Genomic DNA, 115343 nt, shown 5'->3' on the forward strand with positions numbered 1-115343 from the left:
GTTTGCACAAAATTACCTTCGCAACATTATTTAGTGGATTGTGCACAGGCGTGTTTTCTGCAGTGGCATTTACCTTGCTTTGGTTATTAAATAGCGAGGCGAGCTTTGAAGAGGTTATTATCATTTCTATGCTTTCGGGGTTAGCTAGTCTTATCTTAGCAAATATATTCCTGCATGGTGATATTGGGCAGCATACCTCTGCTAGTAATATTGATGTTGCTCAGGTATTAAAGCTGGCAATGCCGATGTTTATCACCGGTTTTTCGTTATTTGGTGTGCGGGAAATGCATATGTGGGTATTGGGCGTTTTTCAACCAGACAGCGATGTAGCATTGTATGGTGCATGCACTAGGCTCATGACCTTGTTGACTATGCCGCTGCTAATCGTAAATGCGGTATTGCCTGCAACGATTGTTGAATTAAACACGCAAGGCAAAACGAAGAAATTACAAGAAGTATTGAGAAATAGCGCAACTCTAGCCACGGCCCCAGCAGTATTAGGTTTTATAGTCGTGTTGTTATTTGGTACAGAAATACTAGAACTTGTTTTTGGTAGTTATTACCAGCAGGCATCTCACTTACTATTACTGCTGGCTGGGATTGCTGTGATTAATGTTTTGGTTGGGTCCCCTGGTATGTTATTGATGATGACTGGGCATGAAAAGCAAGTTATGTGGTCTGCCTTGCTTGCGGGTCTAGGTGGTGTGTTTGCTAGTGTGATAATGACGAATATATATGGTCTTATAGGTGTGGGTATTGGCCTAGGTGTAGGTATAGTGAGCCACAATATATATATTTGGTATTACGCTAGGCGAAAATTGAGTATAAATACCCACGGTGGGTGGCTGCAATTACTTAACATGCTACGTTGGGCAATGCAGTATCTACAACACAACAACACAAAGTGATTTTTTAGTTAATGACAACAATAAAGCGCTATAAAATACTGGATTGTTCGATTTCTGCAGTTGATACTCGTCTTGCTTTTGATGCTTGTATAGAAAGAATAAATAGCGGCGAGGGTGGCTATGTCTGTTTTTCAAATGTGCATGCTGTGGTCACTGCAAGAAAAGACCTGCTTTTAAGACGGGCTACTAATAACGCATTTATTGCCTCTCCTGATGGCAGGCCTTTGTCCGTAGTTGGCAAGTGGCGTGGCGTGGATGTACAACAAGTAGCAGGCCCTGATTTTTTACCGTATATGATGGAGCATGCTGCAGATGGCAAACACTTTTTTATGGGATCAACTGAAGACACGTTGGTTAAATTGAAAGATGCCTTAGGTAGTAGCTTCCCCCAAGCGGATATCGTTGGGCTTTATTCGCCGCCTTTTGGGCCAATGTCTCAAGCAGAGAACAATAAAATTCATAAAATGATTGTTGATGCCGGAGCCAATATAGTTTGGGTAGGACTTGGGGCACCCAAACAAGAGTGCTGGATGGCGGATAACTGGCAGCAACTGAGGCCGGCCTTGTTATTTGGTGTGGGTGCAGCATTTGATTTTCACGCTGGGAAAATAAATCGGGCGCCAGAGTTTATGAGGAGAAGTGGTTTAGAGTGGCTGCACCGCTTATTTAGTGAACCGAAGCGATTATGGAAAAGATATCTCGTCACTAATAGCCTGTTTATTTTCTATTTATGTGTAGATGGCTTGTCATCAATGTTTAAAAAACATGGTAGTAGTAAATGAAGCCTGAACCATTATTTATTTTCTCGCAACCTCGGGCGGGCTCAACACTTCTGCAAAAAATGTTAATGGCTCATCCTGAAATGGAGTCTATTGCCGAGCCTTGGTTGTTACTTCCGATGTTATATGCCACTAAAGCAGATGGTTTGATGGCTGAGTATAATCAGGAGGCCTCATCACAGGCGATTAGTGAGTTTGTAGAAAGTCTTCCCAATAAGCAGGATGATTATCTAGCCGCTATAGCCGATTGGGCACAAGGGCTTTATGAAAAGGGCTGCAAGGGCCGGCCTGTATATTTTATTGATAAGTCTCCGCGTTACTACCTAGTGTTGCCTGAAATAATAAGGGCATTTCCTGCTGCAAAATTTATTTTTCTATTTCGCAATCCGCTGTCGGTCTATTCGTCCATCTTAAAAACTTGGTGCCAAGGTCGTTTTCTTTACCAACATACATTTATGCAGGACATTAATACAGCGCCAGTGCTTTTGGTTGAGGCTCTCAATAGTATAAGCGAAGACAGGCGGCTTCATGTGAATTATGAGCAGCTTGTTTTAGCGCCGGAGCAAGTATTATCTGATATCTGTGAGTATTTGGGGTTGGGCTATACCGAGCAAATGCTTAAGCAGTACAGCGTACAGGATCTTCGCGGTAGTTTGGGGGATAAGTGGGGAAATAAACAATATAGCGGTGTTGCTAGTGCCAGCATTGAGAAATGGATAACAAGTTTTGATAGCTGGTATCGGGTAAAAGTAGCCCAAGCCTATATTGAAAGGCTGGGTGACGATACTCTTAGTGCTATGGGTTATTCAAAGAATAAATTATTGGGCGAGCTTAAAGTTGAGGCCACTCATAAAATTGGCATTAGAGATATGCTTGATTATGTTATAAGTGAATGTTTTAGACGCTTAAACGGAGAGTTTTTTGTGAGAATGTGGAAAGACAGAAATAGCACAGATAAAAAGTTAAAGTATCGTATTTATAAATAAGAAAAAATAGGAAGTTATGAATAATGTTCACTATGGCAGCATCGCTGTTGTTCTAACATGTTTTAATAGAAAGGAAAAAACCGTTGATTGCTTGCGCAATTTCTTTGCATCGGTTGCCCATGTCAATATTTATCCGACTGTGTATCTAGTTGATGATGGTAGTAGCGATGGCACCGGCGAAGTTGTGAAGGCTGCCTTTCCTCAAGTGAACATTCTCACTGGAGATGGAAACTTGTTTTGGAATGGCGGTATGCGTAAGGGGTTGGCTGCGGCGATGGAAAAGGGTTTTGATTTTTACTTGTGGTTGAATGACGATACTATTTTATATGAATCAGCTATGGCTGATATGTTTTGTTGCTTTGAGGAACGCTCCAAGCACGAAGAAAATAGCTTAATCGTTGTTGGCGCCACGAAAGATGTTGGATCAGATAAAATAACTTATGGTGGGGTTCGGAGAGAGTCAAAATGGCGACCGGTGCGATTTCGCTTAATGGCGCTAGGTGCTGTTTCAACAGCCTGTGATTCGATGAACGGTAACTGTGTTATGGTCACTTCAGCGGCGGCCGATGTTTTAGGCAACCTTGAGGCAGGTTTTACCCATGGTATGGGTGATATCGATTATGGTCTGCGAGCTAAAAAGGCCGGTATTGGTTTGTGGGTGCCGCCTGTTTATGTTGGAGAGTGTCCGAATAATCCAATTTTTGGGTCGTTCGATGATGTAAGTCTTCCTCTAAGTGAACGGTGGAGAAAAATACGTTCACCTAAAGGGTTACCGTTTCAGACATGGTACGTTTTAACCAGACGGCACGCAGGTTTGCTATGGCCCGTATATTTTTTATGGCCATACCTAAGAGTGGTTTTTAGTTCGCTGAAGTATTCACAGAAGTAAAAGATGTTAAATAAAAATATTTAGGAAAATGTGATGTTTTCATATGTGCTGGCAGTGATAAGGCGATTACGAACAGCCTATGTAGTTTTTAGGTGTCGAAGATTTATGTCAGTAGGCAAAGGGTTGCATATAGGAAAAACCCCTCTTTTTTGGGCGGCTGAAAAAATCACTATCGCCGATAATGTTTATATTGGTAAAGATGTAAATATTGAATGTAATTGCCAGATAGGGAGTTACGTTCTAATTGCAAATCGGGTGGCACTCTTGGGTAGAATGGATCATGACTTTAGAGTCAAGGGCATTCCAGTTAGGTTTTCGCCCTGGGTTGGCAGTAAAAAAAATCTAAGTCCGTTCTCTGGAGACAAGGTGGTTATCGAGGATGATGTGTGGTTGGGTTACGGTGTAATAGTGCTTACAGGAGTTACTATTGGTAAGGGCTCTATTATTGCTGCAGGGTCATTAGTAACAAAGGACATCCCTCCATATTCTATAGCAGCAGGCTCTCCAGTGAGAGTGATAAAAAAACGCTTTGAAAGAGAAGCAGATATTTTAGAGCATGAAGCGTTAATAGCTACTGGCAGTTTTAAGTTCTCTGAACGCGGATTTGATCACTTTGTTATTGAACCTGGTAGATATGACAAGTAAATAAATAATTATTGAGGTGAAGAGTGGCTAAAAAAATATTGTATATATTCGATCGTGTAGCCCACTACCAAAAAGAGCTATTTGTTAATTTGGAGTCTGTCTTGGCTGAAAAGGGTGATAGTTTATATCTTTTATCTGGCTCTAAACCAGATGGTGCAACCGGAAGGGTGGGACTAGAAGATAAGATAGTCAAAAACGAATATAAATATATTTTTAAAGAATATATTGTAGGTGGGTTTACCTTTCGTTATCAAAAAAATGTCATAAAGCAAATTAAAGAGATTGACCCCGATGTAGTAGTTATAACTAGTCATGTAGGGAACATCATTGATTGGTATCTAATGTATTTAAAGCAGAAAATGGGGTTTAGATTAGTGGCTTGGCAGTGCGGCTATGAATTTAATCCCAGCAAAGCAAAAGATTTTTTATTGAATCGTTTTATACCAGGATTTGATTATCATCTTGCTTATCATTCCAATGCTGCAAATTATGCCTTGAATTATGGCGCTAGCAATTATCAGGTGAAGGTAATTCATAACACTATTAATGAAGAAAAAATTATTTCTTTGGGGCGGGCTGAGGCCAGAGAAATAGTTAAAAAAACCATCCCTATTGCTGAAAAGAAAATTATTCTTTATGTGGGGGCCATACTTGAAGAGAAGCGTTTAAACTTATTAATAGATAGTATGGATTGTCTGGGAAGAGATGACTTACTTGCGATCATAGTCGGGGATGGCCCTTACCTTGATGATCTTAAGAAATATACAGGTGATAGAAAAAATATCGTTTTTACCGGTAGTATCGTAGAAGGCGTTGGTCCCTATTTTGATGTTGCTGACTGTTTTGTGCTACCTGGTACCGGCGGTCTGGCTATTAATGAGGCAATGGCGCATGCATGTCCCATTATTTCCGGTTACGCAGATGGCAGTGCAGATGATTTAGTCATAGAAAGAGAAAATGGTTATCGACTAACGCAAGGCACAGCGCAAGAGTTAGCAGAAAAAATTATCGCGGTGATCGATAGTGATGATGGCGGAAGAAGCTTAGGTGAGTATTCGGCCGAGCTAATTAACGGGAAGTTTTCTTTTAAGAACTTTATGGATCGTATTGTTTCTGGTCTGCAAGCAGTGCTCACTTAATGAAGTTTTTATCCTTGCGGAAATGGTTGCTGGTATTTAGTCTGCTTGTGTTTGTGTCGTCAGTTATTGCACAGGAAGATGCTTTGTATGCATCCGATTTTGAAGAAGAGGCTTTTCTTGGTGGGGCGATTGGCTGGAAAGATAACAGCAGTTGGGCAGATGTTGATGTCGAGTATGAAAGAGATGTTGGTCGTAACGGAAAGGGTTTTTCCCAAAAAATTATTTGCAGTCGATATGGCTCGGGTGCCGTACAGTTTGTCAGGGCGGGCATTGACCTAGAGGAGGGCAAGACATATAAAATTACACTTTGGTTACGAGGAGATATGCAGTCATCTGTAGATCTTCTGCTCAGAAAGCGTGGCAAGCCCTACACAAAATATGCTTCAACTGGCTTTAAAATTACAAAGCAATGGCAGGAGTATAGTCTGGTCGTTAATCCTAGAGAAGAAATTGATGATGCTTACATAATGCTTCGTTTTTCAGGTGTTGGAGCACTCTGGGTTGATGATGTACTGATTGAAAAAGCTATTAGTACCCCGCCCCAAGCCTTAAAAAACAGTAAGGAAAATTTAGTCAGTAATGGCAGTTTTGAAGTTGGTTTGGATCGCTGGGGAATCAGGGTTCGCGAAAGTGATAAATATCGTAGTGAGATGGCACTTGATTTTCTGGACTTGACGGCTCAAGTCAGTAAAAGTGCAAAAAAAGGCGAGCGAGCGTTATTGTTAGATTTACCAAATAAAGCACGGTTTATCCTTACATCGAGCTATTTTCAGGCGTTTCCTGGGCAGCAATATCAATTGTCATTATGGGCAAAGACGGACAAACCAAAAGGCATCAGGCTGGGCATTAACTCAGGTTATATTAAACAGGCGGAAGGTGTTTATGAAAATTTTAGAATTGACACCAAGTGGAAAAAAATTAAATTTGAAGTGGTGTTAAAGCCTGCCCAAAAAAATGCTTATTATATAATCGTAGAGGGTAATGGGGCTGGTCAAATCTGGATAGACGATGTTCAGTTTAAACTTGTTAAAAGCAAGGAAGAGCTAGAGCCTAAGCTGGCAGAAATTGGTTTTTCACAGAAAGCAGATGATCAGAGTATTTATCAGTTAGGTGACGGTATTAACAGGCGGCTGATGGTCGCTGGCTACAGAAAACATACACCGTTTCGCTTGAGTATTAAATCGATAAATTATCATGGTGAGCAGAAAATATTGCATGAGTCAATGGTTGTTGATAGGTCTGAAAACCCCATCACTGTTAGCATCCCATCCTCTGAACCAGGTTATGTAAGATTGGTGGCAGAATTATTTGAAGGTGATAAAAAAATTGATCAATCAGAAACGGCTTTGGTAATTGTCCGCCCAAGATTGTTAGCCCCCGATCAGTCTTCAAGCTTTGGGGGGCATATTCGCTTTAGCCCTTCTCGGTTTAAGCAGGCTGCGGCAATGGGAGTGGGTTGGCTTCGAATGCACCCACCTATGGGGACTAAGTGGTTAGTAGTTGAGCCGAAAAAGGGAGTTTTTAGTTTTCATGATGATGCAATTAATTTGGCTGTTGATAGTGGTTTCAATATTCTTGGTAGTCTTGAGGCAACCCCAAAGTGGGCATCAACAGCCCCAGATAGTGATCGACGCTATACATCATATCCGCCGTCGAATATGGATGACTGGGAAAATTATGTTTACAAGACAGTAAAATATTATAAAGGGAAGATTAATTATTGGGAGGTTTGGAATGAGCCAGACAGTCATGGCTTTCTGCGTCTACCTAAAAACACGTTTGGGCAAAGTAAAGCAGAAGTTTATATTGAGTTGTTAAGCCGAGCTTATCGTGCGGCGAAGGCGGCAAACCCGGATGCAGTAATTGTGGGAGGTAGTGCAACCGGTAAGCCTCCAACGCTCTGGTTGGAAGATATATTCAAATTAGGAGCGTTGCAATATATGGATATTGTTTCTTTCCATTTTTATAGTGAGGGCAGGCCTGGCGGCGTTTTGACTCCTGGGATTGCCGACTATGCTCATGATATTCGTCAGTTGATTGCACAATATGGCAAGGGTAAGTCCTTGCAAATATGGGAAACTGAAAGTGGAGTGATGTACCCGCGAACGGAGTACGAAAATATCTTGGAGGTGTCGCCTTCGGTGACTCTGAATGGCACAGAAATATCTGCCTATTTGGTGCGAAATCACATCATGCTAATGGCAAGCGGTGTTTCTAAGTGGTTTTACTACAGTATGATGACCCACAACCGAGTCGATCGCCGTGAGGCAACAGCTTTTTTTGAGTGGGATAATTCTCCTCGTCCCGCAGTTGCGGCCTATGCTAATTTAAGCTGGATGTTAGAGGGAGCGAAATTTCAAAAAGATTATAAAATTGCCGATAATATAAAAGTGGTTGAGTTTAAAAATGCCGAAGCGAAAAAACAAGTTTCTGTACTGTGGCTTGATGATTGGCTTACCGACAAGAAACAGAGTTTTGTTTTTGAAATGCCTGCCACGGCGGTCAAAATGACTCTCTACGATATCACTGGTCGGGAAATTACTCATACTACTGGATCCATTGAATATATAGTTGGGGTTGCCCCACTGTTTTTGGTAATAAGTTACAATTAATGTTGAGTGGTTTGACAGCTATTTTAAGTTGATGATAGTTTGAACAATATGCGTTCTTAGTATTGTCAAATTGAGCGACATTTCCTATAACAATAAACATTAGTCAAAATGAGTTTGAGAGATGAGAATGAAAAATATATTTTTAAAAGGACTTCTAGTAAGTATTAGCTTCTCAATTTCACCGGTATATGCCTCTTTAGTATCTGTAAGTGGAGACCTTCAGCTAATCACTGCGCCCGTCTCACTTAATCCCGGAGTTTTAGAAAGTTCTACAACTATGCAAGTGTTTGCTGAATCTCAGGGTTATATGCTGCAAAGTGCCTTGATGGTTGATACGCTGTATGCCACCGGAAATAGTGGCGTTATCGCTGCGGGTAGATCAGTTAATACCTATTTTGTGCACATGGACCCAGTGGGAGATTCTTTAGAGATTAATGACATCGTCTCTTTGAGTGGCACTCTGACCTTTGACAGGCAGATCTTGGGTTTGATCTGGTCAAGTGACGTATGTTCTTTGTGCCCGGTATCCGATAATAACCTTGATGCTAGTGATTTTTTTGGCTCAGATAATACGGTCTATCCATTAGGTGATCTGGGCCGTGGGTATGAGCAGGATGCTTACTACGAAGGCCGTACACTAGACTTCATCTCTATATCCCCCGATGGTATGAGCCTGACTCTAACGGCCAACTCATACCCCCTTCGGCTGGATCAAATGAGAGTAATCACTACGGTGCCCGTACCGGCAGCAGGCTGGCTGTTTTTGTCGGCTCTTATTAGCTTGTCTGTATCGAAGAAAGTGAGAAAATTCAAGGATCATCATTGAAAATTTGAGGTACCTATTGTTAGGCCTCCAGTTATATCTGGTGGCTATATTTTGAATGTTTTCTTTTCTGTTTATAGTAAATCTATTAGATAAGATTGTTCTATTGGGATAGTTAAAGGCGAGAGATTGTAAATATCCTCTCATTTCAAAGTATAGATATCAGTAGCTTTTTCAAACAGTTACAGTCCTGGACGAATTCCTAGATTTTATTGATCTAAACTTTTTTTTGCGCGTCAAAGTGCCTGTACGACTGTTTTTTCCGCCCGGGTGGTTTATAGGGAGCGAAGCAGGTTAGTGCTGTTGCGGTACCCAGCAATGCCCAGTAGAGCTCTCCCATGCCGGGGTAAAAAAGTGTCGACAATAGCATCACGCCAAAATAGCTGGTGACAACCATGACCTCCGGTACCTTTTGGTCAACATAAGCCATTGCACGAACAAGAATAAAGATACGTATTAGTAAGGCGGCTAAGACCATGGCGGTTAGTATGCCTCCATGGGAGGCAAGCCGAATCCACATATTATGTATATGATCAAAGGAGAAGCCAGAAAGTTTTAAGAATTCACTAGAGGCTCCCATTAGTGGTGAATTGCTAATAATGTCCCATCCCATGGCGTATTGCCCCAATCTTGCGTCAGCGGTTTGTGCGGCTAGGCCGCCACCAATCGATGACAGTCCTTGAATTAAGTTAGATGAGAATACTAAGGTTAGTCCTGCAGCGAAAAAGCCGAGGATGCTAAACAAAGTAATAGCAGTTGTTCGCTTAGAAGGGCTTTTCTTGTGGATATATTTCAGTAGCCAAAGAAGTACCAGACCGAATAATACGGAAATTAAAACATTGCGAGATTGCAAGCCAATTAGTCCGAGAACAAAGGAGATGGCAACAACCCAGCGCAGCAATTTGTATTTTGTGCTTTTGGTAAGGTGGGTCCCCGGTAATACAATACACCATAGAACTGTGTAAGCCATAAATTGAGCTAGGTCGCCGTAAGAGGGGAAAATACCTATAGATTTTTGAATTGACTCTACACCGATGCGGGAAATTTCAAACCGTTCCTTCGGAAGGGTTAGTAAATCCATGGCGACGAGAAAGGCTGATATACAGCCCGCTATCCCGATCAGCACCACTAGCCAGCTAGTGCGCCGAAAATGGTTGAGGTTTTTAATACATAACAAAGGGATAGCAAAATAACCAAATTTGACGGCGTCCACCCACATTAGGTTTATGTATTCTGCCCCTAATCCGGTAAAGGACAGGTGCTTAAAAAACAATAGCAAATAAAGCAAAATTAAGAAAAAAATGACCCGCTTCATACGTTCGCTATTGCCGCGAAATAATCCAATAAGTCCTAATAAAAGCAATACCGGCGCCAGCAGTTTATCTAAGGCGGTAAAGTTTGAGAAATGGGCAATGATCCAGCTAAAGGGTAAGAGCGCAAACCAAAAATAAAAGAGTTTTATTAGCATGTTATATTTTAAAAAACAACCTACAGAGTTTAAGTAATGCAGTATACATTAGGACATCGGTCATGTTTTGGCACTTTTACCCTTAAGTTTAAAAGCGAGGTATTTACTATTAAATAGTGTCAGTGAATATATTAGAAATAGGTCTGTTGTGGATGGCTAAAGTTATCGGGTTGGTGGTTTATTGGCCTGAGTCGACTCAGCTAATATTTATATGCCGTTAAACCCACCTGATTCCGGTATTTTTACTGTTAAGTGAAGGGGGAGATAGCTTTAGTTTGTCCAAACATTACGATAAACTCGCCAGTTCGTTGATGCAGGAGGTTGCCGCTAAGTACACCCTCTTCTTGATACCTTTATTGATGCAGAGACGCTAATTATTAAAATAATATTGAGTTTGAGGTAGAAAGATGTCCCGTAAAATCGCACTTATCACTGGTATTACAGGCCAGGATGGCTCGTATCTAGCTGAATTGCTACTAGATAAAGGGTACGAGGTCCACGGCATCAAGCGCCGAGCAGCGTCCCTTAACACTGAGCGTGTTGACCATATTTATAAAGATCGCCATGAAGACAATATTAACTTCTTCCTTCATTACGGTGACTTGTCAGATACTTCCAATCTAGTGCGTTTAATCCGTGATATTAAGCCCGATGAAATCTATAACCTTGGCGCAATGAGCCATGTTGCGGTCTCTTTTGAGTCACCGGAATATACCGCTGATGTAGATGGCATGGGGGCTGTGCGAATATTAGAAGCTATTCGATTGTTGGGGCTGGAGAAGAAGACTAAGTTTTACCAGGCCTCTACCTCTGAGCTTTACGGTAAGGTCCAAGAGATACCGCAAACGGAAACTACACCTTTTTATCCGCGTTCACCCTATGCTGTAGCCAAGATGTACGCTTATTGGATAGTGGTCAATTACCGTGAAGCCTACGGTATTTATGCTTGTAATGGCATTTTGTTTAATCACGAATCGCCTCGCCGTGGGGAGACTTTCGTTACCCGTAAAATTACTCGTGCCTTGGCCAATATAGCTATGGGTATTCAGGATTGTTTGTATTTGGGCAATATGGACGCCAAACGCGATTGGGGCATGCCAAGGATTATGTCGAAATGCAGTGGCGTATGCTGCAGCAAGATGAGCCGGAAGATTTTGTTATTGCAACGGGCAAGCAGTATTCAGTGCGTGAATTTGTCACGGTAGCAGCAGCAGAGCTAGGCATAAATCTGCGCTGGGAAGGCAGCGGTGTGGATGAAGTGGCCATTGTTGATAGCATCGTTAATAAAGATGATGCCCTTGAAACCGCTGCGCTAGTGGGAAAAACTGTTGTACAGGTGGATCCACGCTACTTCAGACCGACAGAGGTTGAAACTTTGCTTGGTGATCCGGCTAAAGCAAAAGCCAAGTTAGGATGGGAGCCAACTACTACTTTTGAGGAGTTGGTTACTGAAATGGTGGCTTTTGATCTTGATAAAGCCAAGCGCTTTGCGTTATTGAAAGGTCAGGGTTTTGATGTTGCTTTAACAGAAGAATAATAATTTTAAGGGCATCAGCATGTTAGAAAAATCAGCCAAAATTTTTGTTGCTGGCCATAATGGTATGGTGGGCTCGGCTATTGTACGCAATCTTGAACATCAGGGTTACACGAACGTTATTACTCGTGGCCGTGATCAACTGGATTTGTTGTCGCAGTTAGATGTACGCCAATTCATGCAACAAGAAAAGCCAGATTATATCGTGCTGGCCGCCGCCAAAGTGGGTGGCATTATGGCCAACAATACCTACCCTGCAGATTTCATTTATCAGAATTTAATGATTGAAGCGAATATTATTCATGAGGCTTATAGTGCGGGTGTAAACCAATTATTATTCCTGGGAAGCTCTTGTATTTATCCTAAATTGGCTGAGCAGCCCATGCAGGAAAGTGCCCTGTTAACCGGTTTACTTGAGCCAACCAATGAGCCATACGCCATTGCTAAAATTGCCGGTATCAAGCTGTGTGAGTCCTATAATCGGCAGTATGGCACGGATTACCGTTCCGTCATGCCGACCAATTTGTACGGCCCCTTTGATAACTTTCATTTGGAAAACAGCCACGTTATACCTGCCTTAATACGCAAGTTTCATGATGCGGCCACTGCTAACCAGGCGGAAGTTGAGGTGTGGGGTACAGGCAAAGCTATGCGTGAATTCCTGCACGTTGATGATATGGCGGCAGCCAGTGTGCATGTTATGGGTCTATCTTTAGAGGCCTATCAGGCGGTTACAGAGTCTATGCTTTCCCATATTAATGTCGGTACAGGTGTCGACGTCACTATTCGTGAACTTGCCGAGACGGTAAGTGAAGTGACTGAATTTAAAGGAAAATTAGCTTTTGATGCGAGCAAGCCTGATGGTACGCCGCGCAAATTAATGGATACCACTAAATTAAATCAGCTGGGCTGGCAACCAAAATATGATTTAAAAACGGGCTTGCAAGATGCCTACGCTTGGTTTGTAGCCAATCAGGAACAGTTTCGTCGATAAGTAAGCCGCATTCATCGGTACAAATACCAAATGATGGCAGGCTTGCTTGAACATACGCCATAGCCATGCCATATTTACTGGCCATAATAAATAATAATCTGCGGTTGGTTTTTAGTGGTTTGGCATATATTCAGCGCGTAAGTCATCTGATGTTTTCCCCCACTGGTTTTTGGCCGATTTTCTCCCGTGTTCACCAGCTTGCATCTGGTCGTTAATTAGAAAAAGGAATATCTCAATATGAGTCGTAACTCGTCGGTTGAGTCACAACCAAACCCCTCCATTTTGTGGATTTTGCTATTGCTGTCCTTGGCCTTTTTGGGGTTGATTTTCGAGAGTGGTTTAGCAGAAATGGTGAAGGACTGGGAGTTGGATGAATATAGCCATGGCTATATGATCCCTATGGTTGCACTGTATATTATCTGGCAAAAACAGCAACAACTTCCCGCTGTGACCCAGAGTGGCGCATGGCTTGGGGTATTGGGTACCTTGCTAGGCTTGATGGCGTTTTTTTTGGGTGAAATGGCGACTGTATATGAAGTGGTACAGTATGGTTTTTTACTTTGTGTAGCCAGTGTATTTTTATCCTTTTTTGGTTGGCGGCCCATGCTAATTGTTTGGGTGGCATTTGCTTACCTTATCTTTATGGTGCCCTTACCTCAGTTTGTTTATAAAGCACTCTCCTCTGAATTACAGCTTATTTCATCGTCACTGGGTGTTTACGTTATTCGGTTGTTTGATATCAGTGTATACCTTGAAGGTAATGTAATTGATTTAGGCTCCTATCAATTACAAGTGGTAGAGGCTTGTAGTGGTCTTCGTTACTTATTTCCGTTGATGAGTTTTGGGTTTTTAATCGCCTATTTATTTAAAGCGCCGTTTTGGCAGCGCGCTTTGCTGTTTCTATCAACTGTGCCTATCACCGTGCTGATGAATAGTTTCCGGATTGGTGTCATCGGGGTCACGGTAGAATATTGGGGTATTGAAATGGCTGAAGGGTTCTTACATGACTTTGAAGGTTGGGTTGTGTTTATGGGCTGTTTGGGCGTGCTGGCTGTCGAAATGATGATCTTGCATAAATTGTCCAGGTCAACTTTACCGCTATGGGATCGTGTGGATTTGGATATTCCGGAAAATATCATCAAGCTATCAGATTTTAATATTGGCTGGAAAACCCAGCGCCCTTTTATTGCAAGTTTAATTTTAATATCTGTAGCGTTACTAGGCACGCAATTCTTGGAGTCACGAGAAGAAATTGCGCCTGCGCGGACAGAATTCAAAAATTTTCCTTTATATAATCATAAGTGGCTGGGCCGGGAAGGCTCTATTGAAGATAATGTTTTGGGCGCATTAAAACTCACAGATTATCTGATGGCAGATTACAAAATTAAATCCAGTCCATTGCCGGTGAATTTTTATATTGCCTACTACCAATCACAGCGGCAGGGTGCCGCAATACATTCACCAAGAACGTGTATTCCTGGCGGTGGTTGGGAGTTTGACGGCCTTAGCCAGAAGATAATTCCTGATGTTAAGCATATGTCTGGTGTTCCACTTGAGGTTAACCGGGTATTAATACGCAAGGATCAATCAGCACAAATCGTGTATTACTGGTTTGAGCAGCGTGGCAGAAATATTACCAATGAATATGAGGCTAAGTGGTATGTTTTCTGGGACTCGTTAATGGATAATAGAACGGATGGCGCCTTGGTAAGGGTTGTGGTACCCGTACCGGATATAGCCAACATTGATAAATCTGAGCAGTTAGGGATTAAGTTTATTCAGGATTTCTATCCGTTAATACCGGATTATATTCCGGGTAAAAAACTGTAATGAAAGTAGATAACAATAAGAAATTAATAATGGGCAGGTATAGATGGAGTTAATTTATAGCTTCACTGTAGCGCTATTTTTAACGATTGCGATTATACCGCTGCTAATTCGTTTTTCAGCGCAGCTTCGGCTTGTTGATGACCCTGGTGCTGATAGAAAAATGCACACCAAGGTTATGCCTCGAAGTGGTGGTTTGGCGATAATTCTGGGCGTGTTTATTCCATTAGGGTTTTTACTTTCAATGGAGGGTTACATCCCCTTTTTGTTCGTAGGCTGTGCCATTATTATCTTTTTTGGTCTATTGGATGATAGGGCGGAACTGAATTATAAATGGAAATTATTTGGTCAAAGCCTGGCAGTGATCGTGGTTATGTCAGGTGGTATTGTCATTGAACGTATACCATTTTGTGGTCTGGAAGCAATTCCAGTTTGGGTAAGTTACCCGTTAACATTTACTTTTTTGTTGGGTGTTATTAACGGCGTTAATTTTTCCGATGGGCTTGATGGCTTGGCTGCAGGTACTAGTTTGCTGGCATTAGCAGCCATCGCCGCGTTAGCATCTATGGTTGAAATTCATTCAGTAACCTTAATTGCATTAACCGTAATTGGTGGGGTATTGGGTTTTTTGCGCTATAACACCTTCCCCGCACAAATTTTTATGGGCGATGCAGGCAGTCAGTTCTTGGGATTTATTACGGCCTGTTTGGCGATTGTTATTACTCAATCTGATGCATCGGCATTGAATACGTTTTTGCCAGTCATTCTTTTGGGATTGCCGATTATGGATATTATCCAGGTGGTTCCCGTGCGAATCAAAAAGGGGCTGCCATTGCCGGGCCCGGATAAGGAGCATTTTCATCATCAGTTAGTGAAATTGGAATTTCGCCACCATGAAGTCGTGGCGTTAATATATTTGCTTCAAATTGCAATGATGAGCGGAGCTTATTTTTTAAGATTTGAGAGCGATGAACTATTGATCGGCTTTTACTTTGGCTATTTAGTATTGGTATTGGGGCCTTGTTCACTGCGCATAAACTTGGCTGGAAAGTCAGGGAGCCATCGCCCGTTGAGCATGGTAAGGATCGACGCAGTTATTTATTGCGAAAAATTGGTTGGGTCTATCACTATTCTGTACCTATTGTTCAATGTTCAATAATTTTATTTTTTGTCACCGTGCCCTTCTTATTGCATGACATTGGCGGGCAATTTTCTCTGGCTGCTATAATACTCGGGCTAAGCTTGGTATTGGTTGCTATGATTTTTCGGTCGGCATCAACAATGCTCGCGCGCTTATCATGCTACTCAGCTAGCGTTTTTGTGGTTTATTTGGTCACTACCGAGCTGGACGGTAGTCCGTTGATGATTTATCTGGATGCCTTTCTCATTGGGTTGGCAGCTTTTTTGATGCTGGCGATACGAATGAGCCGTAAAGAGCAGTTTCGTTTGGATACGCAGGATTTACTGATATTGCTGATGGTAGTTATTGTGCCGCAGCTGCCTTTTTCGGCGTTGGAAAGTTTTTCTATTGGTCATATAGCACTGCGTTTATCGGTATTGATGTATGGCTGTGAGTTTTTACTGGCCAGGGAAGGGCAGGATAAAATCAAATATTTAAGCATTGGGTCGATTGTTGGTTTATTTGCAATCGGATTAACAGCATTTTAATTTCAGTTTGGAAAGAGTTCGGAGAAAATTATGTTCAAAGGAAATTTTCGGAAAACAGGATCAGTTTTATTATTGTCCTCAATATTATTGGTAGCCTGTGGTGGTGAAGAACGTCAGGCTGAATATTTGACCAAAGCTCAGGATTATTATGATCAAGAGAATATGGACAAAGCAAAAATTGAAGTTAAAAATGTTTTGCAGATTAACCCGAATAATGCAGATGCTCGCTATTTATTAGGTCTGATTAATGAAAGTGATCAGAATTTTCGTGGTGCGTTTAAGCAATATATGACAGCTGCGGACACCAATAAAAAGCATGTTCCGTCACTGACAAAGCTAGCCGAGTTTTATTTGGCGGGTAAAGATACTGATAATGCAATGCTAAAAGCAGAAGAAATATTGGTCATTGATCCTAATAATGCTGATGCTTTGGGTGTGCAAGCGGCGATTTTAGCGTCGCAAGGTAAAAATGATGAGGCTGTGGCTAAAGCACAGCAGGCGCTGTCTGAAGAGCCGGGCCATGTTCAAGCGACTACCGTCTTAACAGCGCTGTATGCTGAGGAAAACCCCGAGTTAGCATTGCAAACCATCACTGAAGGTATTGCTAATCAAAGTAAAAACGAAGCTTTAAAACAGTTAAAGATTCGTTTGCTCGCATCACAAAAGCAAACAGATGAAGTCATAAGCTTATTTGAAGAGTTAATTCAGGAATATCCAGAGAATTTCTTTTACACTGTTCAACTAGTGAACTTTCATCTTGCTGATGATAGAAAGACAGAAGATGAGCGCAAAGTAATTGCGGAACAGATACTACGCGATTTGGTGGCCAAGAATCCTGATGAAGCTAATCCAAAGAGTTGGCTGGTCGAGTTTTTGGCGAGGAATAAGGGTAGCGATGATGCGATCGTACAGCTAGAAGAATTTTTAACTCAAAAACCAGAAGATTTTAAGAGCCGTGACCAGTTGGCGAAGTTTTATGTTGCAAAAAAGGAGTTTGCGAAAGCTGAAGCGTTGTATCAGTTTGTTGTTAATCAGGACGGCGAGAGTAATGACGCTCTTGAAGCGCGTAACCGCTTAGTATCGCTGGCAATGGCAGAAAACGATCAGCCCAAGGCTGAAGCTATCCTAAAGAAAATCTTTGAAATAGAGCCAGAAAATGCAGGGGCATTACTCTCTCGAGCTAAATTAAGATTAGCAAAAAACGATATGGATGCAGCTATTCCTGATTTACGAGTAGTGCTTAAAAACGACCCTGAATCTGTCGAGGCTTTAAGCTTATTGGCCCGTGCCCATGAGGCAAGTAATTCACCCGATTTAGCCCTTGATAGTTACCAGCGTTTACTTGCGCTTAGGCCTAAAGCCATAGGTGCACTTGTCGGCTCCGCAAAAATATTATTGGCGAAAAATGAAAACAAAGACGCGCTGGCTTTACTGGAGTCGGCGCAAAAAATAGATGCAGCAAATCCTGAAGTAGTGCGTTTATTAGTAGACCTTTATTCTCGTGAGCAGCGCTGGGATGATGCGATGTCGTCACTAGCGGCGTTGACTGAAAACGAACAGACCATGGCAATTGGCTATTATTTAAAAGGCCGGGTTCTGCTACGTAAAAAAGAGTATAAGCCTGCGGTCGAGGCGTTAGAAAAATCTCACGAAATAGAGCCTAAAGGTATAGAAACTTTAAATGCTTTATTAGGTAGTTATGTCGCTTTGGAGCAGATGGATAAGGCCTTTGCCTATGTGCAAGCGCATATTGAAAAATACCCTGAGCAGCTTCACGCGCAGGAATCTCTGGGTAATCTACAAGCCCGCGATGGTGATTTGGGTGCAGCGACAAAAACCTATTTAGCGATAATTGAAAAGCAGCCCGGCAATACCGGTGTGTATGGTGCGTTGGCTCGTATTTATGCGGCACAGAAAAAGCTTGATGATGTTGAAGCCTTATATTTAAAGGGTATTGAGAAGGCCCCGGAAAATATGGAGTTACGAGCAATGCTGGCTGAGCTCTATCAAGCACAGGGTAACTTCACAGGGGCAATGAATGAATACGAAGCTATTCTGAAAACGAAACCGGATGCGTTAGTTATTAAAAACAATCTGGCATCGTTGTTAATGGATCATGCAAATACTCCAGAAAATTTACAGCGGATTGCTTCACTGTCAGCGGATTTAGCGGCGACAGAAACGCCTGCATTTTTAGATACCGCCGGTTGGGCGCAGTACCAATTGGGTAATTATGCCCAAGCCGTGTCATTGCTAGGTGCAGCTGTAGAGGCAGGAGGCAAGGGTGCAGTTTATAATTATCATTTGGGCATGGCTTATTTTAAAGCGGATATGAAAGTTCAGGCGAAAGAGCAGCTTGAACTGGCTTTGGCTGATGACAAGGTTGATTTTGTTGGTAAAGGTGAGGCAGAGAGTGTTTTGGGTAGTTTATAAGCGCTACTACTAAACTGCTATAAGGCTGCCTTTGGGTGGCCTTTTTTGTGGGTGCTGTATTCATTAATGCGATTGGAGGCGGGTGTTTAGGGTATCCGCACAAATTTAATCTTTCACTATGTACTATCAAATCTGACTTATGGTCGAAGTGCAATTTAGTGTATGTAGCTTGGACTTGATCTGACAGTACACATCAAGGGGCTCTTACTTAATCTGGCGGGCCGCCTATATGCAAGATAAACAATATCCGGTATCGAGGGCATAAGAGGCATGGGCCAGTTCTGGGCTATTTTGCTAACTTTTGACCCTAGGCGGACTATGCCAGAACCAGAATGCTATGTAATGGTGACTTGATGACACGCCACAATGGCATTGCAGCGACAGATCTCGGCTAAGTATGTTCAATTTGATTATCTCAAGACCAATTTTAACTGACGGATTTTTAGATTCCGTAAGACAGATTAGTTATTTCTCCTAAACTACTTCTTGAATATTTGATACAGGGTAGAGTGAATGCAGAATTTAACTATGGTTTTTGTGGTCTCTTTGCTGCTGCTTGGGTGTGGGAATGAATTGCCTCTCAACGATGAGAAGCTCATAAGCGATCAATTATCTAAGGAAGAGTTAAAAGTTATTGAGTCATATCGTCTATCGATTCCTTCCCGGCTTTCTCAAGAAGGTGTTACAGCATTGGCTGTAGTTTTGGTTAATCAAGAGGGTATCATCTGGAAAGCCACTTACGGTGAAGCTCACTTCGATAGCTTATTTAGTATCCAGTCCATGTCAAAAACATTTACCTCAGTGGCTGTTTTAAACGCTGTAGAGGGTGGTCTTTTGTCGCTAGATACGCCAGTCGTTAACTATCTGCCAGAATTTACTGTCCAGGACAGGTACTCTCAAAACCCCCTTAAAAAAATGACCCTACGTCACCTGTTAAATCATACAGCAGGTTTTACCCATGAGGCGCCAGTAGGAAACAATTATGATACAACTTCTTTGTCATTTGAAGATCACATAGCCAGTATCCGTGACACATGGTTAATGTTTCCGGCCAGCAGTGCTTATAGTTATTCGAACTTGGGCGTTGATCTGGCCGCTTATATTATCGAACAGAAGTCAGGCAAACCATTTCATGAATATTTAAATGATCAAGTTTTTAAGTCACTTAAAATGTATTCCAGTACAGCTAATGGGAATACTGTTAAGGCGTCGTCTAAACGTATCATAGGCAATCAGTTGTTTATGAAGTCGGTCCCAGTTTATGTCCCCATGGTTGGGGCTGGCGGTATATATACAACCATTGATGATATAGCACCGTTTATAGGGTCTTTCCTTCAAGTAAAGAAAGGAATCGTCACTCAGCAGTCCCTTCAGGAGATGTACACGCCTAGTCAATATTATCCCTACGGACTGGGAGTGACAGTGGAATCCAATGGAAAATGGATGAAGTATGGCCATAATGGAGGCGGGTTTGGTTTTACCTCTGGAATGCACTGGATACCGGATAAAAATATCGGGGTTGCTATCCTTACAAACTATGGTCTTGATTATAATTTGCAGAGCGATCTCACAGAGTCACTGATGCTAGGTTTTATTGAGGCTAGAGACGGTGTAAAGGCAGAGCCATTCAATACTAAGTGGCCTGCATACTATCAGAACCCGAATTTTAATCCGTCCGAGTACAAGAGCGAATATGCTAAATACATAGGGAATTATCACTTCCCTATGAAAGGTTATAATTTACCCTTCTATGCGGAATGGATTATAAAGCTTGGCTTATCCCCATATCAGGTTGTTGTCGATCGGCAGCAAAACAACTTAGCTATCAATGGCGAACCTCTGTTTGAATACATGGCAGGTGTGTTTTTTACTTCTACAGGAGAGGCACTTGATTTCCGGTCTGGCTATTTGATTTTTCGTGGAATAGAAATGGACCAGATTTAAGCCTTACTTTCTCCATCGTTGAGTCTGCTTCTTGGCACAACAGTGGCTATTGATGCATTGTTATAGTGATAGTCGCTACGTGACCCATTGCAGGCCCGAGTAATTACGTGCGCATTCCAGCTGGCAGGAAATTGGATAGGGTCGATCTTATCGCGGCACGATGTGGGGTCGGGCCAATAATTTTACGTAGTGTGTAAAATTTTGCTCTGACCCCCGTTAGAAACCGTTGGCACGATGTTGTTTCGAAGTATCTGCCAGAATGGCAAGTTGATAAATCGGAGTGACCTGAAAAAGGTTTATTTAGGGAAATCGTGCCAACGGTTTCTGTCAGGGGTCAGAGCCACTTTTGTAAACAGCACAAAAGTGGGTCCGACCCCGCACTGTGCCATGGCAAGTATTATTTCTATCCGACCTCGTACCAACGTCTCTATTTGGCACATTTCGTCAATCTTAAATTTCAGTTTCACTACAACAATAAAAGGTCTGCTTTTGTGCGGAGGCCAGACTGTACGGTTTTCTATGAGCTAATAATCGCTGGGTACGGTGTGTTTTATGAAGTGGGGTAGTGCTGGGAGTGACAGGATTAATGTAAACAGCCTAGGGGCTGTTTACACCCCTGCGGGGCTGTGTCGCTTTGCTCCTTGTTCAAATTGCTTTGCAATTTGTCGAACCGGCAGGCTTAAATGAATACTGATGGGTGAACCGTCTAACGAAAAAACCCCCGCTGGGCGGTGTGTCTTATGGAGTGGGGTAGTGGCTGAGAGAGACAGGATTAATTAAAACAGCCTAAGGGCTGTTTCAACCCCTGCGGGGCTGCGTCGCTTTGCTCCTTGTTCAAATTGCTTTGCAATTTGTCGAACCGGCAGGCTTAAATGAATACTGATGGACAAATAATCTAACGAAAAAACCCCCGCGGGTACGGAGTGTTTTATGGGGTTGGGTAGTGGCTGGGAGTGACAGGATTAATGTAAACAGCCTAGGGGCTGTTTACACCCCTGCGGGGCTGCGTCGCTTTGCTCCTTGTTCAAATTGCTTTGCAATTTGTCGAACCGGCAGGCTTAAATGAATACTGATGGACAAACAATCTAACGAAAAAACCCCCGCTAAGCGGGGGTTTTTTCGTTAGATGGCCCGCCCGACAGGATTCGAACCTGTGACCAACGGCTTCGGAAGCCGCTACTCTATCCAGCTGAGCTACGAGCGGAAAACTAAATTAAATGCTATCAGAAATAGCAAATCTTAAACTGGCTCTGTCGATAGAGTGTTGCTACGCAACCTCCCTACGGGGCCGGCCCGACTTCATAGAAGTAGGGCGTTCAAGTCGTGCAAAGCGTTGCTTTGCGTAAACCACGCCTTTCACCCAGCGGTACCCTAAAGGGCATAAAAGCTACGAGCGGAGAACTACCTCGACTGCCAATTAGCAAGCAGCTGTAGTTTTCAGGGCCGCAATCATACCTGTGAACGGCGAGTGAGTCCATGTCCGATATACTGGAATTGGCCTGTTTAGGTTGTTGGAAGGTGTAGAGCGTAATCAGGCTTTTTTTGGCGCATTAATTTCCGCTGGCGCTGGAAAGTGGCTATAATTCGCCGCTGTTATCTCCAGCGCAATGCTGGATGTCGATTTAAGGCCAATAATGAGGGCATCGATTGTGATGAATATGTTGAAAGGCGGTACGATTAAATTGGTTGGGCTGCTGTTGGTTGCGGTGGCAATGTCTGCCTATGGTGTATCAGATAAAGAGCGCGTTGCTATTGAAGAGCGTATTCAGCCAGCAGGTAAGAGCTGTATGGAAGGAGACAATAGCTGTGGTGCTGCGGTTGCTTCTTCGGGTGGCGCTAAGTCCCCGGAAGATATTTACAACACTAACTGTATGGCTTGTCATGCGACAGGTGCTGCAGGCGCCCCTAAAATGGGTGATACAGCCGCTTGGAGTGGTCGTTTGGCGCAGGGCATGGATCAGCTTTATGCGAATGCTATTAACGGCTTTAACGGTATGCCGGCTAAAGGATTGTGTATGAGTTGTTCTGACGATGAAGTAAAAGCTGTTGTGGATTATATAGTTGAAAGCAGTAAGTAAGTTCTGCACTGCAATTTTCTAAAGCCGCTTTTACAGCGGCTTTCCCCCCCAACTTCCTGTTAGACCGCAGCCTCATTGCGGTTGACTATCGGCTTTGCTACAGTCATTGGCCACTCTAGCCTGCTTGACAAGGAGCTCAATGTGCATTGTCAGTTCAAGCGTTGTTCTTTCATTATTCTCTCCGTGTTTTTCTTGTTTGCTTGCGCCAAAGAAGCGCCTCCCCCTGCATTGGTTGAAGTGGTTGTTGATACGGTGCGCTTGCAAGAATTCAAGCCAAATATATCGTTTGTCGGTAGGTTAAAGGCGCGTGATGATGTAAGTATCCAGGCGCAAGTGTCCGGGTATTTGGAGTCTCGCTATTTCACCGAAGGTGAAATGGTTAACAAAGGTGCATTGCTATATGTTATTGATCCCGCGCAGTTTGAAGCGCGCCTGGCTAGTGCCAGAGCAACGTTGGCAAAGGCCAATGCGGCAAAACAGGTGGCAGATCGCAATTTTAATCGCGGTCAGGAGCTAGGCCCACGAGGCGCTATTTCAGAAGCTGAACTGGATACATTATTAGCAAAAAAATTAGAAGCTGATGCCGATTTGCAAGCAGCTCGCGCCGGGATGAAAAGTGCCGAAGTTGATTTAAGTTATACAAAAATTCATGCGCCTATAAGAGGGCGTATTGGTAGCAGTGCATATAGCTCGGGCGATTTAATCGGTCCTGAAAGTGGTGCGCTTACCTCGCTGGTAAGTATCGATCCGATTATGGCTACGTTTCAAATTAGTGAATCTGCTTATTTGATTAGTGAGCATCGTCGTCAGCAGATGATGACTGATCAAGCTGAGCTTGATAGCAATCGATTGCCAAATATTGTGGCACGATTAGAAATGGCGAACCGGGAGTTTTATCAATTAAGTGGAGAGTTGGATTATATTTCTAACCGCATTGATGAGGCGACAGGAACCATTGAAGCGCGAGCAATTTTCCCTAATCCCAAGGGCTTGTTACGGCCAGGGCAGTACGTTCATGTAAGGTTGGAAATGCCTTCTACCATTAATGTGCTGATGTTACCCCAGTCAGCAGTACAGGCAGATCAACAGGGGAATTTTGTATTAGTTGTTGGCCTCGACAACAAAGTACAGCGCCGCAATGTAGAGCTCGACAATCGCGTAAATGAATTTGTTGTGGTGAAACATGGCGTTGAGGAGGGGGAAAAAATTATTGTAAAGGGATTGCAAAAGGTGCGCCCCGGACAACTAGTAGCGCTGCAATCGCTAAAAAATACAGCAGATTCTCAAACTGAGGGAGGCTAAATATGTTTTCAGCCTTCTTTATCAATCGGCCAAAGTTCGCGATAGTTATTGCTATTGTGATGACACTAGCTGGCGCTATTGCTATTACCGTACTGCCGGTCTCTGAGTACCCACCAATTGCTCCGCCGCAAATAGTGGTTAGCGGCGTCTATGCCGGCGCCTCAGCGGAAGTGGTAGAGCAAACGTTAGGCGCGCCGATTGAAGAAGTGGTGAATGGTGTCGAGGGCATGATTTACATGTCCTCAAGAAGTTCTAATGATGGTAGTTACAGCCTGAATGTTTCTTTTGAGGTCGGAAGTGACCCAGACATGGCGTTGGTTCGGGTACAGAACCTGGTGAAGTTGGCGGAGCCAAAACTGCCACAGGAAGTAAGGGCTCAAGGTTTAAATATCGTCAAACAGTCACCAGATATGTTGTTATTGATCAGTGTTTTTTCACCGGATAATAGCCTTGATTACGCGTTTATTTCTAACTATATAAAAATTAATTTACAGAGCAATTTATCCCGGGTTGAAGGAATCTCCAAGGCGCAAATTCTGGGCGCTGCTGATTATTCCATGCGCCTCTGGTTAGACCCTAACCGCATGGCGACACTGGCAGTTACTACCAGTGATGTATTGAATGCTTTACAGGAGCAGAATGTGCAGGTGGCTGCCGGTAAAATTGGGGCGCCGCCCTATGAGGGTAATTTACAAACTGAGTATACGTTGCGGACTAAGGGGCGGTTACAGACTCCGGAAGAATTTAAAGCAATCGTCCTTCGCGCTAACACTGATGGCTCTGCAGTGTATTTACGGGACATCGCCAGAGTTGAAATGGGGCAAGCTGATTACGGAATAATCGGTGAATTCAATGGCAAGCCAGCGGTAAATTTAGCACTATATTTATTACCCGGAGCAAATGCGTTGCAAACGGGCGAGGACGTGAAGGCGGAAATCGAAGCGCTTTCAAACTATTTTCCCGAGGGCCTGGACTATGCCATTGGCTACGATACTACCCGTTATATCAGTACCTCGGTCAGTCAGGTGGTTATCTCGTTACTGCAAGCCGTTGTCTTGGTCATCATTATTACGTTTATTTTTTTAGGCAATATCCGTTCTACATTAGTCCCAACAATTGCTATCCCTGTATCCTTAATAGGGACGTTTGCTGTGCTGTTAGCAATTGGTATGAGTATCAATACAGTTACCTTGTTTGCTTTAATTTTAGCGATAGGCATTGTAGTCGATGATGCGATTTTAGTGATAGAAAATGCCGATCGATTATTAGCTGCGGACCCGACTTTGACGAGTAAAGCCGCTACCTTGCAAACTATGCGTGAAGTAAGCGGCCCGATTGTGGCAACCACTTTGGTACTACTAGCGGTGTTTGTACCGGTTGCATTATTACCGGGCATTACCGGTGTGATGTATCGGCAGTTCGCGTTAACTATTTGCGTGGCGGTGATAATCTCATCGGTGAATGCACTGACCTTGAGCCCAGCCTTGTGTGCTCTACTATTAAAGTCGGGCAAGCAACAGCAAGCATCCTGGTTTGTAGCATTTAACCATCAGTTTGATCGCATCAAAAATCGTTATGGTGACGGTGTTAGTTGGTTGTTGCGGCGCACTGGAGTAATTACTACGGTTTTTTTGTTCATTATATTGGCGCTAGTATTGGGTGTAATAAAAACCCCGACGGGGTTTGTTCCGGCAGAAGATAAAGGCATTTTCTTTGTGAATGTACAATTGCCTGATGCGTCATCGTTAGTTAGAACAGAAAAAGCCGTTGCTCATTTGGTTGAGATAGTTGAACAAGATGAAAATATTGAAAGTGTTACAGCAATAACAGGGTTCAGTATTTTAGGGGGGGCTGCGAAAAGTAATGGCGGCACTTTATTTATCGTACTCAAACTTTGGGACGATAGACCCAGTATGCAAGATAGTGTATTTGCCATTGTACAACGGTTGAATATTGCGGCTAATAAGATGATCCCTGAGGCCCAAATCATGGCCATTCCGCCACCAGCGGTGCCGGGTATGGGGGTGTCTGGAGGCTTGGAATTTATTTTACAGGATACCTTGGGTCGTCCGCATTCAGAATTGTCTGCTGTGATGAATCAGTTTATTGCAGCGGCGAATCAACAGCCGGAATTAGCGCGCGTGTTTAGTACTTATCGTGCCAATGTGCCGCAGTATTTTATAGATATTGATCGGGTTAAAGCCAAAAATTTAGGCGTACCGCTAAGTGACATTTTTACTACGTTACAGGCGCAGTTAGGTTCAAAATATATTAATGACTTTAATCTTTTTGGACAAACCTATCAGGTAAAAATGCAGGCAGAATCAGCATATCGTTCAGATGTCGACGATTTGCAATCCTATTTTGTACGTTCGAATGATGGCGACATGATCCCGTTGGCTACACTGGTTACAACCAAGCCAATACTAGGGCCCGATGTTGCCGAGCGCTTTAATTTGTATCGCTCTGCAACGATAAGAGCGAGTGTTGCCGAGGGCTATAGCAGTGGCGAGTCCATTGCGGCGATGGAACAATTGGCCGCGGATGTGTTGCCTGATGGTTATCGTTTTGCCTGGACCGGCATGACATACCAGGAACTTGAAGCGGGGAATACGGCAGTTCTGGCGTTTGCTTTAGCGATTATTTTTATTTATTTATTTTTGGTGGCGCAGTACGAAAGCTGGTCGATACCGCTGGCGATTATCCTGGTGGTTCCTGTGGCAGTAGCGGGAGCTATGGCTACTTTATTGGCGCTTGGTCTATCTCTGAATCTCTATGCCCAGATTGGGCTGGTGCTGTTGATCGGGATGGCGGCTAAAAACGCGATCTTGATTGTTGAGTTTGCCCGAAAATTGCGAGAGCAAGATAAACAGTCGATTCTTGACGCTGCAACAACGGCGGCAAGCTTGCGATTCAGAGCCGTTAATATGACGGCTATTTCTTTTATTTTAGGTATTATGCCGCTAGCTATAGCCACAGGTGCTGGCATGTTTGGACAGCGTTCGCTGGGTATCACCGTATTAGGTGGCATGTTAGCAGCACTGTTGATAGGCACTTTTTTTATCCCTGGCTTTTATTTGCTAGTGCAAACGCAGCGGGAAGCATTAAAGAAAAAGCTCCACCTGGGGTCGTAATGACCCCGGTAATAAGTCGTTTTATTTGATTAGTGCCATGCTTGGCTAATATCTACCATAAGCTTAATTCTCGTGCCAGCCATCAGTGCTGGTTAAAAATCCTCCAAAAATATAGCTGAAACATAGTTGAAACAAAATCTTCATCTATGTGCAGTCTTCCTGAAATATTTAATCGATTAAATACACCTCTAATTATTCAGGAGTTACCTCCTGTGCTTTTTGTTTCGGTAATACGTTTGTATTACGAGTCAGAAAAATAAAATGTTTCTTAAATGTGTTGCCTTTGTGGAAATAAAAATATCACAGCAGGCAATTTAGTAATTAGGGGTATTAATGAACAAGCCTTTTAACAACGTTGTTGCGGCATTAGCGCTAAGTCAAGTATTGGCCGCTCAAGCTGACAACGAGCTGGCAGTCCAGTTCAATATAGCTGGCGAAGAAGCATCGAATTATTCAGTCATTTTAAATGGTAGTGCACCGAAATCTATTAGTTTGACCGGGCTGGTGATCTTTAATTTACAAGCCGGGCAACATCAGCTCCAACTAGTCAATGCGGGGAAAACGGTAGAAACGGTTAGCTTTTCGACTAAGGCTGAGGAGCTGGCTGATATTACTATCGACGTCAATGGCGCTATCAAATCTGCCGTGACGTTGTTTTCAGTAGCAGACGTCGCCAGCAGCAAAATTAATACTGCCGGTTTGCCGCGAGGTAAAAGCCAGGCCGCCCCATTAGATATTCCTGTTCCTGAAGTCAATGGCACGATCGAGGAAGTCTCGGTCTTAGGTAAAATCAATACGTCGGCATTGGAAGTCACCGAGCGTTACTCCACCAATGTGGTTAACACCATAGACACTGAACAGTTCGAACGTTTTGGAGACAGCACGGCTGCTTCTGCGTTATCCCGCATTGTTGGTGTCACGGTAACCGATAGCAAATATGCCAATGTGCGCGGTCTGGATGGTCGTTATATCTCTAGTACCTTGAATGGCATGCTGATGCCCAGTACCGACCCTATCCGTCGTGATGTGCAGCTGGATTTATTTCCTTCCAATATTCTCGGCGGTATCGAAATTCAAAAATCTTACTCAGCTGACGCTTTGGGCACTACCACCGGTGGTGCGGTAAAAATGTTTACCAAAGGTTTACCCGATAACTATGTCAATAAAATCAGCGTGTCACTGGGTGTTAATTCAGAATTTACCGGTGACGATATTGTTAGTTACGAAGAAAGCCAGGGTGATGCATTTGGCTACGATAGCGGTTTGCGGGATTTACCCGGCGGTGTGTTGGGGGCAACCGATGGCGGACGCAGCTTAACGGTTTGTGACCCCAGCATTGACTCAAGATGTACTTCACCTATCGATGCGGCAGTTCTGGGCGTGAAGTTCCAGAATGATTATAACGTTGATGACAAAACGGCGGCGCCAGATTATGGCGTTTCCTATTCCATTGGCGACCGTGTGGGTTTAGATGAAGGTGAGTTTGGCTATTACTTTGCCGCTAATTTTAAGAGTGAAATTGAAAACAGGGAAAGTGCAAAACTAACAGACCCGCTGGATACCAACGGTTCCTATCAGCGTAGCAAGGAAAAAATCAATGCCAGTGCTTACCTGGTGGCAGGTTATGAGTTTGGTGAATTCGATGAAGTGTTGAGTAAAACCATTATTTTACGCAGCACTGATGATGTCACCCGGGTCGAAACGGGTGTTGATAGTGAAGATAACCAGGTTGATGAGGTTATTTTTGAATGGGTTGAAAGAGAGTTTATTGCGCAGCATTTTTCAGGCCGACATATTTTTAATTATGGCGATCAGGATCATCAATTAAATTGGAGCGCAGGTTACTCGATGACTGATCGCTACGAGCCTGATCGTAGAACATATACTTACTTGAATAACAGCTTGGCGACCTCGGCACTAGAGCGTCGTTGGTCAGAGTTAGAAGAAGACAGCACCGATGTTAATGTGGAATACACACTTCCGTTTAATCTCAATGCTGATGTTTTCATGGAAGTTAAAGTCGGTGCAATGTATTCAGACCGCTCTCGGGAAGTCGATCTATACCGCTTTGGTATCAGGGCAGGAGAGAATGCCGATGATATTTCTTTTAGCATTGATGAAAATTTGGAAGAGGTTCTTTCCTATCAAAATTACGCATTAGATCGAGTGCGTCTGGCAGCTAAAACCACGGATACCGATTCTTACGACGCCGATGAAACAACGCAAGCAATTTATGCTGCGTTGCAAACGGATATTGGTGATGCCATTACCTTGGTGGCGGGTGTGCGTCAGGAAGAATTTGAATCCGAACTCGACTACCCGAATGACGACAGTGCTTCCAATTTGCTGGAGTCAGATGAAGATTTGCCATCGTTGGCCTTAACCTATCGCATTAATGAAGATCTTCAACTGCGTGCCGGTTGGAGTAATACGGTTTCTTATCCTGGTTTGATTGAGCGATCAGAATCGCTCTCCTATGACCCTAATACTGATGATCCTATTTTTGGTAACCCGGACCTACTGGTTTCCGATATCGAGAACTATGACTTGCGATTGGAATATTACTTCTCTGAATTTGAAACGATTTCTATTGCGTATTTTATTAAAGAGATTGATAACCCGGTTGAGCGCGCAGTAACAGATGGGTCGGGTTCGGCAGCTCAAGGCAGTACTTTCCGCAATGCTAAATCCGCTGACCTCTACGGTATTGAAATCGATGTCAGCAAAAATATCTTCCTGGACAACGACTATGTGTTAATCGTTGGCGGCAATGTGAGTTATATCGATTCAGAAGTTGATCCTGATGACCGCTCAATTGAGCTGGGTGACAAGAAAGGTCGTGAACTTCAAGGTCAATCACCCTGGCTAGCTAATTTACAACTGGGTTTGGACCATGACCCAAGCATGCAAAAATTTACTCTGTTAGTGAATTATTTTGACGATCGAATTTACCAGTTAACCCGTGGTGCCAATGTCGATAATGAAATAGAAAACGGCCGTATCGTGGTGGACTTAACTTACGAAAAAACCTTTGGTGATCGTGACAATATGGTGATCAAAGGGAAGATCGAAAACCTGCTGAATGAAGAAGTGGCGTTTAGTCGCGGTGGTCAAGATATCGAAAGCTATGAGGATGGCACCAGCTTTTCTCTCGGCTTTAGTTATGAATTCGAATAGCCACTTAGAGTGTGGTGAAAGCAACGCATAGAGCTGGTGCAGAGTAGTTAGAAATTGTATCTGCACCAAATCTGTAACATTGAAATTCTGATTAATCAGACAATATAGGAAGAAAACAATGACTCACAATAAGTTATTTATTGCTACGTTGATTGCTACCGCCGCACTCGCTGGCTGTAGCGGTAGCGACGAGGGCGATGATGTTGATATTAGTATTATTTCTGATGGCTCAGGCTCAGGTTCAGGCGGAAGTTCTGGCACCGGGGATTGTACCGATATAGTCGCCGCTGATTTTGTTAGCTGTGATAGCAACACCGGCAACGCAACTCTGTCAGGAACCATTGATGAAGATTACACATTGACCAGTGATCGCGAATGGCGTCTGGACGGTGAAGTACTGGTTGGCAATGGTAATGTGGCGATTAGTTCGCAGGCGGAAAAAGATGCCATTCTTGCCGCTGGTGTTACCTTGACTATAGAAGCGGGAACTGACATCCGCGCTTTCGATACTGGCTCGCTACTGGTTACTCGCGGCTCAAAATTGATGGCTGATGGTTCTGCTTCTGAGCCGATTACTTTTAGTAGTGTCGGCGATGCCGACTTTGACGGCTACGGTGAATGGGGCGGTGTTATCATTCAGGGTTTTGCTCCCCAATACGGCGCGGGTAATACCGGCGCTTGTTTTTCTGGTTCGGACACCTGGTGTAATGTTGAGGGAGAAGGTGGCACAGTTGTTGGCCGCTACGGCGGTTCAGATGAAGATGATAACAGTGGTGTGCTGCGCTTTGTACGTATTGCCGAAGGTGGTTTGGTAGCCGGCCCCAATAACGAAATCAATGGTTTGACACTGCAGGGTGTTGGTCACGGCACGACTATCGAATATATTCAGGTACATAATAATCTGGATGACGGTGTTGAGTGGTTTGGTGGTACGGTTAACGTTAAGTATTTAGTACTGACCAATAACGACGATGACGATATTGATTTTGATGAAGGCTACAAAGGTAACATTCAGTATGCGTTGATTCAAAAAGACCCCAACAAAACGTCACCAACGGGTAGTAACGACCCACGTGGTATTGAAGCTAACTCCAGTGACGAAGATTATGTTCCGCAAACGGAAGGCGTGTTAGCCAACATTACGATCGTTGGTAGTGCCGTTAATAACGACGCGGATTCTGACAGCGGTGCTCAACCGGGTATGCGTCTGCGTGGCTCTTTGACCACAGCAATTTACAACTCTTCCGTTGATAATTTTGATACCGGCTGTATCCGCATTGATGACTCAGACATTGACGGTATGGGTACTATTGTTGCTTCTAATGTGACTCTGGAAAATATCCTGACTGATTGTCGTGATGGTTCTTATGATAAGCGCGATGCCGATTTACAAACCAATATTGTTGAAACCGGTTTAAGCTACAGCCCGACTTATGCGATTAACGAAGCGGCCGCGGTACTCAGTGCTGCACCTACGATTGTTGCCGTTAATAACGGTTCAGGTTTTACCTTTGACCAAACAACTTATGTCGGTGCTGTTGATCCTGCCGCTGCATCAGGTTGGTGGGAAGGCTGGATTATTCCCGGTTCACTTGGTTCGGCAGAGCCAGTAGCGGCAGACTTTGTACGTTGTGATGATGCCGCGCTGGTTTGTACAGTAGAAGGCACTATCGACGAAGATTATACCTTTGTACGTGGCTACGAGTGGCGTTTGGATGGTGAGGTTCTGGTTGGTAGCGGCAATATTGCTATTGCCTCGCAAGCGGAAAAAGATGCAGTTATCGCTGCCGGTGTTACTTTGACTATCGACGCGGGTGTGCAGGTTCGCGCTTTTGATGATGGTTCGCTGTTAGTGACTCGCGGTTCAAAACTGATGGCCATTGGTACCGCAGCAAGTCCAATTACTTTCAGCAGTGTTCAGGATGAAGATTTTGATGGTGAAGGTGAATGGGGTGGTGTGGTTGTTCAAGGCTTTGCGCCACAGTATGGACAAGGTGGTACCGGCGCCTGTTTCGGTGCTAACACCTGGTGTAACGTTGAAGGTGAAGGCGGTACGGTTATAGGTCGCTTTGGTGGCTCTGATGTCGACGACAATAGTGGCGTGATTAAATATGTGCGTATCGCTGAAGGTGGTCTGGTTGCTGGCCCTAATAACGAAATCAACGGCCTGACTTTACAAGGTGTAGGTTACGGTACCGTTATCGATTACGTTCAAGTGCACAACAACCTGGATGATGGTGTTGAGTGGTTTGGTGGAACAGTGAACGCAACTCACTTGGTATTAACCAATAACGACGATGATGACATCGATTACGATGAAGGTTATAAGGGCAATATCCAGTACGCGATCATTCGGAAGAACCCAAGCAAGTCAGGGCCTACCGGTAATAATGATCCTCGAGGTATCGAAGCAAACTCCAGCGACGACGACTTTGTTCCTGAAACTGAAGCAGTTATTGCCAATGTATTGATCTTGGGTAGTGACGTTAATAACGACGCCACGTCAAGCCAGGGTGAGCAGCCAGGCATGCGTTTGCGCGGTGCATTGACAACCGCTATCTATAACACTGCCGTTAAAGACTTTGATACTGGCTGTATACGTATCGATGATGCTGATACTGATGGTAATCCAGCTACGGGTGATGCCGATGGTCTTGAAGCGTTCTCTGACGTTACCTTAGTGAATGTATTAGGTGATTGTGAGGATGGCTTCTATGATAAGCGTGCCGCAGATACTGAAACTAATGCTGTAGTCAATAGTGTAACGGTAGGTGCAGATTCAGCTTACGCTTTAACTGATGGCGCTGCATTGGTTGGCGCAACAACGATCACTGCGGTTAATAATGGATCAGGCTTTACTTTTGATCAAACGGAATATGTTGGTGCAGTTGAGCCAGGTACCGACGAAGAAGATGCCTGGTGGTCTGGTTGGATTATCGATGGTTCTTTATAAGAACCAATAGGTAAAAGAGTTGTAAGAGGTTCATCCGACCTCTCCAACCAATGGCCCCGCTACAGGACGTAGCGGGGCCATTTTTTTGCTAAAAAGTTATAAACAAAAAGTGATAGATAAAAAAAGGGGCTACTGTTTAGTAGCCCCTTTTTTTATACAGTAAGCAATTAATTGAACATGATTAAATTGACGCGCCACTAATTGCCAGCTTTCAATGCCACTTTCAGAGCGGTGATAATGATATTGAACAACAGAGCCAGTGGAGAGATTTTCAATGAGTGAGCCCTTTGGCTCATTGAATTCGAGTTTGCCACTGATAATACAACGCGAGTCGATTTTATACGGCTGTGCTTTATAAAAATCAATGCGCACAATACTTTTGTTGTCACTGCTACGCTCAGCGACAACACGGCCTTCTAACAGGCAGTCAAGCTGAATACCTTTAGCGAGATCATTAGTAGCTAGCTGTAGCGGACCGGATTGTGCTGAGAGTGAAGTTAGTAGAGCAGAGCAGCCTATTGCTACTATTGATAAAGTTCTTTTCATCGATTTGATACCCTTGAAAAAGTTATAATTCTAAAGGCGTCTGGACTGTCATTTTTCTGTAATATAAATTGAACAACCCACAGTAGAGATAGTAGATTAGAATGATGTTGATAACCAGTGAAGGTTTCGGTTTTTGTAAAAAACTGTGAGTAGTTTACGGCATTTAATCAAACAAGTTTTTTAAGCCTGACAAGGTTTCCTTGCCGCGCTCCTGATTAAGCTCGATATTTTTTTCCTCGCCTTCCCAGATCAAATCATCAAACGGTAATTCGTCGAGAAAACGACTGGGGAAACAGTCAATCATTTCACCGTATTGTTTGCGTTTGGCGCAGTAGCTTAAAGCCAATGTTTGTTTTGCGCGAGTAATGCCGACATAACAAAGGCGGCGTTCTTCGTCGATATTGTCTTCTTCAATACTGGAGCGGTGCGGTAAAATTTCTTCTTCCATACCGATGATGTAGACATGTGGAAATTCCAAACCTTTGGACGCATGCAGCGTCATCAGTTGGACTTTATCCATCGCCTCGTCTTCGTCTTCCTGTCGATCTAATAAATCGCGCAATACTAATTTGGCGACGGCGGATTGAATGTCGTCGTCTTCCTCTTCCGCTTTATCGATTGTGGACTGGAGTGAATCTACCAGTGTGTAAACGTTAGCCATGCGCCGCTCGGCGACGGCTGCACTGGAACTGTTTTGATGTAGCCAGGCTTCGTAATCGATATCACTGACCATTTCCCGAATGGCGGCCATACCATCGCCGCTGTCACAGCGTTTGCTGACTCTATCGAGCCAGGCGGTAAATTGGCGTAAACGATTGATACTGGCTTCCGGTAGTGATTGCTCTATGCCTATTTCATCGCAGGCAGCATAAAGACTAATGCCGCGCTCGGTGGCGTAAGTACCCAGTGCTTCCAATGTGGATGCGCCAATCTTGCGCCGTGGCACGTTTACAATCCGCAGGAAGGCATTGTCATCGGTGCGATTAATCAGCAGCCGTAAATAGGCCATGATGTCTTTGATTTCGTTGCGGGCAAAAAAGGAGGTGCCGCCACTAATACGATAAGGTACCTGATGGACTTGAAACTTCAGTTCTAGCAAGCGGGCCTGGTGGTTACCGCGATAGAGCACGGCGAAGTCGGCAAACTGGCCGTGGCCGCGCACCCGTCGATCAAGGATTTCGCTGACCACCCGTTCGCATTCCACTTCTTCATTGCGACAGCGGATAACCCGGATAGGGTCGCCGTAGCCCAAGTCACTCCAGAGGGCTTTTTCAAATACATGCGGGTTGTGGTCGATGACATGGTTGGCCGCTTTGAGGATACGCGCGGTGGAGCGATAGTTTTGCTCCAGTTTTACGATTTTTAGCTGCGGGTAGTCTTCTTGTAACTGCGCCAGGTTTTCCGGTCTGGCGCCGCGCCAGGAGTAAATGGATTGGTCGTCATCACCCACTACTGTTAGCTTGCCCTTGTCCCCTATGAGCATCTGCACAAGTAAGTACTGACTTATGTTGGTGTCCTGATATTCGTCAACCAGCATATAGTGCACGCGCCGCTGCCATTTTTGTAGGATCGCGGGAAACTGCTGGAACAGCTGCACAGGTAATAAAATCAGGTCATCAAAGTCGAGCGCATTATAGGCTTTCAGCGCCCGGGTGTAGCGTAGATACGCTTGTGCACAGAGCATATCGGCGGCGCCATCCGCTTGAGCCACCGCCTGTTCGGGGCTGACCATATCGTTTTTCCAGTTGGAAATCCGCTGTTGGATAGTGTCAGTCTGATCGCCATCAGAACCATGCTCTTGAATCAGTAAGTCTTTAATCAGTGCCTGCGCATCTTGCTGGTCAAAGATCGAGAAGCCGCTTTTATAACCCAGGGAGGCGTGCTCTTTGCGGAGGATGTTTAGCCCCAAATTGTGGAAGGTAGAGACGATCAGGCCACGGCTGGCGGGGCCGGACACCAGTTGTGAAATGCGCTCTTTCATTTCCCTGGCGGCCTTATTAGTGAAGGTTACCGCAGCAATATTGTTGCCCTTGATACCGCATTGTTCGATCAGATAGGCGATTTTGCGAGTAATCACACTGGTCTTGCCGCTGCCGGCACCTGCTAACACTAGCAGTGGCCCGTCGATATAGTGCACGGCTTCGCGTTGACGAGGGTTGAGGTTGCTCACAGGTCGTTTCAGTAGCTACAAATGAAGGCCGGCAATTGTAGCAGCCTTATGCATTATGAACGAAAAAAATAATTGCATTAAAACTAGAAATTCTATTAGATAGAAGCTATAACTTGTTGATATTAAATAAATAAGGGATTTTTAAGGGCTGAGGGTATAGCCAGACTGGGGAGTGACCTCGACAGGGGTCTTCATAGGTATACTGATGCAAAGGTCCACGGCGCGAATCCTACTGATAGGTAGTGAACACGCCCTTTATCGTCGTTTTGGTGAAATGCTAACTACAGCTCAAACCGCTTCATATCAGCTGATGTGGTGTGAGGAGCTGGAAAATAGCCATGGCGAAGCCGTTTCCGGCAATTATGATGCCGTGCTGCTGGACTGCCAGCAAAATCCTGAAGCCGCCCTGAGTACTTTACAATTGCTGGTCGAGCAAGCTGGCCAATTCCCTATTATCGCCCTGACTACTCATATCGACAGCGTGGTGTCTAAACAGGTACTGCAATATGGTGCTGACGATTATCTTGCCTTGGAAAATCTTGATAACTATGTATTTGAACGCTGCATTAGCTATGCCGTAGAAAAACATGCGGTGGATAAAAAAATTACGCAGTTAAATCTCTATGATCCTTTAACAGGTATTCCCAATCGTGTGCTGTTTCGCCAAACGATGGAGCGCAGCATTGATGCCGCCAAGACCCAGCAGATTAACCTGGCCCTGCTATTAATTAATCTGGATGGCTTTAAAAAAATTAATGAGAGTTATGGTAGCGAGGCCGGTGATCGATTGGTCGCAACCATGGCACAGCGCCTATCCCGATGTGTTAGAAAAAGTGACAGCGTAGCCCGTATTGGTGGTGATGAATTCACGCTGGTATTGGAAGATTGTTGTGACCGGGAAGATGTAGCCTTGGTAGCAAAAAAAGTGATTGATGTTTTGTCAGCACCGTTTACTGTTTCCGGTCAGCCGTTGATAGTGAGTTGCAGTATTGGGGTGGCTTTATACCCTGAGGATGGTGATAACGTTGACGGCTTGTTGCGTCGCGCCAATATGGCCATGTTAGAGGCAAAAAATCAACGCGGTAGCCAGTATTGTTTTTACAATGAAGAAACTAACGCTGACGCTATGTATCGAATTAATTTGGAAAGCGATCTGCGTCGGGCACTGCGTCGCAATGAATTCGAAATGTATTATCAGCCTCGGGTCGGTTTGGAATCCGGCGATACTGTTGGTATGGAAGCGCTAATTCGTTGGCGACATCCAGAGCGAGGTCTGGTATCTCCAAAGGAGTTCATACCGGTAGCTGAGGAATGTGGCCTGATTGTGCCTATTGGTTACTGGGTTATTCAGCAAGCCTGCAAAGATATGGTGGCGTTTGACGCTTCCGGAAAATTAATGGACGTAGCCATTAATTTATCTTTCCGACAGTTACAGGACAATATGTTTGTTGATACGGCGACGCGTATTATTGAGCAAAGCGGTGTTGATGCTTCGCGCTTAGAGTTTGAGCTGACAGAAACCGCGATCATGTCTAATTATCAGCAAACCTATGAGGGGATGATGGCGCTGAGCAAGTTAGGTGTGACTTTTTCGCTTGATGATTTTGGCACGGGTTTTTCATCGTTTGCGCATATCCAGCGTCTGCCTATTTCAGCGTTAAAAGTTGATCGCAGTTTTATTCGCAACGTGGTTAAAGATAATGATGATGCGATTATCGTTAAGGCAATGATTAATCTCGCGCATAGTTTACGCTTACAAGTGATTGCTGAAGGTGTGGAAACGCTGGATCAAGTGCAATTCCTTTGGCAAAACCACTGCGACCAAGTGCAGGGGTTTTATTTTAGTCCTGCTGTCAGCGCCAATGACTTTAGTTTAATGATCAACCAGCGGGCGACAGCAGCTATTTGATGTAGTGATTAATGAAGCCCTGGCAACTAGCGGCCAACTCCCTGATTTCCTCCCAAGACTCGATTGCAATTATTAATGATAATTATTATCATTCACGCCCTGTTTGATTTCTCTTGGTAAGGATTGACTCATGGTTCGTGGTATTCGTTTTAGTTTGGTGGTGTTACTAGCGTTGCTAGCGTCTGGTTTACAGGCGGCGGTAGAAAAGCCCGAGTTGCTAGTATATTCCGCCCGTAATGAGCATTTGATTAAACCCTTGTTTGATCGTTTTACCGACCAGACGGGTATTAAAGTTAATTATGTTACGGATAAAGAAGGCCCGCTGTTGGTTCGTCTACAGACTGAGGGTGATAATTCGCCGGCCGATATATTGATGACGGTGGATGCGGGCAATTTGTGGCATGCGGCTCAGCTGGGAGTGTTGGCGCCGATAGAGTCCGCTATGTTGACAAAAAATGTACCGGCCCATTTGCGCGACCCTGACAATCTTTGGTTTTCTTTGACTATCCGTGCACGTACGCTGGTTTACGCGACTAATAAATTAAAACCTACTGATTTGAGCACCTATGAGGACTTGGCGGCCGCGCCATGGAAAGGACGTGTTTGTTTACGTACTTCCAAGAAGGTGTATAACCAGTCACTGGTAGCCACCATGATTGCGGCATTAGGTGAACAACAGGCCGAACAAGTGGTGAAGGGTTGGGTCAGTAATTTAGCGTTGCAGCCGTTTGCTAATGATACCAAGGTGATGGAAGCTATCGCGGTAGGTCAATGTGAAGTGGGGATTGTTAACACCTATTACTACGGTCGCTTAATGCAAGAAAAGCCTAAATTACCACTGGCATTATTTTGGCCAAATCAACAGGGCGAGGGCCCGGCAGGACGCGGAGTTCACGTCAATGTTTCGGCTGCCGGAGTAACCCGCGCTAGTAAACATAAGGCCGAAGCACAGCAATTAATTGAGTGGCTCACTAAGCCACAGGCGCAACAAATTTTGATGGATTTAAATCAGGAGTACCCGGTCAATAAAGCGGTTAAGCTCAATGCCGAGTTGCAAAGCTGGGGTGAATTCAAGGCCGATAGTATTAATGTGAGTGAGGCGGGTCGTTTGCAATCGGATGCGGTGAAGTTGATGGATCGGGCTGGCTACCGTTAACAATTCATTAATGACAAACTCTTCTTCCGGTGCCCTCTCTTCCGAGCGCACCATTAACCACGACAACAATAGTCGGCCATCCCAAAGGCGTCTTAATACATTGGCAAAGTTTGCCGGTGCCTTAACGGTACTAATGGCGTTGGTGCCGTTGTTGGTGATTGTACAGAGCTGGGGGTCGGATCAAACGGAAGTCTGGCAACATCTGATCGCCACGCAATTGTCTTCCTTGTTACGTAACACCATAGTGTTAGTGTTAGGTGTAGCCGTGGGGGTGACATTGTTAGGCGTTAGCTTGGCATGGTTGACGGTGATGTGTGAATTCCCAGGTCGCCGCTGGTTGGATTGGGCACTGATGTTACCGATGGCGATGCCCGCCTATGTACTGGCATTTGTAGTGTTAGGTTTGTTTGATTTTGGTGGTCCTTTACAACATTGGCTACATGGCGTTATCGGTGAGCGTTATCAATATTTTGATGTCCGCTATGAGTGGGTAGTGATTACGGTATTGGTGTTGGTGTTTTACCCCTATGTCTATATGTTAGCGCGCAGTGCGTTTTTGGCGCAGAGTACTGATGTGATGGAGGCGGCGAGAGTGTTGGGTGCCGGTCGTTGGGGAGCGTTTTTCAGAGTGGCATTGCCAATGGCGAGGCCAGCAATTATCGCCGGTACCTCATTGGCAGTGATGGAAACCCTCGCCGATTTCGGTACGGTATCGGTGTTTAATTACGATACCTTTACCACAGCAATTTATAAGTCCTGGTTCGGCCTGTTTAATTTGCAGGCGGCGGCGCAGCTGGCATCTTTGTTGTTGTTATTTGTAGCGCTGGCGCTAACGGCAGAAAAGCAAAGCCGAGGCAAGCGCAGTTACTCCCAGTCCGCACGCAAGCAGCATCGATTTCGTTTGGTTTTAAAGCCACTCCACGCTTGGCTGGCAAGCAGTTTTTGTGTTGGCGTTTTACTGATCGCGTTTATTTTGCCGGTATTACAATTATTACAGTGGGTATTGGCTAAGGGATTTGTTGTCATCGATGCGCGTTATATGGATTTGCTATGGCGGACGTTATTGCTTGGTGCAAGCGCCGCTGCGATAACAGTGACGTTGGCGTTTGTGGTTGCTTTTAGCCGCCGCCGTGTGCCGCCTAAATTACGAGCATTTTATGATTTGGGGACGCTGGGATACGCTTTGCCCGGTTCGGTGTTAGCAGTGGGTGTGATGTTGTCCTTTGGTTTTATCGATCGAGAAATTATCGCACCGCTATTGAGTTTGGTAGGGATGGAGCCTCGGCAATTATTAGTGGGCAGTGTATTGGCTTTGCTCGCAGCTTACTGGGTACGCTTTTTAGCGGTGGCTAGCGGCCCGGTGGATTCCAGTTTGCAGCGTATTCGCGCCTCTATCCCGGAAGCGGCAAAAAGTTTGGGGTGAGTGGTTGGCCATTGTTATGGCAAATCTATTTGCCGATGTTACGCCCGGGCATGATTACCGCGGCGATTTTAGTGTTTGTCGATGTGATGAAGGAGATGCCCGCGACATTATTGTTACGACCCTATGGCTGGGATACGCTGGCGGTGAGGATTTTCGAGATGACCTCTGAAGGTGAGTGGCAGCGTGCGGCACTGCCGGCGTTAACATTGATCGTGGTTGGGTTGATACCGGTGGTGCAGGCTGTCCGGCAGTCGGCTTCTGCTCGCTAAACTGTAGTCGCTTGTATTTCCTGCTTCCAGCGGTAGAATGCCCCGCATTGATCTTTTATTTACCGCTATTGTAGAGGGCTCCAACATGAGCAACACCCCAAACGAATTAAAATATGCCAGCAGTCACGAGTGGGTGCGTCTGGAAGAGGATGGCACGGTCACTGTGGGCATTACCGACCATGCGCAGGATGCATTGGGTGATGTGGTCTTTGTTGAAACGCCAGATGTGGGTGCCAATTTAGCCGCTGGTGATGAAGCGGGTGTGGTGGAGTCGGTAAAAGCGGCTTCCGATATCTATTCACCCATTGCCGGTGAAGTGCTTGCTGTTAATGACATTTTGGAAGAAGAGCCAGAGACTGTGAATAGCGACCCTTATAATGATGGTTGGTTCTATAAATTGCAGCCTGGCGACCTATCAGAAATGGAAAATTTGATGAGTGCGGCTGAATATATCGAGAGTTGTGAAGAAGAGTAGGCAGTAAAATAGAATTGTAAAAAGCCCGTCTTGGTACGGGTTTTTTTATGGGTGTAAGGAAATTAACTGGAAAAAAAACAGGGTATCCCGCTATAGCCAGCGCCTTATCGTGATCTTTGATAGTTTGTAGCGCTATAATGCCGCCTTCAAAAAACAGGTACTCAGCATGACCGATGAATTAGCCATACTTAATCTTAAGCCTCAAAATGATAAGCGGCTGCGAGCGGGTCACCTATGGATTTACAGTAACGAGGTGGATGTTAACGCCACACCATTAAAAGACTTTCAGCCGGGCCAGCAAGTGCAAGTTAATAGTGCACAAGGTAAACCGTTGGGGCTGGCGTATATCAACCCGCATAATTTAATTTGTGGTCGTTTGTTTAGCCGTGAAACCAAATACCCTTTAGATAAATCATTATTTGTACATCGCATAAACGTAGCGTTAAGTTTGCGCGAGTCATTGACGGACAAGCCTTTTTATCGATTAGTCTACGGAGATAGCGATTTTTTACCCGGGTTGGTGGTCGATCGCTTTGGTGACATTCTCGTCGTACAGTTAGCAACCATGGGTATGGAGTTGGTTAAGGATCAATTGATTGAAGCCTTGGTACAGGTGCTTAAGCCTAAAGGTATCTTATTAAAAAATGATGGCAAGAGTCGTCGCGCTGAAGAATTACCAGAGTATGTCGAAGTCGCTTACGGTGAAGTGCCGCAACAGGTGGCGATGGAAGAGAATAGTGTGAAGTTTATGGCACCGGTATTTGAGGGGCAGAAAACCGGCTGGTTTTATGATCACCGTGCCAGTCGCTCGCGCCTTAAAAGTTATGTTAGTGGTAAAAAGGTACTGGATGTCTTTAGTTATATCGGTGGCTGGGGAGTCCAGGCAGCAGCATTTGGCGCTGAATCAGTAACCTGCATTGATAGCTCTGAATTTGCTCTGGATTGTGTTGAGGCCAATGCAGAATTGAATCAAGTACGAGACAAGGTGGCGACCATTCAGGGTGCGGCGTTTGAGGCGATGAAAATGCTGATCGATGAAGGTGAGCGCTTTGATGTGGTGATTATTGATCCGCCGGCATTTATCCCCAAGCGGAAAGATATCAAAAGTGGTGAGCAGGCCTATCGTCGCGCTAATGAATTAGCGATCAGGCTACTGAATAAAAATGGCGTGTTGGTGTCGGGTTCCTGCTCCATGCATTTAGGTCGGGATCGGCTTACTGATATCTTGCGTGCCTCTGCTCGTCACCTGGATCGTGATTTGCAAATCCTGGAACAAGGCGGGCAAACTTTTGATCACCCGGTGCACCCGGCTATTCCCGAAACAGAATATTTAAAAGCGGTTTTTGCGAGAGTGTTGCTGGCATCTTGAAGGCAACCAACCAACCAACCAACCAACCAACCAACTAACGCAAGCTGATAATAGGCCAGCCCTGCTTGTTAGCGTGTTGGGTCAAGATGTCATCGGCATCGACCGCGTATGGATGTTCAACCATCTCTAACAAAGGCAGATCATTATGGGAATCGCTATAAAAATAGCTGCCAGCCAGAGTGTGGCCGCTGTTGGCGAGCCATGTCTGCAAACGTTCGACCTTACCCTGTTGAAAGCAAGGGGTGCCTTCCACCTTACCGGTATACGTGCCGTCAATAAATTCGGGGATGGTGGCGAGTATGTGGTCAACCCCCAAACTGGCAGCAATCGGTGCCGTTACAAAAAGATTAGTGGCAGTAATGATTAGTAGAAAATCGCCTCGATCGCGATGCTGTTGTAGCAGTGCATCTGCTTTGGGTAAGCGCATTGGGGCGATGGTCTCCAGCATAAACTGCTGGTGCCATTGATCCAGTTGTTGTTTGGAATGGCTTGCCAGCGGTTTCAAAGAAAACGCTAGAAACTCCTGAATATCGAGGCCGCCCTGTTGATATTGCTGATAAAAATAGTCGTTGGCTTGCTGATAGGCTTTGGCATCAACAATGCCATGATCGACTAGAAATTGGCCCCAGGCGTGATCACTATCCCCTCCTAGCAGCGTGTTATCGAGGTCAAAAATTGCAAGGGCCACTCGTATTTCTCCAGAATATCTTTAATTATCAAAGGCTTGCTTATTGGTTTTGGGGCTATCGTTGTTGCGTCGGCGCATAGCATACTGGGGGTGTGCAGGTTTTGCACTCTCGATGGTACTAAAAGAACGTGTTTCTCTAAATGCCATATTTGTGGAACAATGGCTGCCTATAACAACTTAAAATGGCTACGCCAGTAATCCCGCCGTCCAATACCTAATCAATCGGCTGGTGATTATCAAATTGTAGGGAGTCAGCGTTGATTGATTCAGAGGGTTTTCGTGCCAATGTCGGCATCATGTTGGCGAATGCCCGTGGCGAAGTACTATGGGCGCGGCGGGTCGGTCAAGACGCCTGGCAATTTCCACAGGGCGGTATTCATGAGGGTGAATCGCCGCAGCAAGCATTGTTTAGAGAGTTGAAGGAAGAAGTCGGACTGACCGAAAAAGATGTTGAGATTATCGGTTCAACTCGTGGTTGGTTGCGCTATCGATTGCCTCAACGGTTACTGCGTCATGACAGCAAACCTTTGTGTATCGGTCAAAAACAAAAGTGGTATTTACTGCGAATGTTGGCGGATGATCAAGCGGTCAGTTTTGACAATGATGAAAAGCCGGAGTTTGATGGTTGGCGCTGGGTGAGTTACTGGTATCCACTCGGGCAAGTGATTTCATTCAAGCGAGAGGTTTATCGGCGGGCGTTAAAGGAGTTGGCGCCCAAGCATGCGCGGCTGGTCAATGATCAGCTGGATAAATAATTGTACTTAAAAAGTCATAGCAACTTCAGCAAACAGGATGATTAGCTAGATGCAAAAGAACATGCTTGAAGCGCTGCGCCGCATTGTCCAGGAGGTTAACTCTGCCGGACAATTACAAGCGGTGTTAGATGTGACTGTAGCGCGGGTGAAAGATACCGTTGGTACAGAAGTGTGTTCAATCTATTTGCGTGAGCCGACCCTTGGGCGTTATATCTTTAGCGCTACGGAAGGTCTCAATAAAGATTTTGTCGGCAAGATTTCAATGGCGGCCAATGAAGGTTTGGTTGGTCAAGTGGGTAGCAGGGAAGAGCCGCTTAACTTGGAGCATGCCGAAGCCCACCCCAGTTTTTTATTCATGCCCGGTATTGGCGAAGAGCGTTTCAGCTCATTTCTTGGTGTGCCGATTATTCATCAGCGTCAAGTGTTGGGCGTGTTGGTGGTACAGCAACAAGAGCGGCGACGATTTGATGAAGAGGAAGAAGCGTTTCTCGTCACGATATCGGCGCAGTTGTCTGGCGTCATTGCCCATGCACAGGCAACGGGTGCTATTTTTTCATTGGATGCAGGCGTGCGTGGCAGTGCCAGCTTTCGCGGCGTGGCGGGTGCGCCGGGTGTCGCGATTGGGCATGCCGTGGTTGTTTCGCCACCGGCAGATTTATATGCGGTACCGCGGCGACGCTGTAAGGATATTAAAGAGGAATTAGATTTTTTCCATGAGTGTTTAGATGCAGTACGCGAAGATATTCGCGCCATGGCGCGCAAATTAAGCGATAAATTAGCGCAGGAAGAACAAGCCTTATTCGATGTCTATTTGAGCATGCTGGAGGACAATTCAGTTGCAATAGAAATTGATGAGTTAATTCGCGAAGGTGAGTGGGCGCAGGGCGCGGTCAGTCGGGTAATGATAAAACACATCCGTACTTTTGAAATGATGGAGGACAGTTATCTCAAAGAACGTGCGACGGATATAAAGGATCTAGGTCGACGGGTACTGGCTTATTTACAAGCTGCCAATACTGGTCCGGTAGAATACCCGCAGCGAACTATTTTGGTGGGAGAAGAATTAACCGCTTCCATGCTGGGTGATGTACCGACAGAAAATTTAGTGGGTTTAGTGTCGGTACGTGGCTCGGGAAATTCCCATATTGCTATTCTAGCGCGGTCAATGGGTATCCCCACCATTATGGGTGCAGTGGATTTACCGTTTACTGAAATTGAAGGCAGTGAAATTATTCTCGATGGTTATAACGGCCAGGTTTATTTTAATCCTTCCCCAGAATTATTTGCCCGCTTTCAGGCTATCTATAATGAAGAATTACAAGTTTCAAAAGGCTTGGAGGCGTTAAAAGATTTACCTTGTATCACTACAGATAATCACCGGATACCATTATACGTGAATACCGGCTTGCAGGCCGATATAGCTAGGTCGTTAGATCGCGGTGCTGAAGGGGTAGGTTTATATCGAACTGAAGTGCCTTTTTTACTGCGCGAACGCTTTCCCAGTGAAAGAGAGCAGTGCGAAATTTATCGTGAGCAGCTGCAAGCTTTTCACCCCATGCCGGTCACTATGCGCACCCTGGATGTTGGTGGTGACAAAGCCTTACCGTATTTTCCCATCGAAGAAGATAATCCGTTTTTAGGTTGGCGCGGGATTCGTGTGACGTTGGACCATCCGGAAATATTTTTGGTGCAAGTACGAGCAATGATGAAGGCTAATACCGGCTTGGGAAATTTGCGTATTATGTTGCCGATGATTAGCAGCGTGCCGGAATTGGAAGAGGCTTTAGAGTTAATTTATCGCGCCCATGATGAGTTGGTCGATGAGTTGGATACTGAGCCACCACTGCCAATGATCGGTGTTATGGTGGAAGTGCCGGCGGCGGTTTACCAAGCCAGAGAGTTTGCCAGAAGAGTAGACTTTTTATCAGTAGGCTCTAACGATTTAACTCAGTATTTATTAGCGGTTGATAGAAACAACGCGCGTGTTGCCGATATCTACCAGACTTTTCATCCCGCAGTATTACAGGCTTTACAAAAAGTCGTAGAGGATGGTCATGCTGAAGGCCGCAGAATAGGTATTTGCGGTGAGCTGGCTGGAGACCCTGCCGCAGCGATTTTATTGATGGCGATGGGTTATGATGTGCTATCGATGAGCGCCACTAATTTACCCCGGGTGAAATCGGTAATCCGAAATATTAGTCTTACTCGGGCGAAAGAATTGTTACAACAAGTGATGCTGATGGAAAGTGCTAGTCTGATAAAGGAGCATATGGAAAAAGTGCTATTGGAGGCTGGCATAAAGCGTATCGCCACTCCCATTGTTGAATTAGTATAATAACTATTGATGCATAATTTCAGTGAGCTGTTGCTTTCCCGATTTTCCCTGCGGGTAAAATTCTTGTATTAATAATTGGCTGTACTGAGCATTACTCAGCAGTATGCTTGCATTGCGGGTGCCATATTCTGCTGAACGAATAAAGCGGCTGGAAAGCATGCGCTCTCTGTCAATATCAATACCTGTTTGTGGAAGTTGCTGGTCGGGATATGTTTCATCATTTAATAATATTGGCAACAGCGAGGACGCCGTCAGCTCAGTGGTGAGCTTATTGGCCAAGGCCAGTTTCCCCATTTCGACTTTTGGCCAAGGCTCATTTAATTGGCCATTGCTTAAACCATGAACACCCGCTGCAATGGGGATAATTTTTCCCTGCCGATTACCGTAATAAAAAAGTTGTTGGTAATCCCCGACTAATAAACTGAAGCCTGCATAGCGCTGTTTTTGTTGGTCGATAGCGGCTAAATACGTTTCAGCGCTGACATTCGAATTAAGAAACCCTTTGCAAAGTTCGCCGCGAGAAATTGCTTGCTCAGGCACACTTGCTGTTTCACGATAATTGGTCACCGCAGCAAAACGGCCCTGCCGTGTAATACCCATCCAGGTGCCGCCAGCGCGCAAATCCATGCCGGCAAATATAGTCGGCGCTTCAGGCCAAAAATGCGCTGCTTGGGTGGGCGCTGATAAAATTCGTCGCGATTGGCAGCTACAATCAGCGGATATTCAGGGTGTTGTTGCACGGCAAATAAAATAAGGCACATAGCGGAGGATCATAACATGGCAGTTATTTACGGTCTTGCTATTGGGTGAGCTCACAGCATGTTGCATAATAGCCCGCTTATTATAACTGACCATTTTTATGCTGACTCATCCTGATTTTGATCCCGTCGCCGTGTCGCTGGGGCCCCTATCCATTCATTGGTATGGCTTGATGTACTTGCTGGCTTTCTCTGCCGCGTGGGCGTTAGCTGTACGGCGGGCAGGCTTTGACTACACGCCGGTGAAGCGCGAGCAAATTGATGATCTTATTTTTTATGGCGCCATTGGTGTCGTTTTAGGCGGTCGATTTGGCTATGTTATGTTTTATAACTTCGATAAGTTTTTGCTGGATCCGTTATGGCTATTTAAAGTTTGGGAAGGTGGCATGTCTTTCCATGGTGGTTTTCTTGGTGTGATGGTGGCAATGATTGGCTATGGTCGCAAAATTAATTTACGTGCAGGTCAAATTCTGGACTTTGTGGTGCCGATAGTCCCGCTCGGGTTGGGTTTTGGTCGTTTGGGTAATTTTATCGGTCAGGAACTGTGGGGACGCTACGCTGATCCCGCTGTTGTACCCTGGGCAATGATTTTCCCTGCAGACCCGTCGGGTTTGTCACGTCATCCTTCGCAGTTATATCAGGCAGCGCTGGAGGGGTTGTTATTGTTTTTAATTGTTTATGGTTTTTCTAGCCGCAGTCGTCCGACCTGGTCAGTTTCTGGCGTGTTTATGCTGGCATATGGGTGCTTCCGGTTTTTTGTAGAGTTTTTCCGGCAGCCCGATAGTCATATCGGCTTTGATGCCTTTGGCTGGCTCACACGTGGTCAAGTGTTATCGTTGCCTATGATTGTAGCCGGGGTGTTAATGATTATTTATGCTTATCGTTTCCAGGCGCCGCCAGCATCCGCTTTTCAAGTTGAGACTCCGTCAGCAGCTACGCCAGAAAAAAAACGGCAGAAGAAAAAATCCAAATCCAAGCGCTAAGGCGCGGGCTACAGGTTAAGAAATGAAGCAGTATCTCGATTTAATACAAGATGTAATAGATAACGGCACGGACAAGGGAGATCGTACGGGTGTCGGCACACGGTCAGTATTTGGTCGTCAGTTGCGGTTTGATTTAAACGCCGGCTTTCCATTGGTCACGACTAAGAAAATCCATTTAAAAAGTATTATTTATGAATTGATCTGGTTTTTGAATGGCAGCACAAACAATAACTGGCTGCAGGAAAGAGGGGTGTCTATTTGGAATGAATGGGCGCTACCCAATGGTGACCTTGGGCCGATATACGGTAAGCAATGGCGTAGCTGGGAATGTCCTGACGGTTCAACTATTGACCAGATTTCGGAATTGATTCGAATGATTAAGACCAAGCCTGATTCGCGGCGACTTATTGTGAGTGGTTGGAATCCAGCGGACTTACCGGACGAAACCATTGGCCCGCTAGAAAATGTCCAGCAAGGTCGCGCGGCGTTACCGCCTTGCCATACGCTGTTTCAATTTTATGTGGCGGACGGCAAATTATCCTGTCAGCTTTATCAGCGCAGCGCTGATTTATTTTTAGGGGTGCCGTTTAATATCGCCAGCTATGCATTGTTTACTCATATGGTCGCGCAGCAGTGCGACTTGGGGGTAGGGGAGTTTGTACATACTTTTGGCGACTGTCACCTCTATAGTAACCACCTGACGGCTGACATTGCCTTTGAGCAATTGAAGCGCGAGCCCCGCTCGTTGCCAAAATTAGTGATCAAGCGTAAGCCGGATTCCATTTTTGATTATACGTTTGAGGACTTTGAATTTGCAGGCTACGAGCCTTATCCGGCGATTAAAGCGCCAATAGCGGTATAGGAGAGGCCGATGACAGCGAATAAGCCGGTGCGAGTGTCGATGATAGTGGCGATGGCTGAAAATCGCGTGATAGGCCGTAATAATCAGCTACCGTGGTATTTGCCTAACGATTTGAAATACTTTAAAGCGACCACCATGGGAAAGCCTATTGTCATGGGGCGTAAAACCTATGAATCCATTGGCAGGCCCTTACCTGGCCGGACCAATATAGTGGTGACCGGCAATGCCGATTTTAGTGCCGAGGGTGTAAAGGTGGTGCATGGTATTGACGAGGCCTTGCAGGTAGCGCAGGGTGTGGCTGAGCTGGAAGGTGTTGAAGAGTTAATGGTGATTGGTGGCGCTCAGCTATACGCTGATATTCTGCCGAAGGTTGAGCGGCTTTATCTTACCCGGGTGCATGCCGATGTTGAGGGTGATGCGCGGTTTCCAGAGTTGGATTTGAGCCAGTGGCAGCTATTAGTAAGTGAGGATTTTGCTGCTGAAGGGCCAAATCCATACGATTATAGTTTCGTAGTTTATCAGCGAGCGGTTGAATAATAGACAGAGTGGTGAAAAAAAATACTAGTCACAGTGGATTTTGTCAGCAGGATAAATCGGAGGGGTGGTAAACCTGCATAGCTGACGGTTTTTATGAATCTTAATTTTGTTACTTTTTCACTGTCGTTGATACCTTACTACTCGTAATCGTGTAACTCAAATACCCATAGTTCTGGTTAATTGATTTTACTTAACTTTCTATAAATAAAGTGTCTAATGAACGTTGATTCTTAAGAAAGCTTGAGATTAAAATGCGTCGCTGTTACTAGTGCCAGCATTGGCATCTCTGCAATAACGGTCGGGTTTAAAAGCCTGCATTCAAACATCCCTGAAGGAAATGCAATCCCCATGAATATGCATCGATTCAAAACGATCGCGTTAGCCATGACAATGTCATGTAGCGCATTAGTGGGTTTTCAAGCCCATGCCAATACAGTTGACGCTGTGTTGAAAGTTGGCCAAGCGAAAACTGCGGCCGCACAAAAATCCCAACAAGCTGTCGATAAGTTAGCCAGTGAAACGGGCGACCTGTTACAAGACTATAAAACCGTGATGAAACAGGTTGATGGTCTGCGTGTTTATAACGCTCGGCTGGAAAAGCAAATCGCTAACCAGTTAAAGCGTATCAATGATATTGAAAATTCTATCGATCAGGTGACCGTGATTCAGCGTCAAGTGACGCCACTGGTTATCCGGATGATCGATGGTCTTGAGCAATTCGTTAAATTGGATATTCCATTTCTGCTGGAAGAGCGTAATGAAAGAATCGAATTTTTACGGGCAAATCTGGATCGTTCTGATTTGTCTGTAGCGGAAAAATTTCGTCAGGTACTGGAAGCGTACAAAATTGAAAATGAATTTGGCCGCAAAGTGACGGCGTATAAAGGTTCATTACAAATTGATGGCGTTGAGCGTGATGTGAACTTCTTTCAGGTAGGACGCATAGCTTTGCTTTATCAAACTACTGATACAGAAACATCAGGTGCCTGGGATAAAGAAGCAGGTGATTTTGTAGAGCTGGACAAAGGTGAGTACCGTACCGCAATTATGAAAGGGTTGCGTGTAGCGCGGAAGCAAGCGTCTATCGACATACTTAAACTCCCGATTTCCGCACCGGAGGCTGTACAGTAATGAATATGACATTAATCAAATCTGCGGTAGTAGCTGCAGCTCTGACCGTTTCATCGACGGCAGTGATCGCTCAAGATGCTCGCTCTTTAGACCAGTTGCTGGGTTTTGTTAAGCAGGGTCAAGCGACTGAAGCGAAAGAAAATAAAGCGCGTGAAGCACAATTTAAAAACGCTAAAAATCGTCAAGCTGAATTGGTTGCTGAAGCCAAGCGGATGCGCAAACAGGAAGAAGATCGTTCTGAGCGTTTAGAAAATACCTTTGAACAAAATGAACTGAAAGTTGCTGAGAAGCAGCGTCAGTTAAAGGATCGTCTGGGTACTTTGACTGAGTTGTTTGGTCATTTAACCTCAACTGCCGGTGATTTGCGCTCTAACTTTGGTAACTCACTAATCAGTGCTCAATATCCTGGCCGTGCAGAGTTTCTGGATGAGCTGATTGCGAAAATGAGTGGTGCTGAGCAATTGCCGAGCATCGAAGAAATTGAGCGTCTGTGGTTTGAAGTGCAGCGCGAGATGACCGAGTCGGGTAAAGTTGTAAGCTTTAGCGCTGAAGTGGCTCAGCCGGGCGGACAGAAAGAAACTCGCACCGTTGTTCGTATTGGTACATTTAATATCGTTAGTGAAGATGGTAAATATCTTCAATATATCCCTGAAACCCATACATTGGCAGAATTGGCTCGTCAGCCTAGTGGTCCTTACTTAGGTTGGGCGGCAAATGTTGCTGGCGCTACCAGTGGTAAAGTGCCATTTGGTGTGGATCCTACCGGTCCTACAGGCGGTTCTTTCCTCGCAGCATTAATTAATTCTCCGACGATTAATGAGCGCTGGCATCAGGGCGGTAATGTTGGTTACGCGATTACAGCAGTGGGTGTATTCGGTTTCTTGTTAGCGATCTGGCGTCTAATAGTATTGGCGGGCATGTCCTCCAAAGTTAATTCGCAGCTCAAATCTGACAAGGCCAATGCTAATAACCCTCTGGGTCGAGTGTTGATGGTGCATGAGAATAATCCCACCATGGATCCAGAAACATTAGAGCTGAAATTATCTGAAGCAGTAATGCGTGAAGTACCGAAAATTGAAACGGGCCTAGGTATTCTGAAAATCATCGCTGCAGTCGCACCGTTGATGGGTCTGTTGGGTACGGTAACCGGTATGATCATTACCTTCCAGGCAATTACTATATTCGGTGCAGGTGATCCTAAAGCGATGGCTGGTGGTATCTCGGGTGCGCTGGTAACTACCGTGTTGGGTCTGCTAGTAGCAATCCCAATGGTACTGCTGCATACCGTCACCAATGGCCAGGCCAAGAAAATTACTCATATTTTGGATGAGCAATCGACGGGTATTATCGCTGAGCACACTGAGGCCCAGTTGGGGAAGTAAATGTATCTCAATGACGTAATAGACTTTATTCTTAACTTCATGGAATCAGGCGGCGTAGTACTGTGGTTTATCGCCGTCCTGACTTTCGTGATGTGGACACTGGTCTTCGAACGTTTTTGGTATTTCAAGACGGGCTTGCGTCAGGATGTCGATAATGTCATCGCCATCTGGGAAGCCCGACGTGAACGCAAATCCTGGAATGCCCGCCAGATTCGTCGCCAGTTAATTTCTCAGGCTCACCTGAAAATTAATGCGAGCCTACCTATGATCAAAACCTTGGTTGCATTGGCGCCGTTGTTCGGATTGATGGGTACAGTTACCGGTATGATTGAAGTATTTAATATCATGGCGGTTACTGGTGGTGGCGATGCCAAATCTATGGCAGGCGGTGTATCCAAAGCAACTATCCCGACTATGGCGGGTATGGTGGCAGCACTTTCTGGTGTATTTGCTAATACCTATGTATCACGAATTGCAGAGCGCGAAGGCGTTTTGCTAGAAGACCATCTGACAACAGATCACTAAGAGACTTATCATGCGCAGAAATGCTAGAAATGCAGCAGTTGAAGAAGGCGGTGAAATTGACCTGACTCCCATGTTGGATGTGGTTTTTATCATGCTGATCTTCTTCATTGTGACCGCTTCTTTTATTAAGGAAGCGGGTATCGAAGTCAATCGCCCTGAAGCCTCAACCGCGACCAAGAAAGAAAATGTAAATATCTTGATTGCAATCAGTGCGACCAATGAAATCTGGATTGATAAACGCCGCGTGGATAAGCGTGCAGTACGTTCTGTTATAGAGCGTATGCATGCTGAAAATCCCAAGGGTGCAGTTGTTATTCAAGCTGACAATGAATCCAATACCGAAACAGTCGCTAGCGTAATAGATTCTGCGCGTGCAGCGGATGTTTATGATGTGTCTCTGGCCACGGAAAACGATTAATCGCTATGAATTACCTACGCATATTAATTGGCGCCGGGTTAGCAGCTCTCGTCACTGCTGGCTTGTTTTATATTATGCCTTTGTTGATCGAGATGGCAGACAAGACCTTGGATGAGAAACCAGCAGCTAAAATTGCTGACATCACTATGCCTGATCGCGTCATCGAGTCTAATACAAAAGAGCCTAAGCCGGATAAGCCAGAAGACCCGGAAGAACCGCCACCCGATCTTGCGCCACCTGAAGTCGATAATGTCGATATCAACCCGGATGCCGTAAATATGTCGCCGCAGCTTAGTGCTGACGTCAACATCGGTCTTGGTAATGGTATCGGCGGCGCTGATGGCGAATATCTGCCTATCGTTAAAGTAGCGCCGATGTATCCTCGTCGTGCAAACAGTCGCGGAGTGGAAGGCTATTGCACAATCGAATACACCGTAACGAAAAATGGTTCTATTAAGGATCCAGTAGCGGTTGATTGTGAGCCTCAGGGCTATTTTGAACGAGCTTCCATTAAAGCAGCACTAAAATTCAAGTACAAACCTCGTGTTATCGATGGTGAAGGTATTGATGTTTTAGGTGTGCAAAACCGTTTCACATATGAACTTGAAAAGTAACCGGAATTAACAGGTTTACTGTCGGATTATCTGAATGCTTATGAATGCTTTACCGCTAACAACATTAAAACACTGGGGCCGCGCTTTAGTCGTGTCCATTCCAGTGTTAGCAGCTCAGGCTGTAGTTCCGGCTTTGTTGCAAACGTATACTGATCAGGCTTTGCCAGGTGTAGCTTTTGCGCAGGAAGAGGAACAAAAGAAAGAGCAAAAAACCAAACGCACCCAGGCGATGAATAACAAAGTCTATGAAAAGCTACAGGCGGCACAAGAGGCTGTTGAAGCAAAAGACTTAAAGGGTGGTTTGGAGATTCTGGATGATTTAAAAAATGGCAAGAAGCCACTTAATGATGCTGAAATGGCAAACGTGCTGAACATGTATGCGTTTATCTATTACAGTCAGGAAGATTATCCCAGAGCACTAAAATCTTACGCTGATATTATTAAGTTGCCTGAAGCACCTGAAGGTACACTTATTCAGGCGCGTTATAGTTTAGCGCAGTTATATTTTGTGACTGAGGACTATGAGAAAGGTGTAAAAGCTTTGCTCGAATGGTTTGAAGTTACAACACTGGCGCCAGCCAGTGCTTATATGTTGCTGAGCCAGGGCTATTATCAGCTTAAGGAATATGATTTATCGCTAAAGAATGTTGAGATTGCTATCAACATGTATAAGGAAAGCGGCAAAGTACCTAAGGAAAATTGGTACGGTTTGCAGCGCTTTCTTTACTATGAAAAAGAGAACTATAAAAAGGTCGTTGCAATCCTCGATGAATTATTACTGCACTATCCTAAGAAGCAATATTGGATGCAGTTATCCGGTATGTACTCGGAATTAAAAGACGATAGTAGGCAGCTAGCTGCAATGGAAACAGCTTACGTGCAAGGCATGCTGAGCAAAGAGAAAGAATTGGTTAATATGGCCTACTTGTTTCTTGCTAGCGATGTGCCATATAAAGCCGCTAAGGTGTTGGACGCAGGCATTAAGAGCAAAGTGATCGAGCCAACGTCAAAAAACCTCGACTTGCTAGGTAGCTCTTGGCGTCAGGCGCAGGAAATTAAAAAAGCTATTCCTGAAATGGCAAAAGCGGCAAGCAAATCTGATAAGGGTGAGCTGTGGTCACGTTTGTGTAGTGTTTATTTGGATAACGATGAGTTTCAGCAAGCGGTTGACGCCTGCGATAAAGGCTTGAAGAAAGGTGGCGTTAAGCGGGTTGATACCGCGTATCTGGTAAAAGGGATGGCGCACTTTAATTTGAAGCAATATAAGTCTGCAAGAGAGTCTTTCAAGAATGCCGCTAAGGATGAGCGTAGTAAGAAATATGCTGATCAGTGGATCAAGTTTATGGATAAAGAACTTGAACGGCAGAGAAGTCTTGAAGAAGTTTAATTGCCGAGACTGGTAATAAAAAAGGAGCCTTGTGGCTCCTTTTTTTGTGTCTACGAATTAGTGTATGGATGACGTTATTTAATATACCTTCATTGCAATAGCAGTGGTCTGTGTGAGCATCAGTCTAAAAGGCTAATGTCACGGATAGCGCCTCTGTCGGCACTGGTAACCATCTTGGCGTAGGCTTTCAATGCTGAGGAAACGAACCTTGGGCGCTCTTTAACTGGCTGCCAGGCGCTACTGCCTTTGGCATCCATAGCGGCACGGCGGCTGGCAAGATCAGCATCTGAAAGCGCAACATTAATGGTTCGGTTGGGGATATCAATTTTAATAATATCGCCCTGTTCAACAAGGCCAATAGCGCCTCCGGCAGCAGCTTCGGGGGAAGCGTGGCCGATTGATAAACCAGAGGTACCACCTGAGAAGCGGCCATCGGTTAAAAGCGCACAGGCCTTACCGAGGCCTTTTGATTTGAGGTAGCTAGTCGGATATAGCATTTCCTGCATACCGGGTCCGCCTTTGGGACCTTCATAGCGAATAATGACGACGTTTCCTTCTTTGACCCTGCCGTCGAGAATATCGGCAACAGCATCTTCCTGACTTTCACAGATATGTGCGGGCCCTTCAAATACCAGAATGCTTTCATCAACACCGGATGTTTTTACTACACAGCCATCAATGGCGATATTGCCAAATAACACCGCTAAGCCACCCTCTAAGGAATAGGCATTCTCAATAGAGCGAATACAGCCGTTAGCACGGTCGTTATCCAAACTTGGCCAGCGCGTACTTTGACTGAACGCAGTTTGGGTAGGAATGCCAGCGGGGCCCGCTTGGAAAAAATGCTTTACCTCAGTACTACTGGTTTGCATGATATCCCACTGTTCCAAAGCTTGTTTCATCGAGGCTGAATGAACGGTAGGATTATCATTATGTAATAGCCCGGCACGATCGAGTTCGCCCAGGATACCCATTACGCCACCGGCGCGGTGAACATCCTCCATATGATAAAGCGGCGTGTTGGGGGCGACTTTACAAAGTTGTGGAACACGGCGTGACAGACGATCGATATCAGCCATGGTAAAATTTATCTCGCCTTCTTGAGCAGCAGCTAGCAAATGCAAAATAGTATTGGTTGAACCGCCCATGGCGATATCCAAACTCATGGCATTTTCGAAGGCGTTAAAGTTGGCAATCGAGCGCGGCAACACAGAGTAGTCATCTTGTTCGTAGTGACGCTTGGTAATTTCAACGATTTTACGTCCGGCTTCTAAAAACAATTGCTCGCGATCGCCATGAGTAGCAAGAGTAGAGCCATTACCTGGAAGCGATAGGCCCAGCGCCTCTGTCAGACAGTTCATAGAATTGGCGGTGAACATGCCTGAACAGGAACCACAAGTAGGACAAGCTGAGCGTTCATACTCTTCAACTTGGGCATCCGAGGCCGTGTCATCGGTAGCAATAACAATGGCATCAACTAGATCCAGTTTTCTATCAGCCAGTTTTGTCTTGCCAGCTTCCATTGGCCCGCCAGAAACAAAAATAACAGGGACATTAAGGCGCAGTGCAGCATTAAGCATTCCCGGTGTGATCTTGTCGCAGTTCGATATACAGACTATGGCATCAGCACAGTGGGCATTAACCATATACTCAACTGAGTCAGCAATAATGTCGCGAGAAGGTAGGCTGTAGAGCATGCCGTCATGGCCCATGGCTATGCCATCATCGACAGCGATGGTATTAAATTCTTTGGCTACGCCGCCGGACTTTTCAATCTCTCTAGCAACTAACTGGCCAAGGTCTTTTAGGTGAACATGGCCGGGGACAAATTGAGTAAAAGAGTTTGCAATGGCAATAATGGGCTTCTGAAAGTCATCATCTTTCATGCCAGTGGCTCGCCACAGGGCGCGAGCGCCAGCCATATTACGGCCTGCTGTCGATGTTTTGGAACGGTACTGCGGCATTGTATACCTCTAAAAGCGAGTAAATTTAAGGGCGCTAAGAATAGCACAATGAGCGTTAAGAATACTTGAGTGGCGGAACAGATTGGAATGGGATGACGGCATTAAAAAACAGGGAAAAAGGTGTCGGATAAATTAACAGTGATAATGCGCCAAAAAGGGGCAAAAGAACTGGAAACAGTATGATATTGCATAAAAAGTGACATATTACCAATTTCTGGTGTCGATTAGTTATACACGGTGAGCAGGTAATATGGGTAAGAAAATAATCTTAACCCATTGATAAATATTGTTTTTTAGTGAGTTGGCAAGCTTCATGCTTAAAAGGGTTTAGAGAACAAAATTAGTTAATGAGGTTTGGAGTAACAGATGATGGATATTAAATTGAACGCGAAAGCATGGGCCCTTACATTGGCGGCGGCTACTGTATCAACCGGTGCATTTGCAGGCTCTGCCACAGCTACCGATGCATTAGCTTATTGGAGCGGCTGGACTCAGATAGCAGACAATGATGGTGTTACAGCCCCAGGTGTTGGTGGTCAGAAGTTTGATACCGAATATTTATTCTATAAAGTGGAAGGCAACACGTTGCATGTTGGCTTACAAACCGGTTTTGATGTTATTGATGGCCATCAAGTGTATGGCGGCGATAATTATTGGGGTGGTGACTTATTTTTGTCTTTTGATGACAGCAATACTACCTTTGAATATGCCGTAGATTTTGGCTTTGATAACTGTGGTTGGAGTCAGCGTAATTCAGCCTGTACCGATGGTGCTGATAGTGTGGGTCTCTATCAGGTTAGTGGTTTAAATGATGATGTTTACGGCGGGCACACCAGCTCACTACCTTACCAAATCGTTGTCGGTGAAGGTGACATTGTTGGTGCTGTGGCCACTGATGCTGGCAGCAATGGTTTGACCGGCAATGCTTTAACTTATTACCGAACTGCAGCATTTGATTTGGGTTTGATTGGTGATGTTTCTGAGTTTAACGCTCACTGGACTATGTCATGCGGAAATGACGTAATCGAAGGTGGTGCTCAATTAACGGCTAGTGTGCCAGAGCCATCATCTATCGCGCTATTAGGCTTAGGTTTGATTGGTTTAGGTGTAATGCGCCGTAAAGCTTAATGTTAACGTTTAAAAAATAGCCGCTGTTGCGGCTATTTTTTTGCCTAAAATTCAGTTAGCACAGAATTTAAAAAGCGACGACCCAAGTCGGTTGTTGCAATGGTGCCATTAATTTCTTGCAGTAAATTTTTATGAAATAGTGATCTCAGCTGTGGCTCGATAATCGCAATATTAAGGCCCGTTCTATTTGCAAAAAGTGTGCGATGAAACCCGCGATTCAAACGTAACGCATTCATTAAAAATTCTAAAGGTAATTCTTCCGCGTCAATATTTTTATTGCCGGCTAAATATGTGTTTTCTTTATTTAGATAATCTTTTGGTGCGCGAGTTTTCCAGCGTCTAAAAATTCCTTGGTCAGTCAGTGTTGTGAGCTTGCCATGAGCACCGGCACCAATACCAATATAATCCCCGAATTCCCAGTAATTAATGTTGTGTTTGGCTTGTTTGTTGTCGCGACTGTAGGCAGAAATTTCATACTGCGATAGGCCTGCTGTATTCAATAGCTGTTCGCCCGCTAATTGGATATCGGCAAGCTGGTCATCCTCTGGCAGTAAAGGAGGCGATGAAAAAAAAGCCGTATTAGGTTCGATAGTTAATTGATACCAGGATAAATGTGTTACACCTAATTCGATGGCTTGCTGTAAATCATCCAGTGCCTGTGATGCGCTTTGCTCTGGCAAGCCGTGCATTAAATCAATGTTGAAATTTGTTATGCCTGCTTTGATGGCGGATTTAGCGGCGTGAATGGCTTCCTGGTTACTGTGTATTCTACCCAGCGATTTTAAATGAGAGGCGTTAAAGCTTTGCACGCCTATAGAAAGACGATTGATGCCTGCTTTTTGGTAGCCGATAAATTTTTGTTGTTCTATTGTGCCTGGATTGGCCTCCAGCGTAATTTCAATACTGTCGGCAAATGTCATGCGTTTTGCTACGCCGTTTAAAATAGTTGCAATGGCGGCTGGAGAAAACAAGCTTGGCGTACCGCCACCAAAAAAAATAGACTGCAGTGGACGATCATCTACAAACTCTAATTCCAGGTCGAGGTCCGCCAGCAGGGCGCTGACATATTCTGCCTCCGGAATGTTATCTGTGGTATGAGAGTTAAAGTCACAATAAGGACATTTACGCACGCACCAGGGAATGTGAATATATAAACTGAGTGGTGGTAAGCTTTGAATCTGAAAGTTATTGCTCATCCAAATTTAAACCGAGGCTGTCCCAGATTTCATCAATCCGTTGCTGGGTTGCTTCATTCATCACAATTGGCTTACCCCATTCCCTGCTCACTTCGCCATCCATTTTATTGGTGGCATCAAAGCCAATTTTTGAGCCAAGTCCAGAAACAGGTGACGCAAAGTCTAGATAATCGATAGGCGAATTATCAATAAAGACACAGTCGCGACGTGGATCCATGCGCGTGGTCATTGCCCAGATAACATCCTTCCAGTCGCGGGCATTGATGTCATCGTCAGTAACGATAATAAATTTGGTGTACATGAATTGCCGTAAAAAAGACCATACGCCCATCATTACCCGCTTGGCATGACCGGCGTATTGTTTTTTCATGGTGACGACTGCTAAGCGATACGAGCAGCCTTCTGGCGGTAAATAAAAATCGCTAATTTCCGGAAACTGTTTTTGCAGAATCGGCACAAACACTTCATTTAACGCCAGGCCTAAAATAGCGGGTTCATCGGGTGGCCGACCGGTGTAGGTGCTGTGATAAATAGGGTTATCTCGATGGGTAATATGCGTTACCGTCATTACCGGAAATTGATCAACTTCATTGTAGTAGCCGGTGTGATCACCAAAAGGGCCTTCATCGGCCATGTCATCAGCGGCTAGATAGCCTTCTAGAATATATTCGGCGCTGGCAGGAACTTGTAAGTCATTACTGAGAGATTGAGTGAGTTCTGTCTTACTACCGCGCAATAGTCCAGCAAAAGCAAATTCACTTAAGCTATCAGGTACTGGTGTGACGGCCCCAAAATCGTTGCCGGGTCGGCGCCTAAGGCGACAGAAACCGGGTAGGGTTTGCCGGGGTTTTGCTGTTGGAACTCCTGAAAATCCAGAGCACCACCACGGTGTGATAACCAGCGCATAATTAATCGGTTCTTGCCGATTAACTGCATACGATAAATCCCCAGATTTTGTCGCTCTTTGTGCGGCCCGCGGGTAATTACGAGTGGCCAGGTGATGAGCGGTGCTGCATCCTCGGGCCAGCAGGTTTGTATAGGTAATTTATATAGATCAACGTCATCGCCTTGTATCACATGTTGTTGGCAGGGCGCTTTTTTGACTATCTTAGGTGCCATATTCAGCACCTGTTTTAGTATTGGTGCTTTTTCCCAGGCATCTTTTAAGCCCTTGGGTGGATCGGGCTGACGTAAATACGCGAGCAGTTCACCGACTTCCCGCAGTTTCAAAATGCTTTCCTGCCCCATGCCTAAAGCGACGCGGTGTTCGGTGCCAAATAAATTGGTGAGTACCGGGGTATCAAAGCCAATAGGGTTTTCGAATAAAATGGCTGGGCCACCAGCACGTAACACGCGGTCACAAATCTCAGTCATCTCTAATCTGGGATCAACGGCAGCGGTGACGCGGACCAGTTCGCCGCGCTCTTCCAAATAGCTCAGAAAATCGCGGAGATCTTTGTATTTAGGTGGCGTGGACGATGTAGCGGTGGGCATAGGTGGTCGACGTTAATAAGCCGGAGTAGGGTGTCCGGCGTTCAAACGTTACTTCCTTTTCATCGACATAAAGAATTCGTCGTTTGTCTTGGTGTCTTTCAGTTTATCTAATAAGAATTCGATCGCCGCGGTATCTTCCATACCGTGTAGAAGTTTACGCAGTATCCACATACGTTGTAATTCTTCTTCTTTGGTTAATTTTTCTTCCCGGCGAGTGCCCGAGCGGCGGATATTAATTGCGGGATACACGCGTTTTTCAGCGATTTTACGATCCAGGTGTAATTCCATATTGCCGGTACCTTTAAACTCTTCGTAGATAACTTCATCCATTTTAGAGCCAGTATCGACCAGCGCGGTGGCGATAATTGACAAGCTGCCACCCTCTTCAATATTACGTGCAGCACCAAAGAATCGCTTGGGGCGTTCCAGCGCGTGCGCATCGACACCACCGGTTAATACTTTGCCGGAGGAGGGCACAATGGTGTTGTAAGCGCGAGCTAGACGAGTAATAGAGTCGAGCAAAATAACCACGTCTTTTTTGTGTTCAACCAGGCGTTTGGCTTTTTCGATAACCATCTCGGCGACTTGTACGTGACGGGCTGGGGGCTCATCAAAAGTTGAGGCAACCACTTCGGCGCGAACCGAGCGCTGCATATCTGTCACTTCTTCAGGCCGCTCATCAATCAATAGTACGATGACATAACATTCGGGATTATTGCGCACGATACTTTGCGCAATATGCTGCAGCATTAAGGTTTTACCCGCTTTTGGAGGCGCCACGATTAGACCGCGCACACCTTTACCCACGGGTGCGGTAAGGTCGATGATACGACCGGTTAAATCCTCAGTAGAGCCATTGCCCGCTTCCAATAAGCAGCGTTCTTCGGGAAAGAGTGGAGTAAGGTTTTCGAAAAGGACTTTATTTTTGGATTGTTCTGGTTGGGTGTAGTTAACTTCGCTGACTTTTAACAGGGCAAAATAGCGCTCGCCATCTTTAGGGGGCGAATCTTGCCAGAAATGGTATCGCCGGTGCGTAAATTGAAGCGGCGAATCTGGCTGGGTGAAACATATATATCGTCAGGACCGGCTAAATATGAGCAGTCGGCGCTTCTTAGGAACCCAAAACCATCTTGTAAAATTTCCAGTACTCCATCGCCGTAAATGTCCTCGCCGCTCTTGGCGTGGCGTTTCAGGATAGAGAATATGATGTCCTGTTTGCGCTGGCGGGCGATATTGTCGAGGCCGCTCTCTTTGGCAATGTCTAATAGTTCTTGAGTAGGTTTGGTTTTGAGGTCTGTTAGATTCATAAGATTATTGGAATGATTTTATTGATGAAAACTATGGATGGAGCACGCGGGTGCGTGTAGGTTTCTAAGGGTTAAGGTTTGTCTTTACAGGTAAAAGATTACGAAAAAGGGGTTTGAGTGGTATCTAAATGATTGTAAATATTAGCGATACAGGTCCACGGAACGCGTAGACGGAATAAATGTAACACTGAAGTGGCAAACCGTCCAGCCCTAATAGCTATTTTTTACACTATTGGGGCTGATCGGATCAAAAACTTACATGGCGCTATTAATAAACTCACTGAGCTGGGATTTTGATAAAGCACCAACTTTAGTTGCTTCGGCGTTGCCATTCTTGAAAATCATCAGTGTTGGGATGCCTCTGATACCAAACTTGGGTGCGGTTTCAGTGTTAGCATCGACGTCCATTTTGCAGACTTTCAGTTTCCCGTCGTACTCGGTGGCTATTTCGGCAATAACCGGCGCGATCATTTTACAGGGACCACACCACTCAGCCCAAAAATCTACAAGAACAGGAATATCCGAGTTTAATACATCAGCTTCAAAACTGGCGTCTGTTACGTGAACGATACCTTCGCTCATGGTTTTTTCTCCACAATTATTAGGCGCTTTGGCCGGTTAAAATAGCTACACTAAGCGGCTATAGATGATGGTGATTACAGGGTCATGGCAGGATAAACGAGCCATTGCTGTGGTGGCCGACATCATACCATTGCCCGCAGCGGTAATAAAACACCGCCTTAGTAATCAGGCACTGCAATAATTAGGGCTGGAAAGTGATAATGCAAGTGAGAACGTTAGATGAATTCGCCATTAGCTTATGACGGCGCGGCTAACTGGTTCGGGATTTGCCTTACGCAATGATAGCTTGGCAGGGTAAATGAGAGCTCATAGTGGTCTTCGTGCGCTAACCGCGCACTGTAACAGAGCCATCAACCTGGCTTGATAGTAGCCTTTAACAATAATTGGAAATGGAATGTTTAAAAAAATACTGTTGCTCGTTCTATTGCTGTTAGCGGTTGCTGCCGCGTTATATTTTGATGTTGCCCAGTATTTGACTCTGGAGTTTTTTAACAGCCAACGACAAGGGATTGCGGATTATCAACAGCAGCGGCCGTTAGTTGTCGCGCTGGTCTATTTTGTCCTTTATGTGCTGGTAACAGCGTTATCATTGCCCGGCGCAGCAGTGATGACCCTGGTGGGTGGTGCGTTGTTTGGCTTGGGCTGGGGGCTATTAATTGTGTCATTTGCCTCGACTATAGGGGCAACGCTGGCTTTTTTATTGGCAAGAAGTTTGTTGCATGATTGGGTGCAACAACGGTTTGCCCAGCATTTGGCAGCGATCAATCGCGGAGTTGAAAAAGACGGGCCTTTCTATTTATTTACGTTGCGCCTGGTGCCGTTATTTCCTTTTTTTGTCGTTAATTTGGTGATGGCGCTGACACCCATCAAGCTTTGGTCTTTCTACTGGGTTAGTCAAGTTGGAATGCTGGCGGGAACAGCCGTCTATGTTAATGCTGGAACACAATTAGCAAAACTGGATGGCACCACGGGGATTTTATCGCCGGCATTATTGGCATCATTTGTATTGTTAGGTTTATTTCCCTGGTTGGCGAAAGCCATTGCTGCAGCTTTTAAAGCGCGTCGTGCTTTTAGCCGTTTTAAAAAGCCGCGTCAGTTCGATAACAATGTCTTGGTTATCGGTGCGGGTTCTGCAGGTTTAGTGTCGGCTTATATTGCCGCAACAGTAAAAGCAAAAGTCACTTTAATAGAAAAAAATAAAATGGGTGGCGATTGTTTAAACACAGGCTGTGTACCCAGCAAAGCCATTATTCGTTCCAGCCGAATTAATCACTACCTGCAACGCGGTGCTGATTACGGTTTAAAAAATATCAGTGGCGAGGTTGATTTTCCTGCGGTGATGCAGCGGGTGCAAAAAGTGATCGACACGATAGAGCCGCATGACTCCGTTGCACGATATACCGAGCTAGGAGTTGATTGCCTACAAGGCCAAGCAAAAATAATTTCACCCTGGCAAGTTGAAGTGAGTGATAGTACTGGTAATAAAACGCTTCATAGCGCCCGTAATATTATTATCGCCAGTGGTGGTCGACCAGCGCTACCTGAAATAGCCGGCTTGAACAAAATTAATTACCTGACTTCCGAAAACATTTGGCAGTTACGCACGTTGCCCCAGCACTTAATCGTTGTTGGGGGCGGGCCCATTGGTTGTGAGTTGGCGCAGGCATTCCGGCGTCTCGGCAGTGAGGTCACTATGCTCGTGCGTAGTCAGTTGCTACCTAAAGAGGATGAAGATGTGGCTGCAGCAGTGGCCGCACAATTTGCGCGCGATGGCATAAAAGTACTTATACAAAGCCATATTGTTAGCTGCGAACAATCGCAGAAAATCAATGTCCGGGTCGCCTTGAGTGATCAGCAGGAAGTATTAGTGCAAGGCGATCAGTTATTAATGGCTGTTGGTCGCAATGCCAATACGGAAGCAATGGGCTTGGAGAATGTAGGTGTTCAGTGTACCGCCAATGGCACTATCGCCGTCGATGAATATTTACGTACTGACTGTCCGACTATTTTTGCCTGTGGTGATGTGGCTGGTCCGTACCAATTTACCCATGTGGCAGCGCATCAAGCCTGGTATGCAGCTGTGAATGCCTTGTTTGGCAGCTTCAAAAAATTTAAAGCCGATTATTCCGTTATTCCCTGGGTTACGTTTTGTGATCCAGAGGTGGCAAGAGTAGGATTAAGTGAAAAAGATGCGCAAGCGAAAAATATTGCCTATGAAGTAACTCGCTATGGAATTGATGATCTCGATCGTGCTATTGCCGATAGCGAAGCTCATGGCTTTATTAAAGTATTAACAGTACCTGGAAAGGACAAAATTTTAGGCGTGACCATTGTCGGATACCATGCCAGCGAACTGATTGCCGAGTATATCTTGGCTATGCGGCATGGTTTAGGTTTAAATAAAGTCATGGGCACTATTCATATATATCCGACGTTAAATGAGGCTAATAAGTATGTTGCAGGCGAATGGAAAAAATCCCATAAGCCAGAAGCGTTATTAAAATGGGTGGAAAAGCTACATCGTTTGAGAAGATAATTTTTTAATTTTATTATTAGGGGAAAAGCTTGTGTCAGTCGAAACAGTCAGCATAGAAAAAAATGTTAGCGAGCGCTACGCAGAAGGTGCCAGTGAGCGGCAGGCGGCCTTATGTTGTCCTGTTGATTACGACAAATCGTTATTGGCGATGTTGCCAACAGAAATTATTGAAAAAGATTATGGTTGTGGTGATCCTTCTCGTTATGTGCGTGAGGGAGATGTCGTGCTTGATCTCGGTTCCGGTGGCGGTAAAATTTGTTATATGGCTGCACAGTTAGTTGGCAGTTCAGGTCGTGTTATCGGGGTTGATATGACCGATGAAATGTTGGCGCTAGCTCGCCGTCATCAGTCGGCAATGGCCGAAAAACTGGGTGGTAATAAAGTCGAGTTCAAAAAAGGTTATATTCAGGATCTGGCACTAGATGTAGATGCTTTGGCTACTCGCTTGGCGCAAAGCCCAGTGAGTACAGCGGAAGAATTGAACCAGTTGGACGCGTGGAAACAACAGCAGCGCATAGAAAGTCCGATGGTTGCAGATGACTCGGTGAGTTTGGTTATCTCAAATTGCGTGCTGAATTTAGTTGATAAAAAAGATCGGCAGCAAATGATTGAAGAGATTTTCAGAGTATTAAAGCCCGGTGGCCGGGTGGCCATATCCGATATTATCTGTGATGAGACCGTACCGCAGAGCTTGCAGAATGATCCAACCTTGTGGAGTGGTTGTATATCAGGCGCATTTGAAGAGCAGGAGTTTTTACAAGCGTTTCTTGATGCCGGTTTTGTCGCTGTCGGTTATGACAAATGGGATGATCAACCCTGGCAGATAGTTGCAGGAATCGAGTTTCGTTCGGTGACACTATTGGCGACCAAACCAAGCAAAAAACACTTATACGATGCTGGTCAGGCGGTATTTTATAAAGGGCCATATAGCGAAGTACGTGATGATTTAGGCAATATATACCCCCGCGGATTGCGCATAGCGGTTTCGCGGCGAACATTTGAGTTAATAAAAGAGGGTCCCTATGCCAAAGATTTTGTTTGTATGTCGCCAGCAGAGGAAGTAAATCACGGTTGTTTTTGCTTGCCAGCAGCTTCCTTGCGCCCGGCTTCAGCAACCAAAGGCGGGCAGCAGTTTGGTACCGGGGCTGATGAGGCCTGTTGTTAAGTTGGATGGCTTTATAGAATTATGAGTGCCGTCACGTGGATGATAGGTACTCTGCTGTCCTTTTGCTTGATGGCGGTTGCTGGTCGGGAGTTAAGTGGTGAGCTGTCGACCTTCCAAATTTTATTATATCGCAGTGCTTTTGGGTTGGTAGTTATCTCGCTAATAATGCTAACTAAAAAACAGTGGCTATTATTTTCTACTCAGCGTTTATCGCTGCATATTGTTAGAAATAGCTTTCATTTTATCGGCCAGTTTGGCTGGTTTTTAGCAATTGGTCTATTGCCATTGGCAGAGGTTTTTGCCTTGGAGTTTACCGTGCCATTATGGGCGGCGTTAATTGCCGCGTTATTTCTAGGAGAGAAATTAACCTTAAGAAAAATTGCGGCCCTGGGTTTGGGGCTGCTAGGCGTTATCGTGATTGTGCAGCCAGGCTATGCATTAGTTGATACGGCGTCACTGATCGTGTTGGCTGCTGCACTGTGCTATGCCATCGCACATGTATCGACGAAAGCCTTATCGACCACTGAGCAGCCGGTGACAATTTTGTTTTTTATGTGTGCGATCCAGTTGCCGATAGGATTGCTTTTATCTTTGTCTGATTGGGTTTGGCCTGCATCGTCGCAGTGGGGATGGATCGCCATAGTCGCGTGCACCGCGTTAACGGCGCATTTTTGCCTGGTTAAAGCGATGCAATGTGCGGATGTTTCCATCGTAATGACGCTGGACTTTCTGCGCTTGCCATTGATTGCGATTGTGGGCGTCTATTTATATGGCGAATCGTTAGAGTGGGCAATACTTGTAGGCGGCTTTATAATGTTGGTCGCAAATTTAGTTAATCACGTACGGTCTACAGTAGTTACAGCAGCTAGCGTCGCATCATGAAATAATATTAGAGGAGTGTAACAATGAAAAAAGTAGCTGTAGTGTTAGCCGGTTGCGGAGTCTATGACGGTGCCGAAATAAACGAGGTTGTGCTCACTTTGTTGTCACTGGAACAGCAAGGGGCAACATATCAATGCTATGCTCCCAATATTGATCAGATGCATGTTATTAACCATTTAACGGGTGAAGAAATGGCAGAGACGCGTAATGTGATGATAGAGGCTGCGCGTATCACTCGCGGTAATGTCATGGAATTGGCGCAAGCGAATGTGGCTGATTATGATGCGTTAATAGTGCCTGGTGGTTTTGGTGCGGCAAAAAATTTGTCAGATTTTGCAATCAAAGGTTCAGCATTGACAGTGCAAGAAGATTTCTTAAAGCTGGCGCAAGGATTTTATCAGTCAGGAAAGCCAGTGGGGTTGATCTGCATTGCTCCCACCATGGCAGCAAAAATATTTGGCGCTGGTGTGGAATGCACTGTCGGTAATGATGCGGAAGTTGCGGAAGCTATTGAAGCTACTGGCGGCAAGCATTTGGAGTGCCCAGTCAATGAAGTAATCATTGATCAAAAAAACAAACTCGTTACCACTCCTGCTTATATGTTGGCCGGTTCAATCAGTGAGGCCGCTATTGGTATCAGCGAATGCGTTAAACAAGTAATAGCTATGGCCTAGGTTTAAATTATGGATGCTAGTGTTAAAACCGTTGAGCTGACCCGGCTGGCTTTGGCATTTATTCCCGTGGTAGCGGTGCTGGTAATTTATTTTCGCTGGACATCAAAAACGGGTCATGTGAGTTACGCCTTGGCCCGAATGTTAGTGCAATTATTAACTGTAGGGTATTTTTTAGCGTATTTGTTAGACACTGATATTCCGTGGATTGTTCTGGCGGTATTGCTACTGATGATTGTGGTGTCCAGCTGGATTGCACTTAACACCGTATTGCAGTATCGCCGCGCCTTGATGATTAAAACTTGCCTGGCGATAGCATTGGGCGGCGGGATTAGTCTGTTGATCATGTCCCAGTGGGTACTACAGGTAACGCCCTGGTATGCCGCACAGTACATAATTCCCTTAGGGGGAATGGTATTTGCCAATGCAATGACGAGTGTTAGCCTGTGTGCCGAACGCTTTTTTTCTGAAGCACTTCATGAGGCGGATTTTATCAAGGTAAGGGAAACGGCCTTTAATGCTTCATTGATTCCGATGGTGAATTCGCTATTTGCAGTTGGTTTGGTGTCATTGCCTGGCATGATGACTGGACAAATTTTATCAGGAGTGTCGCCATTAATTGCCGCGCGTTATCAAATCATGGTGATGTGTATGCTATTTGCGGCGTCTGGCATTTCATCGGCTTTAATGTTGCACTGGCTTAAGCCGTGGTTTGAAATAATCCGCGGTCAGCAATCAAACTGATATACTGCGCAGCACTTAACCTATATTGATGGCGCTACTGTGACTGATCTCTCGTTTGACTTTTCCTCTTTGAATTTGCCCCAAGCCCAACTGGATAACCTGCACAACATGGGTTACCAGCAGATGACGGCGATACAACAACAAAGTTTGCCGGTGGCTTTACGGGGAGAGGATTTGATCGCCAAAGCCAAAACCGGTAGTGGTAAGACCGCAGCTTTTGGTATTGCGATGCTGACAAAAATCAATCCACGGGATTTTGCTGCCCAATGTTTAGTGTTGTGCCCAACCCGGGAATTAAGTACCCAGGTTGCTAATGAGATACGGAAGTTGGCACGCTACCAGCAGAATATCAAAGTAGTGGTGTTATGCGGAGGCCAGTCCATCGGGCCGCAAATCGGATCATTGGAACACGGTGCGCATATTGTGGTGGGTACACCGGGAAGAATAAAAGATCATCTGCGCAAACAAACCTTGGCACTAAGCCGCATTAATACGTTAGTGCTGGATGAGGCGGATCGCATGTTGGATATGGGGTTTTATGATGATATTGAGCATATCATCCAGCATACTCCTGAGCAGCGCCAGACCTTATTGTTTTCCGCGACGTACCCGGCAAAAATAAAAACCCTTAGCGCCAGTTTTCAAAAATCACCCGTCGAAGTTAGTGTCGAGTCTTTGCATAGTCATCAGCATATTGCCCAGCATTTATTTATTTGTGGCAGGGAAAGTAAACTGGATGATTTACAGCGGTTGCTAAATTATTTTGCGGTGGAGTCTGCGGTTATTTTTTGTAATACGATTAAAGAAGTAAAAAATGTTTGTGAGAGTTTACAACATGCCGGATTTCATGCCAAAGCACTACACGGCGATTTAGAGCAGCGTGATCGTGATCAAATATTAGTGCAATTCAGCAATCGTAGTTGTTCATTATTAGTTGCTACCGACGTGGCTGCAAGGGGTTTGGATATTGAAGAATTACCGGCAGTGATTAATTACGAGCTTCCTAGAGACCCTGAAATCTATATTCACCGTATTGGACGTACCGGCCGGGCAGGTAAAGAGGGTTTGGCGATTGCTTTGTTCACAGATAAAGAAAAATACAAGCTGGCGGCGATTGAAGATTACCAAAAAGTAAGTCTAAGTTTTGAGGCCGTTGAAAGTCTTAATGCTACTATAGCCGAGGGTGCAACGCCGGCCATGGTAACCTTGTGTATTGCCGGTGGACGTAAAGATAAGGTTCGCCCCGGCGACATACTGGGTGCATTAACGGGGGCAGGTGGTGTCAGCAGTGATGTGGTCGGGAAAATTAATATCTTTGATTTTTCCGCGTATGTTGCCATAAAGCGTGAGGCGGCGAATGCAGCTTTGCAGCAATTGCAGCAGGGTAAAATTAAAGGCAGAAAGTTTAAAATTAGAAAACTACGATAAATATAAAGGTAGCCTGATGATTAAGAAAGTCCTGTTTTCACTGAGTGCACTGTTAATAATCGGTGCCATTATTTTTATTACTGGTAAACAGCCAGAGCCATTTGTAGCTGATTCAAAAAGCGCAGAAATACTAAAGTCAGGTCCGTACGCTGTTGGCAGTTATACGGAGAATCTGGCTGATAATTATCGTGGTACACAAGCCAACGGCGACGTCATGGGCATGGATATTCGCAATCTGGATACGGTGATTTGGTATCCAGAGCAGCAGGGAAAAATTGCCCCTGGCCAACACCCGCTAATTATTTACAGCCATGGCTTTATGTCAATGAAAGAAGGCGGAGCACATATCGGTCAGCACCTCGCTAGTCATGGTTATATTGTCGCTTCTGCTAATTTCCCATTAACTAATTATTACACCAGCGGCGGCGCTATGGTGCAGGATGTGGTCAATCAACCTGCGGATGTCAGCTTTATCATTGACAGTTTATTGCAGTGGAGTCATTCGCCAGATCATTTATTTTCTAACAGTATTGATGAGCAGCGAATTGGCGCTACCGGTATTTCCCTGGGTGGCATGACCACCACGATGGCGGCCTATCATCCAGAGAAACGCGACCCAAGAATTAAAGTAGCCGCTTCAATTGCCGGGCCATTAAGTATGTTTGGTCGCGACTTTTTTGCACATCATACTATACCGTTTATGATGCTGGCAGCGGATATTGATGCCTTGGTAGAGTATCAGGATAACGCATTACCCGTTTTGGATAGAGTGAAAGCGGCGCATCTGGTAACGGTTACCAATGCCTCACATACGGGCTTTGCAGCGCCAGCAAAATACTTGCGCTGGTTAGATAACCCTGACAGCGTAGGTTGCAAGCAGGTGTTGAGCCAAATTGATTTAACAGCAGATGACGATTCCTGGCACCACCTTATAGGTACTGAACAACAGGGAATTATTTACGAACCGATGAAGCCCCTGTGTAGTAAAATGCCGTTGCCGTCAGCAATGAATGTATTGCGGCAGCATATGATCACTAAAGTAGCCATTCTTAGCTTTTTCCAATCACAATTTGCCGATACTGAAGCTGAGCGCAATCGTTATCAGCACTATTTAACCCAGGAGATGGCCGCAGAATTAGCAGAAGTAAGTTATCAGCAGGCACAGATCTAAACTCTGGCATACCATTTAAATTATGGGTGCCAGAGTGCCTTATGAGTTAGTGTGAATCTTTATTGTGAGCCAGGCGATAAAGAATTGGCAGCACAAATAAAGTCAGCAGGGTTGAAGAAATAATGCCACCAATAACGACTGTCGCTAGTGGCCGTTGTACTTCAGCACCGGTGCCTGTATTTAATGCCATTGGCACAAAACCCAGGCTGGCAACTAACGCTGTCATTAGCACGGGGCGTAAACGAATCAGTGCGCCATCAATTATCGCGAGCAACAAATCACCTTTTTCATGCCAAAGATCGCGGATAAATGCCAGCATCACCAGGCCATTTAATACTGCTACCCCCGACAGCGCGATAAAACCAACCCCTGCAGAAATGGATAAAGGCATATCTCTCAGCCACAGCGCGATAACACCACCGGTTAATGCCAGCGGCACACCAGTGAAAATAATGGCGGCATCTTTGATGGAATTAAACGCCATCACTAATAGTCCTAGAATAATCGCTAAGGTAATTGGAACAACGATCGATAATCTCTGGCTGGCAGATTCCAGCTGTTCAAAGGTACCACCATAATCCAGCCAATAACCGGCGGGCAATTTAACTTGCGTTGCAATATTTTCTTTTGCTTCACTGACAAAGGAACCCAGATCCCGGTCACGTATATTGGCGGTTACTACGATTCGCCGTTTACCATTTTCGCGGCTTATTTGATTAGGAGCAGGTGCTATTTCCAAGGTGGCAACTTCCGCCAGCGGTATATAGCCGCCGCCAGGTATTAATACGGGTAAGTTTTGTAAATAATCAAAATCCCGGCGCCGCTCTTCGGCAAGTCTAACGACTAACTGAAAGCGCCGATCACCTTCAAAAATTAATCCAGTTGCTTCACCGCCAATGGCGGTAGCAACCAAATCCTGCAGTTGATCAATGCTGAGCCCATAGCGCGCTAGCGCTAAGCGTTTAGGGACAACCGATAACATTGGCAAACCGGTGACTTGTTCTACGCGTGCGTCACGGGCACCGGGCATAGCTTGAATGACTTGTAGAATGTCATTGGCCGAGCGCAGTAATTGTTCAAGATCGTCACCAAATACTTTAATGCCAAGATCGGCGCGCACTCCGGAAATTAATTCATTAAAACGCATTTGAATGGGTTGAGTGAACTCATAATTATTACCGGGTAATCGTTTCACCGCGGCTTCGATATTTGTGACCAGCTGCGCTTGACTGAGAGCGGGGTCTGGCCACTGGTGGCGTGGCTTTAGCATCACATAATTATCAGCGACATTGGGCGGCATCGGATCAGTAGCTACTTCGGGGGTGCCAATTTTGGCAAACACTACTGCTACTTCCGGGAATTGTTTAATCGTTGTTTCCAGTTGTTTTTGCATCGCTACTGATTGCTCTAAGCCGGTACCAGGAATTCGAATCGCATGCAGGGCAATATCCCCTTCATTGAGTTGCGGAATAAATTCCGAGCCCAGAGTGGTGGCTAACCAGCCGCTAAATAGGAGTAACGATAGCGCTGCCAAAAGCACCAGTCGGCGAAATTTCATCGCTGCTAACAATAATGGTTGGTAAATGGATTTACTCAGGATAATAACCGGGCTTTCCCGCTCGCTGATTTTTCCATTCATAAAAATAGCAACGGCGGCAGGGACTAAGGTAAGGGACAATACCAGCGCCGCTGATAATGCCATGACTACTGTAGCCGCCATCGGTTGAAACATTTTTCCTTCCACACCGGTTAAAGAAAATAGCGGAATATAGACCACAGTGATAATAATGACGCCAAATAAACTGGGCCTTATGACTTCATTCGTAGCTTGAAAAACGATTTCCAGACGTTCTTTTAATGGTAGTTGTGGTTTGTTGTTTGCTGTCTGTGCTTCAGCCAGACGACGTATAGAGTTTTCGATAATAATAACCGCGCCATCGACGATCAGGCCAAAATCCAGAGCGCCCAGGCTCATTAAATTTGCGGAAACCCCGGCTTGTACCATGCCGGTAATAGTGGCCAACATAGAAAGAGGGATTACGGCGGCGGTAATCAGCGCAGCGCGAAAATTTCCTAATAAAAGAAACAGCACCACAATCACTAATAGCGCGCCTTCTACCAGATTTTTTTGGACTGTGGCAATTGCTTTGTCGACCAATATGGTGCGGTCATAGACCGCTTCTACCACTACTCCTGCGGGTAAAGTGGGTTGAATTGTTTGCAGTTTTGCCGCGACTGCGGCTGCGACTTCACGGGAATTTTCCCCGACTAGCATCATCGCCGTGCCTAATACCGTTTCTTCGCCATTACGGGTGGCAGCACCGGTGCGTAATTCCTTGCCAATAGCTACCTCGGCCAGATCCGAAATTTTTACCGGAACTTGTTGAATATTTGTTACTACGACATTTTCAATGTCAGCGATGGTTTGCAATTGGCCGGGTGAACGCACCAGTAATTGCTCACCGTTGCGTTCAATATAACCGGCTCCGCGATTATTATTGTTATTGCGCAGGGCGTTACTGATATCTTCCATGGCAATACCGTAGGCCAACATCTGCTGTGGTTTTGGGGTGACATGATATTGTTTGTCAAATCCGCCAATGGTATTTATTTCCGTAATACCTTTAACCCGAGCCAGTTGCGGTTTGATAATCCAGTCCTGAATTTCTCGCAAAGCGGTGGCGTCATAAGCCTGGCCGTTGGCTTGTTTGGCATTCGCGGATGCCGCTACGGTGTACATATAAATCTCACCCAACCCTGTGGCGATCGGTCCCATGTCTGGTTCAACGCCAGCGGGCAAAGCGCTTTTAATCGCAGCTAGCTGTTGGTTAATTAAATTGCGAGCAAAATACAGGTCGGTTCCTTCCTCAAATACGGCGGTGACTTGTGACAGACCATAACGTGATAAGGATCGGGTATAAGATAATTGTGGCAGCCCGGCTAACGCGGTTTCTACCGGGTAGGTAATTCGTTGTTCTATTTCCAGCGGTGAGTAACCGGCAGCCTCGGTATTGATTTGGACTTGGACATTGGTGATGTCGGGAACGGCATCAACTGGCAGTTGTTGGTAGCTCCAGATGCCGGCTACTAACAATAGCGGTATTAACGATAGCATAAGCCAGCGTCGCTCAATCGAGAGACGCAATATGGATTCAATCATTGCGTTCTCCTAGTGTTGATGAGCTGCGCCGGATTTTTCTAAATCGGCTTTTAATATAAAACTGTTTTCGACAACATAGTGCTCGCCTACAGTTAGTCCATCTAACACTTCAGAAAAGCTGCGATCGCGGTGACCTATATTAACAGCGCGGACTTCATAGTCACCATTAACCAATACAAAAACGGTCGGTGACCCATCTACTGATTGCAGTGCTCTATTGTCTATTACCAAGGGGCGTGCAAGTTGTCTGGTGGTAATTTTCCCGGTGACTAACATGCCTGGCGCCCAATGTTTTTTACGGTTATCAATAGCGGCACGGGCCAGCACAAAGGGAGCGCCATTATCATTGGGAATTAAATGTTTAATAACGGTGTTGGTGGCCAATGAATCCATAGTAACCGCCAGTGACTGCCCGACGGCAATATGTGCTATTTGGCTGGGGAAAACTTGAAACTCCGCCCATAGCTGGTCGAAGTTGGCGATGGTAAATAGCGGTTGTTCTTCGGTAAGCTCGCCGCTGGTGGCGTGACGGGCAGTGACAATGCCGCTAAGCGGTGCTGTTATAGGATAGTGTTTCAGACTTTCATTGGATTCTATATTAACCAGAACTTGTCCTTTTTTAACGGTATCTCCAAGGTCAACATTTACTTCACCGATAGTGCCGGGGAAGCGAGCGCGGATATGACTAACTTTGCTGGAGTCAGCGCTTATTTTTCCATAGACCGTTATTTGCTGATGGATAACGCCAGCTGCTGCTATTGCCGTTTTGATACCGGCATCGCTAGCGATCGCCGAATCTATCTCAACATGCTTTATTTCTTGGTGGTCGTGTTCATCTTCATGATTATGCTCTGAACTGGCAACAGCAGGGCGACTGGTTAACAAAAACAAGGTGCAGCAAAGCACTAGTGACAGCGTTAAGCCGCTGCGGGCATGAGGGTTATTCATGATATTTTCCTGACTAATTACGGGCAGGTTTTGGTGGCAGCCAAAACCCATTAATTGTAGTAATTAGCCAAGAATAGGCGGGCGGTAAAAAGGTTTGTTATACACCGCCGCGTGATTGGCGTCATAAGGGGGTGCGTTGGTTTGTTGGTAAGCGGTACCGGTATCTTGATGGACAGGGAGTAATGCCAGCAAATGTTGGTGACTTTGGCTATGACAGCAATGTTCACAGTCGATTGCTAACGCTGGCTTATCTTTATCGTTATGACTGGAGTTGTCGTTGCTACCGATTAAATCATTGATGGCATGGGTGAGACCATCGACAATATGCGCGTCTATTTGGCCGTGCCCGGTTTCTTCATAAACCGCGCAGGAGTCAATCATGCTGGCCATTAACGACTGGCCAGTGAATAAAGCAAGTAACACTATTGCCATGATTCTGAAATGACGGTATTGACGCATAATTACGGATGAATCAAGTTGGGTTGATAATATTCTCAGCAAGTTACTGGAATGCAGGCCGCATTTCAATGAAATAGTTACTAAGGAGCCTCTGAACAAGTCTATAGCGTCTCTGCGTGACCTGAAACGGTAGCTTCAAAGCGCAAACCAAAGGCCAAGGCTGATTGTCCTTGGCCGCAGTAGATACATGCTCAGTTCGTTCCCTTCGGGGCTTACCGGCGAGCTCAGGCTCCGCGTTATTACTTTTTGTGTAGGCCAGTATGCCTGCAAAGCCATGCCTGGATGCTGAACTCGCCTGTAAGCCATAGACTTGTTCAGAGGCTCCCTAATTAATTATTCCTGCAAGGTTTCCAGTTCACTGTGAAGTTCAAACCATTGTTCTTCTTGCTGGTCTTTCTGTTGTCGTAATTGCGCTTGTTCCCGGATCAGTGTTTGCAGCTTGGTTTTTTGTTCGGCCTCGTAGAGTGTGCTATCAGCGAGTGTCGTTTCAATATCAAGCAGAGACTGGTCTGTTTTTTCTATTGCTTGTTCAATTTTTTTAATTGCATTATTAATCGGCTGCAGTTTTTTTCTTAATTCGGCGGCACTTTGTCGTTGTTCTTTTTTAGAATCGGTTTTGGTGACGGTAGTTTTTTCCGGGGCGGTGGTATTTTTGCGTTGTTCTATTAGCCAGCGGCTATAGTCATCCAGATCGCCATCAAACGATTGCGCCTTACCATCGGCGATTAGTAGAAATTCATCAACCGTATTGCGCAACAAGTGGCGATCGTGGGATACCACAATCACCGCACCCTCAAAAGCTTGCAAGGCAACCGTTAAGGCGTGGCACATTTCCAGATCCAAGTGGTTGGTGGGTTCGTCCAACAACAGCAAGTTAGGTTTTTGCCACACCACAATTGCCAGTGCCAGGCGTGCTTTCTCGCCACCGGAAAAATGCCGAATCGTTTCCAGGGCCATATCACCATGGAAATTAAAACCGCCGAGGAAATTACGAATCTCTTGCTCTCGGGCATTAGGACTGAGTCGCTGAATATGCAACGCCGGGCTGGCATCTAAATCCAGTGCTTCTAACTGGTGCTGGCTAAAATAACCCAGTTGTAAATTTTCCCCTTTGGTAAATTCACCACTGATTAATTGAATTTCCTGCGCTAGTGACTTAATTACGGTGGATTTACCGGCACCGTTGGCGCCGAGCAAACCTATTCGACTGCCGGGATGCACGCTTAATTTCACATTGTTAACGATGGGTTTATCGCCATAACCAAGTTGCGCCTGGCTAAGGTTGAGCAAGGGGTCAGAAAATTTAACGGGTTCCGGAAAACTGAAATCAAATGGAGAGTCGACATGGGCGGGTGCGATATCCTCCATACGAGCTAATTCTTTCAATCGGCTTTGCGCTTGCTTGGCTTTAGTCGCTTTCGCGCGAAAGCGGCGGACAAAGTCATTAATTTCAGCTTTGCGTTGCTGCTGTTTTTCATAACTGGCTTGCTGTTGTTCCAGGCGCTCTGCTCGCTGCCGTTCAAAGGCGGAATAGTTGCCTTTGTAGGCGTTCAGTTTTTTGTGCTCGATATGGACAATGCCTTCGCAGACACTGTCGATAAAATCGCGATCGTGAGAAATTAATAACAGACTACCCTGATAGCGTTGCAGCCATTGTTCCAGCCAGAGCTCAGCATCTAAATCCAGGTGGTTAGTGGGTTCATCCAGCAACAATAAGTCTGATGGACTCATGAGTGCTTGCGCCAGATTTAATCGAATACGCCAGCCACCGGAAAAACTGTTGGCGGATTTAGTGATATCGCTGAGTTTAAAGCCCAGTCCAAGCATCAATTGTTCGGCGCGTACGCGGGCGTTATAGCCATCGATAGTATCGAGTTGCTCATGTAAGCTGGCTAATTGCTGGTGTTGGTCGCTTGCTTCGGCTTGTTGAATGGCCGCTTCGATCCGGCGTAGTTGCTGGTCGCCATCGATAATGTAATCTAAAGCATTACGGTTGCTGGTAGCGACTTCTTGCGCCATATGGGCAATGCGCCATTGGCCAGGAATGGTGGCATTGCCGTCATCAGCGGTGAGGTGTCCGAGTAATAACTGGAACAAGCTGGATTTACCTGTGCCGTTGGCACCGATCAGCGCAATTTTTTGGCCGGGATAAAAAACAGCGCTGGCGTGTTCCAGCAAGAACTTACTACCGCGCTGTAGGCTTATTTGGTCGAGTTTAATCATGGCGGCGGATTATACTGTATAAAAACGGTTGAGGGCCTATCGATGAAAGAAAATCCTTTTTGGCAATACTCACTATCTACTTATAGCAAGGAAGGCGTAGAGCCACTGTTGATTCAGTTGCAAGATGAATGTGGTGCCGATGTTAACCTGCTGTTATGTGCTTGCTGGTTAGGGTCGCAGGGAAAAATATTGGCTGGCGATAACTGGGCCAGCTTAATCAAGGTTTCAGTAAAATGGCAGTCTGAATGCGTTATCCCGCTGCGCGCAGTCAGGCGTTTTTTAAAGACCCAAGATGGTGTGGAGGGCTTTCGAGAGCAAGTTAAAGCGTTAGAAATTGAAGCGGAGCGCTGTGAGCAGGAATTGCTCTGGCAGCAACTGACCACACTGGTGTTGTCTACAGCGCAGCAGCAGAACGCAGCTATGAAAATAAACCTGGAAACCTATGCGCGATTTTTATCCGGCGCTAATGGGTTGAAGGTGTCCGGTTTATTGGAGGTATTGGAGACCCGTGTTATTGCTTAGTCAATGACACATTCATTGCCAAGAGCCTGCCAAAACAAGTTTATAGCAACGATGGGGCTCTATTAAAAATCAAAGAGGCTACGGATAGGTCCTGTTTCCTTGGCTTTGCTTTTCGCATTCTCTTTTCGTATTTCTTCTTCCAATTTTTCCAAGGGATCTTCGACCAAGCTTTGTTCAACACGGTGAACCTGATGTTTCACTGCTTTTTCAGCTGCCCTTGGGGCGTCGGTCGTGGTTGTTTCTGATTTTTCTAACTCAGCTTTTTGCTGGAGCTCTATGACCTTGGCGGCGGCTTTTTTAACAGCTTGTTTAGCTTTGGATATAGGCTTTGCGGCGGTTTTTTTGGCTGGTGTTACCTTCGCTGCCGGTGGCTTTGCAGTGCTTTTGGGCGCTGTTGCTTTTTTGGCTACAACTTTCTTGGCAGAAGTTTTAGCCGGAGTAGGTTTTTTTACGGTTTTGGTTTTAGGCTTGGTCGTCACCGCCTTCTTGCCAGCGTTTTTGTTTGACGTTGGTTTTTTTGCTTTGCTAGCGGGCTTGGCCTTTGTGGTAGATTTGACCTTGGCTGTTGCCGTTTTTTTAACCGCTGCTTTTTTAACCGGTGCTTTTTTGGCAGCGGCTTTTTTTACGGGTGCTTTCTTGGCAGTAGTTTTGGCTTTGGCCGTTGCTTTTTTGATGGCGGCTTTTTTAACCGGCGCTTTTTTAGTGGCAGTCTTTGCCTTGGCTGGTGCTTTTTTAGCCGATTTTACGGCAGAGGCCTTCTTAACAGCCGTTTTTTTTGCGGCTGCTTTTTTAGCCGGGACCTTTTTCTTAACAGGCTTAGTGGTTTTTTTGGCTACTTTTTTAGCTACAGCTGCTTTTTTTGCAGGCACCTTCTTGCTAGTGGCTTTTTTGACACTGGTTTTACTTTTCGGTGCGGCTTTCTTGGCGCTGGCTTTTTTAGCGGGGCTTTTTTTTTGGTGCTCGCCATTTGTCGTAACCCTTTGTTTTTCCTGGTTTTTGATTATTATAGACAATATAACATTGTCGTCTAGTAAGCTGCTTTTCATAGCACTTATCGAAGTATCAAAGGACATTATAGTCCCGATCTGGATAATTAGGCGGGGATTATTGCTTTGCTTTGTCTGGCTAGCTACTATCCCTGCCGCTCAGCAGCCGTTTACAGTTGTTGGTAACAATATAGTGGACATGGGAAATACAATAAAGGTCTGTATTATGAAGCCATTCGCAAAGTTGATGATTGCAGCACTTATATTGCTAGGTATTGGGCTGCCGATGGTCATGACTGGGCCTAATGGTAAGCCCATTATGACTATCAATGACTGGATTCCGGATATTAGTGGTTTGAAACCAAAGAATTTTAATGTTGAGGGCCGTGTCGAGCATTTGAAATCGTTGACCAATCTGACGGATGGCAGCGAACCAACAGCGCAAAACCCGGTCAAAACCGCCGTTGACAATAGCCCAGGCCAGCTTTCGGCGTCATCGGGAAAGATGTACAAGTGGCAGGATGAGAATGGCCGTTGGCATTTTTCCAGCGAGAAGCCGACTGCGGCAGTAGAGGTAAGTGTGGAACAGTTGCCAGAAATGGAAAACTTCATGCAAGCCCCTGTTAAAGAGGAGGAAAACAATAGTAGTATAAGCCTCCCCGGTGGGTTCAGCTTATAGATAATAATTACCCCCAATCGTTTAAGTCATAACCAGCAAACAGGATAAATAATGAAACGTAACCTTATATTAGCCGCGGCAATCAGTGCGGCAGTGAGTGCCACTTTGGTTGGCTGTAATGAAGAGCAAGCTGCAGCGCCTGCGCCCACCACTCTGGATACTGCAGAGCAGCGAGTAAGTTATGGTATGGGTATTGGTTTGGGCCAGCGTATCAAACAAGAAACGTTTACTATTGATGTTGATGCTTTTTCGCAAGGGGTGAAAGATGCTGTTGCCGGTGGCGAGCAGCTGATGACACAGGAAGAAATCATGCAGGAGATGCAGCTTTTCCAAGAGCGGCAAATGGCGGAGCAACAAGCAGAAATGGATAAAGTCGCCGAGCAGAACAAGGCTGATGGCGACGCTTTTTTAGCTGAGAATGGTGCAAAAGAAGGGGTGACTACTACTGAAAGCGGTTTGCAGTATAAGGTCATCACGGCCGGTACAGGCGCGAAGCCAAGTGCCGAAGATACGGTTGAGGTGCACTATGCCGGAACACTGATTGATGGCACTGAATTTGATAGCTCTTATAAGCGCGGCTCTACGGTTAGCTTCCCTGTGGGTGGTGTTATACCGGGTTGGACTGAAGCCTTACAATTAATGCCAGTAGGCTCCAAGTGGCAGCTGTTTATTCCTTCTGCTTTAGCGTATGGCCCTGGTGGTACTGGCGGCGGCCCCATCGGCCCGAATGCGACATTAATATTTGATGTTGAGTTGATTGCCATTCAAGGTGATGAAGCGGAAAAATAGCATAATAAAGCAAGGGGAGAGTAGCCGATTAACGTGGCGGCTTTCCAGTATGGCGATGCCATTGCTTGTCATCAAAACCAGTCTCATTCGAGGCTGGTTTTTTTTCAGTGACGGGTGCCTTTTTATCAGCTTTGCAGGTGGTTGAAATAGTATCAAGTAGTGACGGATAGGGTTAATTTATAGTGTAAGCCATACAATAATACAGCTATTTAAACTGACTCATTACATGCTTAAAAAGTCTAATCAAAAACTAATTTATCTACGGTAAAGGTCGATAAAACTGATAGGGATCATGACAGTAGTAGCCGCCAACGGAGGTATCTCATGAAGTTATTCCACCTTATCAATTACTTATCTCAGCAAACCGCAGATAGTTTTTATATCTCAGGCCGTTACGGCTTCATCCACGCCAAGCTTGAACATACCGGTAGTGAACAACCCGTTTACACCGTAGAGAGCAGTTACAACGACTACAATCATGCTGATAGCCAGCTGCAAATCCATCAGCAACAGGGCTTTCGCCTTTCAACAATCTGTTGTTTATGTGTAGGTATATTGTTTGGTGAGCGGGCTCTGAATAAAGGTGTCATCGCTGCTATTAATCGCTGTTTTTTACCCTGACAGCAGCTTTTTAGCGGGTTAAAAGGTGCGTGTAACCATTAGACGCCACAGCGAAGTACTGTTTGCTTTTACCGCTAAAACTCACGGCCAGGATGGCGGCGCTAGTGGGTTTCCATGGGTCGCGTTTGGGCACTGTCCAATGGTCAATCAGTTTTAGCTTGTTGGTGTCCCACAATTGCACCAGGCGGTCCGAGTTACCGGTCAGTAGTTGCTTGCTATCGTTGGAAAAGCGGGCACTGGTAAACGTTTGGCCGCGGCGAAGCGCGCTGGCACCGAGTGGTAGTTCGCCAATGGCTTTGCCAGTAGTGGTATCCCACACCACGGCTTTATCGTACTTGGCCACACTTAACGCCCTAGTCCCGTCCGGTGATAGCGCGACAGTGACGACTTCGTCTGCATGTGCCCAATTAAATAATTCCTTGCCGGTATTCATATCCCAGAGTTTGGCGGTTTGATCCTCCGCGCCGGTGATGGCGAGTTTGCCATCGTTACTCAGGGCGACGGCGCGAACGCGATCGGTGTGATAAAACGTGCGTTGAATACCGCCGCGTTTTACATCAAACAGTACGGCGCTGTAATCTTCCAAACCGAGCAGGGCATAGTTGCCATTGGGGGTGAGATCGACCGCCATCACTTCGTTGGGGCGGTCCAGAAAGTCAGTGATTGCCCCGTGGTGGCATCCCATAGCACCATGGTCTGGTGATCGGCAGTTAGCGCGAAGCGGCCATCGGGAGAAAAGCCGGCGGCAATAATATTGCTGTATTCACCCTTCTTATGATTCCAGTTAAAGAGTCGCTCGCCTTTGCTGGTGGTCCACAGGCTGCCGCCGTGGGTAATAGAGCCGATAACACTGCGCTGACCATCCTGGGATAGGGCTGCGCTATAAGCGCCTTTGACTGCATTTTCCCAGCTTTGAGTCGGGGCCTTACCGCTATCGCAAGCGCTTAATAACAGGGGCAGGACAATAACTAAACAGCGAAGTAATACAGGTTTTAACATGAGGTTTGAGTGTCCAGATGGCGAGTGGATAGTGGTGTTAGTGTAGTCGCTTACGGTCGCTAGGTGATAATCATGGGAGAGGCTGGCTTAATCATAGCTACACTCCCCTTCGAGCTTATATTGCAGACAAAAAAAACCGACAACCAGTTAAAGCTATCGGCATAGGGAGGATTAAATTTAACGGTTGGTGATGCAGCTATTAAGCCACCTGTACTTGCTCACGGTGAGACTCATGCAGCAGGTCAATCAACTGGTCTTCCAGCTCAAAGCGGGATTCCAGCGTCTCGCCAAGCTGGGATAAGCTTTTGGGCAAAGTGGTCAATAAACCTTCAGCGTCTACAAAGCGATCATTAAAGGCCATCGCCTGGGCAGTGGTAGCGTTAATGCCAGGCAGTAATGCGTGGGCCTGATCTGCGCTGCCGTCTGCAAAAGCTTCAGCTTCGCGAAGGAGTTCGTAATAGACTTCAAAGTGCCCTGCGGAAAGGTAATCTACCAATTGTTGGCAGAATGTTTGTAGTCGAGTGCTAGGGGAGTCAGTTTCTGTGCGTTGTTCGTGGATACCGCTGAGATCGCAGAATTTCACAATAATGGATTGGCGCGCCTGCAACCAGCGCTCAATTAATTCATTAACCCCGGTCCAGCGTTCCTGAATAGTGCAATTGTCCAGCATAGTGATAGCCCTGTGTATTGTTATTTGGTTGTCGATTTCTTTGTTCAATAAATGATCGACTGGTTTGTTCATCGATTAAGCAAACTGTGCTTATGGATTTAATATAAGTGAGGATTACTTTAAGAACAAGCTTTAAGTTGAGGAAATTATTAGATTTTTTGTATTTTAGTTTGAGCGCTTGCGCCAGCGTGAGTGTTCACTGACGCGGGAGGCTAAAGGCTTGGGATACTATGACCATTTAATTTATACGCTTGTGGGCGGGAGATGGCCATGAAATAAATAGTGCAGAGATTAGCGTGGGAGGCGGTTTTTAGAAGTATTGCACGGCCCAGGGAATGAGCGCGGCACTCAGCGCACCCGTAAGGCACATAGCTAAACTGGAAAAAGCACCGCGGTTGGGTGCATTTCAAAAGCGCGGGCTGTACCCATACCATGGGCTGTTATGCCCAAACAAAACCCCTGGATTTTGGGGTCAGTGATTTTTAGCGCGCGAAACACAAAGGGCGCCATGGCGATACTCACTGCGGCGGTTAAGGCCACCGCGCCAGCGGCCAGCGTCGTGAGGCCGCCAATTTCTTCGGCCAGACTAATAGCTATCGGGGTGGTCACTGATTTGGGGAGTAGCGACAACATGGTGGTTTCAGTCGCCCCAAGTAAGTAAGCGATAACAACTGCTGATCCTCCCGCAAATACTGCCCCGGTACTAAATGTTAAGAGAATAGGCAGTGCCATTTTGCGGATCAGATGGAGTTGTTGATAGAGTGGAACCGCCAGCGCCACTGTGGCGGGTCCCAGCCAAAACATCAGCAATTGATTGCCTTCAAGGTAATCCTGATAGCGGATATTCAGGCGCGGTAGTAACAACGCGACGATGATCGCGCCAATAATAGTTGGGTGTAACAATGGCAGCTCGTTGCAACGGCGGTAGAGAATATTTGCCAGATAAAACGCCGCCACGGATAGCGTCAGGGCAAATAGTGGGCTGGCCAATAATTCGCTGTACCAGAGCTGATCGAGCCATTTATCCACCGTGACCCCCCTGCTTTTTACTGAGAGTCTTCATGAGCAAGGCGTTAAAGATCAGCGATAGTAGTGAGCCGACGATGACGGCGGCAATAATCGCTGGCCACTGACTGTCATATTGCTTACCGAGAAAAAATAAACCTGCAGCAGCAGGTAGAAACATCAAGCCCAGTAGAGGAATTAAGGTTTGGCTGCTTTTGGCAATCGCTGCGGGTACTCCACGGCAGCAGCACAGCCCGGTAAATAATATGAACATGCCAAGCACTGGCCCTGGCAGGTTGAGTTGAAAATAGGCTTTTATGGCCTCACCAGCAGTTTGGCAAAGCAGTAACACGAGTATTCCTTGTAGCAAGGGCATAATTAGTTAGCCATCACTTCGCAGAAACTGCCAGCAGCCAGCGGCGACAAAGCCGAGAAAACACGCCAGTGACCATTCCCCCATACTGAAACCTAAAAAGGTCCACACCACCTCGGCACAGTTGCCATCCCCTCGAATCATGGTCATTAAGGCTTCGCTGATCGGGAAGGTCTCCAGCATATATTGCAAACTGGGGCCGCAGGCAGGGACTTGTTCCGGCGGCAAATGTTGCAGCCACACCTGTCGCCCGGCAAACCCCGCACCGGCGAGTGCGCTAAGGGTGGTCAAAAAAGCATAGAGTTTGGCTTTACCACGATGAATCAACGCAGCCCCGGCAAACACGGCAATAAGGATATAAAACAATCGCTGGGTCATGCACAATGGGCAGGGTTCCAGATATTGATAATATTGGGTATAAAGTGCATAGCTCATCAGGCCGATAACACTGATGATCAATAACAGATTTGTTTGTTGGCGATTGGGTAATAGCATAAACACCTTGGGCAGTTGGTTTCAGCAGCGATACAGTAGGCGAAAGTGGCGGATGACTCAAGCAGCAAGAGCCTGAGTGCGTCATCTTCCACAATAAAATACAGTTAGGAGTTTAAGACATGCGTTTCCCCGCTTTAGTTCTCATTACTTTACTGAGTGTCCTGTTTTCGAACGTGCTCTGGGCTCAGGAAGAGGCAGTGGAAGGTGAAGGCGAGGAGGGCGCGGTGGCGGCACCCACTAGCTATATTGATTTAAAGCCCGCGTTTATTGTTAATTATGGCGGCGCAGGGAAATTACGTTATTTAAAAACCGATATTGCCTTACGTTTAGCCGGTGGCCCATCCGGGCAGAGCCAGATCCGTCATCATATGCCCTATCTTCGCCACACTATTGTGATGCGTTTAAGTCGCGCCACGGAAGAAGAGTTAGCCTCGATGGAAGGGCGTGAATTATTACGACTTGAAGTGCTGGAAGAGGTCAGGGTGATGTTGACCAAAGAAGAAGGTAAACACTTTGTTGATGACCTGTTGTTCAATTCATTTATCGTGCAGCGTTAGTGGTTAACGCGATAGCTGATTAAATTCTTTTTTAATTTGTTGCGCATGTGATTGTAGCTGAGGATAAAATTCTAAAAAAATTTGTTCCAGCGCTGGATAGTGTTGTTCCATTTCTTCCGCAGCAAGTGCCAACGGATTATCCCGTTTAATACGTTGGCCAATACGCTGTAGTGCAGCGGCAACGGTTTGCCAATGTTTATAATTTTCAAATACATCATAACGAGCAAGGTTGTTGGCCTGCTGCTGTGCTGCTGCGGTTAAATGTGTTGATTCAACAATGAGTTGATACACTTGTTGGCTAAAGGTGGTTAGCGGCTGATGATGAAAGAGGTGCCAGTGTTGGTTTAAAAAATGATCGAAGACGACATCGGTCATAATCCCTGAATAACGGCGAAACTCAGGGGCGAATAATTGTTGTGCCTGTTTTGGTAAGGAATGTTGGTCGGTATAGGCATCGATTTTACGATGCAATAAAATGCCCTGTTCTAATCCAGGGCTGCGCTCTCCCTTTAATGGTCCCTTGATAAAATCACCTAACAAAGCACCTAATAATAATTCATCATCACCGTGGCTGAGATGAAAGTGCGCGAGATAATTCATAAGCGGTTAATTAGCCAAGCTCAGTATATTGCTGATAATACTGGGCGAGATATTCATCAAAGCTAATGTTGTCTGCGGCCTCAATAGCCGCTTGTTGTTGCAAGGATTGCTGTGCTTTGGCAACAAATTCTTGTTGCTGCTCGGCAGTCAAAGGTTGTTGCCGAAAATAGTCACCGTGTTGTTGTGACTGTTGCATGGCAAAGCTAAAAAATGAATGTTGTTGAGAACGCATGTCGCTCAGTATCTGTGCAGAAGGCGTTAGCGATGAGTCGGTAATTTTGGCTCGCTGTTCTTTACAAATACGCTGGTAATCTGTGCCGCCATAAGCGGTGTCTAATTGCGCAGCAACTTTCTCTATACCATCCAGTAAACTATTACCCCATTGTTGCAGGCTGTATTCGTTATTCCGAGTGGTTAACTTCAAGCTGGGGTCGCGGCCATTATTAACCACGGCTTTTAAGTTGTGGCTGATATGATCACGCTCGTCGTCGTCGCACATCGGGCTGCGTTCAAATAAACAGTACAGCAAGAAACAATCAATAAAACGAATCTGGTCGGCATCGATTCCCATAGGTAAGTAGGGGTTAACATCGATACAGCGCACTTCAATATATTCAACGCCGCGTTGGCGCAAAGCTCCTAGCGGCGTTTCTCCGGAGTGGGTCACGCGTTTAGGTCGAATCGGGCTGTAAAATTCATTTTCAATTTGTAATAAAGCATCGGAAAGCTGTTGGTATTTACCATCGACATTGGTGCCAATTTTTTCATAATCCGGATGGGTGTTGATTATAGCCTGTCGTAAAGTTTCAATATAATTATCGATGCTGTTGTAGCAGATTTTTAAATTTTCCTGAGCACTGCTTTGATAGCCTAAATCACCCATCCGTAACGCGGTGGCATAGGGCAAATAAACACTGTTGTGATCGAAGGATTGTAGTTGATGCTGCCGACCTCTTAGGAAGCTATTGCATACCGCTGGCGAGGCACCATATAAATACACCAACAACCAGGAATAGCGGCGGAAGTTACGGATCAATTCAAAATAAGAATCGGTGATGTAGTCCTGCAGCGGTCGCTTGTCATAATCTTGTTGTTGCAATGCTTGCCATAAATTTTGTGGCAGCGAAAAATTATAATGGATACCGGCGATGGTTTGCATAATGCGGCCGTAGCGGTTGCCAAGGCCTCGGCGGTAAGCGGTTTTCATTTGCGCGACATTGGAGCTGCCATATTGTGCCAGTGGAATGTGTTCATCGCCGTGTACCACACAGGGCATGCTCGCGGTCCATAATTGTTCTTCTCCCAGTTGTGAATAGACAAAACTATGCACGTCCTGCAAGCACTGTAAACTACCTTCGATATCGGTAGACACCGGGGTAATAAACTCCATCAACGCCTCGGAAAAGTCGGTGGTAATATTGGGGTGTGTGAGTGTTGAACCCAGGCTGACCGGATGTGGGGTCTGTGCCAGTGTGCCTTCGGGGTGATGCGCAGGCTTTCTTTTTCCAGGCCCCGTTGCATTTCTTTTAGCAGCGCATTGTTGGTATTGCTAGTTAGCAATTCCAGACGTTCGGTCAGTTGATCCGGCAAAATGGTTACTCCGTAGCGGCTGCTGTTATTGGGTGTTATTGGGCTGGAACCAATCAATATAGGGTCAGATTGGCAAGTTTAAAGGGGCAAGCTAGTGTCGACAAGGAATAAACCTTTAAGTTTCTTTTAACTGCAGGCTAAAAAAGGTGCTGAGAATGAGTGATAACAACAGTATTACGCAGGTACTGGATTATTGGTTTGCAGATATTGGTGATGGTTTTGACGTACAGCAGCAAAACAAGTTGTGGTTTATGGGTGGAGTTGCCGTCGACGAGGAAATCAGCCGCTTGTTTAGTGAGGGCGTTCAACGGGCATTGCGTGGTGAGCTGGACCATTGGTCCAGCACGGCGCAGGGAATGCTGGCATTGATAGTGTTGCTCGATCAATTTCCGCGCAATATTTATCGCGGTGATAGTCGTGCCTTTGACGGGGATGAGCGAGCACAGCGGTGGGTTGATCGGGGTTTAGCGCAAGCAATGGATCAACAGTTGGGTTACATCCAGCGATTATTTTTTTATATGCCGTTAATGCATGCCGAGGATGTAGTACAACAGCAACAGGGAGTCGAATGTTTCCAGCAACTATTGGCTGATATTCCTGCAGCTGGCAAAGCTATTATTCAGTCCAGCCTCGATTTTGCGATTAAGCATCAGCAGATAATTCAGCAGTTTGGTCGCTTTCCCTATCGTAATGTCGTGCTAGCCCGTGAGTCGACAGCAGCGGAGCAGGCCTATCTTGATCGCGGTGGCCCGCGTTTTGGTCAATAAATGCGGGGCTTGGTGCTTGCTAATAAACAAATGGTAATCCGCAGTCATTGCTTGCCGACTGAGGCAGTGAAATACTGCCTGCTGAGTTATATCGTTAAGCCTTCGCTGCTGCTAAAAAATTGATAATCAAGAGAGATCCCATGGAATTACCTGAGCCGCTGAATATCACCACATTACCCGAAACTTCGCTGGAATCCGGCCATGTGAATCATAATGATTTACCCTGGGTCGATCAGGGTTTTGGCATTGAAATGAAAATCCTGCGGGTTTGTGATGCCACTGGACACTGGATCATTATGAATCGCTTTCCACCCGGTACCCAGTTGCCGACACATCGTCACAGTGGTGCGGTGACCGCTTATACCTTGCAGGGGAAATGGGGTTATCTGGAAAGTGATTTTACTGCCACGGCAGGCTCGGTTATTTTTGAACCGGCTAATACCGCTCACACTTTAAAAGTGGCTGACGACAATACTGAGCCGACCATTGTTTTTTTTACTATTGTAGGCAGCCTGATTCATTTCACTGAAGACGGCACCATCTGGGGTATTTCCGATGGTCATACCCAATTGGCTGAATATATTCGCTTAGCCAAAGAGCAGGCGGGCGTTGATATCACTAGCGCGCAATTGCTGTAGATTCGATTATGTCATCACTAGACTCAATCGATATTTATAACCCCGATAATTACGTCAATGCGGTACCGCTGGCAGATTTTAAACGTTTGCGCGAACACGCGCCGGTGCATTGGCATACGCACCCCGATGGTGGTGGCTATTGGGTAGTTAGCCGGCATGAAGACGTAATGAAAGTATCGCGTGATCACAAAACATTTTCTGCCGAGCGCGGTTTTGTTTTAGTTGATGATTTGCCGCCGGAAATTTTAGCGCAGGTCAAAGGCCAGTTGCTCGGTATGGACCCACCTAATCACGGGCCAATAAGGCGCGCGGTGATCAGCCGTTTCACCTCAAAAATGCTGGCGGAATTAGAGCCTAAAGTGCGTGCGATTACCAAGCGCTTATTAACCGAAGCTTTAGCTAAACCTGACTGTAATTTTGTTTATGATGTGGCCGGTGAATTACCGACTTCGGTGATTGGTTCAATGCTGGGGGTGCCACAGGATATGTGGCATCAGTTGCGGGAGTGGTCAGATATGCAGACCTCGGCCAGTGACCCTGATATTGGTGGCAGTCCGGAGGAGGTTAACAATGCGTCGATTGCGATGGGGACTTACGGTTATCAATTAGCTGCTGAGCGCAAAGATAAAGGCGGCGATGATTTAATTTCCTTATTGGTGAATGTTGAAGTGGATGGCCATCAGGTGTCAGAAATGGAATTCGCTTCGTTATTTATCCAGATTACCGTTGCTGGTAATGAAACCACCAGAGCATTAATTTCTGGCGGTATGTATGAGTTGATTCAGCGCCCGGAGTTGTACCGTGAATTGGAGGCCAGTTGTCTAGCCGGTGGCGAAAGCAATACGGCATTAATGAAAACGGCGATTGAAGAAATGCTGCGCTGGACTTGTCCATTACATTACTTCCGACGCACAGCTACCTGTGATACGGAAATCGCCGGGCAAAAAATTAAAGCCAATGATAAAGTGGTGATGTTGTATACCTCAGCCAACTTTGATGAAGCGGTCTACGAGCAGCCGGAGCAATTTGATATTCATCGGCAAGTAAACCCACATATGGCCTTTGGCCATGGCATCCATCTGTGTTTAGGCGCCAATTTAGCGCGAATGGAAATGCGAGTATTTTTGGAAGAGTTTTTTAAAATGTTTGCCGGTGTTGAAATCACCGGTGAATGTCAGCGTATCCGCTCGAATCTGGTCAATGGCTTTAAGCAAATGCCGGTGAAGTTGATCCCCGCTAAGGGCTGCTGGCCTGAGCTTTCAGGGCTTGGGCTTTTGTAACGGCGTCAGCAGCCAATCTTTATACATCACCCAATCACTTGCAAAACTATACAGCGGATAGCCGAAGGTAGCGGGACGGTTCTTTTCAAAACCAAAATGCCCCACCCAGGCGCAGCCATAGCCTATCAGCGGCAATACCAGCAGCCAAAGTAGCGATAGGCCACTGATAACAATGAACAGCAAGGCGATCAGCGTCAGGGTTGAACCCAAATAGTGCAGGTAGCGACAGACCGGGTGTGAGTGCTGAGTGAGGTAGAAGTCATAAAACTCAGAAAAAGTAGCAAATTCAGTTTTCATCTGGCGGCATCATATCTATGCTTATCGGAGATTTGCCATGTTAACGCTATTTCAAGGGTTTGGTTATGGAATTTGAAGACTACCTAAAAATACTTGCCTCCAAGGAGGGGTCTGACCTCTATCTCAGTACTGGCGCACCGCCCTGCGCCAAGTTTGAAGGGGTGTTAAAGCCGTTGGATAAAGTTGGCATGTTACCCGGGCAAATCAAAATTATTGCTGATCAGCTGATGGATTCCAAGCAGCGCGAGGAGTTTGAGGAAGAGCTGGAAATGAATCTGGCCTACTCCATCGCCGGCGTGGGCCGTTTCCGGATCAATATCTTCAAGCAGCGCAATGAAATCTCCATTGTGGCGCGCAATATAAAAATGGAAATCCCCAAGTTTGACGACCTTAAGCTTCCTGACGTTTTGAAAACAGTTATTACCCAAAAGCGTGGCCTAGTGTTATTTGTTGGCGCTACGGGTTCTGGTAAATCAACTTCGCTAGCGGCATTAATTGATCACCGGAACAGTAACAGCGCGGGTCATATTATTACCATTGAGGACCCGGTTGAATTTGTTCACCGGCACAAAAAATCCGTGGTCAATCAGCGCGAGGTAGGTGTAGATACACGCAATTTTCATAACGCATTGAAAAATACGTTACGGCAAGCACCCGATGTTATTTTGATTGGTGAGGTGCGTGATCGCGAAACTATGGAGCATTGTTTAGCGTTTGCCGAAACCGGCCATCTGGCAATTTCGACCTTGCACGCCAATAATGCCAATCAGGCATTGGATAGAATTATCAACTTTTTTCCGGAAGAGCGGCGGCCACAATTGCTGCAGGATTTATCGTCCAATATTCAGGCCTTTGTCTCGCAGCGATTAATTCCCACTGTCGATGGCAAGCGGGTTGCTGCGGTCGAAGTGTTATTGGGCACGGCCACCATCAAAGAAAAAATATTAAAAGGTGAGCTGGACGAAATCAAAGGCATTATGGAAAAGTCAGAAAATTTGGGGATGCAGACCTTTGATGCCGCATTATTTAAATTGTACAAGGAAGGTAAAATTTCTTTGGAAGAGGCAACTAAAAATGCTGACTCAGCGAATAATTTAAGATTGAGAATAAAACTCAGCGAAAAAAATGAGCCCGCTAGTAGTGCGACGGCTAGCACGGCAAATACTGGCGGTGGCTTGAGTCTAAGTCTTGAAGATATTGAAGAAGACCAAACAGACGAGGCACCGCCTGAAAATCCATTTATGACCAAGCGGTAAAGTAGTCAATTACGCCGTTTAACTTGTCGCGGAAAATGCCGAATGGTATCGAACTTCACCGCTTGGAAATTGCCCGCTAAATGATAGCGCTTGAAAATATTCAGCTGGCACATCAGCTAGTACTAAGCTTTTGATAGGTTTAAATCCAAAGCGATAATAGTATGCGGGGTCGCCTAATAGTACACAGCCCGCAGCGTTTAAAGCTTGCAAGTCAGTTAATACTCGCCGCATCAGTTTAGATCCCACACCTTGTCGTTGTTGAGTGGGTAGCACTGACAGCGGCCCAATCCCATACCAGTTACTGGCACCGTCCGAGATAACAACAGGCGACACAGCGATATGACCAATAATCTCACGATTGTATTCAGCTACTAGCGAAACGGAAAGTTGCTGTGCTTCCCGCAGTGCTTTTACTACAAACTGTTCGGTGTGATCGGTATGAGCCGCTTCAAGGAATGCGGCAATGGTTAGCTGGTGGATTGCTTCGGCGTCATCTGCCTGTTCTTGGCGAATAATTATTTTCAAGGATGATGTTCCCTAATAATTTAGTCGGATCTTTGTTTGATTAAGTGTATAACATTCACCTGAATTACTGGGTGGCGACACCAAAGAAATTTCCTACTACCGCAGTTATGCTCATGGCCAGCGCACCCCAGACAGTGACCCTGAGTGCGCCAGCAGTGATTGATGCGCCACCTATTTTTGCTGCAATTCCACCGAGAAGAGCGAGGAAAAACAAAGATGATACTGCGACGGAAATAACCAATAAATGACCAGGAATAGCCCAGGCCAACGATAAAGGAAGTGCAGCGCCAATGGTGAACGTCACCGCCGAATAAAAAGCTGCTTGTAAAGGTTTTGCACTAGTAGTATCAGTGATTCCAAGTTCGTCTTTAGCATGTGCACCCAGTGCATCATGCGCCATTAGTTGCTGTGCGACTTGTTTTGCTAACCCGGATTCAAGTCCTCTGGTCTGGTATATTTCTGTTAGCTCATCAAGCTCAGACTCGAAGTCGTTTTCTAGTGCCTTTTTTTCTATAGCGAGATCTGCATTTTCTGTGTCTGCCTGAGAGCTAACGGATACGTATTCACCAGCGGCCATTGACATAGCGCCAGCCACTAGCCCAGCAATACCGGCAAGGAGTATGTATTCCTGAGTGGCGCTCGCAGTCGCGATGCCAATAATAAGGCTTGCTGTAGACACTATGCCGTCATTTGCACCTAATACAGCTGCACGTAGCCATCCTGCGCGATGTGATTTATGCGCTTCAGGGTGCGTCATCGAATACCTCGATAAGGCTAACGTGAGCCCAGCTATTGATATACATAATATTGTTAATAAGACGTCGCCTTTAAGGGAAACTCCAATTTTTTATCTTGCTGCAAAAACCTTAGCTCATTCTGTTGGCAGCCAATGGATTACGGGCCATTATTAAGTTTTTGTCGTACTTTATTAAAACGAATGGATCCAATTGAGAGCACAACAATTCCACTAGCTGCTAAAAACCAGGCGACTGAGATATAAGAATTGAATGATGAAAAAAACTGAAATAAAACCGCAGAAGCAGCTAGTAGCGACAGGCCTGTGCGGACATAAGCAAGCAACGTTCGTTCATTTGCCAGTCGGGTGCGCTCAAGCGCCAATTTGTCGCGAGTATCTGAGTTAGTATTCATTAGAGTAACTTCAGTCAGTTTATGATGAAAAAGTTCGCATTCAAATTACTTTCTTGAGATAAGCAGTATAGTTAAAGGGTGTGCTGTCAGCCATATGCGGCTTATGCTCTAAAGTATTCAGGCGATTCTGGTAGGAATTTTATGGCCCATTGATACTTTTAATCATCAGTTAGTCTACAGCATCCCCGCAATCACTTCTTTCCAGCCAGCAATATCAGTATCTTCAGCCTCATACAATTCAAAACCTATATTGAAGTGATCCTCCTCCTGCTTTACCCACTTGGTTTCACCGACCAAATAAAGCGCTTTGTCACTATTGGAGAATTCTGCGCAGATTCTGAGGATGGTGCCGATGGCCACTTCTTCATCCATTTCTACCTGAATGCCGTTGGCTGAAATATCCAGGCTATTGCAGATGATGACATTGGCGGGCGAGCTGTTGTCAAAGGAGGCAGAGCATACTTCAACAAAAACCGTGGTCTTTTCTTCAATGCGGGTTTCACTGCGTCGTTCGCTGCTATCAGTCATGGTTATTTCCTGGTTCTCAGTCCGTTTACGACTGTTTCTAAAGTGCTGTCAAAGTTGCTACCGTAGTCAATTATTTTAGCTTGGTTATTGAGTAAGCGGTCAGTGAGTTGTGGTTTATCCAAAGCGTGCTGTTTGATGCCCTGACGGTTGACAAAAATATGTTGGCCTGAGGACTGGATGACAGCAGCAAGTTTACAGTGTTCGCCTTTGCTGTTTTCATCGTAAAAAATGACAATGCCACCAACGAGTAGTTTGTCCAGCTGAAACTGGACTTCGTCCAGTTGTTTTTGCTGCGCTTGTTGTGCTCGCAATTGTTCGTTTTGTTGTTGGGCTTTGAGTCTGGCAGTTTTTTGTGCTTCTACATGCGCAGCGGCTTCTTTCAATGCTTTATCTCTGGCCGCCTGCCGACTTATTTCCTGTTGTCGTATAATTTCTTTTTCTATGGCTGCTTCGCTGGCCGCTTGCTGTTGTTGTTGCAGATGCCGCTGCAGCAGACCGTCGAGCATTTTCTCGCCTGTGGCCTTAAACGGATCTCCAGTTTTAATCGGAGTAATCATTTTGGAAGAAAGTCGATAGGCAAATTCTTCAAAGCTGTATTGGGCAGCTTTGATACCAAGAAAATTAGTAAACAGTAATTGTTGGGCCTGAGAAATTTTTACACTGAGTTTAATTCGTCTTTCCACGCCGTCATCGCGTTCAATAAACCACTGGCCTTCATCATAGGCCGCGGCACTTTTTATTAGACTGTTACTCATTGAAACCTGTGAGCTTAGCAAAGGGTCGGTGTTATCAATCAGTTGGAATGGGTGGTATTCGATCTCCATTCCTCTCAGAATTTTCAGATGTTCGGCTTCAATATTGGCTAGCTCTTCATCAAGTTTGCTACTGTGATGTAAGCCAACCGCTACTTCACGTAATTGTTCAGAAATATCAGCAATAGATTGGTAGACGTGTTGTCGATATTCGGTGTCCGTATTATCAAAAGGTTGAAAGCTCCAGATCAGGGTTTCAGTCAGCCGCAGTATTTTCTGCCAGTTTTCGCTAGCGTTGCCGTCACTGATAATCATCAGTCGCATTGACTCACGCCAGGGGCCTTGTAGAAATGTACTTATGACAGTGGGTAGTTTTTTGCCTGCCATAAACTGATTTAATGTTTTAGCGCTTAGCTGGCTGGCGTGTTTTGCATGCAATGTGCCTAGCTCGGCGTCATACAAGCGCTGCTCTAATTTGTTAACACGTGCTTTTTCTTTTTCGAAAAAAATCTGTAAAGCGGTACTTTTTTCGCTGAGGGTACCAGCTTGTTGAATGATGGAGGCAAGCTGTTGGCTGAATCGCTCGGCCGCTCGCCCCAGTGATGCCTGGCAACCAATGGCGTGAAAAAATATAGTATTTAGCAATGGAACAATGCCGGTTTGATCTGACCATGGTAGTTGTTGTTGCAGTAAGCTAATGGCAATAGCCGGACGCAATACTGACAGTTGCTGACTAATAATTGGATCTAATAATAAGTTTTTTTGGTAGTTGCTAAAAAAATGATCGGTAAATTTTAGGCTCGCATATTGTTCCGGGCTGAGGCATTCAACGGCGTCGAGTTGTGATTCTACATAATCAAGAAGTTTATCATCATTGGCTAAGGTCAGTTTGGCAAGTAAATTAATCAGGTTCTGTGGGTCAACAGCTCTGCCGTCTAATTTACCGGGATAGCTTTCTAGCAGCAGTGCTTGGCACTGTTGCCAGTGACCAGCGAGTACTGAGTTAATATCTATCAGGATGTGTTCTTCTGTGGGCATAGGATTTATGGGTGCAAGTGGCCAGTAAGTTAACGTATTAAGCTAAAAATTTTTGGTATAACAGAAATATTAGATAACCCCATAATCCAATTAGCGCGACTAGTCGCAGGCGCTTAGAGTGTTGTTTGTCCGGTGCTAACTGTACAGCGTCTTTACCGGTGATATTGAATGAACCACAGGCAGGGCACGCGCCATTAGGAAAAACGCCGTTGCGAGTATAGCTGCAGTCTTTACACCGGTAGGCCATAATAAAAAGTAATTTGGCGATTATAGTTTGCTGGTAAATATTAACCATAGTGTTAAAGGCGGGGCTTGGCAACCGGGAATTGACCCGGTTGCGGTAAGTACTTATTGGATTGCTTAGAAAGCTCCCAGTAAAGCCCGAATTAGCATGACCCATAGAGCGATACAGGAAATCGCATAGGCACCAAAGCGATGATTGACGTTGTTATAACTGCATTGGATGGCACTATGGATATAGCGAAAGGCAACAAATACCCAGGCCAAATTAACATAGAGGCTGTCAACATTGTTAGTTGCCTGCAAGTAGAAGCACAGCACAAAAAACATCACTGGCACTTCGAAGAAATTTTTGAAATTATTGGCGGGGTTTTGTGCCGAACCTGGTAATGCTTGATTGACCATATCAGGTGTTGCTAATTGATCGGGTTGAATATTGGCGGCGGCGATAGCTTTAAAGCGAACAGCAAACATCACTAGCCATACGATGAGCCCGAGTAAAAGCGTCATAAGTAGCGGCAAAAAAATCGCGTTTTGGTTAAACAATAAATCTTCCATTGCATGTCCTCTTGTTATCTTTAGTCGGGTAAAGGGTGCTAGCTTAACGTGAACGTCGCAAAGGGGGTATTAACACTGAGTAATGATAGTAGAAGATTATTCTAGTGCGGCTAAAGCATCACGTATAGATGCGGGGTTGTAGCCTTGAATGATGCGATCGCCGATGCGAATGACCGGTACCCCGCGGCCGCTAATTTGTTGATACTCCTGATAGGCTCGTGCTGACTTTTCGACGTCATATTCTGTGTAAGGAATATTAGCCTGCTCAAAATAATCACGCGCTTTTCGGCAGTATGGACACCAGGCCGTAGTGTAAAGAACAACATCCTCTTCCTTGATCGCAGCATTGTCTATTGGGTTGATTAACAATTCCAGCCGCCACCAATTTTGAACAGTAAATAAAATCAATACAAACACCAACAACGGAGCAATACGCCGCAGTATTGGCGTTTGAGTTTTATTGGCGGTTATGGGGGAGCCGTCATCATCAATCTTTTGCATAAAATATTAAGTCGTACGTTTCAGTAATTCACCGGAACCGGCACCACAAGAAATAATAGTACGCAGTGCTTCATCGACTTTGATATGGGGTAAAAGTTCCACTTGCTCGGGCGGTACGTGATAAATTAAGCCGGAAGTTGGGTTAGGGCCGGTGGGGACGAATAGGGTAAACCAGCCGTTGCTGTGGTGGCTGGTGACAATGCATGTGGCTGCCGTAGGGATATCTGCGCCGAATAAACGCACTACTGCGACTTCGCCACTTTTAAACGGGGAGTTAGAGTCGTTACCAAAGAATTGTTGGATAACATCGCGGATCAGGTTATAGCCCGGTGCCAAACGCGATAGGGATTTATCAAAGCGGCTATGTAGCCATTGGCCTGCACGGGTGGTGAGAATGTTACCGACAATAAAGCAGGCAACTAAAATTAACAGCACGACAAATAGATCGATAATCGGCTCCGGTGCGTTGCTATAACGGCTGAGAGGCTCGGCAATAGGATTAATCAGGTCGCTAACCGCCAGAAATGCCCAGCGAAAAGCAAAGTACAAAATGACGACTGGCGAAATAACCAGCAAGCCACCAATGATGGATTTTTTGATAAAGTTATTGAGGCGTTGCATAGTTGACCTACGTGTTATTTTTTGACGCGCTTGGCGCAATGTTTGGGTGTGAGCTTATTCCGTGGAGTTAGTCTAGAGAGGTTTGAGATGAAAGCAATACAGGACATGATGGCAGTCAATCATTGCTATGGCTGCGGACCGGCAAATAAACAGGGTTTGCAGTTAAAAAGCTATAGCCGGGAGGAAGATGGCGAGCTAATCAGCACCTACGCTCGCTTTACGCCAGCTCATTATCATAATGCCGGGCCGCTACACTTTTTGAATGGCGGTATTCAGGCCACCTTGCTCGATTGTCATGGGATTTGCACAGCATTGTCTGATGCCTATTATCGTGAGGGTCGTGCAGTAGGTACCGGGGAGGCTATTTGGTATGCCACCGGCCAGATGGATGTAAGCTATAAACGGCCGGTAGAGATTGATAAAGAGGTGTTGCTGGAAGCGCAAGTGGAAAGCTATACCGAGAAGAAAACTGTCGTTAATTGTCAGCTGCTGTCGGAGGGAGAGGTTTGTGCCACTGCGCGGGTAACTGCAGTGAAGGTGCCCAATAGTTGGTTTGAGGAGCGTACTTAAACGGCTTGGGCAAAATCCTGTCGACTGACTGCTGAATGCAATTCAGTCAAAGCCTGATCTACTTTTTCATACGCCTGGCGCAGCGCAGGGTCCTGCTTCAGCAAAAGATGATTACCTAAAACTTGATTTAAATAGCCTGAGGCGCGGGAAGTTTTGCTGACATAATCGGCGTGCAGGTCTTTGCCAATAGATTGTATTTTTTCTTCGACCAGCCTGGCTTTACCGTTAACGATTCGTTCTTCCAACACCGGTAAACGAAACGCCCCTAAAAACGCCTGAATATCATTACGTAGCCCCGGCTCACTGACGCCTAAAGGCTCCACTGGCGTGTGATTCCAGCAGTCTATGCTGCCGTCCTGGCAGTAATACACTTCATGGATCTGGTAAGTTGCTTCGCGGCTAGCAGCCTCGTTTTTTATTACGCGGTAATTCCAGCTTGTCATCGCGGTCTTTACTCAAGGTTTGTGAGGGAGCGGTTTGTTGGCTTATTTAAGCGCATAGCATGAATAATAGAAGTGCAAATTTCTTTCGGCAAGTATTTTTTCAGTTATTTCATGGGCTTGCAGTACTTTATTAATGTGCGAGTTTATCGGGCTGATGCTTACAGAGCGCGGACTTGATTAAAAAATAGCCAGTGACGATGTATTGAGTGGGTAGGACGGGTAACATTTAAGGTCGCTCCCTGGCACTGTGGGCTAACGGTTTTCGATCCGATTAAAATCCAGTAGCCCAGCGGTTATTGGTCTGCTCTGTAGATAATGATCATGGATGGCATCACTAAAGGCCCAAAACTGTTTATCGTTTCTTCTTATCCCGTAAAGTCGTAACAGTTGCTGATAATCCTGCTCGGAGCTGAGCGTCGACATCCGGCTGACAAAGTCGGGTAATTGCTGCTCAGTTAGTCGATAAAACGCATTGGGGTAAGTGCCGATAACGTCTTCTACTACACTGAAGGTTTGTTCCTTGGGTACCATTCTGTCTTGTTCACCGAATAAATGGGATACGTTTAGATGAGCGCGATTACGAATTAGGCTGATTAAACGGTGCTCGTCATTGTCTAGCTGCAAGTATATAAGCGACTGCTCAGGTAGGTGTTGCAGGGTCTTACCACGCACCTGCGAGAGTTGTTGTAACTGTTGTTGGTAACTAGTGACTGACGAATTAAACGGTTGCAGATTGATTAGGTCTGGCGGAATAACCACGTTGCCATATTGTTGGCGAACTTGATTAAAAAATTCAACTTTAGGGTTTTTAGTTTTGAATTCCAAGCCAGTGGTTTCATAATTTCGGCTGTGCATTTCTTTAAGGTATAGCTCCACTTTGTCTTCAGCATTGCGGTACCAGTGATCGATTTCCTTTTCTGCTGTTGCCTGGGGAAGAAATTTCAAAAACGCAAACTCCCCTTCCATACGTAAAAAGTCCATATACAAACGGGTCAATAATTGATGGCCAGCATTCCCATAGACATCAAAGCCTGCCACTAATAGATAATGAATACGTTCAAGTAGTGGGTAGCCAATCACCCAGGCAGTTTTAGGGGTGTTACCGATCAGGCCTTTGGTGACGGTGGAGCTGTCAAAGTGACGGAAGATAGTCAGGCTGGCATTTTGATTGTGGCCATCGCCTTGCCATAACATTGAAAGATCCAGCATTTCTTTGTTAGGAAAAACTTTATCAAAGCGTTGCTGCTTGGCAGTTAAGTAGCTGCGTTCCATCTCAGAATATTTCAGCCAGCTGGTCAACGGGGTTAGCGCGGTACTTTCGTGTTCGGCTGGTAAACGGAGCATTTGCGCTTCTTTGGCAAGAAAAACATCGGTGTGATATTTTACTTCCAAATCCGGGTTGGTAAATAACACCCAAAAATGATCATTGATGACATTTAGCGCAACTTGACCACGACAAACCGGGCCCTTGATAAACCCCATAATGGTAAATTGAGCTTCATCGAGCATAAATCGATAACGTGCGTTGACTGGCACTTCTTTAAAGGTGATAAACGGGTTGGAAGCTAATTCTGGATCATAACCGGGCAATTGGGTGACTGTGTATTCGGCATCCAAAAATAGCTGTTGCCAGCGCTGCATACGCTGTGGGTTGAACAGGTAAGGCATGTGCTGTTTAGCTAGTATGGTACTTTTTACCCGTTGTAAACGGTAATAGAAAGTATCGCTACCTGGATCATCAAAAGGTCGCCGGCTGGAAATGATTTCAATAGCTTGACCCGGTTCAGTAGTCGATCGTACTAGCTTAAAAAATTCACGATCTTCACCTATTGAAGACAGATTATTGCTGAAATAAATATTAGCTAAAAATAAGTGCTCATAAATATAACGACTCATTAATTTCTGCTTTAAAGAATCGCCATTTAAAAATTGTTCCCATTGTTCTATCTCAATAGGGTTTTTTGTAGGCTGAATTCCAGGAAATTTCGCTTTGGCGCCAGTCGCTAACCAACGTTCAATAGTGGCTTGTTCTTCAGGATTTATGGCAGGTAGGCCATAAGGCATACCCCATAAAGGGTAATCGCGTTCAAATTGGTCAAAGTCTTCAATACTGGCGCATTGCTGATCGCGATCGAGTGAAAGATCAAAGCTGTCAGGGAGTAATTCGGTTTCGGGTAAGGGGTGTGCTTGTTTGAGTTGTAACATCCTGTGCATGACACTAGCTTGTTGGTTAGCAGTAGTTGATTGCGCACGCTCATTTAGCACTGGGAAAAAACCATCTTCACGCCACTGCCGGGTAGTGCCAGCATCGATTGTCAAACGACTTAAATTACCCGCAACTAACCGCGATCCGTTATAAACTTTTTCTTTGCTAGCGCCGCGATCAATACTTTCAAAGCTGCTCATTTTCAATTGGCAGGGCGCATCATAACAACCGTGGCAGACTACGCAGCGCCGGTCAACAATGGGTTTAATATCGTGATAAAACTCGGGCTCACTATAGTCTTTTTCAACGACGGTGCGTTCGACCACTTGAGCAGGTCCATACATCTCATCTAATTTATGTTTTGCAACTACCGCACAGCCACTAAAAGTAATAGTGGCAAGAATAAACAGGGCGAAGCGTTTAGTATAATTATTCATAGTTGGTATAGAACTCCATTCCTAACAAACTGAATCCGCGTGGAAAACTCTTACATTGCCAAAAATTATAGGGCAATCAGGTTGTTCAGGGTGTCTTTGGTGATCAAGAGTAATATTATTTGATCAGTTTTAATAGCTGATCTACTATTTTTGTTAGTTGATGGAGTGATTGGCACTCGCTGACAAAATGACAGGCGCTCTGATAGCGGCGCATTTCAGAGTCGCCTGTATACCAGCTGCTGCGGCGTTCAGGATTGAGCCAGATGACAGTTTTAGCGCGTTGATAGATATTTTGCAAAATATCTAGCCGGGGCTCTCCTTTATTGTTGCGGGCATCGCCTAAAATAATAACAGTCGTATTATTATCAATACTAGCCAGACATTGATCGGCAAAGTCGACTAGTGACTGGCCGTAGTCACTGCCACCTTGCCCCCACTGTTTAAAAGCGGTTTCTATGGCCTGCGGAGCAGGCTGCTGGTCGAATAAGTCAGTTACTTCGCCGCTGCGATTGGAAAAACAATAACTCCTTACTCGAGGCAATATATCGTTTAAGCTGTATAGGAATAATAATAGGAACTTTGCATAAGCGGCTACCGAGTTACTGACATCGCAGAGCACTATTACTTTCGCTTTGTCTTTGCGCTTATTTTTCCAGTAGGTGTTAAAAAGAATGCCATCGTGATGAATATTTTTCCGCAGCGTTTTGGCAACATCAAGTTTGCCGCGTTTTTTTATCCGCAAGCGTTGCGAGTGTTTTGCCGCCAGCTTTTTGGAAATTTTTCTGGTGATCTCTTGTAGTTGATTGAGATGTTGGTTTTCCAGGGTAGAAAGACGTGTGTGAAGAATGACATTTTCTTGTAGTTTTCGTCCTTCCGCATTGGCGGTTAATAAAAACTTTTCTTCTATCTGTTGTTTGGCTAGATCGCGCAATTGAATTTTTTTCCGGGTTAAAATATCCACGACATAGTCAGCATCGGCAGTACGAATATTTTGTAGTTGATGAATACTTTGATCAAGAGTATCAACGTTCATTGCTAATAGTAGCTTGCGAGTATATTGGCCGGTTTGGGTAAAGTAGCGCAGTTTTTCAGTGTCTAATTCGGCACCTGCCTTGGCAACAAGTGCCGCTATCAAGCGGTTGTCATCTTGTAATAAAGCTTTAACCAGCGGTGTACTGATAGCGGCTTGTATATTTTCATCGGATAAAACATCAGTCGTTAAATCCTGTGGCAAAGCTACAAAATCACTAGCGGTAGCTTCTGAAGAAAGTTCGAGGCGTGAGCCGCCATAGAATAATTCGAAGCAGTAATCAAAGCGCGATTTTTCGGCAATAGTTTTGGCCAGGGTTGCAGATAGCGCGTGTTTAAACTGTAGCCGGTCGTTGTAACCTACCAGTGCCAGTACCCGCATAGCATCAAGGCTTTCTGATGTGGAGATTCTGATATCATGGTTGCGTAGGGTGGCAATAAAGTTGACTAGATTTTTTTGCATATCAGCGGTTTAGGTTTTTGTTTTAGCTAGCAAGTGTCGTAATTCATCTTTCGTTGTTGCTATATCATCCTCAAACTTTAAAATTACATTTAAAGTTTGTTCGACGATAGTTTTATCTAGCGAATCTGCATGTAATAGGACTAATGCTCTGGCCCAGTCTATGGTTTCGCTAACAGCGGGAGATTTTTTTAAATCAAGCTTGCGAAGCTGCTGGACAAAATTAACCAGTTGATCCCTTAATTGTTCGGACGCTTCCGGTACGCGGCTGTCAATAATCCGGTTTTCCAACGCGCTGCTGGGAAACGGGATATAAAGGTGCAAGCAGCGGCGTTTCAGTGCATCGCTGATATCGCGGGTGTTGTTAGACGTAAGAAAAACCAAGGGTTTGGATTTAGCTTTAACCGTGCCAATTTCTGGTACCGAAATTTGGTAATCGGATAAAATCTCAAGTAATAAAGATTCAAACTCATAGTCTGCTTTATCGATCTCATCGATCAGCAGCACCGAGCCCTTTGGCTCGCGCATCGCTTTTAGCAGCGGGCGTGGCTCTAAAAAATCTTCCGAATAAAAAATATCGCCAAAGTCATGCAGTCGCTCGACCGATTCGGCTAAGCCTTTAGCGCCTTTTAAAATATCACCCAGCTGTTCCTTTAATACCTGGGTGTAAAGCAATTGCTTGCCATATTTCCATTCGTAAAGCGCTTTAGCTTCATCCAGGCCTTCATAGCATTGCAGGCGAATCAGGGGGAGTGATAGATAGGTCGCAGCGGTTTTTGCCAGCTCGGTTTTACCAACACCCGGAGGGCCTTCAATTAAAATTGGTTTGCCTAGCTGAAAAGCCAAATACAAGGCCGTGGCAATTTCTTCACTGGCAATATATCCCAGTTGATCGAAACCGCTGCGGATACTATTTGCATCTTGCATCAAGGTAGACAAGGAGGATGTGGTTTCAGACATATCAAAAACTCATAAGTAACTGGCTGCAGTGTAGCATGGTGAAGCAGTGGTTAAGATTGACAAAGCGCGGCTATTTTATAATGCGGCTCGATGAATAGTTCAGGAAAATCTGCCTGCATTTGTGCTGTGCTCGCTAACTGCATATCCGCATAATCAAATCCAGGGCTGACCGCTTCAGATAAAAGGCCGTATTCACCGTGTGATAATACCGTGGCTTTCCAATAATTGCCGGGTACAGTCATTTGTAGATGCTCGCCTCGATCTACATCTGGCCCCAGCGTGAAGCTAGAGAATTTGCCATCGGGGCTGATAAGAAAATAATTTAGCGCGCTGCCACGGTGCCAGTAATGAATAATGTCAGATTGATTGCGGTGAAAATAACCAATAGGACTGTCATCGGTAAGCATATAGTAAATGGATGACAATAGTGGTCGAGTAGTGTCAGTGACATTAACAGTTTGGCTGGATGTATAGGTTCGCTTAAAAAAACCGCCTTCAAGGTGAGGTTCAAGTTCCAGTGATTTTATCAGTTGTTGTTTGGTCATGATAATTGTCGCGATCAAATGGCTAAATTGCTTATCGGGAATTAAAAATTACAACTATTCTAAGTTTTTTTTAAGTACAGCAGTAGTTCTTTCTAAATAGTTTGCCAGATAGATTAATTTCGCCTAATAATGAACTGACTCTGTATGGATGGTCTCAGTATTGAGAGCGGGAAAGGAGAGGTGTATGTTTTATATCATCGAACAAGGTGCTCGTATTCAAACACCCTTGGAATCTTTAGTTAGGATGAAACGAGTGAATGCCCTGGAAGGTATGAAGTCGATTACGGCTACAGGTGGAGATCAGCCGTCAGTGGCTGATAAGCAGTTAGTAGGCAAGGAAGGGATAAAAAATTATCAACAAACTGAAGAGCAGGCAGAGCAACGCCAACCAGCCATGTTTGCTCACCAGATCATGACGCAGCCGGTGATTAGTATCGATATGGGTGAGTCTATCGCTAGTGCTCGTCAGCTACTCGAACAGCAACGATTCCATCACTTGCCAGTAGTGGACAATAATAAAAAGCTATGCGGTATTATTTCTGATCGGGATATTATGCGGTATTCCCTGCAGCATCAGGCTAAAGATTTAGCCAGGACTGCTGTGGATAAAGCGATGACGATTAAAGTGATTACCGCAGCGGAAACGACCGAAATTCGCAGCATTGCCGACGTCATGTGCCAGCAGGGTTTTAGTGCTATGCCGATTACCGACAAGGCGCATAATTTAATGGGGATTGTGAGTCGTACCGATATTTTGCGTACGCTAGTGAATGAAGAGCCGTTGGAGCTGTGGGTATAACCAGTAACGAGAGTTTGCGATCAGCCGCCGGTCATATTCATAAATCGAACAATATCGGGCTCGTCTTCCAGATTGAAATGATGTTTTTCAGGTTTTAAATCCATCGCCTGGATTATTGCCTGTTGCAGGGGTTCCAGTTGCCCGGATGCTGGCGAATAATGGTTTTTAAATCTACCGAGTGTTCATTGCCCAGGCACAATAACAAGCGGCCCTCCACAGTGACTCGAACGCGATTGCATAAGTGGCAAAAGTTGTGGCTGTGGGGCGATATAAAACCAATTCGCGAGTGGCTATCCGTCATAGTGAAGTAGTTAGAGGGCCGCCTGTTTTATCTTCAATAGCGGTAAGCGGGTAGTGTTGGCTTATTTGGGCGTTAATGTCATCGCTGGAACAAAAACTGAGGGCGCGATTGTGTTCGTCAATCAGCCCTAAAGGCATTTCTTCGATAAAAGAAATATCAATATTTTTATCGCGTGCAAAGTCTACCAGGTCGAGAATTTCATCTTCATTGCGGCCTTTTAAAATTACCGCATTCAGTTTGATGCGCTCAAAACCTGCAGCGATGGCGGCATCAATGCCCGCTAGCACTTGGTCTAAATCGCCGGTGCGGGTAATGCTTTTAAATTTAGCTGTATTCAAGCTGTCCAAACTGACATTTATTCTTTTAATACCAGCTCGACGTAATGGCCTAGCGTACTTCTGTAGCTGTGAGCCGTTGCTAGTTAGCGTTAATTCGTCCAATCCCTGTAGGCTGCCAATCTGTTCTACCAAGCTAAGAATATTGTGGCGGACCAGCGGTTCGCCACCGGTGAGACGAATTTTTTTTACCCCTAAGCCGACAAAGGCTTTGGCAATTAACCCTAATTCTTCCAGGGTTAAAATATCGGCTCTGGGAAGAAACGTCATTTCTTCCGCCATGCAGTACACACAGCGGAAATCACAGCGGTCGGTTACCGATAGGCGGACATAATTAACGCGGCGGTTAAAGCGGTCGACAAGAATCGTGTTAGGCGTAATAGTCATGCCGCTATTTTACATGATAGTGCGGTGAAAGCGTGATCTTTGTATTCGCGCTGTGTCGTGGCAAGATAGCGGCTTACTTGGTTTAGTATCTGTGAATTGTATCGTCTTGGGTTTGGGTGCCTTGGTGGGCGGTACTTTCCGGGGCAAATTTGAAATACCATGGATAAGTTGAGGTCATCCCCGATCAAGTCGAGGATGACTTCGGCTTTTTGATGGTATTTAAGTTTTATTCCGGACAGCAGTGCGATCAAGTCGGAAATGACGAATAAATTCCAGCCTTTACCTTAGATCGGCACGTTTCGCTCTACTGTCGAAGAGTGAAACTCTAACACTGCTAATTTATTGAGGACGGTTGTGTGGCTAATGGGGGTAGGACGCAGGCATACTGGAAAATAAAAAAAGGGCAGTATTTTGCAACGTTTTAAAAATAGCTTGATTATCCTTGGCCCGCTATTGGCGGTGGCCTGCTATGGCTTTTCTATTTACTTTGGCTTGCCACACGATGCTGCAATTACCGCCGGTGTTACCGTATTGTGTGTGCTCTGGTGGATGTTTGAGCCAGTGCCAATTCCCGTTACCTCACTGATTCCATTAGCCTTGTTACAAATCACCGGTGTGCTGGGGAAAAATCAGGTGGCCGAGGCCTATGGTAGCCCATTAATTTTATTGTTGTTGGGTGGATTTATTTTATCCAAAGCGATGGAGCGCAGTGGTGCTCATCGCCGTATCGCTCTGGGCATGATCAATATATTTGGTGGTAGTAGTAGTAAGCAGCTGGTAATGGGTTTTATGGCAACCGCTGCAGTGTTGAGCATGTGGGTGTCTAATACGGCGACTACCTTAATGTTGTTACCCGTTGCGTTGGCAATTCTGGAAAAATCTGAAGATAAGCAGTTGGCAGCCCCATTGATGCTGGGTATTGCCTATGCGGCCAGCGTAGGCGGTATCGGTACGCCGGTAGGAACGCCACCAAATCTAGTGTTTATGCAAGCTTATGAAGAGCATGTTGGTAAGTCGCTGAGCTTTACTGAGTGGATGCGCTGGGGTATTCCGGTGGTGATCTGTGTGGTGCCCTTGATTGGTTGGTGGTTGACGCGCTCATTGTCCTATAACGGCGGATTTCACTTGCCGAAAGTAGGGAGCTGGCGTGTTGCAGAGCGTCGGGTATTAATCATTTTTGCGCTGACTGCGTTGGCCTGGGTTACTCGACAAGAGCCCTTTGGTGGTTGGAGTGGTTTAACCGGCCTGCCAGCCAATGATGCCTCGGTGGCGCTGACCGCGGTAATCATTATGTTTATGGTACCTGATGGTAAAGGTGAAAAACTCCTGGACTGGCAAACCGCCAGTACCATTCCCTGGGGGGTGTTGTTGTTATTTGGCGGTGGTATTTGCCTGGCTAAGGCCTTCACCGCTTCCGGCTTGAGTGGTGAGATCGGCAGCTTGCTTTCGGTGCTGGCGACCTGGCCAGTAGTGGTGATGATGCTGGTGTTGTGCCTTGGGGTGACGTTTTTAACCGAGTGTACCAGCAATACAGCGACCACGGTTTTGCTGATGCCGGTATTGGCATTAGCGGCGATGGCAGCCGGGATAGACCCCTTGTTACTGATGGTGCCGGCGACAATCAGTGCCAGCTGCGCGTTTATGTTGCCGGTGGCAACTGCCCCTAATAGCATTGTTTATGGTAGCGGTTTGGTTGCTACGCAGCGGATGGCGAAAGAAGGTGTGATATTGAATTTATCGGTAGCCGTGGTGATTACTTTGCTCTGTTACGGCTTGTTAGTCCCTTAATTTATCCTTAAGCGACTACTTTGCTACCAATATCTTTACGGGTTCCCTGCGGCTAATATTTTTTTGCCGCTCGCAGCGGCCTGTCTACGATATGTTAATAAAGTTGTCACGTAATGATATTGCTTTATACCCCGCCAAACGCGACTATCTCAAGCCTGAATTTTTAATACTTTAGCGTATATAACGGCACGAATAAGTGCAGTTGTCAGCATGCAAGAGCTATCCGCCCTATGTTAGAACAAGCCGAGTTAGAGCAGCGACTGAATGCCTGTATTGGTATAGTAGTGGGTCCGCTCAGAAGTTGGGACCCGGTGAATATGCCGATGATCCGGCATTGGTGTGATGCCATGGGTGACCTGAACCCGCTGTACACCGATCCCGAGTTTGCAACGCAGGGGCCTTATGGTGAAATTATTGCGCCGCCAAGCATGATTCAAGCATGGACTATGACGGGTTATACCCGGCGTTTAGCGCCAGGTTCTAAAGGTCTACCTGAGGGCGCAGATAATCATTTCGATTTATTAACCGATGGCGGTTATCTTTCAGTAGTGGCGGTGAATTGCGATCAGCATTATTTGCAGCCGCTTAAGTTAGGCGATCAAATTTATCAAACGACGCAATTGGAAAGTGTTTCGGAAAAAAAACAAACTGCGTTGGGGGAAGGTTATTTTACCAGTGAGTTGTTTACCTATTACAACCAGCATGATGAAAAAGTAGTGGATATGCATTGGCGTTTATTGCGCTTTAAACCCTGAGCTATTTATTGTTTGGCGTGATGTCACTAATCAAAAATTAAGGCGAGTTTTAATGTCAACAGCACTTAGACCCCGTATGGGTGTGAATAAAGATACCCAATTTTTCACTGACGGTTTGCAGGCTGGAAAATTATTAATCCAGCATTGTAAAAGCTGTGATCAATTGCAACATCCTCCCGGACCTTGCTGTAAACACTGTCAATCCTTTGAATGGGATACCGTGAGTGCTTGCGGCGAGGGTGTGTTGGCCAGTTTTGTAAAAATGCATCACCCGGCATTACCGGGATTTGATCAGCCCAACCCAGTGGGTTTAATTACCTTAAAAGAAGGCACTCGTATTATTGCGCAGTTAATCGACTTTGACCCAGACGCTATTAAAGTCGGTGCGGCAGTAAAGTTGGTGATGACAAAATGTGATGATGAATTAACGCTACCGCTATTTGCACCGGCGGATAAATAGCATGAAAAGTCTACGCTTTGATCAAATCAGTGAAGGCGATACCTTGCCTGCGCTGGAGATCGATGTCTCTACCAGCTTGATTGTGGCGACAGCTATTGCGTCGCGTGATTATCAAAATGTTCACCACGATAGAGATCAGGCAGTCGAATTAGGTTCGAAAGATATTTTTATGAATATCTTAACGACCAATGGTTTGGTGGGACGTTTTGTTACGGATTGGAGTGGTCCTTTGGGTTTATTAAAACGCATCAATATTCGTTTAGGGGTACCTAATTATGCCGGCGATAAAATGGTTTTAACGGGTACAGTTGGAGCCAAGCGAGTTGCTGCTGGTGAAAATATTATCGATATCAATGTGGTGGGAAAAAATAGTTTAGGCGACCACGTTACCGGCATGGTTGAAGTCGCTTTACCGTAGTGGCATCGGCTAACGATTCACCTCAAAAAATTTAATGAAGAGTGGTATATGAGTAAGCGTAGTTTAAGTGGTCAGGCGGCGATAGTCGGTATCGGTAATACCGAGTTTTCAAAAAATTCCGGGCGTAGTGAAATGCGTTTAGCGGTCGAGGCAGTGTTGGCAGCCTGTGCTGACGCCGGTATTGATCCCAGCGAAGTAGATGGCATCAGCACTTACACCATGGATAACAATCCTGAAATTGAAGTGCATCGTTTAATTGGCGGCAAGGAATTAAAATTCTTCTCACGTATTCATTACGGCGGTGGCGCTGCTTGTGCGCCGATACAGCAGGCGGCAATGGCTGTCGCAACAGGTGTTTGTGATTGTGTAGTGGTGTATCGCGCCATGAACGAACGGTCAGAGTATCGCTATGGTGCCGGTATGCAGGATCAGGCTCCGGATTCCAGTTTTGAAACCGTGCACTTTGGTTGGTATATCCCTCATGGTTTAGTCAGCCCTGCCTCATGGGTGGCAATGGCGGCATCAGCGTATATGGATAAATATGGCGCCACCAGTGAGGATTTTGGGCGGGTCTCAGTTAATGCCCGCGCGATGGCAGCGACGAATCCCAATGCCTGGTTTTATCAGCAGCCGATCACATTGGCAGATCATCAAAACAGTCGCTGGATTGCAGAGCCATTGCGGCTGTTAGATTGCTGTCAGGAGTCCGATGGCGCCGTCGCCTGTGTGATTGTGTCGGCTGAACGCGCTAAAGAGCTAAAACAAAAGCCGGCTTATATTCGTGGTGCCGCGCAGGGTGCTTGTGATGATCAGCAGATGATGACGTCTTACTACCGCGATGATATTACGCGGTTGACCGAATGTGAGTTAGTTGCCAGGCAGTTATATGCGCAAGCGGGCATAGGTCCACAGGATATTCAAACCGCCGTTATTTATGATCACTTTACGCCCTATGTATTAACCCAGTTAGAAGAGTACGGTTTTTGCAAGCGCGGTGAAGCGAAAGATTTTTTACGTGCCGGTGAACATATGTTGGGCGGACACTTGCCCATTAATACTCACGGTGGCCAACTAGGTGAAGCTTATATCCACGGTATGAATGGTGTGGCAGAAGGTGTGCGACAGATTCGAGGCCAGTCCTATAATCAGGTCGCTGATGTTGAACATGTATTGGTTACTGCCGGCACCGGTGTGCCAACCAGTGGTATTATTTTGGGTGCCAGTAATTAACGTGGAACTCTACTGATGACGGACAAAAAAAAGCAAACAGCGACGAAAATGTTAAGTCCTTTCGATTCACCGGATATCAAAGATCCACTGAGTGATAACTGGGGCGCCAAGCGCAAGCTATCCGATGCCACGCGGTTGTTGATTGAAAATTTAGTGACTTGCAGCACCGATACTGAAACTCTGGAAAAAATGGCCGCTGTTATTAGTGAACAAGCTGAGCTGTTAGGTGAAAGCCCCGCTTGCAGGGTCGCACTGCTTTTGAAGAGGGTGGTGATTATGGTGACTTTGCGCATTTAGGTTATGAACTTAATCCGCTGGATGGAAAGAGTAATCCGATCGCTGCGCCGATTATTGTTTGGACCGAGAACGATAGAGTATATGGCCGTGCCAATATGGGTTGGCAATATGAAGGTCCGCCTAATTCTGTGCATGGTGGCTTTGTTGCTGCGTTATTTGATCAGTTTTTGGGGGTGGGGCAAAAAATTACCGGCCAGCCAGGCTTTACTGGCACCATAACTATCAAGTATTTAAAACCGACGCCGATCGCAACAGATTTACGCCTGGAAGGCTGGGTCGATAGAATTGAAGGCCGTAAAAATTTTCTAGTCGGCGAAATGTGGGCGGGTGATGTTAAGACAGCTACCTGTGAAGGCGTATTTATTTGTGCCAGCCCCGAAATGTATAAACAGCTGCAGCAAAAAAAACCAGCTAGCGGTAGCCAAAGTAAATAAAATTTTTATCAACAAAGAAAGTGAAAACTATGAGTGAAATACATTTTAAAGATCAAGCAGCTCTCAACGCTCTGGTAACAGAAGAATTTAGTGATTGGAGTAGCAAGGTTGTTGTCGATCAGGCGTTAATTAACCAATATGCCGAACTGAGCGGCGATGATATGTGGTTGCATATCGATGTTGAACGTTGCGCTAAAGAAAGTCCCTTCGGTTGCACTATTGCACACGGCTTTTTGATCCTGTCGTTAATCACCAAAATGAAAGGTGAAGCCAATGGTCTGGAAAAAATTTCGGGTTTTGGCCATATGATGAATTACGGTTCCGATAAATTACGTTTTTTAGGCGCGGTGCCGGTCAATAGTGAAATCCACTCGCGCAGCCGGGTCAAGGAAGTGGATGTATCGGAACATAAAACGCGAGTGGTAATGGAAACCCATGTGCACGCGGTGGGTTCAGAAAAGCCGGCTTTAATTTATGAACTGATGTTTGTGTATTTATAAGCAAGATTGTTAATTGTTTTGTGCCAGCCCAATAGCCTTTTTTTACTTTGCTGGGTGAACACTGTTTGCTGTAACAATTACGGCCAAAATGCTGACAAATCAAGCCAAAAAGTTTAAAGAAAACCCTTTAAATAAGGCTTTTGTTAGCTTTTAGCCACATTGATTGGCAAGACCTGTGGGCGGTGTTAATATCTTCGTCCCTTTAAAATGGGTGGGAATAATTGTAGTCGCCACCCTCCATATCTATTCCCGATAATGAGCTGTTGAAAGCAGTTCAAATCACTTTTTCAGAAAGAGGAATTATCATGCCTGAAGCCGTTATTGTCGACGCCGTCCGTACCCCGATTGCGCGGGGAAAACAAATCGCTGGTCACTTGAGTGGTATTCATGCAGCGACATTATTAGCAAAGTCTTATCAGGCATTAGTCGAACGTAATGGCTTAAGCTACGAAGATATCGAGCAAATTTATGCGGGTTGCGTAACGCAGGCGGGTGAGCAATCCAATAATATTGCGCGCAATGCCTGGTTAAGCATGGGTAAAAATTACAGCACTGGTGCTGCCTCGGTAGATGCGCAATGTGGCTCCGCGCAAACAGCGAATCATTTGGTGTCTGCATTGGTTCAGTCGGGTCAAATTGATATTGGTATTGCTGCCGGTGTTGAGGCTATGTCGCGAGTCGGTTTAGGGGCGAATGCGTATAACGGCCCAGGGTTTTTCCAAACAACGGATTGGCCTTGGGATAGCACGCCCGATCAATTTACTGCGGTTGAACGCATCGTAAAAAACCGCGGTTTTACTCGCCAGCATGTGGACGAGTTTGCCTGTGAGTCTCAGCGTCGTGCCAAAGTTGCCTGGGAAGAAGGCCGTTTTGATCGCGAAGTTTTTGCGGTTGAAGCACCAATCCTGGGGGAAGATGGACAGCCCACCGGGGACATGCGCATAGTTACTAAAGATCAGGGCTTGCGTGACACCACGATGGAAGCTCTGGCTAATTTAAAACCGGTCATTGAGGGGGGTATCCACACACCGGGTAACGCTTCGCAAATATCTGATGGTTCTGCCGCAGTGTTGTGGATGAGTGCCGAGGAAGCGAAAGCGCGAGGGTTAAAACCTCGTGCCAGAATTATTACCGGCGTCACCACCGGTTCAGATCCTTACTTTTTGTTAGATGGTCCCGTCAATGCCACTGAATTGCTATTCAAGAAAACCGGTATGAATATGGGCGATATCGATTTGTTTGAAATTAACGAAGCGTTTGCGGCAGTAGTGCTATCGTGGGCACAGGTTAACAATGCCGATATGAGCAAGGTCAATGTGAATGGCGGCGCTATTGCCATCGGCCACCCTGTCGGTTCTACCGGCGCGCGATTGATTACCACTGCATTGCATGAATTGGAGCGTCAGGATAAAACCACGGCGTTGATTGCTATGTGCTGTGGAGCCTCTATTGGTACGGGTACTATCATTGAGCGTATTTAAGTAGCAATAAGTAACCGGGTTGTTTCAGCCAAAGCAGCCATAGTATAAATTTTTTAGTATTTTGTTGGAGACAGAAGATGAGTGATTTAAGCGGAAAGGTCGCGATTATAACTGGCGCCGGGCAAGGCTTGGGCCGGGAAGAGGCGATGCAGTTAGCCAAGCAGGGCGCTAAGGTGGTGATCAATGATATCAACCTGCCCCATGCCGAAGCTGCAGCGCATGCGACCGTGGAAGAAATCAAAGCGGCCGGTGGCGAAGCGATTGCGGTATTTGGCGATTGTGCTGACACGGCTGATTCTGATCGTTTATTTCAAACCGCTATCGACACATATGGTGACGTTAATATCGTCGTCAATAATGCCGGCTTCTGTCGTGACAAAACTATTTTCGGGATGAGCGATGACGAGTTCGATAGTGTGGTGCGGGTACATTTGCGTGGTCATTTCGTTAATATGCGCAATGCCACCAAATACTGGCGTGAAAAAGCTAAAAGTGGTGAAGCCATTTATGGTCGCCTAATCAGCACCTCTTCAGAAGCGATGATTTATGGTTCAGCAGGTCAGCCCAATTACGCTGCTGCTAAAGCGGGTATCACTGCGATGACCATGGGCGCTGCGCAGTTGATGACGAAATACGGCATTACCTGCAATGTCATCATGCCCAGGGCTCGTACCGCGATGACTGATCAAGGTGCAACCGCAGCCATGTTTGCAGCACCGGACGATGGCTTTGATGCGTTTAACCCGGAAAACGTAGCGCCATTGGTTGGCTATTTGGCATCGCAAGAGGCGGGGCATATTTCCGGAGAGGTGATGATTGTGTGGGGCGGCCAAGTGAATATCTTGCAGCGGCCTACCCTGAGCGCGCCTTTCACCAGTGCCAGCGGTGGTAAGTGGGAGCTGGACGATTTACATAATTCATTATCCAAACACTACGATGAAAATTATGTATCGGTGTGGGGTGGTTTTACCGTCGCACCGCAGTAAGTGTTGAAGTTATGATTTTACCAGGGTGGATATTTATCTGCCCTTTTTTTTGCATGTGGTAATCGGAAAAATAGAAATTATTTGAGTTGCAGATTAAATAACCGGTGGTGAGTATGCGTTTAGATAAATATTTATTTGTCCTGGTATTGTTGTGCTCAATGGAGCTTGCGGTTGGTGAGCAATTTATTTCGCAGCAAATCACCACTGAAAATAGGCATTTACTACCTGAAGGTGGCATGGACGCCATCGGTGGTGTGGATGATTGGTTATTAAGCAACGGGACCATTTGTGCGGTAGTGTCAGCAGCACATCATCCTGCGTATTTATCGAGCTACGGTGGCGCACTGGTTGATCTTTGGCACTGTGATAAAGCCAATGATCAATGGGTGGTGCAGCATGATATACATAATCTGCGCAAAGAAAAAATTGCGCAGGTTGAATCA

At 45.6% G+C, this 115343-nt stretch carries 100 protein-coding genes, 1 tRNA gene and 5 pseudogenes (2 of these 106 cut by a window edge); 67 read left to right on the forward strand and 39 right to left on the reverse strand.

Translation table 11 applies throughout. From position 1 onward, the window contains the following. The 8 genes from UNITIG_RS12765 to UNITIG_RS12800 form a co-directional block, all read left to right on the forward strand. On the forward strand, positions 1 to 908 hold the 3' portion of the coding sequence (locus UNITIG_RS12765) for a lipopolysaccharide biosynthesis protein (RefSeq protein ID WP_101758723.1). Its footprint begins 463 nt before the window's first position; only the last 908 of its 1371 coding nucleotides appear in the window; its start codon lies off the left edge, out of view; the stop codon is at positions 906 to 908. Between the two features lie 11 nt (positions 909 to 919). Next, entirely contained in the window at positions 920 to 1690 is a 771-nt protein-coding gene (locus UNITIG_RS12770; protein ID WP_101758724.1) for a WecB/TagA/CpsF family glycosyltransferase, read from the forward strand. After that, entirely contained in the window at positions 1687 to 2673 is a 987-nt protein-coding gene (locus tag UNITIG_RS12775; protein WP_101758725.1) for a sulfotransferase, read from the forward strand. The genes UNITIG_RS12770 and UNITIG_RS12775 overlap by 4 nt, the downstream gene beginning before the upstream one ends. A gap of 16 nt (positions 2674 to 2689) precedes the next feature. Then, positions 2690 to 3562 (forward strand): glycosyltransferase family 2 protein, encoded by an 873-nt coding sequence (locus UNITIG_RS12780; RefSeq protein WP_101758726.1) that lies wholly within the window; start codon positions 2690 to 2692, stop codon positions 3560 to 3562. Positions 3563 to 3667: 105 nt separating this feature from the next. Continuing rightward, complete coding sequence (locus UNITIG_RS12785) at positions 3668 to 4207, forward strand: DapH/DapD/GlmU-related protein (protein ID WP_159931152.1); 540 nt, start codon at positions 3668 to 3670, stop codon at positions 4205 to 4207. Positions 4208 to 4230: 23 nt separating this feature from the next. After that, positions 4231 to 5346 carry a glycosyltransferase family 4 protein gene (locus UNITIG_RS12790; protein ID WP_101758728.1) on the forward strand — a complete coding sequence of 372 codons (1116 nt, stop codon included), beginning with the start codon at positions 4231 to 4233 and terminating at the stop codon, positions 5344 to 5346. Further along, on the forward strand, positions 5346 to 7958 hold the full coding sequence (locus tag UNITIG_RS12795; protein WP_101758729.1) for a carbohydrate binding domain-containing protein: 2613 nt from the start codon (positions 5346 to 5348) through the stop codon (positions 7956 to 7958). The genes UNITIG_RS12790 and UNITIG_RS12795 overlap by 1 nt, the downstream gene beginning before the upstream one ends. A 127-nt stretch (positions 7959 to 8085) precedes the next feature. Beyond that, positions 8086 to 8784 carry a hypothetical protein gene (locus UNITIG_RS12800; protein WP_145999165.1) on the forward strand — a complete coding sequence of 233 codons (699 nt, stop codon included), beginning with the start codon at positions 8086 to 8088 and terminating at the stop codon, positions 8782 to 8784. A gap of 214 nt (positions 8785 to 8998) precedes the next feature. Here the strand turns inward: UNITIG_RS12800 and UNITIG_RS12805 are convergent, their stop codons facing one another. Beyond that, the gene (locus UNITIG_RS12805; RefSeq protein ID WP_101758731.1) at positions 8999 to 10249 is read right to left on the reverse strand and encodes an O-antigen ligase; all 1251 of its coding nucleotides are present in this window, start codon (positions 10247 to 10249) and stop codon (positions 8999 to 9001) included. Between the two features lie 407 nt (positions 10250 to 10656). Between UNITIG_RS12805 and gmd the strand changes: the two are divergent. The 7 genes and pseudogenes from gmd to UNITIG_RS12840 all read left to right on the forward strand — a co-directional run bounded on the left by gmd (position 10657) and on the right by UNITIG_RS12840 (position 20649). Continuing rightward, positions 10657 to 11786 (forward strand): annotated as a pseudogene (gmd, locus tag UNITIG_RS12810) (GDP-mannose 4,6-dehydratase). A 19-nt stretch (positions 11787 to 11805) separates the two neighbouring features. Then, a complete protein-coding gene (locus tag UNITIG_RS12815; RefSeq protein WP_101758732.1) occupies positions 11806 to 12777 on the forward strand; it encodes a GDP-L-fucose synthase in 972 nt (323 codons plus the stop codon). Between the two features lie 237 nt (positions 12778 to 13014). Continuing rightward, positions 13015 to 14607 carry a VPLPA-CTERM-specific exosortase XrtD gene (gene xrtD, locus UNITIG_RS12820; protein WP_101758733.1) on the forward strand — a complete coding sequence of 531 codons (1593 nt, stop codon included), beginning with the start codon at positions 13015 to 13017 and terminating at the stop codon, positions 14605 to 14607. A gap of 43 nt (positions 14608 to 14650) precedes the next feature. Further along, positions 14651 to 15763, forward strand: coding sequence for a glycosyltransferase family 4 protein (locus tag UNITIG_RS12825; RefSeq protein WP_101758734.1), 1113 nt, complete (start codon positions 14651 to 14653; stop codon positions 15761 to 15763). Between the two features lie 122 nt (positions 15764 to 15885). After that, positions 15886 to 16272, forward strand: coding sequence for a hypothetical protein (locus UNITIG_RS12830; protein ID WP_101758735.1), 387 nt, complete (start codon positions 15886 to 15888; stop codon positions 16270 to 16272). Positions 16273 to 16344: 72 nt separating this feature from the next. Beyond that, on the forward strand, positions 16345 to 18705 hold the full coding sequence (locus UNITIG_RS12835; RefSeq protein WP_159931153.1) for a tetratricopeptide repeat protein: 2361 nt from the start codon (positions 16345 to 16347) through the stop codon (positions 18703 to 18705). Between the two features lie 513 nt (positions 18706 to 19218). Then, positions 19219 to 20649, forward strand: coding sequence for a serine hydrolase (locus tag UNITIG_RS12840; protein WP_101758737.1), 1431 nt, complete (start codon positions 19219 to 19221; stop codon positions 20647 to 20649). Positions 20650 to 21776: 1127 nt separating this feature from the next. Here UNITIG_RS12840 and UNITIG_RS12845 read toward each other — a convergent pair. Further along, a tRNA-Arg gene (locus UNITIG_RS12845) sits at positions 21777 to 21853 on the reverse strand. A 448-nt stretch (positions 21854 to 22301) separates the two neighbouring features. Here UNITIG_RS12845 and UNITIG_RS12850 point away from each other — a divergent pair. From UNITIG_RS12850 to UNITIG_RS12870, 5 genes are all read left to right on the forward strand, one after another. Then, entirely contained in the window at positions 22302 to 22727 is a 426-nt protein-coding gene (locus UNITIG_RS12850) for a cytochrome c5 family protein (RefSeq protein WP_101759279.1), read from the forward strand. 75 nt (positions 22728 to 22802) lie between these two features. Continuing rightward, positions 22803 to 24029, forward strand: a complete 1227-nt coding sequence (locus UNITIG_RS12855) for an efflux RND transporter periplasmic adaptor subunit (RefSeq protein ID WP_101758738.1) — start codon at positions 22803 to 22805, stop codon at positions 24027 to 24029. A gap of 2 nt (positions 24030 to 24031) precedes the next feature. Further along, entirely contained in the window at positions 24032 to 27163 is a 3132-nt protein-coding gene (locus UNITIG_RS12860; protein ID WP_101758739.1) for an efflux RND transporter permease subunit, read from the forward strand. 333 nt (positions 27164 to 27496) lie between these two features. Beyond that, positions 27497 to 30340, forward strand: coding sequence for a TonB-dependent receptor domain-containing protein (locus UNITIG_RS12865; protein WP_101758740.1), 2844 nt, complete (start codon positions 27497 to 27499; stop codon positions 30338 to 30340). A 118-nt stretch (positions 30341 to 30458) separates the two neighbouring features. Then, complete coding sequence (locus UNITIG_RS12870; protein WP_101758741.1) at positions 30459 to 33293, forward strand: hypothetical protein; 2835 nt, start codon at positions 30459 to 30461, stop codon at positions 33291 to 33293. Positions 33294 to 33422: 129 nt separating this feature from the next. Here the strand turns inward: UNITIG_RS12870 and UNITIG_RS12875 are convergent, their stop codons facing one another. Together UNITIG_RS12875 and rep are read right to left on the reverse strand one after the other, a co-directional pair. Then, positions 33423 to 33839: a hypothetical protein gene (locus UNITIG_RS12875; protein WP_101758742.1), complete on the reverse strand. Its 417-nt coding sequence runs from the start codon at positions 33837 to 33839 to the stop codon at positions 33423 to 33425. Between the two features lie 163 nt (positions 33840 to 34002). Continuing rightward, positions 34003 to 36009: a DNA helicase Rep gene (gene rep, locus UNITIG_RS12880; protein ID WP_101758743.1), complete on the reverse strand. Its 2007-nt coding sequence runs from the start codon at positions 36007 to 36009 to the stop codon at positions 34003 to 34005. Positions 36010 to 36214: 205 nt separating this feature from the next. Here rep and UNITIG_RS12885 point away from each other — a divergent pair, with 205 nt between their 5' ends. The 6 genes from UNITIG_RS12885 to UNITIG_RS12905 all read left to right on the forward strand — a co-directional run bounded on the left by UNITIG_RS12885 (position 36215) and on the right by UNITIG_RS12905 (position 42610). Then, on the forward strand, positions 36215 to 37918 hold the full coding sequence (locus tag UNITIG_RS12885) for a GGDEF domain-containing response regulator (protein ID WP_101758744.1): 1704 nt from the start codon (positions 36215 to 36217) through the stop codon (positions 37916 to 37918). 130 nt (positions 37919 to 38048) lie between these two features. Further along, a complete protein-coding gene (locus tag UNITIG_RS12890; protein ID WP_101758745.1) occupies positions 38049 to 39074 on the forward strand; it encodes an extracellular solute-binding protein in 1026 nt (341 codons plus the stop codon). 10 nt (positions 39075 to 39084) lie between these two features. After that, positions 39085 to 40497 (forward strand): iron ABC transporter permease, encoded by a 1413-nt coding sequence (locus tag UNITIG_RS12895; protein ID WP_235015376.1) that lies wholly within the window; start codon positions 39085 to 39087, stop codon positions 40495 to 40497. Between the two features lie 11 nt (positions 40498 to 40508). Beyond that, a complete protein-coding gene (locus UNITIG_RS24360) occupies positions 40509 to 40766 on the forward strand; it encodes a hypothetical protein (RefSeq protein WP_235015377.1) in 258 nt (85 codons plus the stop codon). A gap of 85 nt (positions 40767 to 40851) precedes the next feature. Next, positions 40852 to 41241 (forward strand): glycine cleavage system protein GcvH, encoded by a 390-nt coding sequence (gene gcvH, locus UNITIG_RS12900; protein WP_101759280.1) that lies wholly within the window; start codon positions 40852 to 40854, stop codon positions 41239 to 41241. Positions 41242 to 41407: 166 nt separating this feature from the next. Next, the gene (locus UNITIG_RS12905; protein WP_101758746.1) at positions 41408 to 42610 is read left to right on the forward strand and encodes a class I SAM-dependent rRNA methyltransferase; all 1203 of its coding nucleotides are present in this window, start codon (positions 41408 to 41410) and stop codon (positions 42608 to 42610) included. Between the two features lie 34 nt (positions 42611 to 42644). On the opposite strand, the gene UNITIG_RS12910 is transcribed toward UNITIG_RS12905, so the two are convergent. Beyond that, positions 42645 to 43298: an HAD family phosphatase gene (locus UNITIG_RS12910; RefSeq protein WP_101758747.1), complete on the reverse strand. Its 654-nt coding sequence runs from the start codon at positions 43296 to 43298 to the stop codon at positions 42645 to 42647. Positions 43299 to 43555: 257 nt separating this feature from the next. Between UNITIG_RS12910 and UNITIG_RS12915 the strand changes: the two genes are divergently transcribed. After that, entirely contained in the window at positions 43556 to 44053 is a 498-nt protein-coding gene (locus UNITIG_RS12915) for an RNA pyrophosphohydrolase (RefSeq protein ID WP_101758748.1), read from the forward strand. Positions 44054 to 44114: 61 nt separating this feature from the next. Then, on the forward strand, positions 44115 to 46388 hold the full coding sequence (gene ptsP / locus UNITIG_RS12920) for a phosphoenolpyruvate--protein phosphotransferase (RefSeq protein WP_101759281.1): 2274 nt from the start codon (positions 44115 to 44117) through the stop codon (positions 46386 to 46388). Between the two features lie 3 nt (positions 46389 to 46391). Here the strand turns inward: ptsP and UNITIG_RS23110 are convergent. Beyond that, positions 46392 to 47149 (reverse strand): annotated as a pseudogene (locus UNITIG_RS23110) (NRDE family protein). A gap of 98 nt (positions 47150 to 47247) precedes the next feature. Here UNITIG_RS23110 and lgt point away from each other — a divergent pair. The 9 genes from lgt (at position 47248) to UNITIG_RS12970 (ending at position 54985) form a co-directional block, all read left to right on the forward strand. Continuing rightward, complete coding sequence (gene lgt, locus UNITIG_RS12930; protein WP_101758750.1) at positions 47248 to 48129, forward strand: prolipoprotein diacylglyceryl transferase; 882 nt, start codon at positions 47248 to 47250, stop codon at positions 48127 to 48129. A gap of 22 nt (positions 48130 to 48151) precedes the next feature. Next, the gene (locus UNITIG_RS12935) at positions 48152 to 48991 is read left to right on the forward strand and encodes a thymidylate synthase (RefSeq protein WP_101758751.1); all 840 of its coding nucleotides are present in this window, start codon (positions 48152 to 48154) and stop codon (positions 48989 to 48991) included. A gap of 9 nt (positions 48992 to 49000) precedes the next feature. Further along, positions 49001 to 49528, forward strand: coding sequence for a dihydrofolate reductase (locus UNITIG_RS12940; protein WP_101758752.1), 528 nt, complete (start codon positions 49001 to 49003; stop codon positions 49526 to 49528). 348 nt (positions 49529 to 49876) lie between these two features. Then, positions 49877 to 50659: a DUF3450 domain-containing protein gene (locus UNITIG_RS12945; protein ID WP_101758753.1), complete on the forward strand. Its 783-nt coding sequence runs from the start codon at positions 49877 to 49879 to the stop codon at positions 50657 to 50659. Next, entirely contained in the window at positions 50659 to 52041 is a 1383-nt protein-coding gene (locus tag UNITIG_RS12950) for a MotA/TolQ/ExbB proton channel family protein (protein ID WP_101758754.1), read from the forward strand. Before UNITIG_RS12945 ends, UNITIG_RS12950 begins: the two co-directional genes overlap by 1 nt. Beyond that, positions 52042 to 52566, forward strand: a complete 525-nt coding sequence (locus UNITIG_RS12955; RefSeq protein WP_101758755.1) for a MotA/TolQ/ExbB proton channel family protein — start codon at positions 52042 to 52044, stop codon at positions 52564 to 52566. A 10-nt stretch (positions 52567 to 52576) separates the two neighbouring features. Beyond that, positions 52577 to 52984 (forward strand): biopolymer transporter ExbD, encoded by a 408-nt coding sequence (locus UNITIG_RS12960; RefSeq protein WP_101758756.1) that lies wholly within the window; start codon positions 52577 to 52579, stop codon positions 52982 to 52984. Between the two features lie 5 nt (positions 52985 to 52989). Next, positions 52990 to 53598, forward strand: a complete 609-nt coding sequence (locus UNITIG_RS12965; protein WP_200821288.1) for an energy transducer TonB — start codon at positions 52990 to 52992, stop codon at positions 53596 to 53598. 34 nt (positions 53599 to 53632) lie between these two features. After that, a complete protein-coding gene (locus tag UNITIG_RS12970; RefSeq protein WP_101758758.1) occupies positions 53633 to 54985 on the forward strand; it encodes a lipopolysaccharide assembly protein LapB in 1353 nt (450 codons plus the stop codon). A gap of 119 nt (positions 54986 to 55104) precedes the next feature. On the opposite strand, the gene ilvD is transcribed toward UNITIG_RS12970, so the two are convergent. Continuing rightward, complete coding sequence (gene ilvD / locus UNITIG_RS12975; protein ID WP_101758759.1) at positions 55105 to 56949, reverse strand: dihydroxy-acid dehydratase; 1845 nt, start codon at positions 56947 to 56949, stop codon at positions 55105 to 55107. A 366-nt stretch (positions 56950 to 57315) separates the two neighbouring features. Here ilvD and UNITIG_RS12980 point away from each other — a divergent pair, with 366 nt between their 5' ends. Further along, positions 57316 to 58077 (forward strand): PEP-CTERM sorting domain-containing protein, encoded by a 762-nt coding sequence (locus tag UNITIG_RS12980; RefSeq protein WP_101758760.1) that lies wholly within the window; start codon positions 57316 to 57318, stop codon positions 58075 to 58077. A 44-nt stretch (positions 58078 to 58121) separates the two neighbouring features. Here UNITIG_RS12980 and hemW read toward each other — a convergent pair whose 3' ends face one another. The 4 genes and pseudogenes from hemW to trxA form a co-directional block, all read right to left on the reverse strand. Beyond that, positions 58122 to 59273 carry a radical SAM family heme chaperone HemW gene (gene hemW / locus UNITIG_RS12985; protein ID WP_101758761.1) on the reverse strand — a complete coding sequence of 384 codons (1152 nt, stop codon included), beginning with the start codon at positions 59271 to 59273 and terminating at the stop codon, positions 58122 to 58124. Beyond that, positions 59263 to 60767: pseudogene (gene ubiD, locus UNITIG_RS12990) on the reverse strand (4-hydroxy-3-polyprenylbenzoate decarboxylase). The gene hemW and the pseudogene ubiD overlap by 11 nt, the downstream one beginning before the upstream one ends. Before the next feature lie 48 nt (positions 60768 to 60815). Then, positions 60816 to 62074 (reverse strand): annotated as a pseudogene (gene rho / locus UNITIG_RS12995) (transcription termination factor Rho). Between the two features lie 255 nt (positions 62075 to 62329). After that, positions 62330 to 62656: a thioredoxin TrxA gene (trxA, locus tag UNITIG_RS13000; RefSeq protein ID WP_101758762.1), complete on the reverse strand. Its 327-nt coding sequence runs from the start codon at positions 62654 to 62656 to the stop codon at positions 62330 to 62332. A 394-nt stretch (positions 62657 to 63050) separates the two neighbouring features. Between trxA and UNITIG_RS13005 the strand changes: the two genes are divergently transcribed. The 7 genes from UNITIG_RS13005 to UNITIG_RS13035 are packed head-to-tail and all read left to right on the forward strand — an operon-like array spanning position 63051 to position 71253. After that, positions 63051 to 65192: an FAD-dependent oxidoreductase gene (locus UNITIG_RS13005; RefSeq protein WP_101758763.1), complete on the forward strand. Its 2142-nt coding sequence runs from the start codon at positions 63051 to 63053 to the stop codon at positions 65190 to 65192. Between the two features lie 31 nt (positions 65193 to 65223). Continuing rightward, positions 65224 to 66357, forward strand: a complete 1134-nt coding sequence (locus UNITIG_RS13010; RefSeq protein ID WP_101758764.1) for a methyltransferase domain-containing protein — start codon at positions 65224 to 65226, stop codon at positions 66355 to 66357. A 21-nt stretch (positions 66358 to 66378) separates the two neighbouring features. Beyond that, positions 66379 to 67239 (forward strand): DMT family transporter, encoded by an 861-nt coding sequence (locus UNITIG_RS13015; protein WP_235015379.1) that lies wholly within the window; start codon positions 66379 to 66381, stop codon positions 67237 to 67239. A 23-nt stretch (positions 67240 to 67262) separates the two neighbouring features. Continuing rightward, positions 67263 to 67913: an isoprenoid biosynthesis glyoxalase ElbB gene (elbB, locus tag UNITIG_RS13020; protein WP_101758766.1), complete on the forward strand. Its 651-nt coding sequence runs from the start codon at positions 67263 to 67265 to the stop codon at positions 67911 to 67913. A gap of 9 nt (positions 67914 to 67922) precedes the next feature. Continuing rightward, positions 67923 to 68654 (forward strand): ABC transporter permease, encoded by a 732-nt coding sequence (locus tag UNITIG_RS13025; protein ID WP_101758767.1) that lies wholly within the window; start codon positions 67923 to 67925, stop codon positions 68652 to 68654. 39 nt (positions 68655 to 68693) lie between these two features. Then, complete coding sequence (gene dbpA / locus UNITIG_RS13030) at positions 68694 to 70082, forward strand: ATP-dependent RNA helicase DbpA (RefSeq protein WP_200821289.1); 1389 nt, start codon at positions 68694 to 68696, stop codon at positions 70080 to 70082. 16 nt (positions 70083 to 70098) lie between these two features. Continuing rightward, positions 70099 to 71253 (forward strand): CocE/NonD family hydrolase, encoded by a 1155-nt coding sequence (locus UNITIG_RS13035; RefSeq protein ID WP_159931154.1) that lies wholly within the window; start codon positions 70099 to 70101, stop codon positions 71251 to 71253. A 46-nt stretch (positions 71254 to 71299) separates the two neighbouring features. On the opposite strand, the gene UNITIG_RS13040 is transcribed toward UNITIG_RS13035, so the two are convergent. The 4 genes from UNITIG_RS13040 to UNITIG_RS13055 all read right to left on the reverse strand — a co-directional run bounded on the left by UNITIG_RS13040 (position 71300) and on the right by UNITIG_RS13055 (position 78043). Further along, positions 71300 to 74413 carry an efflux RND transporter permease subunit gene (locus tag UNITIG_RS13040; protein WP_101758770.1) on the reverse strand — a complete coding sequence of 1038 codons (3114 nt, stop codon included), beginning with the start codon at positions 74411 to 74413 and terminating at the stop codon, positions 71300 to 71302. 9 nt (positions 74414 to 74422) lie between these two features. Then, the gene (locus tag UNITIG_RS13045) at positions 74423 to 75361 is read right to left on the reverse strand and encodes an efflux RND transporter periplasmic adaptor subunit (protein WP_159931155.1); all 939 of its coding nucleotides are present in this window, start codon (positions 75359 to 75361) and stop codon (positions 74423 to 74425) included. A 63-nt stretch (positions 75362 to 75424) separates the two neighbouring features. Beyond that, complete coding sequence (locus UNITIG_RS13050; RefSeq protein WP_145999166.1) at positions 75425 to 75862, reverse strand: hypothetical protein; 438 nt, start codon at positions 75860 to 75862, stop codon at positions 75425 to 75427. A 291-nt stretch (positions 75863 to 76153) separates the two neighbouring features. Further along, positions 76154 to 78043 (reverse strand): ATP-binding cassette domain-containing protein, encoded by a 1890-nt coding sequence (locus UNITIG_RS13055; RefSeq protein ID WP_101758773.1) that lies wholly within the window; start codon positions 78041 to 78043, stop codon positions 76154 to 76156. A gap of 42 nt (positions 78044 to 78085) precedes the next feature. On the opposite strand from UNITIG_RS13055, the gene UNITIG_RS13060 reads away from it, so the two are divergent. After that, the gene (locus UNITIG_RS13060) at positions 78086 to 78565 is read left to right on the forward strand and encodes a TIGR02444 family protein (RefSeq protein ID WP_145999167.1); all 480 of its coding nucleotides are present in this window, start codon (positions 78086 to 78088) and stop codon (positions 78563 to 78565) included. 62 nt (positions 78566 to 78627) lie between these two features. Here the strand turns inward: UNITIG_RS13060 and UNITIG_RS13065 are convergent, their stop codons facing one another. After that, positions 78628 to 79434 (reverse strand): hypothetical protein, encoded by an 807-nt coding sequence (locus UNITIG_RS13065; protein ID WP_200821290.1) that lies wholly within the window; start codon positions 79432 to 79434, stop codon positions 78628 to 78630. Here UNITIG_RS13065 and UNITIG_RS13070 point away from each other — a divergent pair. The 3 genes from UNITIG_RS13070 to UNITIG_RS13080 all read left to right on the forward strand — a co-directional run bounded on the left by UNITIG_RS13070 (position 79394) and on the right by UNITIG_RS13080 (position 81640). Beyond that, a complete protein-coding gene (locus tag UNITIG_RS13070) occupies positions 79394 to 80230 on the forward strand; it encodes a DUF4124 domain-containing protein (protein WP_145999168.1) in 837 nt (278 codons plus the stop codon). The two genes, UNITIG_RS13065 and UNITIG_RS13070, sit on opposite strands and share 41 nt — an antisense overlap. A 51-nt stretch (positions 80231 to 80281) precedes the next feature. Continuing rightward, positions 80282 to 81019, forward strand: a complete 738-nt coding sequence (locus tag UNITIG_RS13075) for an FKBP-type peptidyl-prolyl cis-trans isomerase (RefSeq protein WP_101758776.1) — start codon at positions 80282 to 80284, stop codon at positions 81017 to 81019. Between the two features lie 324 nt (positions 81020 to 81343). Next, positions 81344 to 81640, forward strand: coding sequence for a hypothetical protein (locus UNITIG_RS13080; protein WP_101758777.1), 297 nt, complete (start codon positions 81344 to 81346; stop codon positions 81638 to 81640). A 10-nt stretch (positions 81641 to 81650) separates the two neighbouring features. Here UNITIG_RS13080 and UNITIG_RS13085 read toward each other — a convergent pair whose 3' ends face one another. The 6 genes from UNITIG_RS13085 to UNITIG_RS13105 all read right to left on the reverse strand — a co-directional run bounded on the left by UNITIG_RS13085 (position 81651) and on the right by UNITIG_RS13105 (position 85182). After that, positions 81651 to 82325 (reverse strand): WD40 repeat domain-containing protein, encoded by a 675-nt coding sequence (locus tag UNITIG_RS13085; protein WP_235015380.1) that lies wholly within the window; start codon positions 82323 to 82325, stop codon positions 81651 to 81653. Continuing rightward, entirely contained in the window at positions 82271 to 82639 is a 369-nt protein-coding gene (locus UNITIG_RS24365) for a hypothetical protein (protein ID WP_235015381.1), read from the reverse strand. The genes UNITIG_RS13085 and UNITIG_RS24365 overlap by 55 nt, the downstream gene beginning before the upstream one ends. A 199-nt stretch (positions 82640 to 82838) precedes the next feature. Continuing rightward, a complete protein-coding gene (rsd, locus tag UNITIG_RS13090; RefSeq protein WP_235015382.1) occupies positions 82839 to 83381 on the reverse strand; it encodes a sigma D regulator in 543 nt (180 codons plus the stop codon). Between the two features lie 300 nt (positions 83382 to 83681). Beyond that, positions 83682 to 84338, reverse strand: coding sequence for an LrgB family protein (locus UNITIG_RS13095; protein WP_101758778.1), 657 nt, complete (start codon positions 84336 to 84338; stop codon positions 83682 to 83684). Then, positions 84331 to 84666, reverse strand: coding sequence for a CidA/LrgA family protein (locus UNITIG_RS13100; RefSeq protein ID WP_159931156.1), 336 nt, complete (start codon positions 84664 to 84666; stop codon positions 84331 to 84333). The genes UNITIG_RS13095 and UNITIG_RS13100 overlap by 8 nt, the downstream gene beginning before the upstream one ends. 30 nt (positions 84667 to 84696) lie before the next feature. Beyond that, a complete protein-coding gene (locus UNITIG_RS13105) occupies positions 84697 to 85182 on the reverse strand; it encodes a disulfide bond formation protein B (protein ID WP_101758780.1) in 486 nt (161 codons plus the stop codon). Positions 85183 to 85301: 119 nt separating this feature from the next. On the opposite strand from UNITIG_RS13105, the gene UNITIG_RS13110 reads away from it, so the two are divergent. Continuing rightward, the gene (locus tag UNITIG_RS13110) at positions 85302 to 85739 is read left to right on the forward strand and encodes a flagellar basal body-associated FliL family protein (protein WP_101758781.1); all 438 of its coding nucleotides are present in this window, start codon (positions 85302 to 85304) and stop codon (positions 85737 to 85739) included. A 3-nt stretch (positions 85740 to 85742) separates the two neighbouring features. Here the strand turns inward: UNITIG_RS13110 and UNITIG_RS13115 are convergent, their stop codons facing one another. Together UNITIG_RS13115 and gshA are read right to left on the reverse strand one after the other, a co-directional pair. Then, a complete protein-coding gene (locus tag UNITIG_RS13115) occupies positions 85743 to 86339 on the reverse strand; it encodes an ACP phosphodiesterase (RefSeq protein ID WP_101758782.1) in 597 nt (198 codons plus the stop codon). A gap of 10 nt (positions 86340 to 86349) precedes the next feature. After that, positions 86350 to 87810, reverse strand: coding sequence for a glutamate--cysteine ligase (gene gshA, locus UNITIG_RS13120; protein WP_369809198.1), 1461 nt, complete (start codon positions 87808 to 87810; stop codon positions 86350 to 86352). A 274-nt stretch (positions 87811 to 88084) separates the two neighbouring features. Between gshA and UNITIG_RS13125 the strand changes: the two genes are divergently transcribed. The 3 genes from UNITIG_RS13125 to UNITIG_RS13135 all read left to right on the forward strand — a co-directional run bounded on the left by UNITIG_RS13125 (position 88085) and on the right by UNITIG_RS13135 (position 90614). Next, positions 88085 to 88696 carry a DUF924 family protein gene (locus UNITIG_RS13125; RefSeq protein WP_101758783.1) on the forward strand — a complete coding sequence of 204 codons (612 nt, stop codon included), beginning with the start codon at positions 88085 to 88087 and terminating at the stop codon, positions 88694 to 88696. Between the two features lie 140 nt (positions 88697 to 88836). Beyond that, positions 88837 to 89334, forward strand: a complete 498-nt coding sequence (locus tag UNITIG_RS13130) for a 2,4'-dihydroxyacetophenone dioxygenase family protein (RefSeq protein WP_101758784.1) — start codon at positions 88837 to 88839, stop codon at positions 89332 to 89334. Positions 89335 to 89342: 8 nt separating this feature from the next. Then, the gene (locus tag UNITIG_RS13135) at positions 89343 to 90614 is read left to right on the forward strand and encodes a cytochrome P450 (protein ID WP_101758785.1); all 1272 of its coding nucleotides are present in this window, start codon (positions 89343 to 89345) and stop codon (positions 90612 to 90614) included. Here UNITIG_RS13135 and UNITIG_RS13140 read toward each other — a convergent pair. Continuing rightward, the gene (locus UNITIG_RS13140) at positions 90594 to 90911 is read right to left on the reverse strand and encodes a DUF962 domain-containing protein (RefSeq protein WP_101758786.1); all 318 of its coding nucleotides are present in this window, start codon (positions 90909 to 90911) and stop codon (positions 90594 to 90596) included. The two genes, UNITIG_RS13135 and UNITIG_RS13140, sit on opposite strands and share 21 nt — an antisense overlap. A 65-nt stretch (positions 90912 to 90976) precedes the next feature. Here UNITIG_RS13140 and UNITIG_RS13145 point away from each other — a divergent pair, with 65 nt between their 5' ends. After that, entirely contained in the window at positions 90977 to 92167 is a 1191-nt protein-coding gene (locus tag UNITIG_RS13145) for a PilT/PilU family type 4a pilus ATPase (RefSeq protein ID WP_101758787.1), read from the forward strand. Between the two features lie 18 nt (positions 92168 to 92185). On the opposite strand, the gene UNITIG_RS13150 is transcribed toward UNITIG_RS13145, so the two are convergent. The 8 genes from UNITIG_RS13150 to UNITIG_RS13190 form a co-directional block, all read right to left on the reverse strand. After that, positions 92186 to 92692 carry a GNAT family N-acetyltransferase gene (locus UNITIG_RS13150; RefSeq protein ID WP_101758788.1) on the reverse strand — a complete coding sequence of 169 codons (507 nt, stop codon included), beginning with the start codon at positions 92690 to 92692 and terminating at the stop codon, positions 92186 to 92188. 64 nt (positions 92693 to 92756) lie between these two features. Then, a complete protein-coding gene (locus UNITIG_RS13155; protein WP_101758789.1) occupies positions 92757 to 93449 on the reverse strand; it encodes a VIT family protein in 693 nt (230 codons plus the stop codon). A 137-nt stretch (positions 93450 to 93586) separates the two neighbouring features. Then, entirely contained in the window at positions 93587 to 93841 is a 255-nt protein-coding gene (locus tag UNITIG_RS13160; RefSeq protein ID WP_101758790.1) for a YidH family protein, read from the reverse strand. A gap of 174 nt (positions 93842 to 94015) precedes the next feature. Beyond that, positions 94016 to 94369 (reverse strand): PilZ domain-containing protein, encoded by a 354-nt coding sequence (locus UNITIG_RS13165; protein WP_101758791.1) that lies wholly within the window; start codon positions 94367 to 94369, stop codon positions 94016 to 94018. Positions 94370 to 94371: 2 nt separating this feature from the next. Beyond that, positions 94372 to 96159: a DUF1631 family protein gene (locus tag UNITIG_RS13170; protein ID WP_101758792.1), complete on the reverse strand. Its 1788-nt coding sequence runs from the start codon at positions 96157 to 96159 to the stop codon at positions 94372 to 94374. A gap of 360 nt (positions 96160 to 96519) precedes the next feature. Continuing rightward, positions 96520 to 96957: an MAPEG family protein gene (locus UNITIG_RS13180; protein ID WP_101758794.1), complete on the reverse strand. Its 438-nt coding sequence runs from the start codon at positions 96955 to 96957 to the stop codon at positions 96520 to 96522. A 96-nt stretch (positions 96958 to 97053) separates the two neighbouring features. Then, entirely contained in the window at positions 97054 to 97458 is a 405-nt protein-coding gene (locus UNITIG_RS13185) for a glutaredoxin domain-containing protein (protein ID WP_101758795.1), read from the reverse strand. A 6-nt stretch (positions 97459 to 97464) separates the two neighbouring features. Beyond that, positions 97465 to 98079 carry a DUF502 domain-containing protein gene (locus UNITIG_RS13190; protein ID WP_101758796.1) on the reverse strand — a complete coding sequence of 205 codons (615 nt, stop codon included), beginning with the start codon at positions 98077 to 98079 and terminating at the stop codon, positions 97465 to 97467. An 87-nt stretch (positions 98080 to 98166) separates the two neighbouring features. Between UNITIG_RS13190 and UNITIG_RS13195 the strand changes: the two genes are divergently transcribed. After that, positions 98167 to 98649, forward strand: coding sequence for a PaaI family thioesterase (locus UNITIG_RS13195; RefSeq protein WP_101758797.1), 483 nt, complete (start codon positions 98167 to 98169; stop codon positions 98647 to 98649). Here UNITIG_RS13195 and UNITIG_RS13200 read toward each other — a convergent pair. The 5 genes from UNITIG_RS13200 to UNITIG_RS13220 form a co-directional block, all read right to left on the reverse strand. Beyond that, complete coding sequence (locus tag UNITIG_RS13200) at positions 98646 to 99092, reverse strand: hypothetical protein (RefSeq protein ID WP_101758798.1); 447 nt, start codon at positions 99090 to 99092, stop codon at positions 98646 to 98648. The genes UNITIG_RS13195 and UNITIG_RS13200 overlap by 4 nt on opposite strands. 252 nt (positions 99093 to 99344) lie before the next feature. Beyond that, a complete protein-coding gene (locus UNITIG_RS13205) occupies positions 99345 to 101735 on the reverse strand; it encodes a fatty acid cis/trans isomerase (RefSeq protein ID WP_101758799.1) in 2391 nt (796 codons plus the stop codon). Positions 101736 to 101850: 115 nt separating this feature from the next. Continuing rightward, positions 101851 to 103227, reverse strand: coding sequence for a VWA domain-containing protein (locus tag UNITIG_RS13210; protein WP_101758800.1), 1377 nt, complete (start codon positions 103225 to 103227; stop codon positions 101851 to 101853). Positions 103228 to 103236: 9 nt separating this feature from the next. Beyond that, positions 103237 to 104151, reverse strand: coding sequence for an AAA family ATPase (locus UNITIG_RS13215; protein ID WP_369809199.1), 915 nt, complete (start codon positions 104149 to 104151; stop codon positions 103237 to 103239). Positions 104152 to 104234: 83 nt separating this feature from the next. After that, positions 104235 to 104729, reverse strand: a complete 495-nt coding sequence (locus UNITIG_RS13220; RefSeq protein WP_101758802.1) for a cupin domain-containing protein — start codon at positions 104727 to 104729, stop codon at positions 104235 to 104237. A 184-nt stretch (positions 104730 to 104913) separates the two neighbouring features. On the opposite strand from UNITIG_RS13220, the gene UNITIG_RS13225 reads away from it, so the two are divergent. Beyond that, positions 104914 to 105528 carry an HPP family protein gene (locus UNITIG_RS13225; protein WP_159931157.1) on the forward strand — a complete coding sequence of 205 codons (615 nt, stop codon included), beginning with the start codon at positions 104914 to 104916 and terminating at the stop codon, positions 105526 to 105528. Positions 105529 to 105548: 20 nt separating this feature from the next. Here the strand turns inward: UNITIG_RS13225 and moaA are convergent. Beyond that, a pseudogene (moaA, locus tag UNITIG_RS13230) lies at positions 105549 to 106551 on the reverse strand (GTP 3',8-cyclase MoaA). Between the two features lie 408 nt (positions 106552 to 106959). Between moaA and UNITIG_RS13235 the strand changes: the two are divergent. The 11 genes from UNITIG_RS13235 to UNITIG_RS13285 form a co-directional block, all read left to right on the forward strand. Then, on the forward strand, positions 106960 to 108339 hold the full coding sequence (locus UNITIG_RS13235; RefSeq protein ID WP_369809200.1) for a DASS family sodium-coupled anion symporter: 1380 nt from the start codon (positions 106960 to 106962) through the stop codon (positions 108337 to 108339). Positions 108340 to 108569: 230 nt separating this feature from the next. Next, the gene (locus UNITIG_RS13240; RefSeq protein ID WP_101758805.1) at positions 108570 to 109094 is read left to right on the forward strand and encodes a MaoC family dehydratase N-terminal domain-containing protein; all 525 of its coding nucleotides are present in this window, start codon (positions 108570 to 108572) and stop codon (positions 109092 to 109094) included. A 52-nt stretch (positions 109095 to 109146) separates the two neighbouring features. After that, positions 109147 to 109554 (forward strand): Zn-ribbon domain-containing OB-fold protein, encoded by a 408-nt coding sequence (locus UNITIG_RS13245; protein ID WP_101758806.1) that lies wholly within the window; start codon positions 109147 to 109149, stop codon positions 109552 to 109554. A gap of 1 nt (position 109555) precedes the next feature. Then, positions 109556 to 109972, forward strand: coding sequence for a MaoC family dehydratase (locus tag UNITIG_RS13250; protein WP_101758807.1), 417 nt, complete (start codon positions 109556 to 109558; stop codon positions 109970 to 109972). Positions 109973 to 110020: 48 nt separating this feature from the next. Further along, positions 110021 to 111202, forward strand: coding sequence for a lipid-transfer protein (locus UNITIG_RS13255; protein WP_101758808.1), 1182 nt, complete (start codon positions 110021 to 110023; stop codon positions 111200 to 111202). 15 nt (positions 111203 to 111217) lie between these two features. After that, positions 111218 to 111499 carry a hypothetical protein gene (locus tag UNITIG_RS13260; RefSeq protein ID WP_101758809.1) on the forward strand — a complete coding sequence of 94 codons (282 nt, stop codon included), beginning with the start codon at positions 111218 to 111220 and terminating at the stop codon, positions 111497 to 111499. Then, positions 111442 to 111933 carry a PaaI family thioesterase gene (locus UNITIG_RS13265; protein WP_101758810.1) on the forward strand — a complete coding sequence of 164 codons (492 nt, stop codon included), beginning with the start codon at positions 111442 to 111444 and terminating at the stop codon, positions 111931 to 111933. The genes UNITIG_RS13260 and UNITIG_RS13265 overlap by 58 nt, the downstream gene beginning before the upstream one ends. A 29-nt stretch (positions 111934 to 111962) precedes the next feature. After that, positions 111963 to 112433: a MaoC family dehydratase gene (locus UNITIG_RS13270; RefSeq protein ID WP_101758811.1), complete on the forward strand. Its 471-nt coding sequence runs from the start codon at positions 111963 to 111965 to the stop codon at positions 112431 to 112433. A gap of 305 nt (positions 112434 to 112738) precedes the next feature. Next, a complete protein-coding gene (locus UNITIG_RS13275; RefSeq protein ID WP_101758812.1) occupies positions 112739 to 113914 on the forward strand; it encodes a steroid 3-ketoacyl-CoA thiolase in 1176 nt (391 codons plus the stop codon). 77 nt (positions 113915 to 113991) lie between these two features. Next, positions 113992 to 114900 (forward strand): SDR family NAD(P)-dependent oxidoreductase, encoded by a 909-nt coding sequence (locus UNITIG_RS13280; RefSeq protein ID WP_101758813.1) that lies wholly within the window; start codon positions 113992 to 113994, stop codon positions 114898 to 114900. A 113-nt stretch (positions 114901 to 115013) separates the two neighbouring features. Continuing rightward, positions 115014 to 115343, forward strand: the 5' portion of a protein-coding gene (locus UNITIG_RS13285; RefSeq protein ID WP_101758814.1) for a CehA/McbA family metallohydrolase. The gene runs 2313 nt beyond the window's last position; only the first 330 of its 2643 coding nucleotides appear in the window; its start codon is at positions 115014 to 115016; the stop codon falls past the right edge of the window.

Source organism: Oceanicoccus sp. KOV_DT_Chl (assembly GCF_900120175.1).
Lineage (GTDB): Bacteria > Pseudomonadota > Gammaproteobacteria > Pseudomonadales > Dasaniaceae > Oceanicoccus.

Bases quoted from the DNA above. Each gene is read 5' to 3' on its own strand.
- UNITIG_RS12770 (WP_101758724.1), top strand. From the start codon at position 920: ATGACAACAATAAAGCGCTATAAAATACTGGATTGTTCGATTTCTGCA.
- UNITIG_RS12775 (WP_101758725.1), top strand. From the start codon at position 1,687: ATGAAGCCTGAACCATTATTTATTTTCTCGCAACCTCGGGCGGGCTCA.
- UNITIG_RS12780 (WP_101758726.1), top strand. From the start codon at position 2,690: ATGAATAATGTTCACTATGGCAGCATCGCTGTTGTTCTAACATGTTTT.
- UNITIG_RS12785 (WP_159931152.1), top strand. From the start codon at position 3,668: ATGTCAGTAGGCAAAGGGTTGCATATAGGAAAAACCCCTCTTTTTTGG.
- UNITIG_RS12795 (WP_101758729.1), top strand. From the start codon at position 5,346: ATGAAGTTTTTATCCTTGCGGAAATGGTTGCTGGTATTTAGTCTGCTT.
- UNITIG_RS12800 (WP_145999165.1), top strand. From the start codon at position 8,086: ATGAAAAATATATTTTTAAAAGGACTTCTAGTAAGTATTAGCTTCTCA.
- UNITIG_RS12805 (WP_101758731.1), bottom strand. From the start codon at position 10,249: ATGCTAATAAAACTCTTTTATTTTTGGTTTGCGCTCTTACCCTTTAGC.
- UNITIG_RS12815 (WP_101758732.1), top strand. From the start codon at position 11,806: ATGTTAGAAAAATCAGCCAAAATTTTTGTTGCTGGCCATAATGGTATG.
- xrtD (WP_101758733.1), top strand. From the start codon at position 13,015: ATGAGTCGTAACTCGTCGGTTGAGTCACAACCAAACCCCTCCATTTTG.
- UNITIG_RS12825 (WP_101758734.1), top strand. From the start codon at position 14,651: ATGGAGTTAATTTATAGCTTCACTGTAGCGCTATTTTTAACGATTGCG.
- UNITIG_RS12830 (WP_101758735.1), top strand. From the start codon at position 15,886: ATGCTCGCGCGCTTATCATGCTACTCAGCTAGCGTTTTTGTGGTTTAT.
- UNITIG_RS12840 (WP_101758737.1), top strand. From the start codon at position 19,219: ATGCAGAATTTAACTATGGTTTTTGTGGTCTCTTTGCTGCTGCTTGGG.
- UNITIG_RS12850 (WP_101759279.1), top strand. From the start codon at position 22,302: ATGAATATGTTGAAAGGCGGTACGATTAAATTGGTTGGGCTGCTGTTG.
- UNITIG_RS12860 (WP_101758739.1), top strand. From the start codon at position 24,032: ATGTTTTCAGCCTTCTTTATCAATCGGCCAAAGTTCGCGATAGTTATT.
- UNITIG_RS12865 (WP_101758740.1), top strand. From the start codon at position 27,497: ATGAACAAGCCTTTTAACAACGTTGTTGCGGCATTAGCGCTAAGTCAA.
- UNITIG_RS12870 (WP_101758741.1), top strand. From the start codon at position 30,459: ATGACTCACAATAAGTTATTTATTGCTACGTTGATTGCTACCGCCGCA.
- UNITIG_RS12875 (WP_101758742.1), bottom strand. From the start codon at position 33,839: ATGAAAAGAACTTTATCAATAGTAGCAATAGGCTGCTCTGCTCTACTA.
- UNITIG_RS12885 (WP_101758744.1), top strand. From the start codon at position 36,215: ATGCAAAGGTCCACGGCGCGAATCCTACTGATAGGTAGTGAACACGCC.
- UNITIG_RS12890 (WP_101758745.1), top strand. From the start codon at position 38,049: ATGGTTCGTGGTATTCGTTTTAGTTTGGTGGTGTTACTAGCGTTGCTA.
- UNITIG_RS12895 (WP_235015376.1), top strand. From the start codon at position 39,085: ATGACAAACTCTTCTTCCGGTGCCCTCTCTTCCGAGCGCACCATTAAC.
- gcvH (WP_101759280.1), top strand. From the start codon at position 40,852: ATGAGCAACACCCCAAACGAATTAAAATATGCCAGCAGTCACGAGTGG.
- UNITIG_RS12905 (WP_101758746.1), top strand. From the start codon at position 41,408: ATGACCGATGAATTAGCCATACTTAATCTTAAGCCTCAAAATGATAAG.
- ptsP (WP_101759281.1), top strand. From the start codon at position 44,115: ATGCTTGAAGCGCTGCGCCGCATTGTCCAGGAGGTTAACTCTGCCGGA.
- lgt (WP_101758750.1), top strand. From the start codon at position 47,248: ATGCTGACTCATCCTGATTTTGATCCCGTCGCCGTGTCGCTGGGGCCC.
- UNITIG_RS12935 (WP_101758751.1), top strand. From the start codon at position 48,152: ATGAAGCAGTATCTCGATTTAATACAAGATGTAATAGATAACGGCACG.
- UNITIG_RS12940 (WP_101758752.1), top strand. From the start codon at position 49,001: ATGACAGCGAATAAGCCGGTGCGAGTGTCGATGATAGTGGCGATGGCT.
- UNITIG_RS12945 (WP_101758753.1), top strand. From the start codon at position 49,877: ATGAATATGCATCGATTCAAAACGATCGCGTTAGCCATGACAATGTCA.
- UNITIG_RS12950 (WP_101758754.1), top strand. From the start codon at position 50,659: ATGAATATGACATTAATCAAATCTGCGGTAGTAGCTGCAGCTCTGACC.
- UNITIG_RS12955 (WP_101758755.1), top strand. From the start codon at position 52,042: ATGTATCTCAATGACGTAATAGACTTTATTCTTAACTTCATGGAATCA.
- UNITIG_RS12960 (WP_101758756.1), top strand. From the start codon at position 52,577: ATGCGCAGAAATGCTAGAAATGCAGCAGTTGAAGAAGGCGGTGAAATT.
- UNITIG_RS12965 (WP_200821288.1), top strand. From the start codon at position 52,990: ATGAATTACCTACGCATATTAATTGGCGCCGGGTTAGCAGCTCTCGTC.
- UNITIG_RS12970 (WP_101758758.1), top strand. From the start codon at position 53,633: ATGCTTATGAATGCTTTACCGCTAACAACATTAAAACACTGGGGCCGC.
- ilvD (WP_101758759.1), bottom strand. From the start codon at position 56,949: ATGCCGCAGTACCGTTCCAAAACATCGACAGCAGGCCGTAATATGGCT.
- UNITIG_RS12980 (WP_101758760.1), top strand. From the start codon at position 57,316: ATGATGGATATTAAATTGAACGCGAAAGCATGGGCCCTTACATTGGCG.
- hemW (WP_101758761.1), bottom strand. From the start codon at position 59,273: ATGAGCAATAACTTTCAGATTCAAAGCTTACCACCACTCAGTTTATAT.
- trxA (WP_101758762.1), bottom strand. From the start codon at position 62,656: ATGAGCGAAGGTATCGTTCACGTAACAGACGCCAGTTTTGAAGCTGAT.
- UNITIG_RS13005 (WP_101758763.1), top strand. From the start codon at position 63,051: ATGTTTAAAAAAATACTGTTGCTCGTTCTATTGCTGTTAGCGGTTGCT.
- UNITIG_RS13015 (WP_235015379.1), top strand. From the start codon at position 66,379: ATGAGTGCCGTCACGTGGATGATAGGTACTCTGCTGTCCTTTTGCTTG.
- elbB (WP_101758766.1), top strand. From the start codon at position 67,263: ATGAAAAAAGTAGCTGTAGTGTTAGCCGGTTGCGGAGTCTATGACGGT.
- UNITIG_RS13025 (WP_101758767.1), top strand. From the start codon at position 67,923: ATGGATGCTAGTGTTAAAACCGTTGAGCTGACCCGGCTGGCTTTGGCA.
- UNITIG_RS13035 (WP_159931154.1), top strand. From the start codon at position 70,099: ATGATTAAGAAAGTCCTGTTTTCACTGAGTGCACTGTTAATAATCGGT.
- UNITIG_RS13040 (WP_101758770.1), bottom strand. From the start codon at position 74,413: ATGATTGAATCCATATTGCGTCTCTCGATTGAGCGACGCTGGCTTATG.
- UNITIG_RS13045 (WP_159931155.1), bottom strand. From the start codon at position 75,361: ATGAATAACCCTCATGCCCGCAGCGGCTTAACGCTGTCACTAGTGCTT.
- UNITIG_RS13055 (WP_101758773.1), bottom strand. From the start codon at position 78,043: ATGATTAAACTCGACCAAATAAGCCTACAGCGCGGTAGTAAGTTCTTG.
- UNITIG_RS13060 (WP_145999167.1), top strand. From the start codon at position 78,086: ATGAAAGAAAATCCTTTTTGGCAATACTCACTATCTACTTATAGCAAG.
- UNITIG_RS13075 (WP_101758776.1), top strand. From the start codon at position 80,282: ATGAAACGTAACCTTATATTAGCCGCGGCAATCAGTGCGGCAGTGAGT.
- UNITIG_RS13080 (WP_101758777.1), top strand. From the start codon at position 81,344: ATGAAGTTATTCCACCTTATCAATTACTTATCTCAGCAAACCGCAGAT.
- UNITIG_RS13085 (WP_235015380.1), bottom strand. From the start codon at position 82,325: ATGGGATGCCACCACGGGGCAATCACTGACTTTCTGGACCGCCCCAAC.
- UNITIG_RS24365 (WP_235015381.1), bottom strand. From the start codon at position 82,639: ATGTTAAAACCTGTATTACTTCGCTGTTTAGTTATTGTCCTGCCCCTG.
- rsd (WP_235015382.1), bottom strand. From the start codon at position 83,381: ATGAACAAACCAGTCGATCATTTATTGAACAAAGAAATCGACAACCAA.
- UNITIG_RS13105 (WP_101758780.1), bottom strand. From the start codon at position 85,182: ATGCTATTACCCAATCGCCAACAAACAAATCTGTTATTGATCATCAGT.
- UNITIG_RS13110 (WP_101758781.1), top strand. From the start codon at position 85,302: ATGCGTTTCCCCGCTTTAGTTCTCATTACTTTACTGAGTGTCCTGTTT.
- UNITIG_RS13115 (WP_101758782.1), bottom strand. From the start codon at position 86,339: ATGAATTATCTCGCGCACTTTCATCTCAGCCACGGTGATGATGAATTA.
- UNITIG_RS13125 (WP_101758783.1), top strand. From the start codon at position 88,085: ATGAGTGATAACAACAGTATTACGCAGGTACTGGATTATTGGTTTGCA.
- UNITIG_RS13130 (WP_101758784.1), top strand. From the start codon at position 88,837: ATGGAATTACCTGAGCCGCTGAATATCACCACATTACCCGAAACTTCG.
- UNITIG_RS13135 (WP_101758785.1), top strand. From the start codon at position 89,343: ATGTCATCACTAGACTCAATCGATATTTATAACCCCGATAATTACGTC.
- UNITIG_RS13140 (WP_101758786.1), bottom strand. From the start codon at position 90,911: ATGAAAACTGAATTTGCTACTTTTTCTGAGTTTTATGACTTCTACCTC.
- UNITIG_RS13145 (WP_101758787.1), top strand. From the start codon at position 90,977: ATGGAATTTGAAGACTACCTAAAAATACTTGCCTCCAAGGAGGGGTCT.
- UNITIG_RS13155 (WP_101758789.1), bottom strand. From the start codon at position 93,449: ATGACGCACCCTGAAGCGCATAAATCACATCGCGCAGGATGGCTACGT.
- UNITIG_RS13160 (WP_101758790.1), bottom strand. From the start codon at position 93,841: ATGAATACTAACTCAGATACTCGCGACAAATTGGCGCTTGAGCGCACC.
- UNITIG_RS13165 (WP_101758791.1), bottom strand. From the start codon at position 94,369: ATGACTGATAGCAGCGAACGACGCAGTGAAACCCGCATTGAAGAAAAG.
- UNITIG_RS13170 (WP_101758792.1), bottom strand. From the start codon at position 96,159: ATGCCCACAGAAGAACACATCCTGATAGATATTAACTCAGTACTCGCT.
- UNITIG_RS13180 (WP_101758794.1), bottom strand. From the start codon at position 96,957: ATGGAAGATTTATTGTTTAACCAAAACGCGATTTTTTTGCCGCTACTT.
- UNITIG_RS13185 (WP_101758795.1), bottom strand. From the start codon at position 97,458: ATGCAAAAGATTGATGATGACGGCTCCCCCATAACCGCCAATAAAACT.
- UNITIG_RS13190 (WP_101758796.1), bottom strand. From the start codon at position 98,079: ATGCAACGCCTCAATAACTTTATCAAAAAATCCATCATTGGTGGCTTG.
- UNITIG_RS13195 (WP_101758797.1), top strand. From the start codon at position 98,167: ATGAAAGCAATACAGGACATGATGGCAGTCAATCATTGCTATGGCTGC.
- UNITIG_RS13200 (WP_101758798.1), bottom strand. From the start codon at position 99,092: ATGACAAGCTGGAATTACCGCGTAATAAAAAACGAGGCTGCTAGCCGC.
- UNITIG_RS13205 (WP_101758799.1), bottom strand. From the start codon at position 101,735: ATGAATAATTATACTAAACGCTTCGCCCTGTTTATTCTTGCCACTATT.
- UNITIG_RS13210 (WP_101758800.1), bottom strand. From the start codon at position 103,227: ATGCAAAAAAATCTAGTCAACTTTATTGCCACCCTACGCAACCATGAT.
- UNITIG_RS13215 (WP_369809199.1), bottom strand. From the start codon at position 104,151: ATGCAAGATGCAAATAGTATCCGCAGCGGTTTCGATCAACTGGGATAT.
- UNITIG_RS13220 (WP_101758802.1), bottom strand. From the start codon at position 104,729: ATGACCAAACAACAACTGATAAAATCACTGGAACTTGAACCTCACCTT.
- UNITIG_RS13225 (WP_159931157.1), top strand. From the start codon at position 104,914: ATGTTTTATATCATCGAACAAGGTGCTCGTATTCAAACACCCTTGGAA.
- UNITIG_RS13240 (WP_101758805.1), top strand. From the start codon at position 108,570: ATGTTAGAACAAGCCGAGTTAGAGCAGCGACTGAATGCCTGTATTGGT.
- UNITIG_RS13245 (WP_101758806.1), top strand. From the start codon at position 109,147: ATGTCAACAGCACTTAGACCCCGTATGGGTGTGAATAAAGATACCCAA.
- UNITIG_RS13250 (WP_101758807.1), top strand. From the start codon at position 109,556: ATGAAAAGTCTACGCTTTGATCAAATCAGTGAAGGCGATACCTTGCCT.
- UNITIG_RS13255 (WP_101758808.1), top strand. From the start codon at position 110,021: ATGAGTAAGCGTAGTTTAAGTGGTCAGGCGGCGATAGTCGGTATCGGT.
- UNITIG_RS13260 (WP_101758809.1), top strand. From the start codon at position 111,218: ATGACGGACAAAAAAAAGCAAACAGCGACGAAAATGTTAAGTCCTTTC.
- UNITIG_RS13270 (WP_101758811.1), top strand. From the start codon at position 111,963: ATGAGTGAAATACATTTTAAAGATCAAGCAGCTCTCAACGCTCTGGTA.
- UNITIG_RS13275 (WP_101758812.1), top strand. From the start codon at position 112,739: ATGCCTGAAGCCGTTATTGTCGACGCCGTCCGTACCCCGATTGCGCGG.
- UNITIG_RS13280 (WP_101758813.1), top strand. From the start codon at position 113,992: ATGAGTGATTTAAGCGGAAAGGTCGCGATTATAACTGGCGCCGGGCAA.